The 115,343-nt window shown below is 63.9% G+C and carries 88 protein-coding genes (1 of these 88 running past the window's edge); 43 read left to right on the top strand and 45 right to left on the bottom strand.

The genetic code is table 11. The features are described from left to right. From AQZ49_RS05805 to AQZ49_RS05795, 3 genes are all read right to left on the bottom strand, one after another. Positions 1 to 737: the 5' end (the start) of a terminase gene (locus AQZ49_RS05805; RefSeq protein ID WP_067613886.1), read on the bottom strand. The gene continues 772 nt to the left of window position 1, outside the view; the window shows 737 of its 1,509 coding nt (coding positions 1–737); it begins with the start codon at positions 735 to 737; the stop codon falls past the left edge of the window. Positions 738 to 747: 10 nt separating this feature from the next. Continuing rightward, complete coding sequence (locus AQZ49_RS05800; RefSeq protein ID WP_067613884.1) at positions 748 to 1,008, bottom strand: hypothetical protein; 261 nt, start codon at positions 1,006 to 1,008, stop codon at positions 748 to 750. Between the two features lie 76 nt (positions 1,009 to 1,084). Next, the gene (locus AQZ49_RS05795; protein WP_067613882.1) at positions 1,085 to 1,510 is read right to left on the bottom strand and encodes a hypothetical protein; all 426 of its coding nucleotides are present in this window, start codon (positions 1,508 to 1,510) and stop codon (positions 1,085 to 1,087) included. Between the two features lie 345 nt (positions 1,511 to 1,855). On the opposite strand from AQZ49_RS05795, the gene AQZ49_RS05790 reads away from it, so the two are divergent. Further along, positions 1,856 to 2,509 carry a LexA family protein gene (locus tag AQZ49_RS05790; protein WP_067613880.1) on the top strand — a complete coding sequence of 218 codons (654 nt, stop codon included), beginning with the start codon at positions 1,856 to 1,858 and terminating at the stop codon, positions 2,507 to 2,509. 89 nt (positions 2,510 to 2,598) lie between these two features. Then, entirely contained in the window at positions 2,599 to 2,979 is a 381-nt protein-coding gene (locus AQZ49_RS05785) for a hypothetical protein (RefSeq protein WP_067613878.1), read from the top strand. Between the two features lie 58 nt (positions 2,980 to 3,037). On the opposite strand, the gene AQZ49_RS05780 is transcribed toward AQZ49_RS05785, so the two are convergent. Continuing rightward, complete coding sequence (locus AQZ49_RS05780) at positions 3,038 to 5,260, bottom strand: bifunctional diguanylate cyclase/phosphodiesterase (RefSeq protein ID WP_067613876.1); 2,223 nt, start codon at positions 5,258 to 5,260, stop codon at positions 3,038 to 3,040. Between the two features lie 264 nt (positions 5,261 to 5,524). Between AQZ49_RS05780 and AQZ49_RS05775 the strand changes: the two genes are divergently transcribed. Continuing rightward, positions 5,525 to 6,685: an AI-2E family transporter gene (locus tag AQZ49_RS05775; RefSeq protein WP_082701613.1), complete on the top strand. Its 1,161-nt coding sequence runs from the start codon at positions 5,525 to 5,527 to the stop codon at positions 6,683 to 6,685. Here the strand turns inward: AQZ49_RS05775 and AQZ49_RS05770 are convergent. Next, positions 6,640 to 7,860 (bottom strand): acetate/propionate family kinase, encoded by a 1,221-nt coding sequence (locus AQZ49_RS05770; RefSeq protein WP_067613874.1) that lies wholly within the window; start codon positions 7,858 to 7,860, stop codon positions 6,640 to 6,642. The genes AQZ49_RS05775 and AQZ49_RS05770 overlap by 46 nt on opposite strands. A gap of 378 nt (positions 7,861 to 8,238) precedes the next feature. On the opposite strand from AQZ49_RS05770, the gene AQZ49_RS05765 reads away from it, so the two are divergent. Beyond that, a complete protein-coding gene (locus AQZ49_RS05765; protein ID WP_067613872.1) occupies positions 8,239 to 8,943 on the top strand; it encodes a hypothetical protein in 705 nt (234 codons plus the stop codon). Positions 8,944 to 8,987: 44 nt separating this feature from the next. Here the strand turns inward: AQZ49_RS05765 and AQZ49_RS05760 are convergent, their stop codons facing one another. Beyond that, entirely contained in the window at positions 8,988 to 9,638 is a 651-nt protein-coding gene (locus AQZ49_RS05760; RefSeq protein ID WP_067613870.1) for a BON domain-containing protein, read from the bottom strand. Between the two features lie 189 nt (positions 9,639 to 9,827). On the opposite strand from AQZ49_RS05760, the gene AQZ49_RS05755 reads away from it, so the two are divergent. After that, the gene (locus AQZ49_RS05755) at positions 9,828 to 11,477 is read left to right on the top strand and encodes an oleate hydratase (RefSeq protein WP_067613868.1); all 1,650 of its coding nucleotides are present in this window, start codon (positions 9,828 to 9,830) and stop codon (positions 11,475 to 11,477) included. Between the two features lie 15 nt (positions 11,478 to 11,492). Beyond that, positions 11,493 to 12,086, top strand: coding sequence for a hypothetical protein (locus AQZ49_RS05750; protein ID WP_067613866.1), 594 nt, complete (start codon positions 11,493 to 11,495; stop codon positions 12,084 to 12,086). A 143-nt stretch (positions 12,087 to 12,229) separates the two neighbouring features. On the opposite strand, the gene AQZ49_RS05745 is transcribed toward AQZ49_RS05750, so the two are convergent. The 9 genes from AQZ49_RS05745 to AQZ49_RS05705 all read right to left on the bottom strand — a co-directional run bounded on the left by AQZ49_RS05745 (position 12,230) and on the right by AQZ49_RS05705 (position 24,132). Continuing rightward, positions 12,230 to 14,539, bottom strand: coding sequence for an HAD-IC family P-type ATPase (locus AQZ49_RS05745; RefSeq protein ID WP_197410940.1), 2,310 nt, complete (start codon positions 14,537 to 14,539; stop codon positions 12,230 to 12,232). Continuing rightward, positions 14,532 to 15,716: an ABC transporter permease gene (locus tag AQZ49_RS05740; RefSeq protein WP_067613862.1), complete on the bottom strand. Its 1,185-nt coding sequence runs from the start codon at positions 15,714 to 15,716 to the stop codon at positions 14,532 to 14,534. Before AQZ49_RS05740 ends, AQZ49_RS05745 begins: the two co-directional genes overlap by 8 nt. Next, positions 15,716 to 17,176 (bottom strand): efflux transporter outer membrane subunit, encoded by a 1,461-nt coding sequence (locus AQZ49_RS05735; RefSeq protein ID WP_067613860.1) that lies wholly within the window; start codon positions 17,174 to 17,176, stop codon positions 15,716 to 15,718. The genes AQZ49_RS05740 and AQZ49_RS05735 overlap by 1 nt, the downstream gene beginning before the upstream one ends. Beyond that, complete coding sequence (locus AQZ49_RS05730) at positions 17,157 to 18,311, bottom strand: HlyD family secretion protein (RefSeq protein WP_082701561.1); 1,155 nt, start codon at positions 18,309 to 18,311, stop codon at positions 17,157 to 17,159. The genes AQZ49_RS05735 and AQZ49_RS05730 overlap by 20 nt, the downstream gene beginning before the upstream one ends. Next, positions 18,304 to 18,993, bottom strand: coding sequence for an ABC transporter ATP-binding protein (locus tag AQZ49_RS05725; RefSeq protein WP_067613855.1), 690 nt, complete (start codon positions 18,991 to 18,993; stop codon positions 18,304 to 18,306). The genes AQZ49_RS05730 and AQZ49_RS05725 overlap by 8 nt, the downstream gene beginning before the upstream one ends. A 125-nt stretch (positions 18,994 to 19,118) precedes the next feature. Then, a complete protein-coding gene (locus AQZ49_RS05720; RefSeq protein ID WP_067613853.1) occupies positions 19,119 to 19,721 on the bottom strand; it encodes a histidine phosphatase family protein in 603 nt (200 codons plus the stop codon). Next, positions 19,718 to 22,162 carry a phosphoketolase family protein gene (locus AQZ49_RS05715; RefSeq protein WP_082701559.1) on the bottom strand — a complete coding sequence of 815 codons (2,445 nt, stop codon included), beginning with the start codon at positions 22,160 to 22,162 and terminating at the stop codon, positions 19,718 to 19,720. The genes AQZ49_RS05720 and AQZ49_RS05715 overlap by 4 nt, the downstream gene beginning before the upstream one ends. 84 nt (positions 22,163 to 22,246) lie before the next feature. Continuing rightward, positions 22,247 to 22,828, bottom strand: a complete 582-nt coding sequence (locus tag AQZ49_RS05710; RefSeq protein WP_082701612.1) for an NAD(P)H-dependent oxidoreductase — start codon at positions 22,826 to 22,828, stop codon at positions 22,247 to 22,249. Between the two features lie 14 nt (positions 22,829 to 22,842). After that, positions 22,843 to 24,132: a glycoside hydrolase family 130 protein gene (locus tag AQZ49_RS05705; RefSeq protein ID WP_082701557.1), complete on the bottom strand. Its 1,290-nt coding sequence runs from the start codon at positions 24,130 to 24,132 to the stop codon at positions 22,843 to 22,845. Between the two features lie 107 nt (positions 24,133 to 24,239). Between AQZ49_RS05705 and AQZ49_RS05700 the strand changes: the two genes are divergently transcribed. The 3 genes from AQZ49_RS05700 (at position 24,240) to AQZ49_RS05690 (ending at position 28,833) form a co-directional block, all read left to right on the top strand. Continuing rightward, on the top strand, positions 24,240 to 24,980 hold the full coding sequence (locus AQZ49_RS05700) for an HAD-IIB family hydrolase (RefSeq protein ID WP_067613849.1): 741 nt from the start codon (positions 24,240 to 24,242) through the stop codon (positions 24,978 to 24,980). A 302-nt stretch (positions 24,981 to 25,282) separates the two neighbouring features. Next, positions 25,283 to 27,523, top strand: coding sequence for a glycosyltransferase family 4 protein (locus tag AQZ49_RS05695; protein WP_067613847.1), 2,241 nt, complete (start codon positions 25,283 to 25,285; stop codon positions 27,521 to 27,523). 8 nt (positions 27,524 to 27,531) lie between these two features. Next, positions 27,532 to 28,833 (top strand): glycoside hydrolase family 130 protein, encoded by a 1,302-nt coding sequence (locus AQZ49_RS05690; protein ID WP_067613845.1) that lies wholly within the window; start codon positions 27,532 to 27,534, stop codon positions 28,831 to 28,833. Positions 28,834 to 28,879: 46 nt separating this feature from the next. Here AQZ49_RS05690 and AQZ49_RS05685 read toward each other — a convergent pair whose 3' ends face one another. Continuing rightward, entirely contained in the window at positions 28,880 to 30,289 is a 1,410-nt protein-coding gene (locus tag AQZ49_RS05685) for an alpha/beta hydrolase family protein (protein ID WP_067613843.1), read from the bottom strand. A gap of 212 nt (positions 30,290 to 30,501) precedes the next feature. On the opposite strand from AQZ49_RS05685, the gene AQZ49_RS05680 reads away from it, so the two are divergent. Then, positions 30,502 to 32,802, top strand: coding sequence for a TonB-dependent receptor (locus AQZ49_RS05680; RefSeq protein WP_067613841.1), 2,301 nt, complete (start codon positions 30,502 to 30,504; stop codon positions 32,800 to 32,802). A gap of 75 nt (positions 32,803 to 32,877) precedes the next feature. Further along, positions 32,878 to 34,461 (top strand): AMP-binding protein, encoded by a 1,584-nt coding sequence (locus AQZ49_RS05675; protein WP_067613839.1) that lies wholly within the window; start codon positions 32,878 to 32,880, stop codon positions 34,459 to 34,461. On the opposite strand, the gene AQZ49_RS05670 is transcribed toward AQZ49_RS05675, so the two are convergent. After that, positions 34,458 to 36,086, bottom strand: coding sequence for a carboxylesterase/lipase family protein (locus AQZ49_RS05670; protein WP_067613837.1), 1,629 nt, complete (start codon positions 36,084 to 36,086; stop codon positions 34,458 to 34,460). The genes AQZ49_RS05675 and AQZ49_RS05670 overlap by 4 nt on opposite strands. Continuing rightward, the gene (locus tag AQZ49_RS05665) at positions 36,083 to 37,327 is read right to left on the bottom strand and encodes a spinster family MFS transporter (protein ID WP_082701611.1); all 1,245 of its coding nucleotides are present in this window, start codon (positions 37,325 to 37,327) and stop codon (positions 36,083 to 36,085) included. Before AQZ49_RS05665 ends, AQZ49_RS05670 begins: the two co-directional genes overlap by 4 nt. 274 nt (positions 37,328 to 37,601) lie before the next feature. Here AQZ49_RS05665 and AQZ49_RS05660 point away from each other — a divergent pair, with 274 nt between their 5' ends. The 3 genes from AQZ49_RS05660 to AQZ49_RS05650 all read left to right on the top strand — a co-directional run bounded on the left by AQZ49_RS05660 (position 37,602) and on the right by AQZ49_RS05650 (position 40,713). Continuing rightward, positions 37,602 to 38,231, top strand: a complete 630-nt coding sequence (locus AQZ49_RS05660; protein ID WP_082701553.1) for a TetR/AcrR family transcriptional regulator — start codon at positions 37,602 to 37,604, stop codon at positions 38,229 to 38,231. 68 nt (positions 38,232 to 38,299) lie between these two features. Beyond that, positions 38,300 to 39,181: an SDR family NAD(P)-dependent oxidoreductase gene (locus AQZ49_RS05655; RefSeq protein ID WP_067613831.1), complete on the top strand. Its 882-nt coding sequence runs from the start codon at positions 38,300 to 38,302 to the stop codon at positions 39,179 to 39,181. Next, positions 39,178 to 40,713: a carboxylesterase/lipase family protein gene (locus AQZ49_RS05650; protein ID WP_067613829.1), complete on the top strand. Its 1,536-nt coding sequence runs from the start codon at positions 39,178 to 39,180 to the stop codon at positions 40,711 to 40,713. The genes AQZ49_RS05655 and AQZ49_RS05650 overlap by 4 nt, the downstream gene beginning before the upstream one ends. A 29-nt stretch (positions 40,714 to 40,742) precedes the next feature. On the opposite strand, the gene AQZ49_RS05645 is transcribed toward AQZ49_RS05650, so the two are convergent. From AQZ49_RS05645 to AQZ49_RS05635, 3 genes are read right to left on the bottom strand one after another with little or no spacing between them, the layout of a single operon-like run. Beyond that, the gene (locus AQZ49_RS05645) at positions 40,743 to 41,624 is read right to left on the bottom strand and encodes an aldose 1-epimerase (RefSeq protein ID WP_067613827.1); all 882 of its coding nucleotides are present in this window, start codon (positions 41,622 to 41,624) and stop codon (positions 40,743 to 40,745) included. Beyond that, positions 41,621 to 42,205 (bottom strand): cupin domain-containing protein, encoded by a 585-nt coding sequence (locus tag AQZ49_RS05640; RefSeq protein ID WP_067613825.1) that lies wholly within the window; start codon positions 42,203 to 42,205, stop codon positions 41,621 to 41,623. The genes AQZ49_RS05645 and AQZ49_RS05640 overlap by 4 nt, the downstream gene beginning before the upstream one ends. Before the next feature lie 7 nt (positions 42,206 to 42,212). Next, positions 42,213 to 43,403, bottom strand: a complete 1,191-nt coding sequence (locus AQZ49_RS05635; protein WP_067614263.1) for a Gfo/Idh/MocA family protein — start codon at positions 43,401 to 43,403, stop codon at positions 42,213 to 42,215. Positions 43,404 to 43,797: 394 nt separating this feature from the next. Between AQZ49_RS05635 and AQZ49_RS05630 the strand changes: the two genes are divergently transcribed. From AQZ49_RS05630 to AQZ49_RS05610, 5 genes are all read left to right on the top strand, one after another. Next, positions 43,798 to 44,733 (top strand): alpha/beta hydrolase, encoded by a 936-nt coding sequence (locus tag AQZ49_RS05630; protein ID WP_067613823.1) that lies wholly within the window; start codon positions 43,798 to 43,800, stop codon positions 44,731 to 44,733. A 99-nt stretch (positions 44,734 to 44,832) separates the two neighbouring features. Beyond that, a complete protein-coding gene (locus AQZ49_RS05625) occupies positions 44,833 to 45,957 on the top strand; it encodes a fumarylacetoacetate hydrolase family protein (protein WP_067613821.1) in 1,125 nt (374 codons plus the stop codon). Positions 45,958 to 46,010: 53 nt separating this feature from the next. After that, a complete protein-coding gene (locus AQZ49_RS05620; RefSeq protein ID WP_231738900.1) occupies positions 46,011 to 46,793 on the top strand; it encodes an SDR family NAD(P)-dependent oxidoreductase in 783 nt (260 codons plus the stop codon). Beyond that, positions 46,793 to 47,677, top strand: a complete 885-nt coding sequence (locus AQZ49_RS05615) for an SMP-30/gluconolactonase/LRE family protein (RefSeq protein WP_067614260.1) — start codon at positions 46,793 to 46,795, stop codon at positions 47,675 to 47,677. Before AQZ49_RS05620 ends, AQZ49_RS05615 begins: the two co-directional genes overlap by 1 nt. Then, positions 47,677 to 49,605, top strand: coding sequence for a sialate O-acetylesterase (locus tag AQZ49_RS05610; protein WP_067613819.1), 1,929 nt, complete (start codon positions 47,677 to 47,679; stop codon positions 49,603 to 49,605). Before AQZ49_RS05615 ends, AQZ49_RS05610 begins: the two co-directional genes overlap by 1 nt. 29 nt (positions 49,606 to 49,634) lie before the next feature. Here AQZ49_RS05610 and AQZ49_RS05605 read toward each other — a convergent pair whose 3' ends face one another. Continuing rightward, positions 49,635 to 50,708, bottom strand: coding sequence for a LacI family DNA-binding transcriptional regulator (locus AQZ49_RS05605; RefSeq protein ID WP_067613817.1), 1,074 nt, complete (start codon positions 50,706 to 50,708; stop codon positions 49,635 to 49,637). A gap of 185 nt (positions 50,709 to 50,893) precedes the next feature. Between AQZ49_RS05605 and AQZ49_RS05600 the strand changes: the two genes are divergently transcribed. Together AQZ49_RS05600 and AQZ49_RS05595 are read left to right on the top strand one after the other, a co-directional pair. Then, the gene (locus AQZ49_RS05600; protein ID WP_067613815.1) at positions 50,894 to 52,330 is read left to right on the top strand and encodes a sugar porter family MFS transporter; all 1,437 of its coding nucleotides are present in this window, start codon (positions 50,894 to 50,896) and stop codon (positions 52,328 to 52,330) included. 52 nt (positions 52,331 to 52,382) lie between these two features. After that, positions 52,383 to 53,969: an alpha-N-arabinofuranosidase gene (locus AQZ49_RS05595; RefSeq protein WP_067613813.1), complete on the top strand. Its 1,587-nt coding sequence runs from the start codon at positions 52,383 to 52,385 to the stop codon at positions 53,967 to 53,969. Between the two features lie 91 nt (positions 53,970 to 54,060). Here the strand turns inward: AQZ49_RS05595 and AQZ49_RS05590 are convergent, their stop codons facing one another. From AQZ49_RS05590 to AQZ49_RS05575, 4 genes are all read right to left on the bottom strand, one after another. Then, positions 54,061 to 55,965 (bottom strand): NPCBM/NEW2 domain-containing protein, encoded by a 1,905-nt coding sequence (locus AQZ49_RS05590; RefSeq protein WP_067613811.1) that lies wholly within the window; start codon positions 55,963 to 55,965, stop codon positions 54,061 to 54,063. Next, positions 55,962 to 57,008, bottom strand: a complete 1,047-nt coding sequence (locus AQZ49_RS05585; RefSeq protein ID WP_369819090.1) for an alpha/beta hydrolase — start codon at positions 57,006 to 57,008, stop codon at positions 55,962 to 55,964. Before AQZ49_RS05585 ends, AQZ49_RS05590 begins: the two co-directional genes overlap by 4 nt. A 258-nt stretch (positions 57,009 to 57,266) precedes the next feature. Continuing rightward, a complete protein-coding gene (locus tag AQZ49_RS05580) occupies positions 57,267 to 58,301 on the bottom strand; it encodes a cupin-like domain-containing protein (RefSeq protein ID WP_369819082.1) in 1,035 nt (344 codons plus the stop codon). Next, positions 58,298 to 58,987, bottom strand: coding sequence for a SapC family protein (locus AQZ49_RS05575; protein ID WP_067613807.1), 690 nt, complete (start codon positions 58,985 to 58,987; stop codon positions 58,298 to 58,300). The genes AQZ49_RS05580 and AQZ49_RS05575 overlap by 4 nt, the downstream gene beginning before the upstream one ends. A gap of 517 nt (positions 58,988 to 59,504) precedes the next feature. Between AQZ49_RS05575 and AQZ49_RS05570 the strand changes: the two genes are divergently transcribed. From AQZ49_RS05570 to AQZ49_RS05555, 4 genes are all read left to right on the top strand, one after another. Then, positions 59,505 to 62,303 carry a TonB-dependent receptor gene (locus AQZ49_RS05570; RefSeq protein WP_369819081.1) on the top strand — a complete coding sequence of 933 codons (2,799 nt, stop codon included), beginning with the start codon at positions 59,505 to 59,507 and terminating at the stop codon, positions 62,301 to 62,303. A gap of 76 nt (positions 62,304 to 62,379) precedes the next feature. Continuing rightward, positions 62,380 to 63,924, top strand: coding sequence for a tryptophan halogenase family protein (locus AQZ49_RS05565; protein ID WP_067613804.1), 1,545 nt, complete (start codon positions 62,380 to 62,382; stop codon positions 63,922 to 63,924). A gap of 30 nt (positions 63,925 to 63,954) precedes the next feature. Further along, positions 63,955 to 66,621 (top strand): glycoside hydrolase family 3 C-terminal domain-containing protein, encoded by a 2,667-nt coding sequence (locus AQZ49_RS05560; RefSeq protein WP_067613802.1) that lies wholly within the window; start codon positions 63,955 to 63,957, stop codon positions 66,619 to 66,621. Next, positions 66,621 to 68,135 carry a family 8 glycosyl hydrolase gene (locus tag AQZ49_RS05555; RefSeq protein WP_067613799.1) on the top strand — a complete coding sequence of 505 codons (1,515 nt, stop codon included), beginning with the start codon at positions 66,621 to 66,623 and terminating at the stop codon, positions 68,133 to 68,135. The genes AQZ49_RS05560 and AQZ49_RS05555 overlap by 1 nt, the downstream gene beginning before the upstream one ends. A gap of 2 nt (positions 68,136 to 68,137) precedes the next feature. On the opposite strand, the gene AQZ49_RS05550 is transcribed toward AQZ49_RS05555, so the two are convergent. Then, entirely contained in the window at positions 68,138 to 70,480 is a 2,343-nt protein-coding gene (locus tag AQZ49_RS05550; protein WP_067613797.1) for a glycoside hydrolase family 95 protein, read from the bottom strand. Positions 70,481 to 70,680: 200 nt separating this feature from the next. Between AQZ49_RS05550 and AQZ49_RS05545 the strand changes: the two genes are divergently transcribed. The 5 genes from AQZ49_RS05545 to AQZ49_RS05525 all read left to right on the top strand — a co-directional run bounded on the left by AQZ49_RS05545 (position 70,681) and on the right by AQZ49_RS05525 (position 77,145). Further along, positions 70,681 to 71,817 (top strand): aldose epimerase family protein, encoded by a 1,137-nt coding sequence (locus AQZ49_RS05545; RefSeq protein WP_067613794.1) that lies wholly within the window; start codon positions 70,681 to 70,683, stop codon positions 71,815 to 71,817. Next, positions 71,814 to 73,598 carry an IlvD/Edd family dehydratase gene (locus AQZ49_RS05540; RefSeq protein WP_067613792.1) on the top strand — a complete coding sequence of 595 codons (1,785 nt, stop codon included), beginning with the start codon at positions 71,814 to 71,816 and terminating at the stop codon, positions 73,596 to 73,598. Before AQZ49_RS05545 ends, AQZ49_RS05540 begins: the two co-directional genes overlap by 4 nt. A 62-nt stretch (positions 73,599 to 73,660) precedes the next feature. Next, positions 73,661 to 75,235, top strand: coding sequence for an aldehyde dehydrogenase (NADP(+)) (locus AQZ49_RS05535; protein WP_067613790.1), 1,575 nt, complete (start codon positions 73,661 to 73,663; stop codon positions 75,233 to 75,235). Beyond that, on the top strand, positions 75,232 to 76,212 hold the full coding sequence (gene araD1, locus AQZ49_RS05530) for an AraD1 family protein (protein ID WP_067613789.1): 981 nt from the start codon (positions 75,232 to 75,234) through the stop codon (positions 76,210 to 76,212). The genes AQZ49_RS05535 and araD1 overlap by 4 nt, the downstream gene beginning before the upstream one ends. Positions 76,213 to 76,215: 3 nt before the next feature. Next, positions 76,216 to 77,145, top strand: a complete 930-nt coding sequence (locus AQZ49_RS05525) for a Gfo/Idh/MocA family protein (RefSeq protein WP_067613787.1) — start codon at positions 76,216 to 76,218, stop codon at positions 77,143 to 77,145. A gap of 4 nt (positions 77,146 to 77,149) precedes the next feature. Here AQZ49_RS05525 and AQZ49_RS05520 read toward each other — a convergent pair whose 3' ends face one another. The 12 genes from AQZ49_RS05520 to AQZ49_RS05465 all read right to left on the bottom strand — a co-directional run bounded on the left by AQZ49_RS05520 (position 77,150) and on the right by AQZ49_RS05465 (position 93,542). After that, positions 77,150 to 78,430 carry a sugar MFS transporter gene (locus AQZ49_RS05520; RefSeq protein ID WP_067613785.1) on the bottom strand — a complete coding sequence of 427 codons (1,281 nt, stop codon included), beginning with the start codon at positions 78,428 to 78,430 and terminating at the stop codon, positions 77,150 to 77,152. 148 nt (positions 78,431 to 78,578) lie between these two features. Then, positions 78,579 to 79,322: a FadR/GntR family transcriptional regulator gene (locus AQZ49_RS05515; RefSeq protein WP_067614256.1), complete on the bottom strand. Its 744-nt coding sequence runs from the start codon at positions 79,320 to 79,322 to the stop codon at positions 78,579 to 78,581. An 87-nt stretch (positions 79,323 to 79,409) separates the two neighbouring features. After that, positions 79,410 to 82,052: a glycoside hydrolase family 31 protein gene (locus tag AQZ49_RS05510; protein ID WP_156428154.1), complete on the bottom strand. Its 2,643-nt coding sequence runs from the start codon at positions 82,050 to 82,052 to the stop codon at positions 79,410 to 79,412. Then, on the bottom strand, positions 82,049 to 83,494 hold the full coding sequence (locus tag AQZ49_RS05505; protein ID WP_067613783.1) for a family 43 glycosylhydrolase: 1,446 nt from the start codon (positions 83,492 to 83,494) through the stop codon (positions 82,049 to 82,051). The genes AQZ49_RS05510 and AQZ49_RS05505 overlap by 4 nt, the downstream gene beginning before the upstream one ends. A gap of 47 nt (positions 83,495 to 83,541) precedes the next feature. Further along, positions 83,542 to 84,240: an acetylxylan esterase gene (locus tag AQZ49_RS05500; protein WP_156428153.1), complete on the bottom strand. Its 699-nt coding sequence runs from the start codon at positions 84,238 to 84,240 to the stop codon at positions 83,542 to 83,544. Between the two features lie 86 nt (positions 84,241 to 84,326). Further along, entirely contained in the window at positions 84,327 to 85,634 is a 1,308-nt protein-coding gene (xylA, locus tag AQZ49_RS05495; protein ID WP_067613781.1) for a xylose isomerase, read from the bottom strand. Positions 85,635 to 85,636: 2 nt separating this feature from the next. After that, positions 85,637 to 87,091: a xylulokinase gene (gene xylB / locus AQZ49_RS05490; protein WP_067613779.1), complete on the bottom strand. Its 1,455-nt coding sequence runs from the start codon at positions 87,089 to 87,091 to the stop codon at positions 85,637 to 85,639. A 4-nt stretch (positions 87,092 to 87,095) separates the two neighbouring features. Then, positions 87,096 to 88,184, bottom strand: a complete 1,089-nt coding sequence (locus AQZ49_RS05485) for a glycoside hydrolase family 43 protein (protein WP_067613777.1) — start codon at positions 88,182 to 88,184, stop codon at positions 87,096 to 87,098. A gap of 233 nt (positions 88,185 to 88,417) precedes the next feature. Continuing rightward, positions 88,418 to 90,121: a GH39 family glycosyl hydrolase gene (locus AQZ49_RS05480; protein ID WP_067613775.1), complete on the bottom strand. Its 1,704-nt coding sequence runs from the start codon at positions 90,119 to 90,121 to the stop codon at positions 88,418 to 88,420. Positions 90,122 to 90,217: 96 nt separating this feature from the next. Continuing rightward, complete coding sequence (locus tag AQZ49_RS05475; protein ID WP_231738895.1) at positions 90,218 to 91,087, bottom strand: NAD(P)-dependent oxidoreductase; 870 nt, start codon at positions 91,085 to 91,087, stop codon at positions 90,218 to 90,220. After that, the gene (locus AQZ49_RS05470; RefSeq protein ID WP_304438451.1) at positions 91,087 to 92,214 is read right to left on the bottom strand and encodes an L-rhamnonate dehydratase; all 1,128 of its coding nucleotides are present in this window, start codon (positions 92,212 to 92,214) and stop codon (positions 91,087 to 91,089) included. The genes AQZ49_RS05475 and AQZ49_RS05470 overlap by 1 nt, the downstream gene beginning before the upstream one ends. Positions 92,215 to 92,261: 47 nt before the next feature. Next, complete coding sequence (locus AQZ49_RS05465; RefSeq protein WP_082701549.1) at positions 92,262 to 93,542, bottom strand: MFS transporter; 1,281 nt, start codon at positions 93,540 to 93,542, stop codon at positions 92,262 to 92,264. Between the two features lie 145 nt (positions 93,543 to 93,687). On the opposite strand from AQZ49_RS05465, the gene AQZ49_RS05460 reads away from it, so the two are divergent. The 3 genes from AQZ49_RS05460 to AQZ49_RS05450 all read left to right on the top strand — a co-directional run bounded on the left by AQZ49_RS05460 (position 93,688) and on the right by AQZ49_RS05450 (position 98,783). Next, entirely contained in the window at positions 93,688 to 94,404 is a 717-nt protein-coding gene (locus tag AQZ49_RS05460; protein ID WP_067613771.1) for a FadR/GntR family transcriptional regulator, read from the top strand. 221 nt (positions 94,405 to 94,625) lie between these two features. Next, positions 94,626 to 96,206, top strand: coding sequence for a PQQ-dependent sugar dehydrogenase (locus tag AQZ49_RS05455; protein WP_231738892.1), 1,581 nt, complete (start codon positions 94,626 to 94,628; stop codon positions 96,204 to 96,206). Positions 96,207 to 96,293: 87 nt separating this feature from the next. Further along, positions 96,294 to 98,783 carry a cellulase N-terminal Ig-like domain-containing protein gene (locus AQZ49_RS05450; RefSeq protein WP_231738889.1) on the top strand — a complete coding sequence of 830 codons (2,490 nt, stop codon included), beginning with the start codon at positions 96,294 to 96,296 and terminating at the stop codon, positions 98,781 to 98,783. Between the two features lie 36 nt (positions 98,784 to 98,819). Here AQZ49_RS05450 and AQZ49_RS05445 read toward each other — a convergent pair whose 3' ends face one another. Genes AQZ49_RS05445 through AQZ49_RS05430 form a run of 4 tightly spaced genes read right to left on the bottom strand, consistent with a single transcriptional unit; the run spans position 98,820 to position 101,977 of the window. Further along, entirely contained in the window at positions 98,820 to 99,464 is a 645-nt protein-coding gene (locus AQZ49_RS05445) for an NrsF family protein (RefSeq protein ID WP_067613767.1), read from the bottom strand. Then, entirely contained in the window at positions 99,457 to 100,137 is a 681-nt protein-coding gene (locus AQZ49_RS05440; protein ID WP_197410938.1) for an RNA polymerase sigma factor, read from the bottom strand. Before AQZ49_RS05440 ends, AQZ49_RS05445 begins: the two co-directional genes overlap by 8 nt. Positions 100,138 to 100,143: 6 nt before the next feature. Then, positions 100,144 to 101,385: a protein-disulfide reductase DsbD family protein gene (locus AQZ49_RS05435; protein ID WP_067613765.1), complete on the bottom strand. Its 1,242-nt coding sequence runs from the start codon at positions 101,383 to 101,385 to the stop codon at positions 100,144 to 100,146. Positions 101,386 to 101,425: 40 nt separating this feature from the next. Beyond that, positions 101,426 to 101,977: a peroxiredoxin gene (locus AQZ49_RS05430; RefSeq protein WP_067613763.1), complete on the bottom strand. Its 552-nt coding sequence runs from the start codon at positions 101,975 to 101,977 to the stop codon at positions 101,426 to 101,428. Positions 101,978 to 102,297: 320 nt separating this feature from the next. On the opposite strand from AQZ49_RS05430, the gene AQZ49_RS05425 reads away from it, so the two are divergent. From AQZ49_RS05425 to AQZ49_RS05400, 6 genes are all read left to right on the top strand, one after another. Continuing rightward, the gene (locus tag AQZ49_RS05425) at positions 102,298 to 103,494 is read left to right on the top strand and encodes an efflux RND transporter periplasmic adaptor subunit (protein WP_082701547.1); all 1,197 of its coding nucleotides are present in this window, start codon (positions 102,298 to 102,300) and stop codon (positions 103,492 to 103,494) included. Beyond that, the gene (locus tag AQZ49_RS05420) at positions 103,491 to 106,637 is read left to right on the top strand and encodes an efflux RND transporter permease subunit (protein WP_156428152.1); all 3,147 of its coding nucleotides are present in this window, start codon (positions 103,491 to 103,493) and stop codon (positions 106,635 to 106,637) included. Before AQZ49_RS05425 ends, AQZ49_RS05420 begins: the two co-directional genes overlap by 4 nt. A 14-nt stretch (positions 106,638 to 106,651) precedes the next feature. After that, positions 106,652 to 107,122 (top strand): GlcG/HbpS family heme-binding protein, encoded by a 471-nt coding sequence (locus AQZ49_RS05415; RefSeq protein ID WP_067613757.1) that lies wholly within the window; start codon positions 106,652 to 106,654, stop codon positions 107,120 to 107,122. After that, on the top strand, positions 107,119 to 108,513 hold the full coding sequence (locus AQZ49_RS05410) for an efflux transporter outer membrane subunit (RefSeq protein WP_067613755.1): 1,395 nt from the start codon (positions 107,119 to 107,121) through the stop codon (positions 108,511 to 108,513). Before AQZ49_RS05415 ends, AQZ49_RS05410 begins: the two co-directional genes overlap by 4 nt. Then, positions 108,495 to 109,457: a LysR substrate-binding domain-containing protein gene (locus AQZ49_RS05405; RefSeq protein ID WP_082701532.1), complete on the top strand. Its 963-nt coding sequence runs from the start codon at positions 108,495 to 108,497 to the stop codon at positions 109,455 to 109,457. The genes AQZ49_RS05410 and AQZ49_RS05405 overlap by 19 nt, the downstream gene beginning before the upstream one ends. Positions 109,458 to 109,583: 126 nt before the next feature. After that, positions 109,584 to 110,486: a LysR family transcriptional regulator gene (locus tag AQZ49_RS05400; RefSeq protein WP_067613750.1), complete on the top strand. Its 903-nt coding sequence runs from the start codon at positions 109,584 to 109,586 to the stop codon at positions 110,484 to 110,486. A gap of 39 nt (positions 110,487 to 110,525) precedes the next feature. Here AQZ49_RS05400 and AQZ49_RS05395 read toward each other — a convergent pair whose 3' ends face one another. Next, entirely contained in the window at positions 110,526 to 111,437 is a 912-nt protein-coding gene (locus AQZ49_RS05395) for a LysR family transcriptional regulator (RefSeq protein WP_067613748.1), read from the bottom strand. Here AQZ49_RS05395 and AQZ49_RS05390 point away from each other — a divergent pair. Both AQZ49_RS05390 and AQZ49_RS05385 read left to right on the top strand, forming a co-directional pair. After that, positions 111,395 to 112,963 carry an aldehyde dehydrogenase family protein gene (locus AQZ49_RS05390; protein WP_231738886.1) on the top strand — a complete coding sequence of 523 codons (1,569 nt, stop codon included), beginning with the start codon at positions 111,395 to 111,397 and terminating at the stop codon, positions 112,961 to 112,963. The genes AQZ49_RS05395 and AQZ49_RS05390 overlap by 43 nt on opposite strands. Before the next feature lie 20 nt (positions 112,964 to 112,983). Further along, positions 112,984 to 113,361, top strand: a complete 378-nt coding sequence (locus AQZ49_RS05385) for a carboxymuconolactone decarboxylase family protein (RefSeq protein WP_231738883.1) — start codon at positions 112,984 to 112,986, stop codon at positions 113,359 to 113,361. 25 nt (positions 113,362 to 113,386) lie between these two features. On the opposite strand, the gene AQZ49_RS05380 is transcribed toward AQZ49_RS05385, so the two are convergent. Then, the gene (locus AQZ49_RS05380; RefSeq protein WP_067613742.1) at positions 113,387 to 113,857 is read right to left on the bottom strand and encodes an RrF2 family transcriptional regulator; all 471 of its coding nucleotides are present in this window, start codon (positions 113,855 to 113,857) and stop codon (positions 113,387 to 113,389) included. Between the two features lie 94 nt (positions 113,858 to 113,951). Between AQZ49_RS05380 and AQZ49_RS05375 the strand changes: the two genes are divergently transcribed. Both AQZ49_RS05375 and AQZ49_RS05370 read left to right on the top strand, forming a co-directional pair. After that, complete coding sequence (locus AQZ49_RS05375) at positions 113,952 to 114,431, top strand: nuclear transport factor 2 family protein (protein ID WP_067613740.1); 480 nt, start codon at positions 113,952 to 113,954, stop codon at positions 114,429 to 114,431. Beyond that, the coding region (locus AQZ49_RS05370) for an NADP-dependent oxidoreductase (protein WP_082701530.1) at positions 114,431 to 115,343 on the top strand (913 nt) is incomplete at its 3' end. The genes AQZ49_RS05375 and AQZ49_RS05370, both read left to right, overlap by 1 nt.

Genomic DNA, 115,343 nt, shown 5'->3' with positions numbered 1-115,343 from the left:
AGATAGGCCTTGTTGGTGCCTTCGACATCGCGTGCATCAATTTGCGCGCCGTGCCACAGCGCGCGGTGGCGGCCAAAACATTCGCGAAACGCGCCACGCGCGTGGGTCGGATTGCCGAACGCCAGCCAGATGATCTCGGTATCCGCATCGGTCAGCGCCCCCAGCGCCACTTCCCAGACTTTGTCGGCAATCCCCGAGGCCTCGTCGAACACCAGCACGATGCGTTTGCCCTGGTTGTGCAATCCGGCAAAGGCTTCGGTGTTGCTTTCGCTCCAGGTCACCAGATCGCAGCGCCACGATTTTTCGCGGCCCGCCATAGTCGAGGTGATCGCGGTTGCCGAATGCCGGAACCACGCGCTCGTTAACGCCAGTCCAGCCCATTTGGCGAGTTCTGGCGCGGTCTTGGTACGCAATTGCGCCTCGGTGTTGGCGGTCACGATCACCCGCGTGTCGGGGCAGGTGTCGAGCGCCCATTTGACCAGCATGCCGATCAGTGCCGATTTGCCGATGCCGTGGCCCGATGCGCGCGCGACCCGCAGCGGCTGAAAACGCCGGGCCGGGTCCGACAGGTGATCGCGGATTTCGGCCATCACCGCGCGTTGCCAGGTGCGCGGTCCGGCCATATCGGCCAGATCGCCTTCGCCCCAGGTAAATGCATATGTCGCATAGCCGAGCGGATCGGCGGTGAAGGCGCCGATGTCGTTCGCCAGGGCCAGCACCGGATCGGCATCGGCCATTGCTGGCGCGTCATGCACGGGAAGGGGTGATTGATGCATCCGGTGTGGCCGTATCCTTGCTGTCGCGCTGCCGATGCACCCGCAAACGCGCGCGTTGGATCGCGGCGACGGGGTCACCGGCACTCGACAATTCGAAATCCTGGCGGGGTTTGCCCCACGCGCGATCGAGCACGGCATTGGCCGCACTGACCCGTGCCGTTGCCGGGGCATCGCCATTGGTCATGATCGCGACCAGCGTGGCCAGCGCTTCGCCTGTGTGGTTCCTGGCCATGGCTGCATCACCGCGGCCTGTGGCCACAGGGGCCGGGGCACCGCGGGGTTTGCGGGGACGGGCCGGTCTGGCGGGTTCAGCGCGCGGCATAGGGCTTGCGATCACCTGGCAAGCCCATCGCCGCGGCCGAGCGCGCGCCGCGGCGCACCAGCGGTCGGTCGCCATGCATCGACGGGTGGCGCGCGGTCTGTTTCCCGGTGGCGACGATTTCGACCAGGCGAAATCGCTGAAACCTGCTGACGCGGATCAGGCCGTGGCTTTCCAACTTGCGCACCAGTTTGGGCCCCATCGAGGTCGAATTGAACCCGGTGGCGACTTCCAGATCGATGTTGACCGGGCAGGGGTGGCCATGTTCGGCCGCATGGTTGATCAACCGATAGGCTATCCGTTCGGCCGGGGCGAGCTGGTCCGCCATCACATGCGGGGGCAGGGGCATCGGCAGACGATTGCTGTCGCAGTCGTCATCCCAGAACGCGTCGAGGCAGTGGCTGGCCGTGTGCATCGCGGTGATATCTCCCGATCGGGTCAATCCAGGGCAAAAGGCGGTGGGGCGCCTGCTTGACGCACCCACCGCCAGAGGTTGCGCGCGCCGTCAGGGGAAACGGTCGCGCGCCTTGCAGCCGGGGCCGGTGGCTGTGTCACCGGCAGGGACCGGGACCATTCCCGGTCGGCACCGTCGCCAGCGGGGGAGGGGGGGGCGACTCGGTGACTTGGGCTGCATAAAGACGCATTAACGGAAAATCTGATAATCGGATATAACAACCAATCCGAAAATGGATATAATTCGCTTTTCCAATTGCAGTTAATCTGATATTGCGTTGAGACACACTCCGGAAAGGGACGCGCCATGCGTGCTTTCGATGCCATGCTCGTGCGCCAGACGATGAAAGCGCGCTCTATCAGCCAGGCGCAACTCGCGCGCGATCTTGGTTTTGCAAGCCAGTCGGCGGTCTCGGCGCTGCTCGCCGGGCATCGCCGGGTTACTGTTGACGAAGCGGCGGCGATCTATGCGCTGCTCGGGCTCGACGGGGCGGGATCGGGCGCGACGACTGCGCCGGATCGGGCCGAACCAGCCTCTGCACGGCTGCGCGATGGCGGTGCTGGCGACAGCGTTCCCGATTATGGTGTGGTCCCGGTGATCGGGATTGCCGGGGCCGGGCGCTGGCGTGAAGCGGTCGAAGTGCCGCTCGGCCATATGCCGGTGCCCGCCCGGCTGGCCGGGCGCGGCGTGTTCGGTATCGAGGTCAGCGGTGATTCAATGGACCTGCTGATCGATGACGGCGGGCTTATTTTGGTCGATGCCGGGCAAAAGGAACTCGCTCCGGGCGGGGTCTATCTTATTGCCAACAGCAGCGGCGAAGCGACCGTCAAGCGATATCGCCGCGATCCCGCGCGGTTTGAACCATGTTCGAGCAATCCGGCGCATCGCCCGTTCCTGATCAGCGATGATGACTTTTCGGTGCTGGGCAAAGTCGTTTGGAAAAGTGCGCCGGTGATCTGATCGTGCCCAGGTCCAAGGGCTGCGATTGTAACCATCTTAAAATCGGATAATTGACGGATTGTACTGCTGCAGGAAGGATACGCCTTTCCATGTCGCATTTCCGTCCGCCCGGGCCACCCGGCCTGTGGCACCAAAGCGTCGCGGCGCACGATCTGTTGGCCGATCTTGGCCCGCGCGACGTCCGCCTGACGCTTGTGCGCGGCGCACCCGGCCCTGATCGGCTGGACTGGCATCCGGACAGCGATCACGGCGCGGCCACATTCGCGGCACTGGCGCATTTGCGTCAACAAGCGGTGGGGCCGGCCTTTGCCATGGCGTGCGACGATTGGGCGCGCGGCGCCGCGCTTGCCGCTGCGCAGCGCGCGCCGACTGTCGCTGGGTCGGTTGCCGCGCGCTTCGGTGATCCCGGGCGCTGGCTGGGCTTCGGTCCGATCGAAGCCACGCGCCGCTTCCGCGCGAACTGGAGCTGACCGGCATATGCCCGGCAATACAAGGGAAAACACACCAAATCCGATCGCATCGCCTCGTTCAGGCCCGCAGCATCGTGCCCGTCGTCTCGGCAAACAGCGCATTGACCGATGCCGGCGAGGTCGGGCGACCCATCAGAAAGCCCTGGAATTCGTGACATCCCGCGGCAATCAACAAGTCCTTCTGGTCCTCGGTCTCAACACCTTCGGCAATCACGCCGAGGTGGAAACTGCGAGCCAGCTTGACGATTGCGCCGACCAGCGTTTCGGCTTCGACACTCTGTCCGAGGTCAGCCACAAAGCTGCGGTCGATCTTGATCTTGTCTACCCGGAACCGGTGCAGCAGCCGCAGCGATGAATAGCCGGTACCAAAGTCGTCGAGCACGATCGCAAATCCCAGCCGTTTGAGCGCCGCGAAGTTCTCCATCGTCGCGGGGCTGTCGGTCAGCAGCGCGGTCTCGGTCAGTTCGATATCGAATTGCACCGGGTTGATATGCGCCGCAGCCGCGATCTGGATCATCCTGGCTGCAAAACCCGGCGCGCGCATCTGCACCGCGGATACGTTGATTGCCACCCGCACGCCCGTCCAGTTGCGGGTTTCGGCAAACACGCGGCGCAACACGAATTCGCCGATGCCCAGGATAAGGCCGCATTCTTCCGCCAACGGTATGAAGGTTGCCGGTGAAACGGCGCCCAATTCGGGATCGTTCCACCGCAGCAGCGCTTCATAGGCGAGGATCGTCCCGTTCGCATCGACTTGCGCCTGATAGACCATGTGAAACGCCCCATGGTCGAGCGCATGCCGCAGTCTGGTTTCGAGCACGCGGCGGGTCTGAAAGGCCGCTTCCATTTCCTGTTCGTAGAAGGTGATACAACCACGCCCGCGCGCTTTGGCACGATAGAGCGCCAGGTCGGCCTGTCGCAGCGCCAGCGACGGTTCGCGCACGGATGCATCGATCATCGCAACCCCGATCGAACAGCCGACGTCGAGACGCCCGAATTCGCTGTCGACAGGCGTCAGCAGTGCGCCAAGACAGCGCTGCGCCAGATTGGCAATCGCATCGCGGTCGGCCGCCAATGCGACCAGAACGAATTCATCCCCGCCGAGACGGGCGGTGAAGGCGCCGTGTTCGACCCGTGCCAGCGTACGCAACCGGTCGGACATGACTTTGAGCAACTCATCGCCAGCCTGATGGCCCAGCGTGTCGTTGACTTCCTTGAAACGGTCAAGATCGATGCACATCAGTGCCAGCAGTGGACGGCGGCTCGACACCGTGGACAGCATTGTGCGCAACCGTTCGAACAACAGCGCACGATTGGGCAGCATCGTCAGCGGATCGTGATAGGCCAGATGGCGGGCGCGCATTTCGCTCGCCAGCAGTTCGTCCACCACCACGGCGCTGCGCCGCACGATTGTCCAGCCAACCAACGCCAGCATGGCCATCGCGGCCAGCAACGGGGTGACCATACGGTGCAGCAGGACCGATCCCGGTTGACGCGGTGCCCAGCTCAGCGCGCCGACCACTGTGCCGTCGGGCGTGCGCAAAGGCACTGTGGCACGGTTGCGGGCAAGGTCGGGCGCCGGTGCCAGCTTCAGATCGTCGAGCAGATAGCGCGCGGCAAAGCTGCTCAGCATGGTGCTGTCGATCGGGATGGCGTTGATGGACACGCTGGCGCGTGGTCCTTTGGGTTGGACCATGCCCAGATCGGGCTGCACCAGACTGGCCATCACGACATAGACTTTGCCGTCGGCCCGCACGAAGCCGTTGGCCTGGATCGGCCGGGTAATCGGTCCCTGGCCTTGCGCATGCGGCCGGATCGGGCCGCGCCGCGCCTCGGCGGCGCGAATGGGCTTGAGCAATTGCAGGACAATCGGACGAAATGGTTCAAAGCTGGTGAACGGTGGATGGTTGCCCATCACATAGGCGTACGTAACTCGGCCATCGCCATCGATGAAAAATGAATGGGTGAACCCATCGAATGTATAAAGCTGATGGCCGAAATCGAGATCGGCGAACGTCAGATCCATCTTGCGGTCGATTTTGGCAACCGCCGTATCCCAATCGACCTGCGGCACGACGATGTCATTAAACTGATGTAACTGCTGTGAAAAACCACTTTCAACCATGCGCTGTTCGCGCTTGATCGCGGTGTCGTTGAACCGGTCGACCAGGAAAACCACCACCAGCACCAGAAGCACCAGGGCGCCCAGTGTCATCGCGACGATCGGCACCAGCAATTGCCGTTTTCGCGATTTGTCGATGATGACGGTCTTGACGCGCACCCTTGCGATTTGTCCCTTTCGCCAGGCCCAATATGGTCACATTGGCAGACGGTCCTAACGCAAGCCCGCTAAGTCTTTGCTAACATTGCGCAGACGGAATAGCCTAAGTTGGAAAAGTGCGCCGTTCAGGGGCTGATTGAAAATTCCGATTTTGCCGGCCATTGCATGAGCCATTGCGAGATTCGCGCATTGCGGATTTCAATCGGTCATTCGGTGCGGCGACAAACTGGCAATGTCGGCAGGTTTGGCGTAACCGTGCATTACATGGCCCAAGCACCTGATCCGATCCAGCCGCCCGGAACCTTTTCGCGAGACAGCGATGATCCCTGGACACCCGTGCAGCGACGCACCGGGCTGGTCGCGCTTGGCCTGTTTGCCTTGCTCGGCCTATGGACCCTGCGGGTGTTTTTGCCAGCGGTGGGCTGGGCGATCATCCTGGCGGTATCGCTGTGGCCCTGGCGTCAACGCGCTGTGTCGCTGTGGCCGGGCGGGGCGGATTTCACCTGGCCAGCCTTGTTCACGCTGACAGTCGCGCTGTTTTTTGTGTTGCCGCTGGTGATGGTGGCACATGCGGTTACCACCGATGGCAGATTCGCTCTGCAATGGGTGCTCGATGTCCGGGCTCATGGTCTGGCCATGCCCGATTTTGTCGCCCATCTGCCCGCCGGCCCAGCGATTGCCGCATGGTGGGATACGCATCTGGCAAAGCCTGGTGCGCTGGGCAATCTGGGATTGCCGGGTGCGGACGGGCACTCGCCGTTCGGCACCGGGCAGCATTTGCTCGGCCTCGTGCTGCACCGTCTGGTGCTGGCGGTGTTCCTGTTGCTGATCCTGTTCTTCCTGCTACGCGATGGCGAACGCGTTGCCAGCAGCTTGCGCGTGGGATGCGAACGCGCATTCGGGGCGGCTGGTGTCAATGTCGCGATGCAGGCGTTGCGCGCCGTGCGCGGAACGGTCAACGGCCTGGTCGTGGTGGGGTTTGGCGAAGGCGTCCTGCTGGGACTGGTCTACGAACTGTGCGGCGCTCCCCATGCCGCGTTGCTGGGATTGCTGACCGGCCTGCTCTCGGTGGTCCCGATGGGGTCGGTGGTTGCGGCCGCCGTTGCCGCCGGCCTGCTGGCCTCTGCCGACAAGATGCTGTTTGCGGTGGTGGTCGCGGTAATTTCCGCCGTGGTGATCTTTATCGCCGATCATTTCGTGCGCCCGGTGATGATTGGCGATGCCACGCGGTTGCCCTTTCTGGTTGTTCTGCTGGGGATCCTTGGGGGGATCGAAGCGCTTGGCCTGATTGGTCTGGTGGTCGGTCCATCGCTGATGGCCGTGCTCATGCTGCTGTGGCGCGAATGGGTCGGATCACAACAAGGCCCGCTCAATCCCGCTCATGCCTCGCCGCGCGTGCCGGATGAGGCGCCGGAGCTGCCCTGATCTGCGCTTGAACGGGCCACGACATCACGCGTGTGGCTGGCAATCATCGCTTCCTCGTTGGTGGCGATCACGCGGATATCGACTGTGCTGCCGGGGGCGGCGATACAGGATTTGCCCGCCGCATTGGCCCCGGCATCGATCTGCAATCCCAGCCATGTCAGCCGGGCGCAGATGGCAGACCGGATCGGCGCGGATCGTTCCCCGATCCCGGCTGTGAACACCACGCCGTCGATGCCGCCCAGCGCGCTGACCATGCCCGCCAACTCGACTGCGATGCGATAGGTAAACTGGTCGATCGCCGCAACGGCATCGGCATCCTGGCTGTCCAGCAGGACGCGCATGTCGCCACTGAGGCCTGACAGGCCGAGCAAGCCCGACCGATGGTACAGCATGTCCTCGATCTCGGCGACGCCGTGTCCTTGGCGCGCCAGATACAAGATCACCCCCGGATCGATCGAACCGCAGCGCGTTGCCATGATCAGCCCATCCAGCGTGCTGAAACCCATCGTGGTCGCCAGACTGATCCCGCCGTGCAGCGCGCACAGACTGGCGCCCGCGCCAAGGTGGGCCACAATCACCCGGCCGCGCGCCAGCATTGGTGCCTCCAGCTTCAGCCGTGCGGCAATATATTCATAGGACAGGCCGTGAAAACCGTAACGGCGCACACCAAGGTCGCGGATCGCGCGGGGCACCGGCACGGTCTGTGCGCGCGGTGGAATGGTGTGGTGGAATGCGGTGTCGAAACAGGCGACCTGCGGCAGGTCGGGCAGCAATCCGGCAAGCGCGCGGGCCGGAGCAAGGTTGTGCGGCAAATGCAGCGGATCGAGCGGGACCAGCGCCTCCAGGGCTGTCATCAGGGCTGGCGTGATCCGTGCGGGCCCGATGTGATCCATCCCGCCATGGACAATCCGGTGACCCGCGCTGGCCAGCCCACACGGCCCGGCCCGGGCACGGACCATCACCAGCAAATCCGTAAGGATCGAACCGAACGTCGCTGGCGTGCGCGACCAATGCAGATCGGGCAGTGTGCTTCCCATGGCATCGTGCGCGGTCAGGTGCGGGGTACAGTCGATGCCTTCGATTTCGCCACGCAGGATCGGTGCGAGCAAAGCATCGAACAGTGCGAACTTCAGGCTGGAAGATCCGGCGTTGAGTGTGAGGATGGCCCCGGACATGGTGTGGTCTCCCGACGGTCGTCGCGCGTTTGCCAAAGGCGGAGGCTGGGCCATGTCGGCCACCGTGTCATGCGGTTTCACCGACTTTGGGTATATTCCGAACCTGCCGCTCTGCTGCACGGGCGATAGCAGTTTGTCGGGCCCATCCGCGATTGTCGGCGCAAGGCAAAGGAACTGCTGAGTGAAAGCGATGGTCTTGAAACACCCGTGCGCGCAACTGGTGTGTGCAGGGCTGGCTGGTGAGCGAGGGTGCCTGGCGCCTCTATCGCTTTGGTGCGGCGGTTGCCAACCAGCCACATTCGGATTTGCGCACGGGGGCGCTTCGAAGGCGCCGCCGTGTTCGTTCACACGACCAACCATCCACCCCGGAGCAATGCCATGACCACAACCCATCTCAACGGGCATCACACCGTGACGCTCGCTGCCATCTTCAGCCATCCCGCGCCGCATAATATCGAATGGCACGATGTCGTGTCGTTGCTCGACCACATCGGTACGGCAACCCCGCGTCATGGCGGCGGCTATACCGTGACCATCGGCGCCGATCATATCACGCTGCCGCGCCCCCACGGGCACGATCTGGTTGACGATGAACTGCGCCATCTGCGCACGTTTCTGGCCAAGGCAGGGTTTTCGCCCGATGGCGCCATAGTGGAGGCCGCGCTCGAACGGCCCGACACGTGGGGCATCGTGTTGATCGACCATCACCAGGCACGACTGTTTTCGCCGGGCAGCAAAGGCAGCAATCATGCCGCGCTGCATATCATCCGGCCAGAGGATGATTACGGTTCGCGCCGCCGGCTTGCGCATCCCCAGCACAACGACGATCATGATGGCGGGCGGTCTTCGGAGGACGAAGGCTATTATCGTCGCATCGCAGCCGAACTGGCCGCAGCACAGCGCATCGTGGTGTTCAGCGACGGCAAGGGCCGCAGCAGTGCCGGCGAGTATTTGGTCGATTATGTCAAGCGGCATGACCACGCACTGGCCACCCGCATCATTGTCAGCGAAAGCATCGACATTTCGCAGACCTCGGACAACGAAGCGGTGGCCGCGGGGCTAGCCCTGCTGGCCACCGCCTGACAATTCCGGGCGCGGTGAGGCCAGTCCTCACCGCGCCCGGGCGTTCAACCGGCGACGACGAGGTCGTTTTCGATATCGGTAATGCCGGGCGATGCCCAGGCGATAGTCGATGCCTTCCACTTGTCGGCCGGGGTGTGCACGGTGCCTTTCAAGATGACCTTGCTGCCTTCGGCACTAACCGTGATGTTCGACGGGTCAAACCATGACCGATGCAGCGCCTTGCCGATGTCGTGGCTGATGTCGGCCACGTTGACATGGGGTTTGATCGTGATCCGGTTGGAGACACCGACCACCCCGCGCAGGCCACGCACCACCGCTTCGCTGGCATCCTTCTGGAAATGCCATTCGACTTGTCCGGTCAGCTTGATCCAGCCGTCTTCGACTTCGACCTTGATCGCATCGCCGGGAACCGTCACTTCCCAGCGCAACCGGTCGATCGCTGCGCGCGCGATCGTTTCGTCACCGTGGTCGGGCTGGCCGGGCAGGACCACTTTGATCTCCTGCGCTACGGCCTTGACCCCGCGGACCCGCGCCGCCGCATGTTCGGCGGCCAGCTTGGCCAGATAGTCGGGCACTTGCCCGGTCAGCGTGACGATGCCGTCGCTGGCGGACACGCCGATATGTGCGGCATTGACAGTGGGTTCCCACAGAAATTCGGCGAGTACGGCTTCCTGAAGCTGGCGATCTGCAGACATGAATATTCCCGATTGCCGCGAGTTGGGGCGTGGCTGTTGCGGCACGGCTGACCGCGAACGGGTCGAATCTAGGCGTGTTTGCCGCGCGCAGCAGGATCGGAAAGTACCCCTCTGCGTACATTCCGGCGCTGTGGCTCACCGGGCGCGAGGATATCTTTGGCCCATCACCACCAGGCCAGGAGCGCCCCGATGACTTTGCCCCATGCATCATCTGCCAGCCTGCATTCAGGCGCCGTACGACCCGAACGGGCATGGCTGGTCGGTGGAGGCATCGCCTCGCTGGCGGCAGCCGCCTTCTTGATCCGCGATGGTGACATGCGTGGGTGCGACATCACCATTCTGGAAGAAACCGACCGCTTGGGCGGCAGTCTGGATGGCGCGGGCAGCGCCGATCTTGGCTATGTCCTGCGGGGCGGGCGCATGCTGGAAAGCAAATACTTGTGCACGTTCGATCTGTACGGTTCGATCCCGACGCTCGACGGCAAGACCACTGTGACGCAGGAAATCCAGGAGTGGAACATGCTGTTGCAAACCAATTCAAAGGCGCGGCTGGTGCGCGATGCGTCGCGCGAAACCGATCCCGAATTCGGCCTGTCCGAACGACACATCCTGACGATCGAACGGCTGGCGATCGAACCGGAGGCGCTGTTGGCCGAAACCACGATTGCCGACCAGTTCGGTCCCTCGTTCTTCAACACCAATTTCTGGATCATGTGGCGCACCACCTTTGCGTTTCAGCCGTGGCACAGCGCAGTCGAATTCCGGCGCTATCTGTTGCGGTTCGCGCACATGATATCCGGCTTTGGCCGGCTCAAGGGGATCATGCGCACGGTGTACAACCAGTACGATTCGCTGGTCCGCCCGTTGCAGGCGTGGCTGGAATCGCATGGCGTCAAATTTGCGTTTCACACCTCGGTCACCGACTTGTCGATGGTCGAGCGTATCGGCCGGATCACGGTTGACCGGATCGTGTGCGGTGATCAGGGCAGAACATGGGACATCGCGGTGGGGCCAAACGACCTGGTGCTGGTCACGTTGGGGTCGATGACCGAAGGATCGCACCTCGGCACGATGGAAACCGCGCCCGAACTCGGCACCAAGCACGATGGCGGGGCATGGCGCTTGTGGGAAATGCTGGCGCAGGGACGGCCCGCGTTCGGGCGCCCGGCGGTGTTTGACAGCCACGTTGAACAGTCGAAGTGGACGTCCTTCACGATCACGTTGCATGATCCGACATTTCTGCGGCTGGTCCGCGATTTCAGCGGCAATGTGCCGGGTGAGGGTGGATTGATCACTTTTGCCCAGTCGAACTGGCTTGCCTCGATCGTCATCCCGCATCAACCGCATTTCATCGGTCAACCCAAGGGCGTCGAGGTGGTCTGGGGCTATGGCCTGACGGTCGATACCCCGGGCAATTTTGTAGACAAGCCGATGTCGGCCTGCAGCGGGCGCGAGATCATGACCGAAATCCTCGGCCACCTCGGCATTGTCGATGAGGCGTCGGGGATTCTCGCCAGTTCGATCTGCATCCCGTGCATGATGCCGTTCATCACCAGCCAGTTCATGCCGCGCCGCCACGGTGACCGGCCCGACGTCATCCCTGCAGGCTATGGCAATCTTGCGCTGCTCGGGCAGTTTTGCGAATTGCCCGATGATGTCGTGTTCACGGTCGAATATTCGATCCGTTCGGCGGCGACGGCGGTCTATGCACTGCTGGGCCTCGCGCGCAAGCCGCCCGCCGTCTACAAGGGCACGTTCGACACGCGTGTGCTGGTCCGGGCATTCATGGCGCTGCACGGCGGGGGCCGCGATGAACCCGCGCCCGCGATCGTGGCCTGATCGTCGGTTCTGACGATGCCTTATAGGGAATCTGCCTGGTCCCAGGCAGCCGCATGGGTCGAGGCAATTGGCGCGATAGCGGCGGTAATCGGGTCTGGATGGGTTGCCGCCAGGGACGGGCGCGCGGCGCGCCGCCGCGAAGACCGCGCCGAGGCTGCCATCGTAAAGAAGGATGCGCGCGCAGAACTGGCGACCAGAACCGCCGCGTTGAACCTGGCAATCCTGGCCGCGACGCAAATCCGCGACCTGCACGTGCTGCTGGTCGATGAAGCCTGGCGCGGGCGGGTCACGCGGGTTTCGGCTAGCCACGCGCTGCTGGCAACCGAACGGATGTTGACCGCCTTTCCGATCCAGTCGCTGGCCGAGGCGGCGGCGATGGTGCAATTCTCGCGCTTTCCGGCATCGCTTGCCACGGCTGCGGAAGTCTACGCCAATCTCGAAGCCGCCGTGCGTGCCGCGCCAGAGGCCGACCGCGCCGCGATCTTCGAAGCCAGCAACGAACAGATGGCCAGGCTGGACAAGGCGACCAACCGGCAACTGACGGGATTTGCGACGACGCTGGGGCTCAATCTGGCCAAGCTCAGCGGCCTGGTGCGCGCCGCCGACTGATCGGCTTTTACCAGGCCGCGCAAAGCGCTGTTCATACCTCCCGCTCCTCCTCCACGCCCGACCACCAACGATACCATCAGGTTATGGTGGTCGTGCGGGGAAGAGGGGCGGGAGGTATGACTGCGCGTCAGTGCACCTTGGTATTATTCGATCGGCAGAACGCGCAACAGCGCCAGTTTGATTGTGTCGAGCACCAACGCCAGGACGATCGCCCCACCGAACACCGCCGCCATGATCGCCAAGGGTAATCGCGCCATCAACCAACCCTGCGCGGCCAAAGTGGAAAAGACGGCAATTTCCAGCGCCGATCCCGCCAGCAGCAGATTGCCCGGTCGGCTCTTGCCCAGGCGGTGCCTCTCGCGCACGACGTAGAAGATTGCCTGACCGCTGTAGACCATGGTTATCATGGTCAGCGTTTGCAGCGCGCGAAGGCCAAGCTGCATATGATAGTGGCCAACGCCCAGAATTGCCGCGCAGAATACCAGATCGCACAGACCCAGCACTGCGCTCACAATCGAAAGGTTGCGCAGCCGCCAGACATTGGGCCTGGCCGAGGGTTGGACGTTGTCGGTGGCCGATGTCAGCGCGATGAAATCGCCCCCGACCATGACCATGACCATCAGCATCGGGGTCAGCACCGCCCCGCCGGTCATGATCAGGCCGACCAGCAGCATCAGCACTTGTGCCGCCTTGTGGACAAGCGATCGCAGCGTGAACGTCAGGATGCGTTGGAACGTTGCGCGTCCTTCTTCAACCACGGCGACAATCCCGCCAAGGCCCGCATCGGTCAGCACGATGCCCGCCGCCGATTTGGCGACATCGGTAGCGGTCGATACCGCAATGCCCATTTGCGCCTGGCGCAAGGCTGGCGCATCGTTGGCACCATCGCCACACATTCCGACGACGTGCCCGGCGCGTTGCAACGCCTTGACCAGCGCGAACTTGTCTTCGGGCAGAACGCCGGCGAACACCCCATAATGCTCGATGCCAGAGACTTGTGCGATCGGGCCGGCGGGGCAAGTCGGACCGGTAATTCCCACGGCATCGGCAACCACCCGCGCGGTGACCGCGCCATCGCCGGTAACCATGACTGCGCGCACGCCCAGGGCAAGCAGCCGGGCGATCAATGGTCCGGTATCGGGGCGCGGCGGGTCGCTCATCGCGATCGCTCCGGCGACAGTCAGCGGCGCCTTGGTGCCGCACGCCACCACCAGCACGCGATACCCTTTGGCTTGCAGATCCTCGACCATTGCCGTGACCTCGCTGGTGGCTTTCGCGCTGACAGCAGCCAGCGCACCCTTGGTGATCCGGATGATGGCGCCTGCGGCGTCCTTCGCGGTTGCGGCCGACATCTTGATCGCCGGATCGAAGGGAGAAAAACCGGTGCGCAGCCATCCGCGCGGGTTTGCCGTACCGGCGGCTGCCCGAATGGCCGCGTCCAGCGGATCGGCACCGCCATCGGAACTGGCCAGCGCAGCCATGGCAAGCACATCGGCCGCATCGAAGCCTGGCAACGGCTGGCACTTGGCCACCGTCAACGCATTGCGTGTCAGCGTGCCGGTCTTGTCTGCGCACAGAATATCCATCACCGCTGCCTCGTCGAGCGCCGACAATCGGGTGGGCAGGACCCCGCGCCGGGCCACCGTACGCGCGCCGACGGTGGCCGCCAGCGTAAACATCGACGGCAAGGCGGCAGGGATCGAGGCAAGCAGGGCAACCAGCACCAGCGGCACGATCTGCCGCGCCGAAAGACCAAGCCCGAACACGCCGATGCCCACCATCAACGCGGTGACACCGCCATTGAACAGCGCAAGGTTGCGCACCACGCGGAAAATCGCCTTTTGCTCGGTGCTTTCGACATAGGCGGTGCGGATCAGGTCTGCGCTGCGTCCGAATTTGGTTTTGCCGCCGATCGCCGTCACCAGCGCCACTGCCTCGCCGCGTTCGATCAATGCGCCGGCGAACGTTTCGAATCCCGGCCCGGCCTCCGCAGGCACGGATTCGCCGGTCAGCATCGACTGATCGATCAGCACCGCGCCGCCGATCAGGCGTACATCGGCGGGCACCACGGCGCCGAGCGACAGCTTTACCACATCGCCGCGCACCAGATCGGGCGCAGCGATTTTGCGCCACGCCCCGTCGCGCCGTACCGAGGCGTTGACCGCCAGCCGCGATGTCAACGCATCGAGCGTGGCCTGTGCCCGGCTTTCCTGAAAGAAACCCAGCGCGGCGTTGAACACCAGCAGCACCGCGATGCCCGCCGCTTCGGGATATTCGTGCAAGGTTATTTGCAGCACGATCGCCGCTTCGAGCATCCACGGCACCGGCGCCCAGAATTTGCCGAGCGCCCGGCGGATCGGATCGGGCCGTCCCTCATCGACGCGGTTGGGGCCTTCCTTGGCGCGGCGGCGATCTGCTTCGCCAGACGTCAGGCCGGTATCGCCGTCAGTCACGGAAGATCTCGAAGGGATCGATGCTGAGCACTTTGCGCGCGGCGATCACGCTCGACACCGCGGCGATCACCAACATCATCGCAAAAGCCAGCAACAAGTCGCCCAGCGTGATCAGTGCGGCGTAATTGGGCATCGTCGTGCGCGCCACTTCGATCACCAGCGAACACAGGCCGACGCCCAGGCCATAACCGACCAGCCCCGAAAACAGCGCCTGAAACATGATGATGAAAACCAGTTCGCGCCCTTGTGCGCCGATCGCCTTCAACGCGCCGAACTTGTCGATGTTTTCCAGCACGAACGTATAGAACGTCTGGCCAGAGATCGACAGTCCGACGATAAAGCTGATCACGCACATCAGCATGATGTTGGCACCGATACCGGTCTGCCAAGTGTAGAAGCGCGATATGCGGGTATCGAACTGGTCCTTGGTCAGCGCCAGATAGCCGAGTTTCGCAACCGCGGCCTGGATGCGCGGGATGTCGGCGGGGGTCTTGGGTTCGACCAGCACATAGGCATCGGCAAATCGTGTCTGGGGCAGATATTGCAGCGCGCGATTGTACGTTGTGTACAGCGTGGGCACGCCGAACAGGCCGTTGGAGGCGACTTTGGCAATGCCGACGATCACCGCCCGGTGGTCGTTGATTTCAAAGCTCGCGCCGATGCCGGGCGAATTCAGCTTGGCATATTCGGAATCGTTGACGACAAAGAACCCGTTCTCGCCATAGATGTCGGTGATTACGCCCTTTTCCATGTCGGGTCGGCCATAGAGACTGGTGTCGTCCAACCCGATTACGGTCACGCTCTGATAGGCGCCATTGTGCAACCGGGCGAGCCCGCCGCCCATGTACAACGGCACCGCATAGCGCACGCCGTCCATGCTGCGCACCGCATCCTGCACATAGTTGGGTAACGGGATGATGTTGGCGACCGTATTGACTGCCGGGTCCATCACCCAGATGCTGGCCCCGACATTGGCCACGGTCGAACTCGATCGCTGCAGGATGCCTGCAAACATCGATGTCATCTGCACCATCAGGAACACTGCAAACGTGATCCCGATCACCACCGAATAGAATTTGGTGCGGTCGTTGACGAGCAGCTTGAGCGCGATCACATACAAGCCGGGATTGAACACCCCGCCCGAAGTGCCGGGGGCCACAGGTTCGGTGCCTGGCATTATCGCGTGCCGCCGACAGGCAGGGTGCTGGTCCAGCCTCCGCCCGAGGCCAGATCGAGCGCGACCACGTCCTGCAAACGTTGCGCCTTGGCACCGATCACCACCAGCCGCGCGCGTTCGGCGGCCAGCGTCAGCGTCATCGCGTCGAATTCGGCGATTACCCCCGCCCCCAGATTGGCCTGTGCCAGATCATGGTTGCCGCGCGCGGCAGCGAACGCGGCATGGTCGGCGGCCGAAACACGCGCATCGGTGTCGAGCGCGGCCAGACAGTCGGTCACTTGTTCAAGCGCGACGAGCACGGTCTGGCGATAATCGGCCAGCGCCTTGGCATGCGCGGCCTGTGCCGCGCGCCGGTTGTTGCGCAGCGTGCCGCCGCGAAAGATCGGGATGTCGATGCCCGGACCCACGCTCCAGAACCGTCCGGCCGGACCAGCCAGTTGCGACAGTGCAGTGCTGGCCGTGCCATAGCTGCCGGTCAGGCTGATCGAGGGGTACATCGCCGCCGTGGCCACGCCGATCTGGGCATTGGCCTGGTGGACACTCGCTTCGGCCTGAAGAATGTCGGGCCGCTGGTGCACCAGTTGCGAGGGCAGGCTGACCGGCAAGTCGGCGGGCAGGCCCAGATCGGCCAGCGTGGGCAGGGGCGGCGCCCACGCCGCCGGTTCGCGCCCGATCAGCATGGCCAGCAGGGTGACCGTGGCGGCCAGTCGCTGCTGAACCAGGGCCAGGCTGGCGCGATCGGTCGCCAATTGCTGCTCGGCGACCAAAACATCGGCCCATGCGCCATATCCGGCGCCAAAGCGCGCGTGCAGCATGTCGCGCTGGGCGGCATCCATCCGCACGATCGCGGCCAGACTCGTGCTTTCCTCGGCATAACCGGCATGGGCGATCGCGGCGTCGGCGATGCCGCCGGTCAGCAACAACCATGCCGCACCAAGCGCCTGACGCTGGTATTCGGCTTGCGCGCGCAAAGCTTCGACGCCGCGCCGTTCGCCGCCGAACAGGTCGAGCGTATAGCTGACGGAACCTGCGGCGGTGTAGAGGCTGAACGTTGATCCGGGGCCATTTTCGTCGAGCAGCGTCGGGGTGGTGTGTTCGCGCGTCGCATCGGCCGAGCCATTGATCTGCGGCCAGAACACGCCTGCGCCTGCCTGTGCCAGATCGCGGCTCTGGGTCAGCGCTGCGCGGGCCGAACTCAGCGACGGGCTTGCCTGCAGGCCGGTTGCCACCAGCGCATCGAGCGCGGGAGAGGCAAAGGCATGCCACCACGCCTGGGCGGGGCCAGTGCCGACAACCGGGGTCTGGGTAATACCATCGCCGGTCATCACCGAGGGCGCGACGTTGCTGTAGCGATCGAGCAGGGGGGGCGCGGGCCGGGTGAAATTCGGACCCAGCACACAGCCGCCCAGCACGGCACATCCGGCGATCAGCGTGATGCCCCTATTGGCGGATATAGACATCAACTTCCTCACCCGGATAGAGTTTGAAAGCGGGGTCGGTGCGGAAGTGAAAGATCACCGGCAGCACCCGCAGATCGACTTGTTCCTGGCGTTCGTTCGACAGTTCGATCTTGGGCGTGACATAAGGCTGGATACGCACGAACTGCAGCGCGAATTGCCGGTTCGCGCCACGAATGGACATCTGCGCCTGGATCGTTGCACCATGCGGCAACCCGGCCAGCAGGATTTCATCGACATAGACCCTGACCGCCAGCGTTCCTGCATTCGGCCCCAGCACCACGGCGGGCAGATTCATTTCGGTATAGCTGTCAAACGCGCCCAGCGACGAGACATAGCCACCCTTGGGGATGTTGAGCGCCATGACCACCCCATCGCTGGGCGCCTTGACGAGGTATTTCCCCAACAACGCCTGCCCTGCGGCATAAGTGTGCGACAGCGCGTCATATTGCGCCGCCTGGTTCTGAACATCGTAGATCCACGCACCGGCCCGGGTCAGGCTCAATTGCCGCTGGGCCACGACGACCCCCGCCTGGGCCGCACTGGCGGCGTCGATCGCGGAATCGAGCGCTTCCTTGCTGACCGAGCGCGGGTCGAGCGCGGCCGATCGGATCACTTTGTCGCGGGTGCGCGCCAGGGTTTGCAAGGTGGCCTGCGCCTGACCCAATTGCGATGCGACCACTGCCAGCGTTTCGCGGCGCGGTTCGGCCTTCAGCTCGTTGAGCAGCGCCAGCGCGGCCTTTGCCTGCAGGCCCTCTTGTCGGGTGGTGGCCAATTGCACCGAATTGTCGATCGCAAACAGCGGTTGGCCGGCGTGAACCGTCTGTCCTTCGGTGACATATGTCGCGACAACCGGCCCAGATACTTCGGGAAACACGTTGAGGTTTTCACCGCTGGTCTGATCGCTTTCGATGATGCCATTGGCAAAGATCGCGTGCGGATAGGGGTTGGCGCTGGGTTGGAATGCGGGGGGTTGCGGCTTGACCGGGCGATTGAGGATGATCGCGATGATCACCGCAAAAATCACCCCGGCCAACGCCACCAACATCAGCATGCGGCCCGGCAACGCAGGTTTGGCGGGCAGGGGCGCTTCAGGCGGGTTGACCGGCACATCCGGTGTGGGAGACGGATCAGCCATTGGTGTTGTCTTCCTGGCTTGATAGCTTGCCGTCTTCCATGTGCAGGATCGAACTGGCGAACTCATAGATGCGGGCATCATGGGTAACGATGACGATCGCCCGCGTCGGGGTCAGCAAGTGGGTCTTGACGAACCCGACGATATTGCGCCCGGTGTCGCCATCGAGCGAGGCGGTCGGTTCGTCGAGGATCAGGATATCGGGCTGGGTGATGATGGCCCGGGCAATCGCCACGCGTTGCTGTTCGCCCCCGCTCAACTTGACCGGTTGCAGGTCGGCGCGCTTATCGAGCCCGACCAGCGCCAGCGTCTGCACCGCCGTGGCCATCGCCTTGCCCCATGCAACACCGCGCAACACCAGCGGAATCGCGACATTTTCGGCGGTGGTCAGGCGCGGAAACAAGTGAAAATCTTGAAACACAAAGCCTATGTTGTGCAACCGGAACCGGGCGTCGTCGCTGGCGCTCAGGTCCCAGACATCGACCCCTTTGACCAGCACGCGCCCGCTGCTGGGCCGCAGGATACCCGAAATCATGCTGAGCAGGGTGGTCTTGCCGCTGCCCGAGGGGCCGACGATGTACAGCATCTGGCCCATCGGAATGTCGATCGTTACATCGTTGACCGCGATGGTGCGCGCTTCTCCCGTGCCAAACACCCGGCACAAGTGCTGCGCCGATATCGCCATCGCTGGCGGCGATGTTTGAGGTGCCACGGGGGCGGGCATGACTGGCCTTTGCGATTGCGAATGCGAAGACCGGGGCTAAGCGTGGCGGCGGCAAGGGGGCAGGATCGGAATCTACCCAGCGCGGTTCAGATCAGCCGATCGGGCGCAACCACGTTCCAGCGGACGATCACCGGGACTGCGGGATATCCCGGCCTGGCGCCGAGCACGCTCAACGAAGCGGGATCGAGCACCAGATGTTCGCCCGCAGCACCGGGCAGTCCGACCCAGCGCGCCGCCAGCACACGACCAAAATGGGCGTGGCTGAACACCGCAATCGGCCCGGTCATCGTGCGCAACCGATCGATCACGCGGTCGGCGCGCGCAACCACATCGGCAACGCTTTCGCCGCCCGGGCTGCCATCGGTAAACACGTTCCAGCCCGGGTCCAGCGCGTGCACCTGGGGGGTGTCCAGCCCTTCGTACCGGCCATAATCCCATTCGGCGAGATCGGCATCGGTTACCGCCATGCGTCCGTTCACGGCCAGCAGACAGGTGCGCCGCGCGCGTTGCAGCGGACTGGTAAACACGTGCGAAAACCGGAACGGGGCAAGCATCGGCGCCAGCTCACGCGCCATCGCCTCGCCGTTCGCGGTCAACGCTATGTCGGTGCGTCCGGTGTGCTGTCCCGACAATGACCACGCAGTCTCGCCATGCCGGATCAGCATGACGGTCGGCAAAATCGACGTCATTGCGGCCAGACCCAATCGCGGATTTCGGGCATATCCCTGCCGTGCACATCGATGTAGCGCGTATGCGCGGCCAGCTTGTCGCGCATCGTCTGGGCCAGCCAGGCGCCCCGGCTGCCCAGATCGGGCAAATGGCCGATCGCATCGAGCACGAGGTGAAACCGATCGATCCCGTTTTGCACGCGAATGTCGAACGCAGTGGTGATGGTACCTTCCTCTTGATAGCCGTGCACCGACAGGGTGCGGTTTGTGCGCGCGTGGGTCAAGCGTTGTACCAGCCCGGGATAGCCGTGAAAGGCAAATATTACCGGCCGGGTGCGGGTAAACAGCGCATCATAATCCGCATCGGTCAGCCCGTGGGGATGTTCGTTGGCCAAATGCAGCGTGGTCAGATCGACCACATTGATGACCCGTACGCGCAGATCGGGCAGATGCGTGCGCAAGATGGTGACCGCGGCCAGCACTTCGAGTGTGGGCGTATCACCGCAAGCGGCCATGACCAGATCGGGGTCGGCGTCCGCATCACCGTCGTTGCTGGCCCATTTCCAGATGCCGATGCCTTGTGCGCAATGGGCGATGGCCGCATCGATAGTCAGCCATTGCGGCATCGCGTGCTTGCCGGCGACCACCACGTTGATATGGTGACGGCTGTGCAGGCAATGGTCGATCACCGCCAGCAGACAATTGGCATCGGGCGGCAGAAAAGCGCGCACGATGGCAGGTTTCTTGGTCAGGATATGGTCGAGAAATCCCGGGTCCTGATGGGTAAACCCGTTGTGATCCTGCTGCCACACGTGCGACGAGAGCAGCAGGTTCAGCGATGCGATCGGCTTGCGCCAGGGCAATTGCGCGGTGACTTTCAGCCATTTGGCATGCTGGCTGGCCATCGAATCGATGATCCGCACAAACGCTTCGTAGCTTGCGAAAATGCCGTGTCGGCCGGTCAGCAGATAGCCTTCGAGCCAACCTTCGCAATTGTGTTCGGACAGCATGGCATCGAGCACGCGCCCATCCGGGGCTAGGAATTCATCGTGGGTGATGATCGCTTCTTCCCACTGCCGATTGGTGACATCGAACACCGCATCGAGCATGTTCGACACCGTCTCGTCGGGGCCGAACAGGCGGAAATTGGCCGAGGCGCGGTTCAATTCCACCACATCGCGCAAGAATGTGCCCAGGATGCCCATGTCCGATGCCGTGATCGCGCCTGGCGCAGGGACGGTGCAGGCATGGTCGTGGACATCGGGCAGGTGCAAGTCGCGCAGCAGCAATCCGCCGTTGGCATGGGGGTTGGCCCCCATGCGTCGCCCGCCCTGCGGCGCCAGCGCCGCGATTTCGGGCAATAGCCGCCCCAGATCGTCAAACAGTGCTTCCGGGCGATAGCTGCGCATCCAGGCTTCGAGCAGCGCGACATGGCCGGGACGATCGGCATCGACTTGCAACGGCACCTGGTGCGCGTGAAATGTACCTTCGATCGCTACGCCGTCGACCGCTTTGGGCCCGGTCCAGCCTTTGGGCGATCGCAGCACGATCATGGGCCAGCGCGGCATCGGGCTCGGTTCATCCCACCGCGCCGGGTTCTTGCGCGCATCGTCCTGGATGCGCCGGATTGCCGCAATCGCAGTATCCATGGCGCGCGCCATCGTCTGGTGCATCACCGCCGGGTCGTCGCCTTCGACAAACAGGGGGGCCCAGCCATAGCCGGTCAGCAGGTTTTCCAGATCGGCCGGATCGATCCGCGCCAGCACGGTCGGATTGCTGATCTTGTAGCCGTTGAGGTGCAGGATCGGCAGCACGGCGCCATCGGTTCTGGCGCTGAGAAACTTGTTTGAATGCCATGCTGTCGCCAGCGGCCCGGTCTCTGCCTCGCCATCGCCGATTACACAGGCGACGATAAGGTCGGGATTGTCGAAGGCCGCGCCAAAGGCGTGGCTCAACGAATAGCCCAGTTCGCCGCCCTCGTGGATCGATCCCGGCGTGGTCGGTGCAACATGACTGGAAATCCCGCCGGGGAACGAAAACTGGGTGAACAGCTTTTTCAATCCGGCGGTGTCGCGGCTGATGCCTGGATAGACCTCGCTATAGCTGCCTTCGAGATACGTCGCGCCCACCAGCGCCGGGCCACCGTGCCCGGGTCCGGCGATATAGATCATGTCCAGATCATGCGACACGATCACCCGATTGAGGTGCGCATAGATGAAGGTTTGCCCCGGAGTGGTTCCCCAATGTCCGACGACCAGCGGTTTGACATGGTCGAGCGTCAGGGGGTCGCGCAGCAGCGGATTGTCATAAAGATAGATCTGCCCGACCGACAGGTAATTGGCCGCCCGCCACCACGCATCGATCAGCGCGGCCTCGACCGGATCGAGTGTCGCCAGACCGGTCGAGCGCAGCGCCAGCGTCTTGGCACCGGCAGGTTCGTGCAATTCGACGGGGGAATTCATGCCGTGGCCCTTTGTGCAGAACGATCGCGCAGGGGATAGCGGCGCGGCGCGGCCCGCAGTCAGCGTCGGAATGTACTCAGACTCTCAGGGCGCTGCGGATTCCCGGCAGGCCCTGGTCGCGGCCTGGCGGACATCTTCCATGTTCTGCGAAAAGAACCGCTCGTTCATGCCCTTGACCACCGAGCGGAAATGGACGTGCTCGGTCGAGCCCATGGCAAAGGCATGGCGGATATAACGATCGAACAGATGCAGCAGCGATTGCCATTCGCCCTGTTCTTCCAGCCAGACCTGCGAATTGCCCGACGAAGAAAAGCTGAGCAGGTCCTTGCCGGCCAGACCGGTGCAGAACACCCGCTCGACATAGCCTTTGAGCATGGCCGGGGGAGAGCCGAGCCAGATCGGATAGACCAGCACCACAACCTTCGCATCGGCGATCAGCGCGCGCTCGGCAAGCACGTCGGGATGCACCACGAAATCGGCCGAGCCAGGCTGCTCCTCGGCCCGGAGTACCGGATCGAAGTGCATGGCATATAAGTCGCGAAGCACGGCCTGCTGTCCGCATTGCCGTACCGTCTCGCAATAGCGCGTCGCGACCGCCGCGTTGAAACTGTCGGGCGCGGGGTGGCACAAGATCACCACGTGGCTGGACGGGGCAGGGCTGTTCATCGACGGGCCTTTCTTCATTCCATCGCCGCCAGCAACTGATCGACCGACAGCGTGGCGAACGTGGTGAAGCTGTCGGCAACCGCATAAGGCAGGATCAGCGTGCGTCCGTTGACCAGTCCGCCGCAACTGTAGAGCACGTTTGGCACATAGCCGTCGCGTTCGAGCACGCCCGGGCGCAACAGCGGGGCGGCCAGGCGCCGCAACACGATGGCCGGGTCATCCTTGTCGAGCAGGCAGGCGCCGATGCAGTAATTGCGCACCGGGCCTACGCCGTGGACCAGCACCAGCCAACCTTCGTCGATCTCGATCGGACTGCCGCAATTGCCCATCTGTACCCATTCCCAAACCCACTTGGGGGAAAGGATCTTCGTGCCGGTATCCCAGCAATCGATATCGTCGGATCGCAACAGCCACAGACTTTCGTGATCGAGCCGCGCCAGCATCGCCATGCGCCCGTCGATGCGCCGGGGAAACAGTGCCATGCCTTTGTCGGCGGCGGCGGCGCCGTGCAGCGGGGTCAGCTCGAACGTCGAAAAGTCGTCGGTGCGCAGCAATTCGACGCGGATATCGGTGCTGCTGCACGCGGTATACGTGCCAAGATAGTGGGTCGTACCGTCTTCGGCGACAAACCGCACGAGCCGCAAGTCTTCAATGCCGTGGCTCTGTCGCACGGTAATCGGAAAGATCACGATTTCCGACAGATCGCGCGCCTGGCGGCACGACAGTCGCACACCGACGTCTTCGGGCGCCCCGCCTGGCAGCGTTTCGATCGATGGCGATATGGCTTCTGTGTTGGCAGGGTCGATGCTGATCGTGCCATCGGCCAGGATCATGCCGGTGCGAAAGGTGATCGAGGAAATGTGCCCTTCGCCCACACCGCGCAGCGACAGCACAAAGCGCAAGGCGCCAGGGTCTACATCGCTTTGATCGGGGTGGGCGACCATGCTTGGATTGAACAGCGCGGCAGCTTCGAACGAATATTCCTCGCAGAAGAACGCACCGATCAGCACTCGCTGCCCATGCGACATCGGCTGGCTGGCAATCATTGTGCCGTCGACTTCGTGAAACCGGCGCAGCAACACCTCTTCAACATGTGAATGCCGGTCGGACAAACTGGCAATGACCCGCTCCAGCTCTGTGGCGAGGTCTGCCGCGTCAAGCGCCAGGACGCGATTGGCCAGGCATTGCGCCCGGCTGATCGAGGGGGTCCGGTCGTCCGCCGGTGTGAACGGCCGCAACACCACACGGGCAGGGTCAGCGCGCAACACGATCGGCAGATGGCTTATTGCAATGTCGGGCACCATGGCGGGGCTCTGCCATCGGGCCGGTGGTGGCGGCAGGATCGGAATCTACGTTGGTACATTCCGATCCTGTCGGCGCGGAGGCCAGTCTGGCAACCATCCTGAGACCGATGAAACGCCTGATCGCCTTTGACCTCGACGGAACGCTTGCCGCCAGCAAGCAACCGATCGATCCTGCCACGTCCGGGCTGCTGGCCCGATTGGTGCAGCATGTCCCTGTGGCCATCATCTCGGGCGGGGATTGGCCCCAATTCATGGTGCAAGTGGTCGATCGGCTGCCACCCGCGATCAACTTTTCGCGTCTTTCGCTGCTGCCGACATCGGGGGCAAAACGCTATCGGTTCGAAGGTCAATGGCGATGCGTTCATGCCGACCTGTTGCATGCGGATGAACGCGCCCGCATCATCGCGGCGCTGCAAACCGCTGTTGCGACCACTGACCTGGCGCAGGCACAATGCTGGGGTGACCGGATCGAGGATCGGGGCAGTCAGATCACGCTGTCGGCGCTGGGGCAACAGGCCCCGCCCGCCGCCAAGCTGGCGTGGGACCCGGACCGCACCCGACGTGAAGCCTTGCGCGCGCTGCTGGTCCCGATCTTGCCGGGCTTTGCCGTGCGGATTGGCGGTTCGACGTCGATCGATGTGACGCGCGCCGGTGTCGACAAGGCCTGGGGGCTGCTCGGCCTGGCGCGCCTGCAAGGTCTGGCGACCAGCGACATCGCCTATGTCGGCGATGCGCTCTATCCAGGCGGCAATGATCGGGCGGTTGCCGATGCCGGCATCGATTGCATCGCGGTGCGTGACGAGGTCGACACCCGGCTGGTCATCACCACGATACTGTTGTGTGCGTGATACCCCAGGCCCCGCAAACAATCCCGTCGGCGCCCGTGGCCGTGCGAAATGCCGCCGAATTGATGCCGGGAAACCGCCCGGCCATGCTAGACGCCAACGCATCGCGACTATTCGGACCCGAGCCGTTCGCGACTGAGGGATGCGATGCGCCCCCGCTTGACGCAGGAGAGCGCACAATGTGCCTCAATCCAATACTCTCGCCGATATTTTTCGACCGGGCAGGTTGCAACCGTCAGTCGAAAGGCACGCTTTGAGACGATGCTTCGTGGGGTCAGCTAAGAGTTGCCTTTGTCGGCAATGCCTTGCCCCGGCGTTGCGGTATCGCCACGTTTACCACCGACCTTGAACTTGCCGTGCGCCATCTCGACACCGTGGCACAGACCGCGATCGTCGCGATGTGCGACCCCGGCGAGCACTATGTATTCGGCTCGCACGTGCGCTGGACGATCGACCAGGACGAACGGCAAGGCTATCGCGCGGCGGCGGACTATATCAATGCGCAGGCCTTCGACGTCGTCTGCCTGCAACACGAATTCGGCATCTTCGGTGGTGAAGCGGGCGAATGGGTGCTCGACCTGATCGCCGCGCTGCGGGTGCCATTGGTCACCACGCTGCACACCGTGCTCGATCGTCCCACCCCGGCCCAGCGCCGGGTGGTTGACGCGATCCTGGCGGCCTCGGCGCAGATCGTGGTCATGGCGCGCAAGGGGCGGGCGATCCTGGTCGATACCTATGGCGCCGATCCCGACACGATCGTGGTGATCGCGCACGGCATCCCCGATATGCCCCTGGTCACCTCGCACCGCGCCAAGGCTGCACTGGGCTTTGCCGATCGCCAGGTGATCCTGACTTTTGGCCTGCTCAGTCCCAACAAGGGCATCGAGACGATGATCGCGGCGATGCCGGTCGTGCTCGCAAAAGTACCCGACGCAATCTATGTGGTGATGGGCGCGACCCATCCCGCGCTGTTGCGGTCTGCCGGTGAAGCCTATCGCAACAGTCTGATCACGCGGGTTCATGCCTTGGGCCTCGATGACCATGTTGTGTTCCTCAACCGGTTCGTCGAACGGCCCGAACTGCTCGACCATATCGCGATGTGCGATGTCTATGTGACCCCCTATCTCGGTGAGGCGCAAATGACCTCGGGCACGCTGGCCTATTCGCATGGAATGGGCCGTCCCGTGGTCTCGACGCCCTATTGGCATGCGGTCGAATTGTTGATGGACGGGTCGGGCGTGCTGGTCCCGTTCAACGAACCCGAAAGCTTGGGCAAGGCCGTGGCCGATCTGCTGGTCGATGATCGCGCGCGCCTTGCCATCGGGCGCAAGGCCTATGTGGCCAGTCGCGCGATGACCTGGGCCAATGTCGCGGTGCGCTATCGCGATTGCTTTCGCTTTGCCTGCGATCGTCCGGCACCCGCGCTGCCACGGATGGAATTGGCGCATTTTCAGGCAATGTGCGATGATACCGGCCTGTTTCAACATGCCGTTCACGGCATTCCCGACCGTCATCACGGCTATTGCATCGATGACAATGCCCGTGCGCTGATCGCTTGCTGCCGCATCGGCGCCGATGGGCACGGCGCGTTTGCGCAGGCCATGGCGCCGCGTTTTGCCGCATTTATTCAGCACGGCTGGAACCCGGACAACGGGATGTTCCGCAATTTCATGGGCTACGACCGGCGCTGGCTCGAACCTTCGGGGTCGCAGGACAGCCATGGCCGGACACTGTGGGCGCTGGGTGTATGTGCCCAGTCGCAGGATCATCCGGCGCTGGCCCGCTGGGCGGCGCCGCTGTTCAGGCTGGCGATGACGTCGGTTGCCGGGTTCGGATCGCCACGCGCCTGGGCGTTTGCCTTGCTGGGGTTCAACGCCTATTGCCCGACACACCCGCGCGATACGGCCGCGGAGTACTTGCGCCGGGACCTTGCCGAACGGCTGCAACGCTGCCTGCATACGTGCGCGTCGGCCGACTGGGTGTGGTTCGAAGACCGCCTGAGTTACGATAACGCCCGCCTGTGCGAAGCCCTGATCGTAACCGGTCGGGCACTTGGCGATCAGAACATGGTGGCCGAGGGCCTACGCGCACTGCGCTGGTTGCTGGCCGCACAGACCGCGCCAAGCGGGCATTTTCGTCCGGTCGGTTCGGATGGCTTTCTGTTGGGCACGCGCCAGGCGCCGCTGCCGTTTGACCAGCAACCGGTCGAAGCCTGTGCCACGATCGCCGCCTGCATGGCCGCACACGCGGTCGATCCCGCGCCGTCGTGGGTGGTCGAGGCGCAACGTGCCTTTGCCTGGTTCACGGGGACCAACGATCTGGGTGTACCGTTGGTCGATACCGCCACCGGCAGTTGCCGCGACGGGTTGCACCCCGACCGCGCCAACGAAAATCGCGGGGCGGAATCGCTGCTCGCCTATCTGCTTGCGCTGTCGGACATGCGTCGGATCACACGCCGGATCGCCAGTCCCAAGGTCCCCGGACCGATCATCCACGCCGCGTCACCGGCGACCCCGGCCTTCTTTCAGACCCTTCCAGCCGAATAGAGATCAAGATGGCCAGCGTTCCGCTTTTCAACCGCCAGGCATTGCACTTGCGGCCAGACCCTTCGCGCGTGGTGGTACGACCGTTCCGACCGGCGGTCGAACCGCGCGACCTGTCGCCGCTCGACAAGACGCGCGCCAACCACGTGGTCGATCGCGTGCTCGCGCTGAGCGAGACCGAAGCGGCCGCGGTGCTGGCCGCAACAGTCGACAACTTCGACGATCGCCATCGCAATCTGCCCCAGATTTTCGATGCTCGCGCCGATGAAATGGAACAGGCGCTGTTCAGGCATCCCCCGCTCACCCCGGTGCAGCGGCGATTGATCGGCGCCTATTTTCTGCATGAATACAGCTTTGAGGCAGCGGCGCTGTTCAACCCCAGCATTGTGCAGCATCCCGACCAGAGCGGGGTCGCGCCCGGTGCGCTGCGCTTCATCCTGTCATTGCGCGCCGTGGGCGAGGGGCACGTGTCGTCGCTGACGTTCCGGTCGGGCACGATCGCCGCCGAGGGCACGATAACGATCGATCCTCCGGCGCGTCTGTCGACCCTGCCCAGGATACTTGCGCACGAAGGCGACTGGGTCGATCTGACTTTCGAACCGGAAAGCGCCATGGCCGAACGGGTGATCTTTCCCGTCACCAGGGCGCAATCGAATGGGATCGAGGATGCGCGCTTTGTGGCGTTTACCGAAGCGGGCCTGACCACGTACTATGCCACCTATACGGCGTACAACGGCCGGGCGATCCGTTCCGAACTGATCGAAACGCGCGATTTCGTGTCGTTCCGCATGGTCCCGCTGACAGGCACGGCCTCGCACAACAAGGGTATGGCGCTGTTTCCCCGCAAGATCGACGGTCGCTATGCGATGATCACGCGCGAAGATAACGAGAACCTGCATTTGGCGTTTTCCGACAACATCTATGACTGGAACGCGGGCACGCCGTTGCTTGGCCCCAAATATCCCTGGGAATTCGTCCAGATCGGCAATTGCGGTTCTCCGGTCGAACTCGACGAGGGCTGGCTGATGTTCACCCATGGGGTAGGCCCGGTACGACACTATGCGATCGGCGCCGTGCTGCTCGACAAGCATGATCCATCGATCGTGATCGGCCGGTCGCGTGTGCCATTGGTGGAACCCGAAAAGACCGAACGCGAAGGCTATGTGCCCAACGTGGTCTATTCCTGTGGCGCGCTGCGGTTTGGCGAACGCGTGATCCTGCCTTATGCGATCTGCGACACCGTTTCGACGTTTGCCACGATCTCGACCGACCGGCTGGTTGCGATCCTGCGCGACGGAATGGTCGATCCATGACCCGCAGATCGACCGCATCGTCGGATGGGGCGTTGAAGCGTTGAAGCTACTTGGTCTGCACGATCCAGGTTGCCACGGTATCCAGCGCATCCGGGTCGAATGTCTGGGTGATCCTGCCATATTCTGCGGGCGATCCGGTTTGCGCGCGCTGGAACAAGTGATTCAATCCCGCTAGCTCGACGATCCGGGCCTGGTGGTTGTCTTTCAGCAGTGCGCGCATAACCGGCAGATCGTCGGCGGCGGGCACTTGCAGGTCGAGCGATCCGTTGAGCGCCAGTGTCGGCACCGTCAGGCGGGACAGCGCCGGGGCCGGATCATAGGCCAGAAAACTGCGAAACCATGGGCTCGACAACACTTTGGCCATCTGCCCTGCCGTGGTGGCGGGGATAATCTGCCGGGCGACGGCGTCGTCGATATAGGCCTGCACCGCGCCTTGTGCTGCGGCATCGTCCCGGGCTTCGATCAGCGCCGGGTAATGCGCGCGGTTGAACGCCATCTGTTTGTCGATCTGCGCGTCGGTCTTGCCCATGGCCTTGCCGATCAGCGTACCCTGGCGTTCGAGCAGGCGATCGCCGCGCAAGGCGGGTGCGGCCAGCAACACGACAAAGGCGATGTCGCTGTGCCGGTTGGCCACCATCGGGGCGATCAGGCCGCCCTCCGAATGGCCCAACAGACCCAGCCGCTTCGCATCGATCCGGGGTTGCCGGGCAAGATACGAGGCCGCCGCATCGGCATCGTCGGCAAAATCGCTGACCGTTGCCCGCGTGTAATCGCCAGTCGACTGTCCGATGCCGCGTTTGTCATAGCGCAGCACGGCAATCCCGCGCCGCGCCAGAGCATCGCCCAGCACCAGAAAGACCTTGTGCCCCAGAACATCCTCGTCGCGATTGTTGGGCCCCGAACCGGCGATCAGCACGACCGCCGGAAACGGCCCTGGGCCGGGCGGCCGGCTGAGCGTTCCTGCCAAAGTGACGCCGGGCGCGGTCGAGGGGAATGTCACCGGCTGGTCGGTATAGGGGCGCGGGCCTCGCGCGATGGCCTCTTCCTGTGGCCGCGCGGGCTTAAGTGCGGCGACAGCGGCCTTGTCCGCCACGCGCGTCAGCACCAGCGGCAGGCCCTGTCCTTGCGACCAGGTGCCGATCCAGGCCTGTTTGTCGGCATCCCATTTCCCGGTGTAGTGGCCATTGATGGTGGGTGCGGCAAAGCTGAAACCATTGTCGCCGGTGGTGATCGCCTCGATCGGCACTGTGGTGTCGCCCTGGTCAACGCTTTCCAGTTTTCCCACCAGCTTGCCATCGGAACCGGTGGTCACGTGGATGACAATGCGCAACGATGCGGCCAGCAATCCACCCCAGTCGCCCACCACGTCTTGCGCGCTGGCGGACGATCCGGCCCCGGCGCCGATCACGGCTGAACAGATCAGTGCAAACTTTGCCAGACCTGCGGTGTTACGCATGATCGAACCCCCTGATTGTGCACCATTCGAGTCGCCCGGACCGTTGTGCGCAGTTTGCCGCACAGCGCAAGGGCGCAGCATATTGCAGCCGGCAGACTGCGACAACAAACATTCACGCTCGTGTGAATTAATGTTGCAAAGGCACACCGCCTGCGGCATCAGGAGCCATCGCGTCGCAGAGCGCGGACTTGGAGTGAGAGGAGGGTGGGTTCATGAAAGCGTTCATATTCATGGCAGGCGTATCCGCGCTGGGGTTTGGCTTTGGCACCGGGGCATTGGCACAGCAGGCCGCGCAGCCCGCCGCAAGCAGTGATGCCACGACCGGGACGAGCGACAAGTCAGCGGGCGAAATCGTCGTGACCGCGCAGCGGCGCCATGAAAACCTGCTGCAGACGCCAATCGCGGCGGCGGTGCTGTCGGGTGCCGATCTGGCGCAGAAGGGCGTGGTCACTGTCGACCAGTTGCAGTTTGCGATGCCCAGCGTGGTGATCAACAATTTCGGGCAGGGTCTGGAATTCAACATTCGCGGCATCGGCAAGGCCGAACACAACAGTCAGACCACCACCGGGGTGATCACCTATCGCGATGGCGTGCCCAGCTTTCCGGGCTATTTCCAGGAAGAGCCCTATTTCGACATTGCCGACATCCAGGTGCTGCGCGGTCCGCAAGGGACGATCGTGGGGCAGAATTCGACTGGCGGTGCGGTGTTTGCCAATACCAATGATCCGATCGTCGGTGGCGGCTATCACGGCTATCTCAACGCGAACTTCGGCAATTACACCGATGCCGGGGTGCAGGGCGCGCTCAACGTGCCGATCAGCGACACGTTCGCGGCGCGTGTGGCATTTTTCGGCGACCGGCGCGACAGTTTCTACACCATCACCGGGCCGGGCGGCACGGCGTACACCGGCAATCCGGGCAATGTGCGCGAAGCGGCGGGACGGATCAGCTTTTTGTGGAAACCGACCAGCAACCTGAGCATCCTGTCGAAAACCGATTTCGACTACCTCGACATGGGGGCCTATCCCGCCGATCCGTTCGAAGACCGGTTTGCCACGATCCCCGGCACGAACACGCCCAATCCCAATCACACCGATCTGTTCAACATCACCGCCAACGGGCCGCAGCAGGCGCGCGACAAGTTCGTGCGTTCGATCCTCAAGATCGACTATGCCTTTGACAGCGGGATAAAACTGCGATCGATCAGCGGGTTTTCGACCGGCAACACGGCTTATGCCGCCGATCTGGACGGCACCGCCAGCGGCATTCCGGCGCAGGGGCCATTTGTGGCCGTACCTGCCAACGAAACGTTCTATGACACGGTGACAGAGACGCAGTTCAGCCAGGAATTCAACGTGATCTCGCCCGACAACAAGCCGGTGACATGGCTGTTGGGTGCGTTCGGCCTGTGGGACACCTATTTCTTCCCGGCGCCGTTCAGCAACTTTGACATCAACGCCAATTCCACCGTGACCGGTGTCTATGCGCCCTATTACAATTACCAGCTCTATGGCCGCAATCCGGAACGTTCACTGGCGGCGTTCGGCCAGATCGGGTTTTCGCTTACTTCTACGCTGAAACTCGATCTGGGTGGGCGCTATACCGACAGTCGCACCACCAACTATGTGTCGGTCCAGCAATATGGCACGCTGATCAGCGACAGCCAGATTGCATCGTCGCATGCGTTTTCCTACAAAGTGTCGCTCGGCTGGAAAATCGATCCCGACAATTTTCTCTATGCCTTTGCGGCTTCGGGCTTCAAGCCGGGCGGGCTCAATGTGCCGGTGGGGCTGGGCAATCCCGCGCCCTTTGCGCCAGAGACGGTCCAATCCTTCGAAGGCGGCTGGAAATCCAATTTCGGCGGTGGCCACGGGCACCTGACGATCGATGGTTTCTACAACAATTACAAAAATTTCCAGGTCATCATCGGCTACCCCACGTATCCGACATTCGGCGACGAGTTGAACGTTGCCAATACGACCCGGATCTATGGCTTTGAGGCAGAGGCCGATTACAAGATCGGCGGACTGACGCTCGATGGCGGGATCAGCGTGGTGCACAGCGCGCTCGGGCAGTTCTACGCCAACGATCCGCGCAATTACATCTCCGGGGTCAGCGCCGTGCCGCCGCCGTGCGATCCCAATGTCGGACCGGCCAGTGCGACCTGCTATAACCTCAAGGGCGTGCAACAGGCCTATTCGCCGCCGTTCACTTTCAACGCATCGGCCAAATATGACCTGGATCTTGGCCAGGACAACCGGCTGACGCCGAGCGTCAATTTCGGCCATGTCGCACCGCAATGGGCGACGCTGTTCGAGAATGTGAACCTGGGCGACCGGTTGCAGGCGCGCAATATCCTGGGCGCGCAACTGGGATTGAAACACGGCAGTTGGACAGTCACCGTCTATGGGACCAACCTGACCAACGAACACTATGTTGCCGCGCTCAATTCAGGTCTCGATTTCGCCGGGCCGCCGCGCCAGTACGGTCTGAAACTGCTTGAAGTGTTCTAGGCTCTTGTTCACCCGGATGCCGATCACGGCATCTGGGTGTTTGTTTTATTCGGTTCGGATCGTTCAGAAGGTGACATGCAACACTACGCGCTGACGGTAGACAAATTCCTCGATCACGCCGCCAAATGGTTCGACCAGAACCTGGTGATCGAGGCCGATGCCGGGCAGTCGCATCGCCGCATGACGTATGCGCAGTTGCGCGCACGCAGCAACCGCCTGTCGGGTGCGCTGCTGGCGCTGGGTCTTGGCTTTGGCGACCGGATCGGCACATTGGCGTGGAACACGCTGGACCATGTCGCGGTCTATTATGCGACGATGGGGGTGGGCATGGTGTGCCACACGCTCAATCCGCGTCTGACGCACGCGCATCTGGCGGCGATCATCAACGCGGCTGGCGACCGCGTGCTGGCGGTGGCCGCCGATCTGCTGCCGATCGTGCGCGCTGTGCTGCCGTCGTGTCCATGCATCGCACAGATCATCGTGCTCGACCGGTGCCCGGGGGCCGAAGAATGCACGGGGTTGCAACCGGTGCCGGTGTGGGCGCTCGACGCTCTGATCGAGGCGCATGGCGCTGACACGGTGTGGGGCCAATTCGACGAACAGGCGCCTGCCGGGCTGTGCTTCACGTCGGGCACGACCGGGCGGCCCAAGGGTGTGGTCTATACCCATCGGTCGAATTACCTGCACACCTTGCAGACCATGCAGGCGGATGTCTTTGCGCTGACCGCGCGCGATGTCGTGCTGCTGGGCGTGCCGATGTTTCATGCCAATGGCTGGGGATTGCCGTTTTCGGCCCCGGCCGCGGGGGCCCGGCTGGTGCTGCCGGGGCGTGCGATGGATGGGGCCAGCCTGGCCCGGCTGATGCGCGATGAAGGCGTCACGGTCGCGGTCGGGGTGCAGACCATCTGGCTGGGGTTGGTCGATCATCTGGAATCCACCGGCGACAGCCTGCCCGCGCTGCAACGCGTGCTGATCGGCGGTTCGACGTGTCCCGACGCGCTGATCGCGCGGATGGAGGCGCGGCTGGGCGCCTATGTCCAGACCAGTTGGGGCATGACCGAACTGTCGCCGCTGGGCACCGTCGCGCCACCGTCGAAAGGGGCCTTGCACGGTGCGGGATCGGGGCGGCCACCGGTCGGCGTGGATCTGCAACTGACCGATGCGGCCGGCATCACGCTGCCCGTCCAGCGCGGAGTGATGGGCCATCTCAAGGTGCGCGGGGCCAGCGTGATCGACCGCTATTTCGACGACGATACCCGCGTGCTCGATGATCAGGGCTGGTTCGACACTGGCGATCTGGCGATGATCGACGCCGACGGCAATCTGACCATCTGTGGCCGCGCCAAGGATCTGATCAAATCAGGCGGCGAATGGATCAACCCGACCGAGATGGAAACGATCATCGGCCGCCATCCGGCCATCCGCCATGTCGCGGTGATCGGCCGCGCCGACGACAAATGGGGCGAACGCCCGGTGCTGATCGTCGAACGGCACGACCGCACCGATGCCGTCCACGGACTGGTCGATCTGCTGCGCGGGCAGGTAGCCGACTGGTGGCTGCCCGATCGGGTGGTCGATATCGACACGATGCCGCTGGCCGCGTCGGGCAAGATCGACAAGACGCGGCTGCGCGCCGATTACGCCGCAGGATTGCTCTAGGGGCACGCGGCGGGTTTGGGGCCCAGCTTGGGTGAGGCCAGCCCGACATTCCAGTTCCAGCCAAGTTTGGCCTGCACCTTGCGGCACAACACGGCTTCGTTCAGCGCAAACATGCCGGGCATCAGGCCGGTTTCGGGATGCGGCACAGCGGTGAAATGCAGGAACGCGCCCTTATCGCCAAACGCGGGCCATGCGGGGGCATTGGCGGCCACCGGGTGCCCGTCGCGGGCAAAACTGGTCCAGTAATCGAGCATGGCGGCAGACAGCGCCCGTTCGCCGTCGGTGTCGGGAATGCGTGGCCAGTTTTTGGTGGTGCGCGCCATCGTGCCGAACACAAACGGCAGCTCGCTGGCATGAAACGCATGGAGCCCGGCCTCGTCTTGCGCCGGATAGCCATGGTCAAACAGATAGAGATAGGCCGGTTGCCCGTGCGCCGTCAGGCGCCGGGCCATGCGCTCGGCGGTCCAGCCATAGAGCCCGTCGCGCGTTGTGGCGATGATGCTCTCCTTGTAATCGGCGGCGGGATAGAGCCGCAGAAAGGCATCGGCCAGATCGCCATAGCGTTCGCGGATCGTCGCTTCATAGGCTGCGGCGCTGGCCGGGGGCTTGGGCGCCAGTGCCATCAAGGAACGGATTTCGCCCTGGTTGAAGCCGACCAGCATAGGCACCGGCGCAACCTCGCCCTGGTCAAAGGCGGTGGTCATCTGCTGCGGCAACAGCTTGCCATCGATCACGCCAAAGGGCGCAAACATGCGCGCGGCGGCATCGGTCAGGTCCTGCGCCTTCATCGCGCGCAAACTGGCGATATCGGGGGCCTGCAGCGCGGCGCCGAGCATCTGGCCCGCCGCTTCGCCCGATGGCGCACCATAGACCGCACGCCTGAGTTCAGGCATCGAAATCATATAGCCGCTTTCGGAAATCGCCCTGGTAAATAGTCCGCGCGTGGCGGGCGATTCCATCAGGTACATCACGCTCAGCGCCCCAGCGGATTCCCCCGCGATGGTGACATTGGCCGGATCGCCGCCAAACGCAGCGATATTGGCGCGCACCCATTGCAAAGCGGCGATCTGGTCCATCAGGCCATAATTGCCCGAAATATGCGCGGGCGATTGCGCACTCAGTTCGGGATGCGCCAGCCAGCCGAGCACGCCCAGGCGATAGTTGATCGACACCACGATCACCCCGCGTGTCGCCATGTTCCGCCCATCGTACAATGCTTCGCGGCTCGATCCGGTGACCAGCGCACCGCCGTGGATCCACACCAGCACCGGCGCGTGGTCAGCCTTGGCAGGGGTCCAGATATTGAGCGTCAGGCAGTCTTCGCTGGTGGGCAGGGGGTCCGCCGAATAGACGCTCGCCACGGTGCTGTGCGGCTGGACACAGGCGGGGCCGAACTGGCTGGCATCGCGCGGGCCGGTCCAGCGCGGCATCGCCATCGGCGGCACCCAACGCAGCGCCCCGACCGGGGGCAAGGCATAAGGAATGCCCTTGAAACTGCGCACCCCGTCGGTGTCTTCGCCGCGTAGGGCCCCGGCGGGGGCATCGATGGTGACGGCGGTCTGGGCCAGTGCGCCGCCGGCGGTGGTCAGGCACAGCGCGGCGATCAGGGCACGCATCAGGTTCATCGGGCAATTCCCTTGTTGGGTTGGCGGGATTTGAGCACGTGGGCCAGCCACGCGAACAGCGCGATCGCCAGCCCATAGGCGGGGGTCAGGCAATAGAGCGCGATCTGCAGCGGATGGGGCATATGGCGGTGTGCGAAAAAGTCGCTCGCCGCGCCGACAAAGGTCGGGCCAAGGCCAAGCCCGGTCAGGTTCATCACCAGCAGCAGCAGCGCGCCCGCCAGCACCCGCTGATCGGGCCGCACTTCTTCCTGCACCAGCGCGACCGACGCGGCGAGGTAGAAATAGTTGAACACCATCGCCACGGTCAGCGCGATCAGCGCCAGCGGCCAGCCGGGCACCCACACGAAATAAAGGTAAAACGGCATGGCCAGCGCCAGCGACCACGCCGGGGCAGTGGCATAGATCTGGCGCGACCGGCGGCTTAGGCGGTCGATCACCCGGCCCGACAGGATCATCCCGCCGCTCATGCCGATGGCCACCACCAGCGCATACCACACCGCGATCTGGTGCAAGGTCATGCCCTTTTCGCGGATCAGGAACAGCACGGCAAAATTCCCCAGCCCATACGTGACAAGCTGGGTCACGCCGCTGGCGATCGATGCCAGCAACAGCACCGGGTTGGCAAAGAACAGGCGCACGGTGCCCCGGAACGCCGGTTTGGCACCGGGCTCGTCGACGCGATCGGGGTCCATCGCCCCGCGGACAGGTTCGCGTACCACCGCCTTGAGCAGCGCGGCGGTGACGATCCCGACCAGCCCGATCCCGACAAAGGCATAGCGCCAGTTGAACGCGGCGGCGATCGATGCGCCAAACGCAATGCCCAGCGCGGCGCCCACCGGCGGGCCAAGGTTGTAGAGGCCATAGGCCGTGCCGCGCCGTCCGGGGGGGAAGCTGTCGGCGATGATCGCATAGGACGGTGGCACGCCGCCCGCTTCGCCAAAGCCGACCGCCATGCGCGCCGCTGCCAGTTGCGGAAACGACAGTGCCAGCCCGCACGCGATGGTCGCCGCGCTCCAGATCGCGCAGGCGATCGCAACGATCGTCACGCGGCTGCCTTTGTCGGCCAGCCACCCGACCGGGATCGCGATCAGACAATAGAACAGCGCGAAATAGAGCCCGCCGATCAGCCCGAGCTGACCATCGGAGATGTGCAGCGTGTCCTCGATCGGCTTGGCCAGAATGCCCAGCAATTGCCGATCGAGAAAGTTCAGCACATAGACGAAGGTGAGCGCGCCAAGCACCACCCAGGAACGCCATGATGGCGCGACGCCTGCACTATCGGCGCTGCCGGACTTATGTCCCAAAACCTTGCTCTCCCGCGCCGTGACGGCTTTTGTTTGGAGGACAATGCTGGCATGACGGGGGCATGTCAACACACACTCACGTGCGTGTGAATATTTTTCACCGAGTGGCCCGATGCTTGACGGTGCGACTTTGGTAATGGCAGGAAGAGATGTGACCAGTCAGCCAGTACCCCAACGTCGCCCCCGCAAGGCCGAGCAACGCGCCGAGACGATGGAGCAGATCCTCGATGTTGCCGAAGAGCTGTTTGCGCGCCACGGCCTCTATGGCGTGACGTTGAAGGAAGTGGCCAAGCGCGTGGGTGTTCACCACACCCTGCTCAATTACTATTTTGACGACAAGAAGACGCTGTTCGACGCGGTATTTGCCCGGCGCGCGGCGGTCACCACCGCCCGCCGGATGGATGCGCTCGACGCTTACGAGGCGCAATGCGGGGGCAAGCCGACGGTCGAAGGCGCGCTGCACGTCTTTCTCGATACCGATCTCGATCTCTATATCGAAGGCGGCGAAGGCTGGAAAAACTATGCGCAGTTGACCGCGCAAGTTGCCAACACCCCCGAATGGGGGGCCGAATTGATGGACAGCCATTTCGATCCGGTGGTGCTGCGGCTGATCGATCTGCTCGGCCAGGCGATGCCCGATTGTCCGCGCGAACGGATTTTCTGGGGCTATCAGTTCGTCTCGGGCGGGCTGATGATGACACTGGCCACGACCGGCCGCATCGACAAGCTGTCGGGCGGTCTGTGCCATTCCGAGGATTTCGGGGCGGCCAAGGCCCATATGGCCAAATTCATGGCAGGCGGTTTCCTCGCCATCTGTCAGGGCACCGTGCCGCCGAAATAATGTTCACTCTATTGCGAGTGAATAAATGAGCGCTTATCGTCGGGGCCACGACGATAAGGGAGATTCGGATGAATTTGGCTGGGCGGATTGCCATCGTAACCGGCGCTGGCGGCGGATTGGGCCGCAACCACGCGCTTTACCTCGCACGCCAGGGCGCGGTCGTGATCGTCAACGATCTGGCCGCCGATGGCGCGGCACGGGTGGCCGACGAGATCATTGCCCAGGGTGGCCGGGCCATGGCGGTGGCGGGCTCGGTCAATGATGAGGCAGCGGTTGTCGCGCTGGTTGATCAGGTGATCGGGCGCTGGGGGCGTATCGACATTCTGGTCAACAATGCCGGAATCCTGCGTGACAAGAGCTTTGCCAAGATGACCATCGACGATTTCCGTCTGGTGGTGGATGTGCATCTGATGGGTGCGGCGATCTGTGCAAAGGCGGTGTGGGACACCATGCGCAACCAGCAGTACGGACGGATCGTGATGACGACCTCGTCCTCCGGGCTCTATGGGAATTTTGGCCAGGCCAATTACGGCGCGGCGAAAATGGCGCTGGTCGGGCTGATGCAGACTTTGGCGATCGAGGGCGAAAAATACGGCATCCGGGTCAATTGCCTGGCGCCGACGGCGGCCACCGGGATGACCCGGGGAGTCTTGTCCGAGGCCAGCCTGGCGCTGCTCGATCCCGCGCTGGTCAGCCCCGGTCTGCTTGCCCTGGTGGGTGACGATGCGCCGACCCGCGCGATCCTGTGCGCCGGGGCAGGGCACTTTGCCGCGGCCCATGTCACCCTGACCCAAGGGTGTTATCTGGGCCCCGATGCGGGGACGGCGCTGATCGACGCCTGGGACCGGGTGACCGACCAAGCCGGCGCAATCGTGCCTGCCTATGGCTTCACCCAGGCCGAGCGCGAAGAGGCCAGCGCCATCGCGGCCCACCTGGTGCCCGCGCCATGACCGTGCGGGTCGATGCGCCTGCAGGCGCGCTGCGCGGCTTTGCGCAGGGCAATCTGCGGGTGTTTCGCGGCGTTCCCTATGCGCAGCCTCCGGTTGGGGCTCTGCGCTGGCAGGCACCGGTCGCGCTGCCGCGCTGGGCGGGCCTGCGCGATGCGACACAGTTCGGGCCCGCCGCGTTTCAGCCGGGGGCAACGCTGTCTTCGGTCTATGCCACGCCGCCGATGCCGATGAGCGAGGATTGCCTGTCGCTCAATATATGGGCCCCGCGCGACGCCGTGGATGCGCCGGTGTTCGTGTGGATCCATGGCGGCGCGCTGTGGAACGGATCGAGCCGCGAGGCGATGTATGATGGCAGCCATCTTGCCGAACAGGGTCTGGTGGTGGTGTCGATCAATTACCGGCTGGGTGTGCTGGGCTGGCTCGCGCATCCCGAACTGGGCGCGGAAACCGGGGAAGGCCTGTCGGGCAACTACGGATTGCTAGACCAGATTGCCGCGTTGCGCTGGGTGCGCGACAACATTGGCGCATTTGGCGGTGATCCCGCCAAGGTCACCATCGCCGGGGAATCCGCAGGGGCGCTGAGTGTCGTGTATCTGATGGCATCACCGCTGGCGCGCGGGCTGTTTGCGCGTGCCATTGTCCAAAGCGCTTACATGATCACCACACCTGCGCTGCATGAAGACCGGCACGGGCTGCGCTCTGGCGAGGCGAGCGGGGTCGATCTGGCACGCGCGCTGGGCGCGGCGGATATTGCGGCGCTGCGGTCGATGCCGGCCGATGTGCTGACCCGGGCGGCATCGGCGGCACACTATGCCCCATTCGGCGTGATCGACGGGCATATCCTGCCCGATCAACTGGTGGCGCTGTTCGATCGCGGCGAACAGGCGCCGGTGCCGATCCTGGCCGGGTACAACAGCGGCGAGATCCGGTCGCTGCGCATGCTCGCACCGGCGGTGCCGGGCGATGCCACAGCCTATGACCATGCCATTCGTGCCGCCTATGGCGATCTGGCAGATGCATTTCTGCGACTGTACCCCGCAACCGACATGGCCGAAGCCGTCCTGGCCGCCACGCGCGACGGGCTTTACGGGTGGACCGCCGAACGGCTGGTGCGCCACCAGCACGCCATGGGCTGCGCGGCGTATCTCTACCACTTCGACCATGGCTATGAACCGGCCATCGCGCAGGGGCTGCACGCTTTTCATGCCAGTGAAATCCCCTATGTGATGGGCACTTTCGACGGCACCCCGCCCAATTGGCCGCGCGTTCCGGTAACGCCGCGCGAAACGGCCTTGTCGCAGGCCATGATGGCCTATTGGACGGCGTTTGCGCGCGACGGGCATCCGCGCGCCGCAAACCGGCCCGCCTGGCCCGCGTTTGGTGAAACGCGCGCCGCGATGCGGTTTGCCGGTGCCCCGATGGTCGTTTCAGACGGTCAGCCCGGCATGTTCGACTTGCATGAGGCGATGGTGTCGCGCCGCCGCGCCGCAGGCAATGTCGCGTGGAACTGGAATGTCGGCATCGCGGCATGACACGAGCCTGCTCCGGCCCCTGTCGGTGGCTAACCCGTCGGCCACGCTGACGCGGCATATCGCGCGCTGACCGTCATGGTTTCGCCCGGAGCCAGCCAGGTCATGCCGTCGCCGCGTTCGGGGTGATTGATGGCATCGGTGGCATGGCTGACCGGTTCGACGCAGAAATAGTCTTCACCCTGCGGGGTATAGACCACGGTGCAGGGCAGATTGGCCGACGGCTCGATGGTCAGCGCAAGGCCGGTTTCGGGCCAGACGATGCGAAGCGCGCCAATACGGCCGGTATAGACCGTGTCGACCGCGCGCGCACCCACCGGTTCGCCGTGCCACCAGTCAATCGCGCCCTCGGCCTGGTGCAGCGACGAGGGCAGCCCGTCTTCGCCCAGTTGCCATTCCCCGCGGTGCAGGCCCGTATAACGGGTGTCTTGCGACCTTGGGAAATAGGGGTGAAAGCCAAGCCCGGCGGGCATCGGCTCATCAGCCAGGTTGCGCAGACGGATTTCATGACAAAGTCCCCCGGCGCCAAGCTGAAAGTGCTGCTCTGCGACATAGGCCCATGGCCATGCGCCCGGGGCCTGCTGGTGGCGCACAACTGCCGCACTGGTGGTGTGTTCGACCAGTGTCCAGGCACACAGCCAGCCGAATCCGTGCAAGGGGTGGGGGTGATCGCTGCCCGGGAAATTGGGTTTCAGATGCACCGTGCGCTGGCCAACACGGAACACGCCATCGGCAATACGGTTGGAAAACGGAACCAGCGGAAAACACCCGGTATCGAAAATGGCGGGCCCGCAGGTCGGGCGAAGCAGCGGGATATCGTGCCAGTCGAACCGGGCGATCGAGCCGCCGCGCGTTGGTTCCAGCACCAGGCGGTAATCGCCTGCGTGCAATTCAATCAGGTCTGTAGTGGTCATGTGTTGTCCGGTGATGTCTCGGTTTGGCCATGCCGGGGCACGGGCGTCGTGGTGCTGCCGACAGGTTTGGCAGGGGACGGCGTTGGCACCTTGATCCCCAGCAGGACCAGGGTTTCGCCGGTTGGAATGCCGAACCAGTGCGGCACACCGGCGGGGATCAGCACCGTGTCACCCTTGTGCAGATGGCGCAGCGTGCCCCCGACGATGCGATCACCATCGACAAAGCCGGGACGAACCATTTGCGCCCCGACCAGCGTTCCGCCGGTCAGCAATGTGCCATTGCCTTCGATCACGGTGGTGTATTCGGCCTCGGCGGTATGGATCGCGGGCCTTGCCGCCGCGGTCCAATATTCGAGCGCGACCGTGTTGGTGCCGTCCCCCAGCAGCGGCTGCCAGACAAACGTCTTGCCGTTGTGCGCGATGGCCGCCTTGGTGGATGCAATCAGCGCGGCCATATCGGCGGCGCTCGCCACACCAGTGCGATCGGCGACAGGCGGCGGGTCATAAGGCACCGCTTGCGGCGCCACCGTGGCGGCCTGGGCAAGCAGCGCCGCAATCGCGGACAGGATCGGATGGGCCATGGCGTGGTCAGACTTTCACTGGTGCGCCACCGGCGTCGGCGCTGCGATAGATCGCCTCGATCAGGGTGATATCGCGCAGGCCCATCTCGCCGGGCGTGCGGTGGGGCACATTGTCGCGTGCGGCCAGCGAAAATCCGTCGATCTGTCCGGCGAATTGCGGCTGGGATGCCACTGTGTCGATCACCAGGTCGGGCTCTTTCGGGCGTCGGCGCAGCGCGCGGTTGCGATCATAGACATTGGCCGGGTCCATCGCCAGGCTGCCCCCGGTGCCTGCCACCAGCAACCGGTTGACATGGGCGCCGGCATAAGATGACGTGCCTTGTGCGGTCATCCCGCCGGCAAAACGCATGCGCCACTGCACCCCGCCCTCAACTTGCGCAAAGCGCGTGTCGCCCCGGGGGGTGGTGTAAATCGCGCTGACATCGATCGGCGTGGTGTCAGGGGCCATCATCAGGCAACCGTTGAGACCATAGATGCCGTAATCGAACATCGATCCGCCCCCGCCAAGCGCCCGCGTCAACCGCCAGACATGCGGAGGATAAGCGGGATCGATTTCAAGGCAGTTCTCGGCGATCAGATGTCGCACCGTGCCGAAGTCGCCAGCCTTGATCATGTCCGCCGCAGCGATGTTGAACGGGTCGAAATGCACGCGGTAGGCGACCCCCAGTTGCCTGCCCGCGCTTTGCGCGGCGGCGATCATCGCGCGGCATTCGGCGCTGGTCGATGCCATCGGCTTTTCGCAGAGCACGTGCTTGCCGGCCTTGAGCGCGCGAATGGTGAATTCTGCGTGCAGACCGACCGGCAGCGCAATGTAGACACAATCGACTTCGGGGTCGTGGGCGATCTGGTCAAACGTGTCATAGCTGTACAGCCGTGTTACGCCATACCGCGCGGCAAGGTCGGCCGCCTTGCCCGGATTGCCAGACACGAAAGCGGTGATCCGGGCATGTTGCGCCTGTAGAAAGGCGGGAATCATCTGGCCGACCGCGAAATTGCCGAGCCCGACAACCGCCCAGCGCACGCGACGCGCCAGGGGATCGGGCAGCGCCTCGATCCCGAACAGGCCCGCGCCATGGGGCTGCGGGCCGGTCGCGGCCGCCGCAACTTGTGCGCCAAGCGATCCGATCGTGGCGGCGCCCAGCGCGCCGACCCGCGCGGCATTGAGCAGATCGCGGCGCGACAATTCAGTATCTTTCATGGCAGGTCCCTCAAACCATCCAGACATGCGGCCGCGCCGGATGCCCATCGGGCAGACCGGTTGGCTGCGCAAGGGGCGCCGTTGGCTTGATGCGCGACATGTCGATTCTCCCGAAGCATGGCGGATGTTCTGCCAGCGATTCCCGGCCACCCATCATTCCTCGTACTAAATATCCACGACAGCCAACTTGTAAACGGGATTTTGTCGACCGCGATACCATGCGGAATCAACGATGTATGGGTTATGCGCCGACCAAGCCATTCGAGGTTGGTGGCAAAAACGAGCGGCCCACGCCAAGTCGGCGGTTGCCTGCGATATTTTGTCTGATTAAAGTGAGGGTGTTCTAAGGGGCGTGCACGGTTGAAATGCGCCCTGTTCAGCATGGGAGTGACCGATGCGGCATGCAATTCTCGTGGCACTGGCGTGCCTGTCTCTGGCTGGTCGGCCTGAACCGGTCTGTGCGCAGTCCGGCACGCCGGCTTTGCCGTCGCGCGCGCCGTGGCCACAAGTCGTGCCAACGCCAGAACGGATCGTGCTGTGGCCCAACGGCGCCCCCGGCACGCCCGCCGCGCGGCGGGGTGAACCCGAACAGGCGCACGACTATTGGCTGAAAAATGTCAACGAGCCGTCGCTGACGTACTATCCCGCTGATCCGCGCCACAATTCCGGTGCGGCGATCATTGTCATTCCCGGTGGTGGGCATCGTCTGCTGGTGTGGACGACCGAGGGCATCGATGTGGCGCCGCGGCTGAACCAGATGGGCGTGAACGTGTTTGTGCTCAAATACCGGCTGGCCCGCGAAGAGGGGTCTGGCTATTCGATCGAAGGCGATGCCGCCGCCGATGCGCGGCGCGCCATTCGCCATGTGCGCGCCAACGCCGCGCGCTATGGTATCGATCCGCACCGGCTGGGTGTAATGGGCTTTTCCGCCGGGGGTGAACTCGTCTCGCTGGTCGCCGACAATCCCGAACCGCCCCGCGCGTGGCCACTCGACAGCGTCGATGCGCAGAGTGCGCGGCCCGATTTTCAGGTCCAGATCTTTCCCGGCCCCCTGGGCATTCCTGGCCGCGCCGCCGACACCGCGCCACCGGCGTTCATCGCGGCGGGTTCGGTCGACCCCTGTTGCGCGTTGCCCGCCTTGCACCTTTACGAACAGTTGCAGGGCTTGCGCGTTCCGGCCGAACTCCATCTCTATGCCGAGGCAGATCACGCGTTCAATCTGGGTGAGCGGTCCAGCCTTCTTTCGATTGTCCACTGGCCCGATCGCCTCGCCGACTGGCTGGCCGACGGCGGGTGGCTGGATGGCAAGGGCGGCCCGCCGCAGCATTGACTATCCCCGCGCGCTTTTCGTTTGTTTCCGGCTGCAATCTTGCGTAAGCATCGCCTTAAGATAGCGCTACCACAAAACGCGCGCAACCAGGTGACGGGGATGACTGACAGTCTTTTGGCGTGTCTGCCGGGCGATTTTCGCGCCGGGCTGTTTGTAGGGCGGGCCGAAGCGCCCGATGGACCGCATGTAATCGTCGTGCGCCAGGGTGTGATCCACGATATCACCACGGTGGCATCCACCGTTTCGGGCGCGATCGCGCGTCGGACCTTCAGGGGCGGAGTGCCGATCGGCCCGGTCGAGGTCGGGTTGCCGCAGGGCTGGCGGCTGGTCTCGCCGATCGACCTGCAATGCGTGAAGGCATCCGGGGTGACATTTGCGGTCAGCGCGATCGAACGCGTGATCGAAGAGCGCGCGCGCGGTGATGCCGGTGCTGCGGCGCAACTGCGCGACGAACTGGAGATGCACATCGGCGCGGGCATCCGCTCGGTCGTGCCCGGCAGCGACCAGGCCGCCGTGCTGAAACAGGCGCTGATTGCGCAGGGCATGTGGTCGCAATATCTCGAAGTCGCGATCGGTCCCGATGCCGAGATCTTTTCCAAATCGCCGGTGCTGTCGACGGTCGGCACGGACGCGCCGGTGGGCGTGCGATCGGATTCGCTGTGGAACAACCCCGAACCCGAAGTGGTGCTGGTGGTCGATGGGCACGGCCGCGTGGTCGGCGCGACGCTGGGAAATGACGTCAATTTGCGCGATTTCGAAGGCCGTTCGGCGCTGTTGCTGTCAAAGGCCAAGGACAACACCGCGTCTTGCGCGATTGGTCCGCTGATCCGGCTGTTTGACGAAGCGTTCGGCATCGATGATGTGCGCCAGGCGGAAGTCGAACTGACCATCGAAGGGCGCGACAATTTCCGTCTGCAAGGCCTCAACCTGATGGACCAGATCAGCCGCGATCCGCTCGATCTGGTCGATCAAGCGCTAAGCGAGCACCATTATCCCGATGGTTTCGTGCTGTTTTGCGGCACCTTGTTCGCCCCGACGCAGGATCGCGACACTGCGGGCGCCGGGTTTTCCCACAAAGTCGGCGATGTGGTGACCATCCGGTCCAGTCGCCTGGGTGTGCTGACCAACACCGTCACCACGTCTCGCGATGCGCCGCCGTGGACCACGGGAATTGCCGCCTTCATGCGCAATCTGGCCGGGCGCGGCCTGATCGATCGTATCTGACCGTCGAGGTACCATCCGTGCGCTCGCTCCAGACCATCGACCGAGGTAGCCCCGTGCCCACCACCACCGCGATCCGGCCGTTTTCGGCCATCTATCCCAGTCTGCGCGACAAACGCGTCATCGTCACCGGTGGGGCCACGGGGATTGGCGCATGTCTGGTCGAACGGTTTGCCGATCAGGGCGCGCACGTGGGCTTTGTCGACATCCAGGCAGATGCGGCTCAGCGGCTGGTCGAGATGCTTGGCCATGCGCCGCATACGCCCCTGTTCCGCCTGCAGGACATTGCCGACAGCGCAGGCTTGATCGCCTGCCTGCATGCACTGATCGCCGAACTGGGCGGATGCGACGTGTTGATCAGCAATGCGGCCAGTGACCAGCGCCATCGTATCGAGGCCGTGACCCCGGACTATTGGGACGAGCGTATCGCGATCAATCTGAAGCACATGTTCTTTGCGGCGCAGGCGGTTGCACCGGCCATGACGGCGGCCGGCGGCGGGGTCGTGCTCAACCTTGGGTCGATTTCATGGCATCTGGGGCTGGAAGACCTGTCGGTCTATCAGACCGCGAAAGCCGGCGCCGAAGGGTTGACGCGCAGTCTGGCCCGTGAACTTGGTCCGACGGGTATACGTGTCAACACGATCATCCCCGGCAACGTGCAGACGCCCCGCCAGATGCAGCTCTATACGCCTGGTGCCGAAAGCGAAATTGTCGCGGCACAGTGCATCAAGCACCGTCTGCAGCCATTCGATATTGCGGCAATGGCGCTGTTCCTCGCCTCGGACGATGCGCGTTGCTGCACGGCGCATTCCTATTGGGTTGACGGGGGATGGGGCTGATGGTGCGCGTTGACCGGGTCTTGTCATCGGGCTGCATGCTGGGCGAAGGCCCGGTTTGGGATGAACGCCGTGCCTGCCTGTGGTTCGTCGATATCAAGCTGCAACACGTACACCGTTTCGATCCCGCCAGCGCCAGACATACCATATTGCCCGCGCCGGATCAGGTGGGCTGGGTTTTGCCCGCCGCCGATGGTCGGCTGCTGGCAGGGTTGAAGACCGGCCTGCACGTGGTCGACCCCGACGCCGATCAGGCGTCGTGGCACCACCTCGGCCCGATCGCGGACGAGCGGCCCGGCAATCGGCTCAACGATGCCTGTATCGGGCCAGATGGCACGGTCTGCTTCGGGTCGATGGATGATGACGAGGCGGCACCGACCGGCCGATTCTATCGCTTTTCGCGGGGTCGGATCGAAGCGGCTGGCCCCGCCGATATCTGCATCACCAACGGCCCCGCGATCGCGCCCGATGGCACCGCGATCTATTATACCGATACCCTGGGCAAACGCATCCTGAAGGCGCCACTCGATGCCGACGGTCGCCCCGGGCCGGCCCGACTGTGGGTCGATACTGCCCGCGATTTTCCCGATGCCTGGCCCGATGGTCCGGTCTGCGATGCGCAAGGGGGTATCTGGACCGGCCTGTGGAACGGCTGGGGGGTGGCCCGCTATGCACCCGACGGAACGTTGCTGGACAAAGTGGACTTGCCTGTCGCCAATGTGACGAAAGTCGCGTTTGGCGGTGCCGATTTGCGCCGGGTCTACATCACGACAGCCAGAAAGGGTCTCGATCCGCGGGATCTGGCTACGCAACCGATGGCGGGCGATGTGTTTGCCTTTGACAGCGCGGTACCGGGAATTGGACAGACATGGGTGGAGTTGGGCTGATGAGGCATGCAAACTGGGTTTCCGCTTCCGCGCTGGTTGTCGCCTGGCTGGGCACGTCGGCAGTGCAGGCGCAAACGCCTGCATCGCTGACGCTGCTGCCAGTATGGGGCGATCACGCCGTGATCCAGCGCGACGCGCCGGTCAAAGTGGACGGCGACGCGGCCCCGCGCGCCGCCGTTTCGGGTCGGCTTGGCGAGGCCACCGCGCAAACGCAGGCCGACGCGCGGGGCCGGTTTGAACTGGTCTTTCCGGCCCGTGCCGCGTCGACCACCGCGGTCGATCTGGTGGTTTCGGCCAATGGCCAGTCGGTTGCGCGCCATGATCTACTGGTGGGCGATGTCTGGCTCTGTTCCGGCCAGTCGAACATGGAATTTCCCCTGGCGCGGGCGCTGAATGGCGAAATGGAGGCGGCGCATTCGGCCGATCCCATGCTGCGCCTGCTCGAAGTGCCGAAAACCATCGCCTATGAACCCCAGCGCGATTTTGGCCGACCGGCTGCCTGGCAGGCCAGTGCGCGCGAATCCACGATCGGCTTTTCGGCGGCCTGTTATCTGATGGCCCGCAATCTTCGCACCGCGCTCAAGGTTCCGGTCGGCGCCATCCATGCCAGTTGGGGCGGATCGCAACTGCGCCCCTGGCTCAGCCCCGAAGCCGGGCTTGCGCTCTATGGTCAGGCCGACATGCGCCAGCTTGCGCAATATGCCGGCGATCCCCTGGCCGCGGTTACCGGCTTTGCTCCGCGCTGGGTTGAATGGTATCACGGTGCAGCCGGTGGCACAGACCCCTGGCTGCACCCCGATATCCTGCCGTGGCAGCCGGTTCCGCAGATTTCGGGTTGGCTGGCGTGGACCGGCACGCCGCTGGCCACCAAAGCCACCGGCACGGTGTGGCTGCGTCGGCAGGTCCGCCTGACGCAGGCCCAGGCGGCGGCCGGGGCCGTGCTGGGCCTGGGTGTGCTCGATGATCTGGATATGACCTGGGTCAACGGCAAGCCGGTGGGCAACACCTTTGGCTGGGATACCGAACGGGAATACCGCCTGCCGCCCGCCTATCTGCACGAAGGCGTCAACGAAATCATGGTTGCGGTGACCAACAGCTATGCCAATGGCGGGTTTGTCAGCACGCCCGACAAGCTTGCCCTGCGGATCGGAACCGGCGAGACGCTGCCACTGGCAGACGGCTGGCGTTTCAGCATTTCACCGGCGCAGACTTATCCGCCGCGCCCGGCGTGGGATGCCAATGGCGGCATCGGGGTGATGCACAACCACATGATCGCGCCACTGGGCTCGCTGTCGCTCAAGGGTGTCGCCTGGTATCAGGGCGAAAGCGATGTCGATACGCCGGGCTATGCCGGGCGGCTCAAGGCGCTGATCGGCGGATGGCGCGGCCTGTTCGGCCAGGATCTGTCGGTGGAGATCGTGCAATTGGCCAATTACGGGCCGGTCGGGCTGGCGCCGGGGCCGTCGAGTTGGGCCGCCTTGCGCAACGAACAACGGCTGGTTGCGGCGCAAGAGCCCCATGTCTCGCTGGTGTCGGCGATCGATATCGGTGAACGCTCCGACATCCACCCCGCCAACAAACAGGCGCTGGGTCTGCGGCTGGCGATGGCCGCGCGCGGCATCGCCATGCCGATGCCGGTGTCGGCCGTGCGCGAAGGGGCCTCGATCCGGGTGCGTTTCACCGGGATCGACGGCGGTCTGCATGCCTGGAGCGGCCCCGATCCGCTGGGTATCGAACTGTGCGGGCCAGGTGATACCGATTGCCGTTATGCCCGTGCCGCGATCGACGGTGACACGCTGATAGTGCCGGGGGACGGCCGCCCGGTCACCCGCGTGCGCTATGCCTGGGCCGACAGCCCGGTGGTCAACCTGTTCGACGGTCGATCGCTGCCCGTTCCTGGCTTTGCGCTCGATGTCGTTGGCAATTGACGCTGTTCCCCTTGCGGCGATGATGCGCTTCAGGTGGTCTTGCTGCCCCGTGTGCGGGGCGGCGGACCGTCCGATGACCGCTCGATCAGCGCATAGTCGAGCGTGACATGCTGTGGCCGCACAGGCTGCCCGGACCGCGCCTCGACAATGCCGGCATTCAGCATCGACAGACCGCGTCGCGCCATGTCGCTGATCGGTTGCCGGATTGTGGTCAGTTCGGGCCAGATCGTCGATGCATTGGCGGTATCGTCGAACCCGCACACGGTCAGATCGCCCGGCACGTCGAGCCGGCTGCGCTGCGCGGCGGCAATGCACCCGGCCGCCATGTCGTCGTTCGAGGCAAAGATCGCGGTGGGCCGTTCGGGCAGCGTCAGCATTTCGAGCGCTGCGTCCATGCCCGATCGATACGTGAACAGGCCCTGACGCACCAGCGCATCGACCACCGGCAACCCCGCTTCGCTCATCGCATCGCGAAATCCGGCAAGGCGCAACCCGCTGGCTGACTGCACCGGATTGCCGATCACGAATCCGATCCGTTTGTGGCCCAGCGCGATGATGTGGCGGGTCATGTCATGCGCGGCCTGATAATCGTCGATCATCACGGCATGGTGATGGGCTTCGGCCCGACCGGGGCCGATCAGCACCGAGGGAATGCGCTGGCGGCGGAGCAGATCGAGCAAGTGGTCCTCGTCGCACAGCGGCGGGGGCAGCAGAAAGCCCTCGATCCCGATCGAGACCAGCCGCTGGATCACCCGCGCCTGCTCTTCCGGGGTGGCGCAGCGTTCGACCATGATATGCGCATCGATCTGGCTGGCTTCGTCCATGCACCCGATCAGCAATTCGCTCAAATAGGCGGCGGACGGGTTGGTATAGAGCAGCGCGACGCGTGTTTCGCCCGCGCTGGCCAGGCTGCGTGCGGCCCGGTTGGGGGCATAGTTGAGCGCCTTGATGGCCGCTTCGACCGCCTCGCGCGTTTCGGCCCGCACCCCGGTCCCGCCATTGACAACCCGGCTGACGGTCATCAGCGAACAATTGGCCAGCCGGGCCACGTCGCTGACTGTCGGCCGACCCAGTTGCCGCCCATTGGTTTTTTTATCCGCCATGCCGATTGTTTCCGTTCTTCCTTGCCGGTCTATTGCCTGCATCCGGTTCTTTGCAAGGGGGCATGACATTTCCGGCAAAATGCACAATGGGTTGAATAGCACTTGCGCTCGATCGCGCAGACGATAAAGATAGCGCTACCATAATTCGGCCGGCGAGTTTTCGATCGGTCTGGGGAGAGTGATATATGGCTGCTGCACCACCGGCTCACATGGAACCGGCGCGTACCAATCTGGCATTGATCAGCGCGATCGTCGGGGTGGCGACAATTGGCGGACTGTTGTTCGGGTATGACAGCGGCGCCGTCAACGGCACGCAGGCAGGCCTTAAGGATGCCTTTGCGCTGGATGATGCCTGGCTGGGGTTCACGGTCGGCTCGTTGCTGATGGGCTGTGCGCTGGGTGCGTTTCTGGCGGGGCGACTGGCCGACCGGTTTGGCCGCAAGCGCATTCTGATCGCCGCCGCGCTGCTGTTTCTGGTTGGCGCGCTGGTGCAGGGCACGACCGACATTCACGCTGTCTTTGTCGTCGCGCGGTTCTGCGGCGGCATGGCGGTGGGCGCGGCCAGCGTGTTGTCGCCAGCGTATATTTCAGAGGTGGCACCGGCCAACATTCGCGGCCGTCTGACCAGTGTGCAGCAAGTGATGATCATCTCCGGCCTCACGCTGGCATTTGTGGTCAATTATTTTCTGGCGCAGGCGGCGGGAAGTTCGCTGGGCATCGTGGCGGGGCATCCCGCGTGGCGCTGGATGTATCTGGCGCAATCGGTGCCTGCGGTGGTCTTTCTGGTGGCGCTGCAATTCATTCCCGAAAGCCCGCGCTATCTGATCAGCAGCAACCGCGTGGTTGAAGCGCGCGCGGTGCTGACCCGCCTGTTCGGCACAGTCGAGGCCGATCGCAAGGTGGACGACATCCGCGCCTCGTTTGCAAAGGATCATCACCCGCGTCTGGCCGATGTGCTGGCGCCGGGCACGGTGCTGCGCCCGGTCGTCTGGGCGGGACTGGTGCTGGCCCTGTTTCAGCAATTTGTCGGCATCAATGTAATTTTCTATTACGGAGAGACGCTGTGGCAACTGGCCGGCGTGTCCGAAAAGGCCGCGCTGGAGCGCAATGTCATCTCGGGCCTGGTGTCGGTGGCGGCCTGTTTCCTGGCCATGGGGGTGATCGACAAAGTGGGGCGCAAGCCGCTGCTGCTGGTCGGTTCGGTGGGCATGACGCTGGCGCTGGGCACGATGACCTGGGCTTTTTCAAAAGGCACGCTCGATGCCCATGGCGCGCTGTCGCTCGCCCAAGGCTATGGGCTGGTCGCAGTGATTGCGGCCAATATCTATGTGGTGTTCTTCAACATCAGTTGGGGCCCGGTGATGTGGGTCATGCTGGGCGAAATGTTTCCCAACCAGTTGCGCGGTTCGGCGCTGGCCGTCTGCGGTCTGGCGCAATGGATCGCCAACTATGCCGTGGTGCAAAGCTTTCCCGGCATGGCCAGCACTCTGGGCCTGACCCCGACTTATGCGCTCTACACACTCAGCGCTTTTGTCAGCTTTTTCCTCGTGCGGGCGTTCATGCCCGAAACGGTGGGCAAGGAACTGGAAGACATGGATGGGTGGAGCGGCGGCGGTCATTGACCGGCGCTGTCGTTCCCACCCTGCCTCTGCACCCGAAGTCCGGGAGACTAGCATGACCGTCAAGCTGAAATCACGGGTCGCCAGCGCGCTGTCAGGCGCCTGTGCCCTGCTCTTGTGCCCGGCGCCGCCGGCGCATGCCCAAACGCCCACGGTCGACGTGACGATCGCCACCGATGTGTCGGGCCCCGCCATCGATCGCAACATATTCGGCCAGTTTGCCGAACATCTGGGCGCGGGCATCTATGGCGGTATCTGGGTCGGCAAGGATTCGCCGATCGCCAATGTGCGCGGGATACGTTCGGACGTGGTCACTGCACTGCGCGCGCTCAAGGTGCCCAACGTACGCTGGCCCGGCGGTTGCTATGCCGACGAATACCATTGGCGCGACGGTATCGGACCGGCCGACAAACGCCGCGTGCGGGTCAATTCCAACTGGGGCGGGGTGCCGGAAAGCAATGCTTTCGGCACCGAGGAATTCATGGATTTCATCAATCAGATCGGCGCCGACGCCTATGTTTCGGTCAATGTCGGTTCGGGCAGCCCGGAAGAGGCTGCGGCGTGGATGGAATACATGACTGCCAGTGCCGACACCACGCTGGCGCGCGAACGCGCCGCCAACGGCCATCCCGCGCCCTATCGTGTGGCCCTGCTGGGGCTGGGTAACGAAAACTGGGGCTGCGGCGGCGCCATGTCGGCCGACCACTATGTCGAGGAAATGAAGCGCTTTGCGCACTATGCGCACAATTTCAACCCGGCCCAGCATGACCAGGGCGCGATGAAGCGGATCGCCGTCGGTTGGGATTCGGGCAAGAGCGACTATACCGAGGCGGTCATGAAGGCCTGGTCGGACAAGGTCTATAGCTGGGACATCGACGGTGTCTCGCTGCACAACTATACCGTTGGCGGATGGCCGCCGCATCTTGCCGCCACCGGTTTCGGCATCGACCAATACGACGATGTGATCGGCGAAACGCTGAATATGGACAATCTAATCACGCGTCAGAGCGCGGTGATGGACAAATACGATCCCGCCAGGAAGGTGTTTCTGGCGGTCGATGAATGGGGCGCCTGGCTCGCGCCTACGCCAGGGTCCAACCCCGGCTTTCTCGCCCAGCAGAATTCGCTGCGCGATGCCATTCTGGCTGCGGTCAACCTGAATATCTTTGTGCGCCATGCCGACCGGGTGAAAGTCGCCAACATTGCGCAGATGATCAATGTCCTGCAGGCGATGATCCTGACCGATGGCCCGCGCATGGTGCTGACCCCCACATACCACGTCTATCGCATGTATGTGCCGTTTCAGGGCGCGACGGTCGTGCCGGTGGCGTTCGATCGCGGCCAGATTGTCCATGGCAAACTGACGCTGCCCCGGATCGACGCGATTGCGGCACGCGACCAGGCCGGGCACTTGTGGCTGTCACTTGTGAATATCGATCCCGAACAGGGCACGAGCGTGCATCTGGGGCAGGCCAGGGCGGCCAGCGGTGAAGTGCTGACCGCGGCCCGGGTCGATACCGTCAACACGTTCACCGAACAGTCGGCAGTTGCCCCGCACGCGATCAGCGCAAAGGCAGGCCCGCATGGCCTGGTGCTGGACCTGCCGCCACATTCGGTCGCAGTGGTTCAGGTCGAAATGTAGCTATTGCGTCTTTTTGGCATAGAGCGCGCCGGTGGCGTGCTCGGCGGCGGCCATCGCCCTCCCTCGATGATGGCCGCCGCTTCGTTCTGGTTTAGCGATCGAGCACCGCCGCGCCCCAGGTCACCGGATCGGGAAACCGCGTACCAGCCTCTCCGCGCGCCACCAGTTCGATGATCCTGACACCGGCAATATCGGCAGCAATCGTCGTGGGCGCCCCACCAAATGGCAGCGGGCTGGTCTGCGCCAGCAGGCGGCCATCGCCATAGACCAGGAACTGCACCGGCGCGTGCCGGTCGCGCGCGGAATCATCGATGCCGACGCGCGCGGAAAATTGGCGAAACCCCGCGTTGCGCACTTCCAGCCGTGAATTGGCGAGCACGCCGATGCCGCTGTGAAACACCACCCCGCCCACTTTCAGCGTTTGGCCATAGGGCGTGGCGTCGGCACGCGCGCCGCCCCAGCCGCCATAGTGCGGGTGCTCGCCATCGCCCCGCGTGCTGCGCCAGGTCAAAGTGCCGCGATGGATCAGGGGGTCGGCCTCAGGTTCCACCACGCCGTCAATCGCGGGATTCACGCGTCCCGGCTGTTCGGACAAGTACAGGCCCGCGGCGTGTTCGCGCGCGCCCTTGATGCGTAAGATCATGGTCTGGTGCGGGGCCAGATGCAGCGCGTCTTCGCCTGTGAAATGGCTGACTTCGCCGGTCCACAGATCGGTCAGGGTGATGTCGGCATCGGCACGCAGCTTGATCTGTTCGGCGGTCAGTACCGCATCGGCAGGCGCCGCCGTGCGGTTGAACACCGCCACCGCCTTGTCCCCGTCGGCCAGTGTCTTGACCAGGATCTGCACGGTGTCGTCGTCATAGGCCAGCACCGCCTGATTGCCCGCCGGGTCCTGATCCAGCGCGATGATCGCCGGGTTGCCCAGGATATCGACAAGCGCAGGGGTGGCCTTGCGCATGTCGAACCCGATCATCAACGGCGCATCCAGCATGGCCCACAGGGCCATGTGCGACCGCGCCTCGACCGGGTGGTCCGCTGCGAACGGGCCGGTGCCGACATAGAGCATGTCGGGGTCGTTCCACGATCCGGGGTGGGCATAGAGTTCGCGGCGCACCGCCGAATCGAAATTGTGCAGCATGCGCTCCCAGGTGGGGGACAGATCCTCGCTGGTGCGCGACATCTGGCCGACAAAGCGCGACCAGCTTCGCACATCGGCCGCGCCCCACAGGCAGATCGACAGGACATAGTCGTGCCTCGGCCGGGTTTCGCCAAGCGCTGTGGCAACCGATTCGTAAAGCCCCCGCACGGCGGCGATATCGGTGCGCGGCAGGGTATCGTAATCGACCAGCGGGCCGAGCACACGGTATGCGCCCGATTTCACCAGCGGATTGTCAGGGCTCATCGCGCGGATCCCGCATCCGTCGACCTTGATCAGGTCAAAGCCCCACTCCCCCATGAACAGGCCGATGTCCTGACGGACATGGCCATAGAGCCCGACTTCACGTTCATCGCGGGTGCCGACCGGCTGATGGGCAAAGTTCGAGGTATAGGCCTGGCCGCACGAGTTGCGACCGATGTCGGAATAGATCCCGGCCTTGAACCCCATCGCATGCAGGCGATCGGTCAGCGGGCGAAAGCTGGTTGCACCATCGGCGGTGATCGCCGACGGGAAACTGTCGGTGCGGATGATCAGTCGTCCATCGGGCATCCGCCGTTTCAGCCACCAGCCGTCGTCGATATCGACATAACGATAGCCCTTGGCGGCCAGCCCGGTGCGCACCAGCGCATTGGCCGATGCCATCAGCTTTTCCTCGTCGATATCGCTGTTGAAGGCGTTCCAACTGTTCCAGCCCATCGGTGGCACAGGCGCGCTGCCGCGCGCATCGACGCTCCATCGTCCGGTCGGGGTCAGCGCATCGGTCTGCGCGTGCACCGCGCCCGTCACGCCGGCCAAGGCGACGGCGATGATCCCGGCAATCGCGGAGCGCCGTGTCATTTGGTCACCGCAAATGCCAGGTTACGGCTGAAAAAGGGCACGACCTCATCCTGGAACCGGAAGGCCACGCGGCTGGTGTGGGTGCCCGAATAGATTTCGAAGTGATTGGCCACCTGATAGCGATCGAGCATGTCGTGCAGCTTGCCCGCATCGATCTTGAGCATGTCCTGGTCGCCGACGTCGATCGATATGGCGGCATAGCGGCGCAGATTGCCGATATACTGATCGACGAACGACAGCGGAGCGTTGGCCGCCCACTTGTTGAGCACGTCGTGCTGCACTTCGCCATTGCGGATCGGCAGATCGAGATAGAGCGGCGGGTTTGCCGGATCGGGCGACCATGCCGCGGCTGCGGCCAGGGTTCCACGTTGCGCCCAGTCGAGTTTGGCCGAATCGGCGGGCGAGGTCATCTTGGCATAAGCGGCCATCGCGTCGGGATTGAGCCCCATGGTGCCGCGCGCCGAAAGGCAGCACGGGCTCATCAGGTACAAGGCACCGAACACGTCGGCATGTTTCATGCCGATGCGGCTGGCCCCGTATCCGCCCATCGAATGGCCCACCAGCCCGCGACTGCGCCGATCGGGCAGCGTGCGGTAATGGGCGTCGATATAGGCCACCAGATCGCGCGATATGAAGGTTTCGTAATCGCCCGTGGTGACAGAGCTTGAATACATCGATCCGTTGTGAACGGTCTTGCTGTCGGGAAACACAAAGATCATCGGACGCGCGCCTTTGGCAAACGCGCTCTCGATCACCTGGGGTACGTGAATTTCGCCTGTCCATTGCGTCGCGCCGATCGAATAGCCGTGCAGCGCATAGACCACCGGATAGCGGGTGGCCTTTGACCGGTCATAGCTGGGGGGCAGCACGACGATCACCTCGCGGTCGGGCGAATCACCTTCCAGCGCCCCTTCCAATGCCGGGGAATGAACATGGATATGTTCGATTCTGGTCGGCGCGGCATTGGCAACCGGTTCCGGAACCGCCGTCGTGACTTGCGCATGGACGGTGGCGGGGGTCAGCAGAAACTGGGACAGCAACAGCACAAGGCTTGGCGCTAGGCAATGGGCGCGCATCACATGATCTCCCGATGATTTTAAAAATCAGTCTTATTGAATTTCGTTTTGCCGCAAAGCAATCTCAGGATTCAAAAATTTATCATGTTAAACATAGATATGAATGGTGACGGCAGCGGGGAATGGCCAGAATCTGCCAAAATTGCAGACTCGATCAATAATAACTCAGTGTAGATGCATAAGCGAAGCGGTCTGCCGGGGCAATCGGCTACCCGGCAAAAATCGTCAGCTTCCACGCAGCTCGCGCATGATGGTGGCACGAATCCGCCCATAGGCGGCGCTGTCGATCTGTCTCAGGATGCCGCGCCGTTCTTCGGGCAAGTGCGCCAGCGGGTGGCCTTCGGGCCGAAACACATAGTGGTCGAAAAAGGCACGAAACGCCTCGCGTTCAAACGCCGGCCGTTCCGCGATGGCGATCATCGCCATCAGCATCGACAGCATCGGGGCATCCGGGCCGGCTGCAAAGGCATCCCACCAGAAGTTGATCATCGCATTGAACGGGTCGCCCGCCTCGACCTGATGCCACCACAGCTTTGGCAGATAAAGCGCGTCGCCAGGCCCGAGTTCGGCCACCAGCGCGCGCTCGCGCGCGCGGGCAAACCGGGGATAGTGCCTGTCGGGATCGGGGTCTGCGCTGGCCAGGCTGACCGGTTGTCCGGCCATGGTGTGGTCGATCGGCCCGACATAGAGATCGCCGATCGCGTCGGGCGGATAGAGGGTGAACCGGCGATGCCCGGCGATGACGCAGGCCAGATTGTCGACCGCATCGTAATGGCACTGCGCGACCGAGGCGGTGCCGATCCACAGGCGTGGTGTGACCGACGGATCGATCAGCGCCAGGGGATTGTCCTTTGCAAAGCCCGGCAGGTAGATCGACGCGATCAGCGAACCGAGATAGGCCGAACCGAGCGTTGCATCGGACGCGCAGGCGGCAATGCGGTCCAGCGCCGGGCCGAACGGCATTGCGGTGCGGGTGAAGTTGAAGCCATCGGGGCCGTCGCCATAGGAATAACGCCCACCGACCGATGGCTCACTCTGGAACAGATGGGCGGGCTGGTCGGTGGCAAAACGCGCAAGATAGTCGCGCAAGGCCGCATTCGATTCGCGCGCTGCCGCACAGACCGGCCATTGCGACACCAGCCCGCGCAGGATTGCGGGCTGTCCTCGCGCGGCCACCGCCGCACGAAAGGCGGCCGGGTCGGCAATGGCGTCGTGCCTGATCTCTTCCGGCGTGGTCCGCAAGGGCGCCTTGCGGTTCACGCGTCGACCAGCCGTTCGTTGCGCCGATGAGCCAGCAGCGCGATTTGTTGCCGCGAGCTCTGGATGGTCATTGCGGCATCCAGATAGCCGTTGCGAAAAAGTCTGATGATATCCGCGTCGGGTAGCGCGTGGAGCGAATCGAGGCTGATCGTATAGAGGCCATCGAGTGTCAGCGTTTTGCCGTCATCGAAGCTCAGCGAGATGTTGAACTGCTCGACAAGGCGCAGGCGCACCATTGCCTCGATGAACGAATCGGTTGCCGGTCGGCCCTGGACCAGCAGGCCGATCGAGCGCTGAATCAGTTGAGTTTCGTCGGTCGGGTTGCCCAGATCATCAAACAGCCTGATCCTGCCATCGGCGGCAAAGCGCGGATGATCACGATCGATCGCGATGTGTTCGCCATGGGTGTAGAACCCTTGTCTGACAAGTTCGAGCGGCACGAACGGCGCGTTGCCGCGATCCGCACCTTCGACCAATAGTTCCCCGGATTCAAAGCCGAACAGCGCGACCACGTTGAAGCGGCCGGTTTCGGGATCTTTCACGAAAAACAACGGACAACACGCTGCGGCGCGCGCGAATTCGCCGATCACCAGTTGCACGCAATGCGGGTGCCCCGCCGCCACGCCATGCATCCGCAGATCGCGGTGGTGAGTGTCGTTGAGCAATTCCAGTGTTTTTTCCGACATGCCTCGTCCTGTCATTCCTGTTGTGATTGACCAATGCGCGGTCGGCCCGTGGGGGCGGTTGGCTGCGCGGCCCTGCGTAATCATAGCGACCGTGTGATCTGTGCAACAGATTTTGACGGTCAGCCATATACTCCTACAATATTCTCTTGATAGCGCTACCGAAGTGGGTTAGCGAACCACTCACAAGACGCCGATACAGGTGTTGTCGTGGAGAGATGTTGCGCAAATGCTGCGCATTGAGGCGATTCAGATCGACACGACACGCGGGCATCCGATGGGCTGGCGAACATGCTTGGGCATGGTTCGTCAGTATGGACGGAATGTGGCGTCATTGCCCGGGCGAAGGGGGTTCGTCAGTAAAAAGTCAATGTTGGGATGGGGTATGACAGGCAGATATACTAAGCGGCTCCTGGTTTCCTGCGCGACGGGTGCGTTTTCACTTGTCCTGCATGCACCGGCGTTCGCCGCGGATGCGGGGGCGGGTCAGGCGGCTGCTTCGACGGCGGCTCCGGCAACTGTGGCAAGCGATCCGCAAGCCGACAAGGAAGCCGCGATCGTCGTCACCGGGTTGCGCGGTTCGTTGCAGCGCAATCTTGATCTCAAGAAGAACGCGCTTGGCGTTCTCGATGCCATTTCCGCCGAAGACATCGGCAAGTTCCCGGACCCCAACGTGGCGGCATCGCTGCAGCGTCTGCCGGGTGTCACGGTGCAGCTTTCGGGTGTGCGCGGTGAAGCGACCGGCGTGACCGTGCGCGGTTTCAGCGGCGATTTCAACGAAACGCTGTATGATGGGCGCCATATCTCGACCGCCACCGGCAACCGCGCGGTAGATTTTTCGACTGTGGGGTCCGATTTCGTCGGGCAGATCAGCGTCTACAAGACTCCCGACGTGTCGGTGTCGTCGAGCGCGATCGGCGCCACGATTGACATCGCGTTCCCCAAGCCGTTCGATCACCCGGGTTTCCACATGGCGACCAGCCTGTCGGGTACGCTGCAGGATCGTTCGGGCAAGGCAGAGCCCAGCGCGGCCCTGCTGGTCAGCGATACGTTTGCCAACGGCACGATGGGCATCCTCGCCGACGTGGCCTATTCCCGGCATGAAACCACCACCAACCATGTCTACGTCAACGGTTGGGAAGGCGGCTATTACGCGCCGTGCCAGTTGGCCGGCAGCACCGCAACAAACTGCAGCCCGGCCACCGCCGGTGCAGGCGTGGCGGCGTCAAACGCCGAAACCGTGCTCGGCTGGTTTCCGCAGCAGGCCGGTGCCGAACAGGCGCGCACCCGCGATGAACGCATCGATGCCCGGCTGGCCTATCAATGGCGGCCGAGCGACAAGATCCTGTTGACTGTCGATGACAATTTCAGCAGCCAGATCGTCGAAACCGATACATATGGCTATGCGGCATGGTTCAACATGAGCCAGCTTACCAATGTGAAGCAGGACGCCAACGGTACAACGATCGATTTCAACCAGCCCGGTACGCCGATGGATATGAATGCCGGGATCGCGCATTCACTGATCGACGTGAACCAGTTGGGTGTGAACCTGAAATATGAAGCCACCGATCATCTGAAGTTCGATTTCGATGCGGCCACCTCGAAGAGCTGGCTGAACCCCAATGGCGAAATCGGCAACAACAGCTCGGACATCGGCTATGGTGGCACTCTGGGTGCGAACACCGGTCTGGCCGTCAATGGCCCAAGCAGCAGCTCGCTGCCCACGCTCCACGATATCGGGCCGAACGGCAATGAATCGCAGTTCCTCGATACGTCGCTGATCGGTTCGCACGTGATGGTGCGTCAGGCGCAGCAGAACACCGACCGCGTGCGCCAGTTCCGCTTCAAGGGTAGCTGGGAACAGGACGGCATGAAGCTGCAGTTCGGCGCCAGCTACAAGGAAGATACTTTCCACCTGCAGGAACGCGACACGTTCACCAACAACTTCTGGCAGGCCTATGCGGGATATGGCTCGCCGTCGGGTCGATCCACGGGCGTGCTGTTGCCGTCGAGCATTTACGGCAACACTATCAGCACGGCAAACTTCATTCCCGGATACAGCGGCACGCTTGCGCCGGGCATCCTGTCCTATAACCCGATTGCAGTGTACAACTATCTGCAAGGTTTGGGCAATCCGCAGACCACCAACATCCCGGGCTATAACTACGGGTGTTGCGGTACGGCCTATACCGGCACGCTCGACCTGGCGCTTAGCCCGTCAAGCGTTGCGCTGATCACTGAAAAGACCTGGGCGGCCTATGTTCGCGGCAGCTTCGAAAACGAAATCGCCTCGATGCCGTTCCACTTCTCGTCGGGCCTGCGGTTTGAAAACACCGATCTGAATACGGTCGCGCTGGGGCAGAGCCCGGTCGCGCTGGAAACCAGCTCGGCCGACCCGACGTTGTTGACCACGCAATATGCCAACAACGGTGCCACCCAGACGATCATCGCCAGCCACAGCTACAACTACCTGTTGCCCAGCCTCGACATGAAGCTGGATGTGACCGGGCAATTGCATCTGCGGTTCGATGCTTCGCGCACGCTGACGCGCCCGGCCCTTACGGCTTTGAACCCGGTGCTGAGCGTCGGTTCGGGCCAGCGTGTCGGGGCGTTGACCGCGACCGGTGGCAACCCCAACCTGCAACCTTATCTGTCCGACAACTACGACCTTGCGGCAGAATGGTACTTCGCACCGAACTCGTACTTGTCGATCGACGGGTTCCTCAAGCATGTCAGCAACTTCATCGTCAACGGCGTGCAGCGCCAGACGATCAACGGGGTGATCGATCCCACCACCGGACAGCCGGCGCAGTTCGCCGTTTCGCAGGAAGTGAACGGGCCCGATGCCACGGTTCACGGGGTCGAAATCGCGCTGCAGGAAGTGATTGGCCACAGCGGTTTCGGCTTCACGCTGAACGGCACGTTCGTGGGTACGAACAAGCCGTATAACCCGCAGGATATCAGCACCAGCGGCTTTGCCGTCACGGGGCTGGCCAATTCGGCAAACCTGGTGGCGTTCTATGACAAGCACGGCTTCCAGGCCCGTGTCGCCGTCAACTGGCGCGACAGCTATCTGCTGCAATTCGGCCAGAACCAGAACACCGGTCAGTTCGGTGCCGAACCGACGTTCGTGAACAGTCAGATCCAGGTCGACCTTTCGTCGAGCTATGACGTCACGCGCCAGGCCACCGTGTTTGGCGGGATCACCAATCTCAACAATTCGGTCTACAGCACGCATGGTCGCTTCAGCAACCAGTTGCTCGATGCCTATGCATATGGTCGGCGCTTCACCTTCGGGGTACGCTACCACTTCTAGGTTTCAATCCAGTACCGCCGGGGATATCCTTTCACTAGGGTATCCCCGCATTTCCGCCCGCTAACTGAGGTGTCCGATGTCGCACAGGATAAGGCATGTCGTCATTTTGGGTGGCGGAACGGCAGGCTGGCTGGCGGCGGGGATCATTGCGGCGCGCCACCGCAACCGGATGGCCGAAGGCTTTCGGATAACCCTGGTGGAATCGCCCGATACGCCGATCATCGGCGTCGGCGAGGGCACCTGGCCAACCTTGCGATCGACCTTGCAGCGTATGCAGGTGTCGGAAACCGATTTCTTTCGCGAATGCGATGTCGCCTTCAAACAGGGCGCCAAATTTGCCCGCTGGGCCACCGGCCGGGACGACGATTTCTATTACCATCCGCTGATGCTGCCGCAGGCGTTCAGCCAGGTGAACCTGGCGCCGCACTGGCTGGCGGATGATGCCGGCGCAAGCTTTTGCGACGCCGTCTGCGCGCAGGGCGTGATCTGCGAAGAAGGCTTGGCGCCAAAGGCGATCACCACGCCCGAATACGAGGGCGCGGCCAACTACGCCTATCACCTGGATGCAGGCAAGTTCGCCGATTTCATGCAGCGCCACTGCACGCAGAAATTGGGCGTGGCGCACATCCTGGCCAATGTCACGCGGGTCAACCAGGCAGACAATGGCGATGTAACCAGCCTCGACACCGATCGGGCGGGCCGGATCGAGGGCGATCTGTTCGTCGATTGCAGCGGTTTCCGCTCGCTCTTGCTGGGGCAGACGCTTGGCGTCGCCTTTCGCGATTGTTCCGATGTGCTGTTTTGCGACACCGCACTGGCCGTGCAGGTGCCTTATGCAGACGACACCAGCCAGATCGCCAGCCACACCATTTCCACCGCGCAGACCGCAGGCTGGATCTGGGACATCGGCCTGCCGACACGGCGCGGCGTCGGCCACGTCTATTCCAGCCGATACACCAGCGAAGAGCACGCGGAACGCGAATTGCGCGCCTATATCGGTCCGGCCGCGCGCGATCTGTCGGTCCGCAAGATCCCGATCCGTTCCGGACATCGGGAAACCTTCTGGTCGCACAATGTCGTGGGGGTCGGTCTGGCGGCGGGCTTTCTCGAACCGCTGGAAGCCTCCGCGATCGTGCTGATCGAAATGTCGGCAAAGCTGATCGCCGAACAGATGCCGCAGACGCGTGAGGTGATGCAGATCGTCGCGCGGCGGTTCAACGACACCACCCGCTATCGCTGGGGCCGGATCATCGATTTCCTGAAGCTGCACTATGCCGTGTCACAGCGCGAAGACACGGCATTCTGGCGCGACAACCGCCGGGCCGAAACGATCCCGGACCGGCTGCAGGAATTGCTCTATCTGTGGCGTTACCAGTCGCCCTGGCTCTACGAGGAATTCGACCGGCTGGAAGAAGTGTTCCCTGCGGCCAGCTATCAATACGTGCTCTATGGCATGGGCTACAAGACCGAGGTCGAACCCGCCCTGCTGGCCGGCGACGCGCAAGTGGCAGAGCGCGCCTTCCGCGAAAACCGGGCGCAGACCGAAAAGCTGCGCCAACGCCTGCCGCGCCATCGCGACCTGATCCGCAAGATTGTCGAATACGGGATGCAGCCGGTTTAGCGCGCATCAAACCTGGAATGGAGAAACTGTATGTCCCTGTCTCGGCCGGTGCTTTCCGGCTTGCGTTCGCGCGCCCTGGTTTCCGGTCTTGCCCTGGCACTGGCCATGCCTGCCAATGCCGCGCTGGCGCAAAGTGCGGTGCGCGAACGCGCCGACAGTATGGCCACGGCACTTGTCGCAAAGCTGACCACCGAGGAGAAGATCGCCCAACTGGTCAACGTGGCCCCGGCGATCCCCCGGCTGGGCATTCCCGCCTACAACTGGTGGACGGAATCGCTCCATGGCGCGATCGGTGCTGTGCCGACCACCAATTTCCCCGAACCGATCGGGCTGGCTGCCAGCTTTGATACCGATCTTGTTCACGCCGTTGCCGGCACCGTCAGTGTCGAAAACCGCGCGCTGCACACCCTCGGACGCCAGACCGGCCATCTCGGCACGATCGGCACGGGGCTCGACACCTGGTCGCCCAACATCAACATCTTTCGCGATCCGCGCTGGGGGCGCGGGCAGGAAACCTATGGCGAAGATCCCTTTCTGACCGCGCGGCTAGGGGTGGCCTTCGTCACCGGCATGCAGGGGCCCGATCCCGACCTGCCGCTGGTCATTTCCACGCCCAAGCATTTTGCGGTGCATTCCGGTCCTGAATCGACCCGCCATGTCGCCAACGTGTTCGCCACGCCGCATGATATCGAAGACACCTATCTGCCTGCGTTCCGTGCCGCGATTGTCGAGGGCAAGGCGGGCTCGGTGATGTGTGCCTACAACCGGCTGGACGGGCAACCTGCCTGCGGCAGCGACTTGCTGCTGAAGGACCATTTGCGCGGTGCCTGGGGCTTTACCGGCTATGTCGTGTCGGATTGCGATGCGGTGGTCGATATTGCCGATCACCACAAATATGCGCCCGATGCCGCTTCGGCCGTGGCCGTGGCGATGAAGGCCGGGGTGGACAACGAATGCAACACCCAGACGATCAGCGGCGCAACCGGACTGGGCGCGCGGTATGCCGAGGCGTTGCAACGCGGACTGCTGACCACGACCGATCTTGACCAGGCGCTGGTCCGGCTGTTTTCCGCGCGCTATCGCAATGGCGATCTGCCCGGTCTTGCCGAACGCCATGACGCGCCGGTTCCGGTCGGCGCGATCGGCACGCCGCAAAACCAGGCCCAGGCACTGCGCGCGGCGGTGGAAAGTCTGGTCCTGTTGAAAAACGACGGAACGCTGCCGCTGCGGGCCAATGCGCGGATCGCCGTGATCGGGCCGTTGGGCGATGCCACGCGGGTGCTGCGCGGGAACTATTCGTCGGCGTTGTCGGCCAAACCGATCTCGGTGGTGGATGGCCTGCGTCAGGCCATGCCGCAGGCGCGCATCACGCTCGTGCCGTTCGGCGCATCGATCACCGACGGCGACCCGGCGCCCGACAGCGTGTTTCGCACGCCCGACGGCAAACCCGGTCTGCGCGCCACCTATTTCAACGCGGTGGACCCCGCTGCACCGCTGGCGCAACGCACGTTTGCCACGCAAGCCGCAGCCACCCGCATCGAACCCGGCCTCGATATCCGTGCCGCCGGGTTGAGCCAGGTCGGTGAAGTACACAAAGTGGTGTGGGCGGGCTATTTCGTCGCGCCCGAAACCGGGACTTATCGGATCGGTCTCACCGGCCTGACCGGGGCGATCGAAGAGAACGGCAAACCGATCGTCCAGTCCGATCACTTTTCGCAATGGGCAGAACCGGCCAAACTGGTCGAGGTCGACCTGCGCAAGGGTGAGCGCTATCCCCTGCATTTCGAAGCGCAAAGCAAGCTGGCGACCGGACCGGGGCTGATCTGGAAACGCATTGCGCGCGACGCCAATGCCGCGTTGGCGACAGGCATTGCCGATGCCGACGTGATCGTCGCGGCGGTCGGGCTGACTTCGGACCTCGAGGGCGAGGAAATGCCGGTCAAAGTCGATGGCTTTGCGGGCGGGGACAAGACCTCGCTCGAATTGCCGGCCGATCAGCGCGCGCTGCTGGAACGGGCCAAAGCCTCGGGCAAGCCGCTGGTGGTGGTGACGATGAATGGCAGCGCGGTCAATCTGTCGTGGGAACGCGACAATGCCGCCGCCATCGTCGAAGCCTGGTATCCTGGGCAAAGCGGGGGGCTTGCGGTGGGGCAGGTGCTGTCGGGGCAGGCCAATCCGGCCGGGCGCCTGCCGCTCACGTTCTATCGCGATGTGGCCGATCTTCCCGCGTTCGACGATTACCGCATGGACGGGCGGACTTATCGCTATTTCACCGGCAAGCCGGTCTATGGGTTCGGCTATGGCTTGAGCTATACCCGGTTTGCCTATGCCAATCCGGTGGTCAGCGCGATCGCGGGCGATCCCGCCAACGGTCTGCGGGTCAGCGTCGATGTGCGCAACACCGGGCCGCGCGATGGCGATGAAGTGGTTCAGCTCTATTTGCGGGTGCCGCAAGACCCTGGCGCGCCACGCATCGCCCTGCGCGGGTTTCAGCGCGTGCCGCTCAAGGCGGGCGAACAGCGCACGGTCACGCTGAACCTCGGCCCGCGCGATCTGTCGGCGGTTACCCCCGATGGCCAGCGCCGGGTGTTTGCCGGGCACTACATCGCCACGATCGGCGGTGGCCAGCCCGACAGCGGCTTGCCGACCGTGTCGACCCAGTTTGACGTGGCGCACAGCGTGGACCTGCCCAAGTGATGCCCCGGCTTTGGGCGATCCATGCGGCAAATCTGGCGGCGGCGATGCTTGGCGTGGCTGCTGTCCCGGCGCTGGCGCAACAGGCCAAACAGGTGAGCGAGGCATCGACCCCGCCACCGGCGATCCGCATCGAGCCCCATGCCGAGGCTCCGCTGTGGCCGCTTGACCGGCGGCCCGGCGATGGCGCGGGGGCCTATGCCAGCGGGCACTATCGCAACATGTTTGCGCAATTGCTGGGGGTCTCGCCGCAACAGACGCATGCCCGCATCGAACAGTTATGGCAGACCTATTTCCATGGCGACGGCCAGGAACAGCGGCTCTATTTCGAAGTCGGCGCCAATGCCAATGGCCCGCTGGCCTATATTACCGATTGGGCCAACAACGATGCCCGCACCGAGGGCATGAGCTACGGCATGATGATTGCCGTGCAACTGGACCACAAGCGCGAATTCGACGCGCTGTGGAACTGGTCAAAGACTTATATGCAGATCACCGACCCGGCCAACCCCTCGCACGGGTATTTTGCCTGGTCGATGAGCACCGATGGCAGCCCGCGCAGCACCGGCGCTGCGCCGGATGGCGAAGAATACTATGCCATGGCGCTCTATTTCGCGGCGAACCGCTGGGGCAATGGCACCGGCATCTATGATTACCGCGCCGAAGCCGATGCGATCCTGCACCGGATGCGCCACCATGCGGTCGAAACCGCAACCCCGCCGTTTCGCGTCCATCCCGCCGACGCACCATTTGTCGAACCGGCGACCCCGTGGCCCAGCATCAACAATCGCGCCGAAGCGGCGGCGGCCAGGGCGGCGGGCCAGCCGTGGCCACGGGTCTGGCCAAAGCGCGCGCCCCGGCCACAGGCGGTCGGCCCGATGGTCGATGAAGCGCACCCGATGGTGCGCTTCGTGGCGGAAATCGACACGCCGGGATCGGATGCGTCGTACCATCTGCCCGCGTTCTACGAATTGTGGTCACGCTGGGGCCCGGTCGAGGATCGCGCGTTCTGGGCCGAAGCTGCCGATGTCAGCCGCGACTATTTCGTGCGGGTCACCAATCCGCGCACCGGGCTTGCCCCCGATCGCAGCTATTTCGATGGCAGCGCGATGAAATCCTACGACGCTCAGCCCTATCCGTTCGGCTATGACAGTTGGCGCACGGTCAGCAACTGGTCGGTCGATGCGGCATGGTGGAACAAGGACCCGCGCCAGAAAGTGCTGGCCACCGCAATCCAGACGTTTCTGACCGGGCAGGGGATCGATCACTTTGCCGATCGCTATACCCTCGATGGCAGGCCGCTGTCGCAACGCCATTCGCCGGGCATGGTCGCGGCCACGGCGGTGGGCGCGCTGGCCGGAACCCCCGCCGATCTGGCGCGCACATTCGTGCAGACTTTGTGGGATATGCCGCCACCGGCGGGCGAGCAGCGCTATTTCGATGGCATGCTCTATTTCATGAGCACGATGCACCTGGCTGGAGAGTTCCGCATCATTCCCCCGACCGGCGCGCGCTGATTTCACGACGTGGCAAGTTCCGGACCGGTCAGCACCACCGGGCGGTCGGCGCGCAGCGCGATTGCGCGATCGGTTGTGCCCAGACTGATCCGGCATGGCTGATCGCGCGCGGCGACCAGCCGGACGCTGACCATCCGGTTTTGCGCCCAGCGCAGATCGACCTGGATGCCGCCGCGCGCCACCAGCCCGCGCACCGATCCCGCAGGCCAGGCCGTGGGCAACGCCGGCAGCAGCACGATCTGTCCTTCGCGGCTTTGCATCAGCATTTCCACCATCGCGGCACAGCCGCCAAAATTGCCATCGATCTGGAACGGCGGATGCGCGTCGAACAAGTTGGGATAAGTCCGTTCGTGCCCCAGCAGAAAGCGCAGGATACGGTGGGCGCGCTCGCCATCGCGCAGCCTGGCCCACAAGGCGATGCGCCAGGCGGTTGCCCAACCGGTCGATTCATCGCCCCGCCGATCGAGCGAGACACGGCACGCCTGCGCCAGTTCGGGCGTGGTATCGGGGGCGATCTGGTGGCTGGGGTATAGCGCATAGAGGTGCGACACATGGCGGTGGTGGGGTTCGGGTGCGGCATCGTCCCAGTCTTCCAGCCATTCCTGCAATTGCCCGCTTTGGCCGATGCGATCGGGTGCCAGTTGGCCGCGCAGCGTGTGGAATTGCTGCACCAGATCCGGGTCGCGGTTCAGCAGCGTTGCCGCTGCGGCGGTGCGGGCAAACAGATCGCGCAGGATCTGGCGATCCATCGCCGGGCCCGCACAGATCGAGGCGCCATGGGGATGGGTGTTTTCAGGCGACAGCGAGGGCGACGTCACCAGCCCCCGCGGCGATGTCTGCAGCGTGTCGACAAAGAACAGGCAGGCATCGCGCAACAAGGGATAGATCGCCGCCAGATAGGCGGGATCGCGACCATAGTCCCAGCGATCCCACAACATCACGCATAGCCACGCCCCACCCATTGGCCACAGGCCCCAGGTGGCGCCGTCGATCGGCGCGCTGGCCCGCCACAGGTCGGTGTTGTGATGGGCAACCCAGCCGCGTGCGCCATACATCGTGCGCGCGGTGCGCGCGCCGGACACCGCGAGTTCGCGCACCAGCCGCAGCATGGGTTCAAAGCATTCGCCCAGACCGGTCGGGTCGGCCGGCCAATAGTTCATCTCGGTGTTGATGTTGATGGTGTATTTCGACCCCCACGGCGGGGTCGTGCTGTCGTTCCAGATGCCCTGGAGATTGGCCGGCTGGGTGCCGATCCGCGACGCGCTGATCAGCAGATAGCGGGCGTAATGGAAATAGAGCGCGGCCAGCGACGGATCGTCGCGCCCTTCGTTGGCCACAATGCGCTGGTCGGTCGGCAAGGCGGCGTCGGGCCCGGCGGGCAGGTCGAGCGATGCCGCGCGATACAACCGGCGATGGTCGGCCACGTGGCGGCGCCGCAACGCGGCAAAGGGCAGCGACAGCGCGGCGTCGATCTGCCGCGCCGTGATGGCCTCGGGATCGCCGGTGACATCATCGGGTCCGCGATAGCTGGTGGCCATCGCCACGATTACGGTGGCCGCGCGCGCACCGGCAACGGTAATCGTGGCGCCGTGCGGGCGGATCGCGCCGCCCTCGGTGCGCACGCGCACCCGCGCGGCAAGGCGCAGCGCGCCTGCAATCCCCTGTTCGCCTCCGGCGCGACCGGTCAGCAGCAATCCGCTGTCCCCGGCAGTGCACTTGCTCTGATGCGGGCTGGTCAGGGCCAGTTGGAAATCGGGCAGCATGCCGCCTTTGGCGGTGATCCGCATCACGATGACCTGCTGTGCGTGCGAGGCGATCACTTCGCGGGTACAGACAATGCCGCCGCAGCGAAAATCGGTTCTGGCGACGGCCTGGTCCAGATCGAGCGAGCGCCGGTATCCCGTTACTGCCGCGATGCCGGGCATGGTCAGGATCAGATCGCCGAGCGTCTGGTACGACATCTGGTGCAGCGGTTGCGCCATGACATCCGCATTGGCGAGCGCTTCGGCCTCGGCATAGGCGCCGTGGGCAAGCAGGTCACGGACGCGTGGCAAGGCTGCCCTGGCGCGCGGATTGACCGGATCGTACGGGCCGCCGCTCCACAGCGTGTCTTCGTTGAGTTGCAGCCGTTCGCTGGTGGTGCCGCCAAACACCATGGCGCCGATCCTGCCGTTGCCCACCGCCAGCGCTTCGGTCCAGAGCCCGGCAGGGCGGTCGTACCACAGCCGGTGCAGCGCTGCCGAGGTCGCCGGATCGGCGGGCGTTTCAGGCCTGGTTCGCGCCAATGTCGGGGCGCTTAGCGTTGCGGCCCCAGCCGCCAGACAGTGCCGCCGGGTCAAACGCATAATCGGCCTCTCTCTTTTATTAGGTACGAGTATATGATGTTGGAAAATCGGCGAGCAAATGCAACAATTTTCTCGAAAAATATGGGATAAATTATCAATTTCAATAAGGTGAGGCGGAACTGCGGTGCCTGCGATTGGGGTGTTGTGATCGATAAGGTATGAGTATAAATGCACCCGGACCGCAAAAGTGGGAGCCTGTGATGAATCGGAGTGGATGGTTGGTGGCGGCATGCGCGCTGGCGTTGCTGGCGGACGGGGCGCAGGCGGCAGAGGCTCACCGCGAAGATGGCGGCCGTCTGGCCGATGGTCGCACTGTCGATGCCATCGTGCTCAGCAATGCGCATGGGGTGTCGGCGCGGATCCTGGCCTATGGCGCCACCCTGCAGCAATTCATCGCGCCCGACCGTGACGGTCATCCGGCCGATATCGTGCTCGGCCTGCCCGATGCCGGGGCCTATGAGGCGCATGAAACCTATTTCGGTGTGACGGTCGGCCGCTTTGCCAACCGCATTGCCGGGGGCACGTTCACGCTCGACGGCAAAGTCTATCGGCTGCCGCTCAATGACCGCGCGAACAGCCTGCATGGCGGCACGCATGGCTTTGACCGTCAGTTGTGGACGGTGGAAAGCGTGACTTCGGGCAAAGTGGCCTCGGTGGTGTTCACCCATGTCAGCCCCGACGGGGACAGCGGCTATCCCGGCGAACTGCATGTCAAAGTCGCCTATTCGCTTGACGAGGACGGGGATCTGCAGATCGCCTACAGCGCCACCACCGACCGCCCCACCATCGTCAACATGACCAACCACGCGCTGTTCAACCTGGCGGGCGAAGGCGGCGCACGCGATGCCATGGGGCAAGTGCTGACGATACCCGCCAGCCGCTACACCCCGGTCAACAAGGCGCTGATCCCGACCGGCGAATTGCGCCCGGTGGCCGGAACGCCGTTCGATTTTCGCGCGCCCCGCATCATTGGCGCTTCGTTGCGCGATGGCGGCGATGCGCAATTGGTCATTGCTCATGGCTATGACCACAATTTCGTTGTCGATCAGGGGCTGACCGCCACGCCAAAGCCGTTGGCGCGGCTGGAGGACCCGGTTTCCGGGCGCACGCTCGACGTGTTGTCGACCGAGCCCGGGGTGCAGTTCTACACTGGCAATTTCCTCGACGCGACCGTGCAGGGCAAGCATCGGCACTTGTACCGCATGGGCGATGGCGTCGCGCTGGAGCCGCAGAAGTTTCCCGATACGCCCAACCAGCCATCGTTCGGTTCGGCGCGGGTGGATAGCGAACACCCCTATCGGCACATCATGATCTATCGCGTATCGGTGACCAAATGACCCGCAAGCTGCGTTCTTCTGCCTGGTTCGACAACCCCGACAACATCGACATGACGGCGCTCTATCTCGAGCGTTATCTGAACTTCGGGCTGAGCCTTGAAGAGCTGCGGTCGGGCCGTCCGATCATCGGCATTGCCCAGACCGGCAGCGATCTCAGCCCCTGCAACCGGCATCATCTGGTGCTGGCCGAGCGCGTGCGCGAGGGTATTCGCGAGGCGGGCGGGATCGTGCTGGAATTTCCGGTGCACCCGATCCAGGAAACCGGCAAGCGCCCGACCGCCGGGCTCGATCGCAATCTGTCCTATCTCGGGCTGGTCGAGGTGCTCTATGGCTATCCGCTCGACGGTGTGGTGCTGACCATCGGATGCGACAAGACCACGCCGGCCGCGCTGATGGCGGCGGCGACGGTCAACATTCCGGCGATCGCCCTGTCGGTCGGCCCGATGCTCAACGGCTGGCACAAGGGCGAACGCACCGGCAGCGGCACGATCGTGTGGAAAGCCCGCGAGATGCTGAGCCGGGGCGAAATCGACGATGCCCAGTTCATCCAGTTGGTGGCCTCGTCGGCGCCTTCGACCGGCTATTGCAACACGATGGGCACGGCCACCACGATGAACAGCCTGACCGAGGCGCTGGGCATGAGCCTGCCCGGCAGCGCGGCGATCCCGGCGCCCTATCGCGACCGGCAGGAAGTGGCCTATCACACCGGCAAACGCATCGTCGACATGGTGCGCGAAGATCTCAAACCGTCGGACATCATGACCCGCGATGCATTCCTGAATGCGATCAAGGTCAATTCCGCGATCGGCGGCAGCACCAATGCGCCGATCCATCTGGTGGCGATCGCGCGCCACATGGGCGTCGATCTGGATGTGACAGACTGGCAGACGCATGGCTATCACGTGCCGTTGCTGGTCAACCTGCAACCGGCCGGGAAATACCTGGGCGAAGACTACTATCGGGCTGGCGGGGTGCCCGCGGTGATCAACCAGTTGATGGAACAGGGCCTGATCGCCGAACACGCGATGACCGCCAACGGCCGGACGCTGGGCGACAACTGTCGCGGCGCCCAGATCGCCGATGGAGAGGTGATCCGCCCGTTTGCCGACCCGCTGGTCAAGGATGCCGGTTTCATCGTGCTGACGGGCAATCTGTTCGACAGCGCGGTGATGAAAACCAGCGTGATCAGCGATGAATTTCGCCAGCGCTATCTGTCGGACCCGGCCGATCCGGATGCTTTCGAAGGCCCGGTGGTGGTGTTTGACGGGCCCGAGGACTATCATGCCCGGATCGACGATCCCGCCACGGGGATCACCGATCGCACTTTGATGGTGATGCGCGGCGCCGGTCCGATCGGCTATCCGGGCGCGGCCGAAGTGGTCAACATGCGCGCGCCCGTCTATCTTCTGCGCGAAGGGGTGCATGCCTTGCCCTGCCTTGGCGATGGCCGCCAGTCTGGCACCAGCGGTTCGCCCTCGATCCTCAACGCCAGCCCCGAAGCCGCCGCGAACGGTGGCCTTGCGCTGCTGCGTACGGGGGACCGGGTGCGCATCGATCTGCGCAAGGGCACCGCCGATGTGCTGATCGATGCCGACGAACTGGCCCGGCGCAAGGCCGCGTTGATCGCCGATGGCGGCTATGCCTATCCGGCCAGCCAGACCCCCTGGCAGGAAATCCAGCGCGCGGTGGTCGGCGACATGAGCACCGGCATGATTCTGGAAGGCGCCGAGAAATATCAACGCATTGCACAGACCCGCGGGCTGCCGCGCGACAACCACTGAGATACTGGCATGATCCGGCGATCTGCGATCGACGCGTGCCAACCCACCATCAGGAAGCCCTTATGACGATCACCGGTTCCATTCTCATCGGCAGGACAGAGCAGGCGCAGGCGCCGACTTTCACGGCGGTCAATCCGGCGACCGGGGCCAGTTTCGGCCCACCGATCAGCGAAGCCGGGCCCGACCATGTCGATCATGCCGCGCGCCTTGCTGCCGCTGCAGCGGGACCGTTCGCCGATCTGGCTCCGGCTGTGCGCGCCGCGTTTCTGGAAAGCGTGGCCGACCATATTCTGGCTATCGGCGATCTGCTGATCGAAACGGCGATGGCCGAAACCGGCCTGCCGCGCGCCAGGCTGGAGGGTGAACGTGGCCGCACGGTCGGACAATTGCGACTGTTTGCCGCCGAACTGCGCGCGGGCCACTGGCTGGATGTGACCATCGATCCGGCTCTGCCCGATCGCCAGCCTTTGCCGCGTGCGGATATCCGGCGGATGAATGTCGCACTGGGCCCGGTTGCGGTGTTCGGCGCCTCGAATTTTCCGCTGGCGTTCAGCGTGGCCGGTGGTGACACTGCCTCTGCCCTGGCAGCGGGATGCCCGGTGATCGTCAAGGGGCACCCGGCACACCCCGGCACCGGTGAACTGGTGGCGCGGGCGATCGTGGCAGCGGGGCTGGCAACCAACATGCCCGAAGGCGTGTTCTCGTTTCTGCCCGGACTGTCGAATGCGCTGGGCGCCGCACTGGTGGCGCATCCGCTGATCAAGGCTGTGGGCTTTACCGGCAGCCGCGCCGGCGGGCTTGCGCTGGTGGCCATTGCCCAGGCGCGTGCCGAGCCGATCCCGGTCTATGCCGAGCTGTCGGCGGTCAATCCGGTGGTGCTGCTGCCCGCCGCGCTGGCCGAACGGGCGCAGGATCTGGGCAAAGCCTTTGTCGGGTCGCTGACGATGGGGGCAGGGCAGTTGTGCACCAATCCCGGGCTGGTGATCGGCTTTGATGGCCCCGATCTCGACCGCTTTGTCGAGGCGGCGAGCGTGGCGCTGGCCGGTGTCGCGCCGCAAGTCATGCTGACGCCCGGCATCGCGGCGGCTTATGCGCGCGGCGTCGCGGCCCTCGACGGCCACGCCGCTGTGGCGCGTGCGGGCAGCGGGCCGACCGGCGGCCAGACCAGTTGCACCGCCGCGCTGTTCCGCGTGTCCGGTGCCGACTTCATCGCCAACCCCGCGCTGTCGCATGAAGTGTTCGGCGCCAGTGCGGTGGTGGTTGCCGTGCGCGACAGGGAGGAACTGGCGGCCTTGTTGGCAAACCTTGAAGGCCAGTTGACCGCAACCTTGCATATGGCCGACCCAGACGCGCCGATCGCGGCCACTTTGTTGCCGATCCTGCGCGACCGCGTTGGCCGCGTGCTGGCCAATGGCTGGCCAACCGGCGTGGAAGTGTGCCACGCGATGGTGCACGGCGGCCCGTTCCCGGCCACCAGCGACGCGCGCAGCACGTCGGTCGGCACGCTGGCCATGGCCCGGTTCCTGCGCCCGGTCTGTTATCAGGCGATGCCCGATGGTCTGTTGCCCGCGGCGTTGCAGCGGGCCAATCCGTGGAATCTGCCGCGCCGGGTCGATGGCGCATGGAGCGTGGCATGACCGTGCGTTCGCTGATCCAGTTCATCGATGCCGACGGGCGCGGGGTTGCCGCGCTTGACCGATCGGGTCGGGCCCGGCGGCTGACCGGGGTTTCCACCACGCTCGATCTGGCCCACCAGGCCATCGCGCGCGGCTGCACGCTGGCCGATCTGGCAGGCGAACTGGCCGGGGCGCAGATCGATCCCGCTGCGGTGCGGCTGCTCGTGCCGATCGACCATCCCGATCCCGCGCATGTGCTGGTGGCTGGAACCGGCTTGACCCATCTCGGCAGTGCCGAAGGGCGCGACAAGATGCACAAGGCTGCCGCCGCCGGGCAGGCCACCGATTCGATGCGGATGTTCCTGTCGGGGTTGCAAGGCGGCAAGCCGGTGCCGGGCGCGATCGGGGCTCAGCCGGAATGGTTCTACAAGGGCGATGGTTCGATCCTGCGCGCCAGCGGCGAACCGTTCGACATGCCCGCCTTTGCGCAAGACGGTGGAGAGGAACCCGAAGTCGCCGGAATATATCTGGTCGGCCCCGATGCACGGGTCCACCGCCTGGGCTGGTCGCTGGGGAACGAGTTTTCCGACCACGTGACCGAGCGGGAAAACTATCTTTGGCTGGCGCATTCCAAATTGCGCCAGGCTTCGCTGGCGCCCGAGCTTTTGCTGGGCGATTTGCCGCGCAGCGTTGCCGGAACCAGCCGCATCCGGCGCGAGGGATCGGTGATCTGGGAAAAGCCGTTCCTGTCGGGCGAGGACAACATGAGCCATTCGTTGGCCAACCTCGAACACCACCACTTCAAGAACGCGCTGTTTCGACGGCCCGGCGCGGTCCATGTGCACTTTCTGGGCACCAGCACGCTGTCATGCGCCGACGGGATCGCCACCCGCCCGGGCGATGTTTTCGAGATCTCGGCAGACGCCTTTGTCCTGCCGCTGGCCAACGCGCTGGTGCGCGCCGCCGACGCGGGGCTGGTGCAAGTCGAGGCGCTTTGAACGATGGATCAACGGCGTTTGCGGCTGGGCCTTGTCGGCATCGGCAAGATCGTGCGCGATCAGCATTTGGCGGCCATCGCGCAATCGGGCCAGTTCGATCTGGTCGCCACGGCCGCACCTGAAGGCCATGTCGAGGGCGCGGCGGCCTATAGTTCGATCGAGGCCATGCTGGCGCACGAGACGCTCGATGCCGTCAGCATCTGCACCCCGCCGGGCGTGCGCGCGCCGATCGCCATAGTCGCGCTGCGGGCGGGGCTGGCAGTGATGGTCGAAAAGCCGCCAACGGCCACCCTGTCACAGGCCGAACATCTGGCCAGGCTGGCGGCAAGCGGTGGGCAGACGCTATTTTCAGCGTGGCATTCGCGCGAAACCGCACCCGTCGATGCCGTGCGCGCGATGCTGACCGACCGGCGCATCGAGGCGATCGAGGTGATCTGGCACGAAGACGTGCGCGAATGGCATCCGGGCCAGGACTGGTTGCTGGCAGCGGGCGGTTTCGGGGTGTTCGATCCTGCAATCAACGCGCTGTCGATCCTGACCAAGGTTCTGCCGGGCCATCTGGCTGTACAATCGGCGGCGCTGGGCGTGCCGGAAAACCGCGGCGCGCCGATCCGCGCAGATGTCATGATGCATTTCGACGGCTCGGTGCCGGTGCGGCTTGACCTCAACATGCGTCATGCCGGCACGGCGCGCTGGGATATCATCATCGCCACCGATCGCGGCACGATCGAGCTTGGCCGGGGCGGGCATCGCTGGTCGGTCGATGGCGAGGTGATGCCGGTCGAACAGGGGCAGGAATACCCGCGCCTCTACCGGCGCTTTGCCGAACTGGTCGATACCGGGCGAAGCGATTTCGATATCGGCCCGCTGATGCTGGTGGCCGACGCGATGATGGTGGGGCACACAACGCGCGAGGCGGCGTTCCACTTCTGACGCTTCAGCGCGGCTGAACCCGGCATCCCCACACGGCATAGAACAGCACATAAAGCTCGCACGCCGCGGTCAGCCAGAAGCTTGTCTGCAAACCATAAACATCGGCCAGCCGCCCCTGAACCACCACCAGCGCGCCACCCGAAATGGCCATGATCAACAGCCCCGCGCCTTCTTCGGTCAGCGGGCCGAGGCCCTTGATACCCAAAGTGAAGATCGTCGGGAACATGATCGAATGGCACAATCCGACCAGGATCAGCGCCCACATCGCCGCCGGACCATGCAGCACCGCCGCGCCGACCATCACCGCGAACGCCGCCAGCGCAAATCCGGCCAGCACGTGATCGCCCCTGGCATGGCGCATCAGGTAACTGCCCGCAAAGCGCCCGACCGCCATGCCGCCCCACAGCAGCATCAGATAATGCGACGCGGTCGACTGGTTGACATTGCCGATGTCCGGCTGGGACACGAAATTGATGAACAAGTTGGCCACGCCGATTTCGGCAATCAGATAAATGAAGATCGCCGGTACGCCGAACACCAGATTGCGGTGGCGCAACAGATCCCGACGCCGGGCGCGCTGGCCATTGGCCGCACGCATCGGCGCAGGTTCGGCCAGACGGGCGCGCGCAAACACCACCGCCAGCGCGATCAGCACGCCCGCCACCAGCGCATAGGGCAACTGGGTCGCCAGCGCGTCGCGATAGCGATCGGCCTGCGACAGCGCCTGCGCCCCGGCTGCGGCGGTGCCGCCCCGGGTCCGCGACAGGATCAGCACGCCGCCGAACAAGGGCGCCAGCCAGGTGCCGGTGGAGTTGAACGCCTGTACCAGGGTCAGGCGGCTTTCGGCGGTTTCCGGCGGTCCAAGCGCGGTGACGAAAGGATTGGCCGCGACTTGCAACAGCGCGATGCCGCACGCCACGACAAACAGCGATGCCAGCGTTACCGGATAACTGGGCAGGCGCGCCGCGACAATCATGCCCAGCGATCCCGCCGCCATGATCAGCAATCCGACCACGATCGAGCGCCGATAGCCGATCCGTTCGATCAGCAGGGCGGCCGGGATCGAGGCTACGAAATAGGCAACGAACCACACTGATTCGATCAGCGTGGTGCGCGTATAGTCAAGCTGGAACACGTTGCGCAGATGCGGCAGCAACGTGTTGTTGATGACGGTAATGAACCCCCACATGAAGAACAGGCTGGCCAGCAGCGCCAGCGAACCGGTGTGGGTTCGCACGGGTGCCGGTGACCCGCCGGTGGCGGAAGTGAAAGTCGGCGCGGCCACAACAAGTCCTCTCGTAGATTATAAGTACGAGTTAATCGGACGATGGTCGTCGGTCAAGCCCGGCTTTTCAGGCGTATCTGCCGAAAATCCACGCTGATGCCTTGAGAATTTGATTCAAAAAGCAGTCAAATTCGCGCCGGCGTGGGGCTCATTCGTTTTCCAGCGGGGACCCGATATCGGCCAGTGCCAGTTCGATCAGATTGCTCATCGCCGCCCGCGCAGCCGGGCCGTCACCATTGGCGACGGCATCGAACAGCACGCGGTGATCGGGCACCGGATCGCGCGGCAGCTTGCGCTTGCGCTGTTTGTAGATGGTGGTCCAGCGCACCGCCGCCGAAATGGTGCTCGCCAGCGAATTCAGCGACGCGTTGTGGGTGGCCTTGAGCAGGGTTGCATGAAAGGCCTGGTCGGCCGACTGGCCTTCGTGCGTGGCCAGGCCATGACGGGCCATTTCCTCAAGCGCATGGCCCATCTGCGCCAGATGTTCACCCGTGCGGCGTTTGGCGGCGAGTTCCGCGGCGGCAGGTTCGAGCACGAGACGCAGTTCGAACAAGTCGTTGATGAAGGCGTGGCTCGGCTCGCCCTCGAACGTCCAGGCCAGCACATCGGGATCGAGAATATGCCAGCGTGATGGGTCGTTGATGCGGGTGCCCGCCTTGGGGCGGCTTTCCACCAGGCCTTTGGCGGCCAGAATGCGCACCGCCTCGCGATAGGCGGTACGCGACACGTGATGGCGTTCGGCGAAGTCAACCTCGCTCGACAGCACCGATCCGGGCGGGTGTCGTCCGGTGACGATGGCAATGCCCAGGTCGCGCGCGATCGACCCGTGCAGGCGCAGCGCCTTGTCGAATAGCTCTGACGAATGATAGTCTTGGACCGGCTTTTGACTCACCCGATAAATCCCCTGCATCGCCTGATGCAGCCTAAGGCGGTTTTTCGGACCTTGTCCAGACGGGTCCGCACGCGGGAATTGATCAGACTATTCCCTTGTTGGCGGACCCACCGGTTCCAGGCGGATGGTCATGGCATGACCCGAGGACTGTCGCGTAACGGGGTGTTGCGTCCCTGTATGGCCCCAGTTCACCGTCAGACGGCGCGCGGCAGGCATCGTCGTCCAGGCGCCCTGGCGCGCCGCAATGGTCAGTTCGCCGCGCGCATCGTCCCACGCCAGATCGATACGCGAACGCTCTCCGTGCTCGTAACCATATGACAGGCCATCATCTTCCCAGACATGGGCGGTGCCATCACGGCCCGGCCAGACAAGGATGTCGAGATCGCCGCCCAGGGCCCCGACGGTCGATTGCCGGGCTGGTCCCATCGGCACGATCGCGCCCGCCCGCACATGCAGGGCGATCCGGTCGAGCGGCGTGTCGACCATATGCGATTGCCCGCCGTCGCGCCGCTGGCCTGTCCAGAAATCGTACCATCCGCCCGGATTGTGCGGCAGATAGACCGGCCATTGGCGCACGTCGGGCGCCACAACCGGGGCAACATGCAGCGCCGGGCCGAACATATAGGCGTGGCTTTGCCGCAGCGCCTGCGCATCGTCGCCAAAGTCGAAGGCGAGGGGCCGGATCAGGGGCATGCCGTCAAGGCTGGCATCGGTCGCAAGGGTGTAGATATAGGGCAGCAGGCGATAGCGCAGGTCGAGATACTGGCGGGCGATCTGTTCGACTTCTTCGCCAAAGCGCCAGAATTCGGTGTCGGTCTGATACCCATGCACGCGCAGCAACGGCAGGAACGTGGCAAACTGGAACCAGCGCAGGAACCGTTCGCGATAGGCTGGATCGGTATACTGGCTGGCGCCGGGGCGAAAAAAACCGCCCGCATCGACCGTCCACCACGGATAGCCCGCCGCCGCCATGTTGAGCCCGGCCGGGATCTGGCGGCGCAGCGTTTCCCAGTCATGGCCGATGTCGCCCGACCATGTCGCGGCGGGATAGCGCTGTTGGCCCGGCGCCGCGCTGCGGGTCAGGATCATGGTGCGAACGTCGGCACGCGCCTGGCGTTGCGCGGTGTAGACGGCCTGCGTCACGGCCAGCGGAAAGATGTTGCGCCGGATCTCCCCCGGTTCCCGCCCGCCCTGCGCGGCATGGACCTGGCGCCCTTCAAGATCGTCGTTTTCCGGCTCGGTCGCATCCTGCCACCAGGCGTCCACCCCCAGCGATCCCAGGCGCGCGGCCTGGGCCTGGCCATAGAACCGGGCAGCGGCGGGGTTGAAAAAATCGACCCAGTCGGTGTCGGGAATGAAAAAATCGTGCGTGGCGATGGCCTGTCCCAATTCGCTGTCGCGCGACACTTTGGCCCAGACCGACAGCATGAAGCGCATGTCCATCGCGTGCAGCGCACCGATCATCGCGGCGGGGTCGGGATAAGCCGCTTCATCGAAGCGCATGGCGTTCCAGCCGTGGTGCCCCCAGTATTGCCAGTCCTGCACGATCATGTCGCAGGGCAATCGCCGGCGGCGGAATTCGCGGGCGGTTTCCAGGATTTCCTGGGCGGAATGGAACCGCTCCCGGCAATGGATATAGCCCAGCGACCAGACCGGCATCATCGCATATCCGCCCAGCAACTGGCGCAGTCCCGCCATGATCGCGGCGGGCCGATCGCCCAGGATGACAATATAGTCGATGCCGTCGGCGACCGGTGAGGCCCAGGTGGTAGAGCTGCCTTTGGGGCCGAACCGCAAGCGCGGTTGATCGAGATCTTCGCAGCGGATTTCAACCCGATGCGATCCGGGCGAAAGTCTGGCGATAAACCCGGTGCTTGCCGGCAGCCATTGATTGGCATGATCAACCAGCACGTTGCCGTCAATTGTGACGTGATAGCGCGAGGTCATCTTGCGCCCCAGATCAAGCTGGAACGCATGATCGGTGTCTTCGACGGTGGTAAAGGCGCCGGCCCAGACCGCCTCGCGCCGTTCGATCCGCGCGTTGCCATGCGCGGTGGTCACATCGTCGGTATGGGCCGCGCCGGTTTCGCGCCGCACCAGGTCGATCGTGCCTGCGGGGCGATTGATGTCGGTCAGCCCGGTGTTGTGCCACAACAGGCCATAGCCCTTGGTCGACACGACGAACGGCAGGCTGATCTGGGTGTTGACCTGGCATAGGCGGCGCGGCAACCCGGCAATATCCAGATAGCCATCCTGAAAGCAGCCGGTGCCCAGCAGGTGTTCCCCGGGGCCAAGATCAAAGCCCTGTTCCGCCCGCAACGTGCGCCAACCATGCAGATCGCCTGGCTGCAACGCACGGCTGCCGGGCGTTTCGTGCAGCACCTGCCGCCCTGTCGCGTCGACAAATGTCACGGCGCCGTGCCGATCGTCGATCACGCAGGCGCCATGGGGTAACACCACGCGGGTGGTCGCCGCCTCGCGGATTACGCGCGCTTCGACGTGCGGGGGGGCAGGCCCCAGCAGCGGGCTGACCGGCTCGGGCGGTCCAGGCGGTGCAATGCGGATGCGAAAGGCGCGATCCCCCAGGGTGGTGACCGACAGGACGCCTTCGCGGACGGGAAGGGAAACCACCGGCACAGGCGTCGGCCGCGCCAGCGCGAAGCGACCGGCGGCCAGTGCCAGCAGCGAGCAACCGCCCTGCAACACCTGCCGCCGGTGCGCGCCGATCATGGCAGATGGACGGTCCAGCGTGCGGCGGCGCTGTCGGGATTGAAGCGCGCCAGCCGTACCGTGCTGCGGCCAACCGCGGTCAGGGCGAGGGGCGTAACCTCGGCAGGCATCGCGCGCGGCACGATGCGATAAGTGCCATCGGTCAACTGGTCGAGCCGCCACAATTGGTCGGGCGCGCCGGTAAATGCCGGTACCGTGGTGATTTCGCCCTGCGCGGTGGTGGCCAGCGCGCGGTCGGTCCCGGCCACGGTGATCTTGACATAGGGCGTGCCGAAATAGCCGCCCGCGCCATCGACCGGGGTGATCGTCCAATGCTGGTGCGGCCGCACCATATAGGCGCCCATGTCGACTGCGATCGGCCCGGCGGGCCAGCTTGCCTGGTTTTCCGCCAGCGTCTGGTCGGGCAGGTGGGCAACCGGGCCATCGGGCGCCATGAAGCCGCTCCGACGCCAATCGAACGGCAAACGGGGCGCATCGACCGCCAGTTCCAGCGCACCGCCGCGTTCGGACTGGATCTCGTAGGTGCCGGGGCGCAGGTTTTCGCTGCCCACCGGCCATCCATCGTTCCACAGCAGCGGCTGGATCGCCAGCACGCTGCGACCCGAACGGTCCATGTCGGATTCATAGTGGAACGAGAATTTCTGCACCCCGTCGCCCAGATCGACCAGGCCGAAATGCCCGGCGCCATAGCCCCGGCCATGGGCGCCCCACACCAGTTTGCCCCCGCCCTTGAGCATGGGAACCCCGAAATTGTCGACATAGGGGCCGAGCGGATCGCGCGAACGGCCGACGCGGATGTTGTAGGTCGAATTCGGCCCGTCGCAGCAGGTGCCTTGCGTGCCCAGCAGATAATACCATCCGTCGCGGTACATCAGCGCGGTGGCTTCCAGATCGATGGCGATGTTGACCGGTGTGTTGCCGGCCAGTCGCTGCCCCGTCGCCGGATCAAGCTCGACCATGCGGATATAGCCGAAATAGGTGCCATAGCTCAGCCACCAGTGGCCTTTGACATAGAGAAAGGCCGGGTCGATCGCGTCGCAATCCTCGGTCCCGTCGCTCGATGCTACGGTGCCCACATCGTGATAGCCGAAATCGGGTGAGGCCGGGTCCAGCGAATGGGTCCACATGATCCGCACATTGCTGGCATGGCCGCCGTTCATGCCGCCGCCGCCCACCGCATAGGCAACATAATAACGATCGCCGATCTTGATCACGTCTGGCGCCACACCGCCGCCCGGACGCTCGCCGCCGCGATGCCAGGTCCAGCCGTCCTTCGATACCAGCCCGCCCTTGCCGGTGCCGAACGTGTAATAGGCGCCATCCGAGAACGTGATTGTCGACGGGTCGTGGATATAGGGTTCGCCCGCCAGTTGATCACCCGCACGGGCGGGACCGGACATCAGGGCTGCGGCAAGGCCGAGTGCGGGCAGGAATGCCTTCATGATCACGCCTCTCAATGAAATCGATGCTGGCAGAAAAAGGGGGCAGGTCAGCGCGCCGTAATTGTCAGTGCCTTGATCGGAACACCGGCATCATCGACAAACCTGACGCAGAAATCGCTGAGCCCGGGACCATTGATCACTGCCCCGCGCAGCACATTGCGGCCTTTGCGCAAGGTCACGCGCGGCGAGACGACATCGTCCATCACCATGCGCCGGTCGCCATACAGACCGGAGGTCTCGACCCCGTTGAACCACCAGATCGACGCCGAATTCGACCCGACCGCCAGATGGGCATCGGCAATGTCGTGGTCGGCATTGATCACCGTGGTCACCCAGAAGATGACGCCATATGTCGGCTTGCCCAGGCTCTGGGCAACGTTGAACAGTTTGACATCGAACAGGCTGGCATCGAGCGCATGCCACTGTAACGCGGCGCCGTTTTGATGGATGGTCTGGCCATCGCGCGGCAATGTCCTGTCCAGCCCGTCGGGCAGGGCGGTGGCCAAGGCATTGCGCACATAGTCCCGGGTGAAACCCTGGTTTGTGCGGTTGGGCTTGGCGATCGGCTCCAGCACCAGCCAGCGGCGAATGAAGCCATCCTCGTCGGGCGTGGCGACAGCGTTGGTCGCAGGCGTGAAATAGGGCGACAGGTCTGCGATCGGCTGGGCATGTGCGCCTTGCGCGATCCCGATCGCAAATGTGGTGGCGGCAAGTGCGCCGGCCAGCCGTGATGGCAGGATTGTCACGATAGATCCCCTCCAGGAAACACAACTCCGCCTTCCCGCTTCGGCGGCAGGCGACGCGATCCGTGGCCTGCCGCCGATCGGCATGATCAGAACCGGTTGATCAGATTTTCCAGCCATTCCTGGCGCCCGGACGCCGCTTTTGGAGCCAGGTCTTCGGCCACCGCCAGATCGGCGATCGCGGCAAGATCGCTGGTGCGGATTTTCTGGCCGAGGTCGGCCTGCCAACCGGCATAGCGCTGGCTGCGAAACGCATCGAGTTGACCATCCTTGATGATCGCTTCGGCGCGCAGCAGCGCATGGGCGACCACATCGACCCCGCCGATATGGCCGTGGAACAAGTCGGCCGCATCGGTCGACTGACGGCGCACTTTTGCATCGAAATTGAAGCCGCCGGTGGTGAACCCGCCCGCGCGTTCGATTTCGATCAACGCCAGGGTCAGTTCTTCCACTGAATTGGGGAACTGGTCGGTGTCCCAGCCGTTCTGCGGATCGCCCCGGTTGGCGTCGATCGACCCGAAAATGCCCAGCGCACGCGCCATGGCAATCTCGTGTTCGAACGTGTGGCCCGACAGAGTGGCGTGGTTGGCCTCGATATTGACGCGCACTTCGCCTTCAAGCCCGAACCGCTTGAGAAAGGCATAGACCGACTGGGTGTCGAAATCATACTGGTGCTTGGTCGGTTCGTGCGGCTTGGGTTCGATCAGGATCGTGCCGGTAAAGCCGATCTTGTGCTTGTGTTCGACCACCAGCGACAGGAACCGTCCGAAATTTTCCTGTTCGACCGCCAGATCGGTGTTGAGAATGGTGTCATAGCCTTCGCGGCCGCCCCACAACACATAGTTTTCACCACCCAGACGGTGCGTTGCCTCCAGCGCATCGCGTACCTGGCTGGCGGCCCAGGCATAGACTTCGGGGAACGGGCTGGTGGCGGCGCCTGCCATATAGCGCGGGTGGCCAAACAGGTTGGCGGTGCCCCACAGCAGCTTGCGCTTGTGGCGGGCCTGCAATTCCTCCAGATGATCGACGGCGCGGGCAAAGCTCTTGCGGAAATCGCCGATGCTGTCGGCCGGCGCCATCACGTCGACATCGTGAAAACAATAGAACGGCAGATCGAGCTTTTCGACAAACGACAGCGCGGCCTCGCGCTTGGCACGCGCGGCGGTTTCGTCCTGCGGAATCAACAGCCACGGGCGCTCAAACGTACCGGCGCCGAACACATCGCTGCCGGGCCAGCAGAACGTGTGCCAGAAACACACCGCAAAGCGCAGGTAATCTTCCATGCGCTTGCCGAACACCACGCGGTCCTTGTCGTACCAGCGATAGGCCAGGTCGCTGGTCGCCTCCGGACCCTGATAGCGGACGGTTTCGAATTCGGCGAAATAATCAGCAGACATGATCAATGGATCTCCTGGGTGTGTTGCAATGCCTGATAGGCACGCCGGAACCGTTCCTGTTTGGGGGCAAGTCTGGCGGCCAGTACGGGGTCGGGTTCGAGCGTGGCGCGCACCGCCGGTCTGATGCACACGTCGCGCGCATTGCCGCCGGTCACGCCCATGCGGGCCAGATGCGCCGCGCCAAGCGCGGGCCCGATTTCCCCGCCTTCGAGATAGAGCAGGCGTACGCCAAGCGCGCTCGACAGGATGTGCCCCCAGTGCAGCGAGCGCGATCCGCCACCGATTACTGCCAGTTCGTCGATCTGCGTGCCGGCTTCGCGCAGCGCCGCGATGCCGTCGGCATGGGCGAATGCCACGCCTTCCAGAACCGCCGCGGCAAGCTGGCGCGTGGTTGTCTCGTTGCTCATGCCCAGGAACGCGGCGCGCACATGGGGATCGTTGTGCGGCGTGCGCTCGCCCGACAGATAGGGCAGGAACAGTTCCGGCCCGGCCACCGGCCCGGCGCTTTCGGCCAGCGCGAAGAATTCGGCCGGGCCCGGCACCTGGCACACCGCGGCGGCCCAATCGATGCACGATGCGGCCGACAAGTGGACGCTCATCTGGTGCCACATCCCCGGCAGGGCGTGGCAGAACGCATGCACCGCACGTGCCGGATTGGGGCGGAACGCATTGCCCGCCACAAAGATCACGCCAGAGGTGCCCAGCGACAACATGCCCTGGCCTTCGCCGGTCACGCCAACCCCCAACGCACCGGCGGCGTTGTCGCCCGCGCCCGCCACCACCGGCACGCGTTCCATGCCCCAGCGGCTGGCGATCGCGGGCAGCAGAGTGCCCGTCACTTCGGGGCCTTCGTAAAGCCGGGGCATCTGCGCGACGTCCAGCCCGGTGGCCGCCAGCATCGCCGGTGACCAGGCGCGCGCCGCAACATCGAGCCACAGCGTGCCCGCGCTGTCCGACATGTCGGAGGCCTTGTCGCCGGTCAGCGCCAGGCGCACATAATCCTTTGGCAACAGCACCGTGCGGATCGCGGCAAACACCTCTGGCTCGTTGTCGCGCACCCACAGCAATTTGGGCGCGGTAAAGCCGGGCATCGCGATATTGCCGGTGATCGCACGGGTGGCTGGCTCGGCCGTTTCGAGCGCGGCGCATTGCGCATGGCTGCGTCCGTCGTTCCACAGGATCGCCGGGCGCAGTGGACGATCATCGTCGCCCAACAAAGTTGCGCCATGCATCTGCCCGGCCAGGCCCACGCCGGAAACCGCACGGCGAAGGTGGGCATCCAGCCCCAGAACCGCGTGGTGGGTGGCCTCTACCCAATCATCCGCCGCCTGTTCGGACCACAGATCATGCGGTCGCGACACCGACAGCGCGGCGCTGCATTGCGCCACGACATGGCCATCGTTCGAGGTGATGACCGCCTTGACACCGCTTGTGCCTACATCGATTCCCAGGAACATCGCCTCAATGCGCCTTCATCGGATCGATGGTCTGGATCGTGCCATCGGCGTTGAAGGTCAGCTCGGTCATCTTGACGTTGCGCAAGTGATTGCGGTTGGAAAGCTGGGTGTCGGCATAGAACAGCCACCACTTGCCCTGGGCGCGCACGATCGACTGGTGCGTGGTCCAGCCCTGCACGGGCTTCAGGATGTGGCCACGATAGGTGAACGGGCCATAGGGGCTGGTACCGGTGGCATAATTCAGGAAATGCGTGTCACCGGTCGAATAGGTATAATAATACGTTCCCTTGCGCTTGAACATCCACGATGCTTCAAAGAAACGTCGTTCATGATCCCCGCCAAGCACCGGCTTGCCGTTTTCATCCAGAATGATTGCGTCGCGCGGCTTTTCGGCAAAGCTCTTCATGTCGGCGCCCATGCGGACAACTTTGCCCGACAGTGCGGGCTGGTTGTCCTGCAACAAATCGGTATCCGATCCGTTGGGGTCGAAATGGCCTGTGGCCCAGCGTTGCAACTGACCGCCCCAGATGCCGCCGAAATACATATAAGTCTGACCATCGGTGTCGGTGAACACCGCCGGGTCCATCGAGAAACTGCCGGCAATCGGTTTGGGCTCGGCCTTGAACGGCCCCATCGGATTTTTCGAGGTGGCAACACCAATGCGGAACGTGCCCAAGCCGTTCTTGTCGAGGTGTTTGTCGCGCGCCGGGAAATAGAGGTAATAGGTGCCGTTGCGATAGGCCGCATCGGGTGCCCACACCTGCTTTGACGCCCAGGGCACATCCTTTACATCGAGCGCAACACCGCCAACCGTAACTTTGCCGCCGATCCGGTCAATGCGCAGTACGCGGTAATCATGCATGGCATATTCGTTGCCCAGATCATCGTCGGGCGTGGCGGTGGGCACGTCGTGCGAGGGATAGACATAGATCTTGCCACCGAACACATGCGCCGAAGGATCGGCGGTATAGATGCTGGTGACCAGCGGCTGATCGCGAAATGCGCTGGGCGGTGCGCCGGCCGTGTTCTGGGCCACGGCCACATCGCCGCAAAGCGCGCCCGCCGCGCACACAAAGAGCAATCCCGCCTTCATCCTCGACACCCTCGTCTTATCACGTGTTCGTCTTATCACTTGCCTGTCGTGTCGCTTCGCCGTCCAGGCCATGCCGGTGATAGCGCTAACTTCACCTGACAGCAATCGACGATTGCGCCTGCCGACGCAAGGGGGAATTTTGTCTCTCGACCGGGTCCGATACAAAAAAGTCTGATGAATGATGGGGTATCTCAAACGACCGTGACCGGCTGTCCGCACATGCCGTCGCCCGCTCAGGGCTGCAGGATGAACAGCGCAACGCCCTGACGCGGCAACACAAAGGAAATCCGGCGGGCGCCGTCATGTTCGGCGATCTCGGCGTCCCGATCCGGCAGGGGTACCAGGCGCGCATGCTCCATGATGCTTGCCCGTTGTGCGTCGCTGGGGGCCAGGGGCGATCCCATCGCCAGCCACGCGGCATAGCTGTTCGCATGATCGCCATCGATCTGATAATGCGTCATCCGTCCCGCGTGGGCGAATGCGGCGGGCAGGCCCGCGATGTCGATTTGCACCGTGGCACCGGGGCCGGGCAGATCATCATCGTGATAATGCCACACCAGGATCGCCAGTTTGCCCTTGTCGAGTGTTGCGACACTTCCGATGTCGGCCGGGCCGCGCACCCCGTGCGCCACTATGTCACCCAGCGCGATCTGGTGATCGGATCGGGCGGCAATCTGCCGGCCGCTCATTCTGGAAAACAGGCGAAAGACATTGAGCACCGGCAAGTCGATCCCGGCCGAGGTCAACTGGCGGAACCCTGCAAAATAGGGCTGGTCCTCGTATTCGAAGGCCCAGGTCAGCACGCCATCCAGATTGACCCCGCGCTGACGGGCGAGCGCCTGCAACCGGGGGAACACCGCCGCCGTATAGCTGGAATAGACAGTGCCGTTGCGATAGGCATTGGCCGGGCCCTGGCATGCGGCACAGCCTTCGGGATCGGATTCGCCGATGACGACCGGCAGCCCGTGCAACGCAGGGTCGGCCGCGATCTGGGCGAATGCATGGTCGGCGACTGCAAGGTGGGTGGCAATGCCCATACGGACATGGCCGCGCGCCGGATCACCGTCGTCGGGAATGAACGCAGGGGCGCCCTTGGCGTGAAACGAAATGAAATCGTCGGGCGTATGGGTCAACCGGACGTGTTCCAGAAATCGGCCAAGACTGTCGTCACCGGTGCCGGCAAAATCGGGACCACCCACACGCGCGTCGGGCAATGCCCGGCGCACCGCGGCAACGGTCGCATCATGCAGGGCATAAAATTCGCGCTCGGTCCCGCCCCAATAGTATTGCGGCAGATTGGCCTCGTTCCAGGTCTCGAAATACCAGCTTCGCACGTCGTCCGCGCCATAGCGCTGGACCAGATGCGATACCCACCGGAACACCAGTTCGCTCCATTTGGCATAGTCTTTGGGCGGGAAGGCCCATCCGGTCCGCAACGCTCCACTGCCGGGGCGAAAATCGTGCTGATAGGGTTGCGGTTGGCGCGACAGCGCCTCCGGCATGAACCCGACTTCGACGTAGGGCTTCACACCACGGGCGCGATAGGTGTCGAAAATGCGATCGACGATGGTCCAGTCATAGACCGGATGGCCCTGCGCATCTTCGGTATAGGCGTTGGTCGATCCCCATTTCAGCGCAGGCGTGCCATCGCCGGATGTCAGCAGGTTGTGCGCCCGGAAATAGACCTGATCGGGTGCCAGCGCGCCCAGCGCGGCAAGCGTCTGGCGCCCGTCTTTCATCGTCGCGTAATTGGGCTCGTCAGCCCCGAAAAATCGCCATATCGGCACAACCGGTCCCTGATCCTGCGCGGCATCGACCGCGATATGCACCGCGATCGAGGCCGGGGCCTGGCCGTGGGTATCGGTGCGCGGGTTTTGGTCGCCGGTGGCGATGGGCGCGGGCACCGTAAGCGCGGCGGCGAGCAGGGGCAGCAGCATCACGGTCTGCCCAGCCAGCCATGGAACGTCAGCATGGTGATCCACTCCCGAACAGCATTTCACGGTAAAGCGCGCCGCAGCGCGGAACGATCGGCTTTAGCCCGCGCGCAGCGGCACGATCACCGCCGAAATGTCGCGATCACCCAGACCTGCCGCCACCGCATCATCAAAACGTGCGCGCGCCGCCCGCACGAGCGCCGAATTGATGCCCGCAGACGCCAGCAAGTGTTCGGCATAGCCCAGATCCTTGATCATCAGCGGAACCAGAAAATTGGGTTCAAAGTCGTCTGCCAGCATCCGGTCGGCCATCAGGCCGACCATCGGGCTGCCCGGTGCCCCGGCGCGCAGAACCCCGGTGGCGCGTTCCCGGTCCAGCCCCTTCGCCTCGATCAGGGCAAGCGCTTCGGCGAAGGCTGCGGCCTGTAGCCCGGCCAGGAAATTGTTGGCCAGCTTGAGCACGGCGCCGCTGCCCACCGGGCCGAGGTGGATAATGGCGTTGCCCATGCCATCGAGCACCGGTCGCGCAAGATCGAGGCTGGTTTGATCGCTGCCGACCAGAAACCGCAGCGTGCCACTTTCAGCCTGGACCTTGCTGCCGGTAACGGGGGCCTCGACGAAATTGATCGCGGCATCGGCCATCGCGTGCGCCAGCGTGCCGACCCAGTCACAATCAAGCGTGCTGCATTCGATCGCGACAGTGCCGGGCGCCATGGCCCCCAGCGCGCCCTGCGGCCCCAACCAGGCATCCTTCGATGCGGTGTTGTCGGCCAGCATGGCAATCACGCAATCGGCGCCGGTGGCCGCGTCGGCCGGGCTGGAGGCCAGCGTTGCGCCGATTTCGCCAAGCGGCGCGGCGCGTGCGGGTGAGCGGTTCCACACGGTCAGCGCGAACCCGGCGCCCAGCAGCCTGCGCGCCATGCCGGCGCCCATGGTCCCCGTGCCGAGCAATGCGATCTTCATGGTCATCAGCCGATCACCTCGAATTGTTGAAGGGCGGTTTCGTCAATTTCCAGCCCCAGGCCGGGGATGGCATCGTCCAGCTCGATATAGCCGTCGACGGGTTTGGGCTCGCCCTTGAAAATGTACCAGAACAGTTCGTTGCCGACTTCTACTTCGACCGGCGGAAAGAACTCCGCGATCGGGGAATTGAGGCTGGCCATCACCACGTGATAATTGTGCATCTGCCCGGCGTGCGGCACGACCGGAATGGAAAATGCCTCGGCCACCGCCTGGATCTTGCGTGCCGCGGTCAGGCCGCCGACGCGGTTGGTATCGAACTGAAAGTAGTCGAGCGCGCGTGCCTCGATCAACTGGCGAAATCCGTAGCTGGTGAATTCGTGCTCACCCGCCGCAATCGGCGTGCTGCCAAACCGGCGCAGCTCGTTATAGCCGTGGATGTCGTCGGGGATAATCGCCTCTTCCAGCCAGCGCAGGTTGAACGGCTCGATCAGGCGCATCATCCGTTTCGCATAGTCGAGATTCCAGCCCATATAGGCATCGGCCATGATGTCGATCGCATCGCCCACCGTTTCGCGTACCGTCCGCACCAGCGCGATATTGCGTTCCATGCCCGCTGCGCCGTCGTTCGGGCCCCAGCCGAACCGCAGTTTCATCGCCTGATAGCCTTGCGCCTTGTACCGCGCCGCCTCTGCGGCCAGTTCGTCGAGCGGGGTGGCGTAAAGGCGGCTGGCATAGACCGGGATGCGGACTTTGGTGCGCCCGCCCATCAACCGATAGCACGGTTGCCGTGCAGCCTTGCCCATCAGATCCCACAGGGCGATGTCGATGGCCGAAATCGCGACCATGGCCACGCCCTTGCGGCCAAACGCCATGGTCTGCCGGTACATGGTTTGCCACAGGAATTCGGTATCCCACGGGTTCTGCCCGATCAGCAGCGGGGCGAGATACTGGTCGATCAAGTGCTTGGTGACCAGCGGTGCAAGCGCCGCGTTGCCGATCCCGACCAGACCCTGATCGGTGAAGATCTCGATGATCAGCCAGCCGTGAAAGGTGAATGTGCCCATCGTGTCGGGCTTTAGCAGCGGGGCGATCAGGTCCATCGGATTGGTGCAGAAATGCGGTGGCAGTGGCACCGTTTTGCCACGCCATTGCACCACACGCGTGCGTATCCCGGTTATTTTCATGACAAGGCTCTTGTGTTGAAATCAAGTTTGCGAAGGTCGGGAATTTCCCGACAGACAAGGACGAAGGCGAGGGGGTGAAGCAGCGCGGCAACCGCCAGCACGGGCGTGTAACCAAGCCCGGTATCCAGCGCGCGCCCGGCGATCTGCCCGACGACAATGCCGCCAAAGGCGCCCCCCAGCCCAACCAGCCCGGCAAGCCGCCCAAGTCCGGAAACCGGCACCAGGTCGGCGGGCAGGGTCATGAGCAGCGTCGACCAGCTTTGCTGGCCAAAAAAAGCAAGGCTGAACAACGCAATCACCGGCCAGACCGCATGACAGGCCGGCGCGAACATGACCCAGGGCATGCAGGCGGCGCTCAATCCCAGTGCGAATTTGCGGGCAAATCCCAGTGACCGGCCACGGCGTAGCAGCCGTGCCGACAGCCAGCCGCCGCCGACGCTGCCCAGCCCGGCGGCCGCATAAGGAATCCATCCCAGGGCAACTGCATGGCCAAGATCGAGTCCATGCATTTCAAACAGATATTTGGGCAACCAGAACAGATAGAAATACCAGGCCCCGTCGCTCAGAAACTTGGCCAGGAATATCCCGCGCACGGCACGATGGCGGACCAGATCGCCAAGCGTGACGACTGGCCCGACAGCATTGTCATCGCATGCCGTGGCCAGCGCCGGGGCATGATATCCAACCAGCCAGCACAGCGCCCAGGCCAGACCCATGGCCCCTGTCGCAAAAAACACCCACCGCCATGCGGCCAAGCCCCAGGCGTTGCCGTTGCTGACAATCGCGCCGATCAGCGCGGGGGCCAATACCGCGCCGATCGCAGTTCCGGCATTGACCAGTCCCATCGCGGTGGAGCGGTCATGCTGGTCGAACCATTCTGCCACGACCCGCGTCGCCGCCGGAAAACCGCCGCCTTCACCCGCGCCCAGCAGCAGCCTGCTGATACCCAGGGTGACCAGGCCCAGTGCCAGTCCCTGGCTGGCGCAGGCGAGCGACCAGAACGTCATGATCACCAGAAAGCCGCGTTGCGTGCCCAGTCTGTCGAGCAGCCATCCGCCGCCGAGATACATCAGGCCGTAAGTGGCAAGGAAGGCCGTATCGAGCGTGGCCTTGGTCTCGTTGCCGAAAGGAATGTCGGCCGCGATCAGCCTGACCGCCCAGGGAAAGGCCTGCCGGTCGCAATAGCTGATCGCCATGGCCCCCGAAACGGCCAGCGCCACCACCCATCGCGCCCGGATGTTCGGACAGTGTCGCACCTGCTGAAACGCGGTCGCCATGGGTGCGCTGCTGTGCCTTTTCGAATAATTACTCGTACCAATTTAGCGCGCCGCACGCTTTTGTAAACCGCCATTCGGAGGCGCCGGCCAGTGGTACGAGGGCCGCGGGTCTTGACGCCACTGGCCAGCCGCGCCACACGAATTCATGGCATCGCCCCCGATCTTTCCCGGCCTTCGACGATCGAATGCCGTGCACGAAACGCTTGCCCGCGAAATTGGCAAGACGATTGTTTCAGGCCAGTTGCTGCCCGGCGAACCGCTCGTCGCGGAAGAACGCTACAGCGCTGAAACCGGGGTTTCCCGCACTGCCTATCGTGAAGCGATCCGATTGTTGGCGGGCAAAGGTCTGGTGTACAGTCGCACCAAGAGCGGGACGCGGGTCAATGCCCAGGCCTATTGGAGCATGCTTGATCTCGACGTGATTGCATGGATCTTCGAGACCGGCGTTTCGCGGAAATTCATTCAGGATTTTTTTGAATTGCGTATGGCTGTCGAACCTTACGCCGCATCCCTTGCCGCGATGCGGCGTTCGGCATCCGATGTTGCCGCGATGGGCCACGCGTTGCAGGAAATGCGCAAGCTGGGGTTGCGCAATGCCGATGGCCGCGCCGAAGACCGGGCATTTCACAACCTGATTCTGGTGTCGACGCGCAATGCCACGCTGATATCGATCAGCGCGTCGATTGCGGCGGTGATCGATTGGACGACGCAACTGTCGCGTGAAGAGCGTGGGGTCGATCGCGACCCCATGCCCGATCATGACTGCGTGTTCGAGGCCATTGTGCAGCAAGACGGTGACCGCGCGCGCGACGCGATGCATGCGTTGATCCTGAACGCGTCACGCGATGCGGGCATTGTCTAGCCCGGCAATAGTCGGCTTGACCTTATTTGTCATACTAGATTACACAGACCCGTCAAAGGTCCCAGGGGCCGCGCGGAGTCTCTTTCATGGTACGCCCTGTCCTTGTCGTGTTGGCTGGCGCGGTTGCATTGGTTGCCGGTCACGCCGCTGCTGGTCCGCACCAACAGCTCCGCGCGAAGTCTGGTGCCCGATGTCCCTCGGGCAATGCAGCAGGACTGGCCTTGCCGCCGGGATTTTGCGCGACGGTGTTTGCCGATCATCTGGGGCATGCGCGGCATCTTGTGGTGGATGCCGACGGCACGGTCTATGCCAACAGCCAAAAGGGCAATGAAGCGCAGGACCGATCACCGGCCGGGCTGATCGTCATGCGCGATGTCGATGGCGACGGCGTCGCTGACCGGATTACGCGGCCGTTGGCGGGCGGCTTGGGCGGAACCGGCATCGCGCTGTACAAACAGCACGTCTTTCTCGAAGATGGCAGCCGGATCCTGCGCTATCGTCTTGCCGACGTGCTGGCGTCGCGGCGCGTGCGCGGCGATGTGGTGTTGTCCGGCCTGCCGACCCATGGCGACCATCACTCGCATTCGATCGTGATCACGCGCGACGGCACCTTGTTTGTAAATTCGGGCAGCGCAACAAATGCCTGCCAGCGCGACAACCGGCAGGCCGGATCGCCGGGGCAAGTGCCCTGCGCGGAAAAGGCGCTGCGTGCCGGCATCTGGCGGTATCGCGCCGATCGGATGGGGCAGGTGTTTGCACCCGGCGCCCGTTATGCCAGTGGTATCCGCAACGCCGTTGGGCTGGCGCTTGATCCGCAGGACCATGTGTTTGCAACCCAGCACGGTCGCGATCAGTTGTTTGAAAACTGGGGTACGCTTTATACGCCGGACCAGGGGCAGAATCTGCCCGCCGAAGAATTGCTGGATGTGCAAGGCGGCGACGATTTCGGCTGGCCCGAGTGCTATTTTGATCCGGGCCGGCATCGGCTCGTGCTGGCACCCGAATACAACGGTGACGGCGGACGCGCGATCGGCGTCTGTGCTCGGCGCAAGGCCCCGGTGGCGGCGTTTCCGGCGCATTGGGCGCCCAACGCCTTGGCACTCTATGACGGGCGGCAATTCCCTTCGGCCTATCGTGGCGGCGCGTTCATCGCGTTTCATGGTTCGTGGAACCGCGCACCCGGCCCACAGGATGGATTCAATGTTGTCTTCCAGCCGCTGACGCAAGGACTCGCATCGGGTCCGTTCGTCGTCTTTGCCGATGGTTTTGCCGGGCCGAACAAGGCGTCGGGCGATGCGCGCTATCGTCCGACCGGTCTGGCGACAGGGCCGGATGGTGCGCTTTATATCAGCGATGACAAGCAGGGGCGTATTTGGAAAATCACCTATCGCGGCAATGCCGACGCTGCCATTGCCGCAGCGCAAGGACCTGCTCCTGAATCCTTGCGTGTGCCCGCGCCCGAGCCGACCGGGCATCCGGTTGCGCTGCCCGCCGGCGTCACCTCCGCAATGGTCGCCCAGGGTCGGCGCCTCTACAACGGTGAGGTCGCAGGCGCGCCCTGCGCGGGGTGCCATGGCGCACGTGCGCAAGGAACGCCGGTCGGGCCCCGACTGGCCAATCGCGATTGGCTGTGGAGCAAGGGGGATCTCGCCGGGATCAGGGCGGTGATTGTCAGCGGCGTGCCGCGGCCCAAAAACTTTGCCGCGCCGATGCCTGCCTTTGGCGGCGTTCGGCTGGATGCGGCCCAACTGGATGCGCTGACGGCCTATGTCTGGTCGGTCGGCCACGGCGGCGCGCCATAAAGGTGGCGACGCGCCCTTGTTGTGTTGTGATAGCGCTATCTATACCAATTTGATCGATCCGAACCAGAAAAACAGACGGAGAGGCCTGTGCTGAAAAGAGTCGTAAACGCCCTGCTGGTGTCGGCCAGCCTGGCCGGAGTGCCGATGGATGCGCGGGCCCAGGCCCTCCATGCCACCCCGGACCAAACCCTGGAAACGCAAGGGTTGACCGTCATCATCGATCAAAACCAGTTCAGCCCGATCTTCTTTGATGAAAAGAATGCCGGCATCCAGATTGTGTTGCACGGCGAGCGCATTGCGACAGACGGCGCGGTGCGGCTGGACAACACCCCCGAACAATGGGCACGCGTCCCGGCCTTTGTTGGCCGCTCGGTCGGCCCCGGGCCCGATCAGATTCAGGTGCGTTCGGCCTACAAGGATGTGAACCTGTCCTATACCGTCAAGGTCACGCCCGAGGGCGATGGATTTCGAATTGCCGTCGATCTCGATCAGCCGTTGCCCGCGGCGCTGGCGGGCAAGGCCGGTTTCAACCTCGATTTCCTGCCGACCAGCTATTTTGGCAAGACGTATCTGATGGACAGTGCTCCTGGTCTGTTCCCAAGGCATCCCACCGGACCGATGGCCAGGGATGGCTCTGGCGACCCGCTTCCGCTGGCTTCTGGCGGCAAGTCGATCACGCTGGCGCCGGAAGATCCGTTTACGCGCGTCACCATCACCTCTGATCAGGCGCCGTTGATGCTGTTTGATGCGCGCGCCCGCGCGCAGAACGGCTGGTTTGTCGTGCGGTCCCTGATCGCGGCGGGTGCCGCCAAGGATGCCATCGTCTGGCATGTGCGGCCCAATGTGGTGAAGGGCTGGGTTCGTGCGCCCGTCGTCTCGTTCAACCAGGCCGGGTACACGCCGGGGCGTTCCAAAGTCGCGCTGATCGAGCTTGATCCCAATTTCAAGGCTCCGACCGAGGCGGAACTGGTCAAACTGACAGCCGACGGCACCCGGGCACCGGTGTTCAAGGCCAGGATCGAGCCGCGTGGTCGCTGGACGCGCTACACTTACGCGGCCTTCGATTTTTCCGCCGTACGCGAACCCGGCATTTACGCGATCACGTATGCCGGAACGGCCACCAATCCCTTTCGCATTGCCGCCGATGCCTATGATCATATCTGGCAGCCCTCCCTCGACACGTTCCTGCCCGAACAGATGGACCACATCGGCGTGCGCGAGCAGTATCGGGTCTGGTCGGCGCCCGCGCACCTCGACGATGCGCGCCAGGCGCCACCCGACATCACGCATTTTGATGGCTACCGGATGGGGGATCGGCTCGATTCGCCGTTCAAGGCTGGCGAACACATTTCAGGCCTGGCGATTGGCGGATGGCAGGATGCCGGGGACTATGACATTCAGACACCTGAAAACGCCTCGGTGGTGCGTGATCTGGTCTGGGCGCGTGAACTGTTCGGCCTCGACTGGGATGAAACCAGTGTCGACGAGGCAGCCCGCAAAGTGGAAATCCGCAAGCCCGACGGGGTCGAGGATGCGCTCCAGCAGATCCGCCACGGTACTTTGCAGTTGCTTGCCCAGTACAAGGTGTTCGGTCATGCGATTATCGGAATCGTCGATCCGCAATTGCGGCAATATGCGCATCTGGGGGATTCAGGCTCGCAAACCGACGGGCGGATTTATGACCCCGCATTGCAACCGGACGAGCGCGTTGGCGACCGGTCCGGCACGCCCGATGATCGCTGGGCGTTCACCACCGATTTTCCTGCCAACGATCTGGCGGTCGCTGGCGGGTTGGCCGCCGCTGCGCGCGCGCTTTCGACGATCGATCCGGCCCTGTCGCGAGAGGCACTTGCTGCGGCGCAGGCGATGTGGGCACGCCAGCAGAGCGGGGTCCTGCAGGCGGGCGACGGGCGTGATGCTCCTCCATATCTGCGCTCTGCAGACCTTGCCAATGTTCGCGCCACGATCGAACTCCTGATCACCAGCCACGGCGGCAAAGTCTACGCCGATCGTCTGGCCCAGTTGTTTCCGCTGATCGCCAGGAACTTTCCTGCCACCGCCGATGCGGCCGTTCGCGCCATTCCCTACATGCCGGCGGATTATCGCCAGCAGCTTTTGCCGCTGGTCAGGGATTTCAGGCTGGGCGTCGATCGCGATCTGGCGCACAATCCTTTTGGCGTGCCAATCAGCCTGGGGTCGTGGGCCGGTTCGAACCAGATCGTCAGCTTTGGCACGACCATGTATTTGCTGCATCAGGCTTTTCCTGATCTTGTCGGAAGCGGATATACGCTCGACGCACTGGATTTTGTGCTCGGACGGCACCCTGCCAACAATCTGTCGCTGGTTTCGACGGTGGGGACCGCGTCCAAACTCATCGGCTATGGCCATAATCGTGCAGATTACAGCTTCATTCCCGGTGGCCTGGTGCCGGGCGTACTGGTCATAAAACCCGACTTGCCAGAGGCCAAGGCCGACTGGCCATTCCTGTGGTTCGAAAATGAATACACGGTCAGTACGACCGCCGCCTATATTCTTGCCGCGCGCGCCGCCATGTCCGCTGCGGCGCAATCACGATGACCGGCGTGCGGCTCCCGCGTGCGATACCCCGCCGCACTATGCAGCAACAAAGCGCCTGCCGATCAGCGTCGTCAGGCCGACTATGGTGGCACCGGCAGTCAGATGCATGCAGAAATCGGCCACATGCAGCGTGCCCGGGTGGCAAAAGCCGAGCAAGCCTGCCGCAGCGAACGCAACGCCCACGCCTGCGACAAGCAAAGTCCGACGCGGATGAAGTGCGCGCGTCTGGCGCAGGGCCAGGATCACCATGACGATCATGGGGGCACCAGCCAGCATCATGAAAGTATAGCAATAGACCCCGGCCCCCAGCCTGTTGAAGTCCAACTGGGGTGATGCCAGCATATTGCCCGCGCATACCGCCAGCCAGACCAGCGCCAGTCCCGCCACGAATAGCACGGCTCCGCTGCGGGCGCGCAGCGGTCGACCGGGAATGCTGGTGTCGAAGGCAAGCATCACGGCGGCCATGCCCAGCACCAGCGCCAACCCGACCTGGGCGATTGCCCATCCCATGCCGGGGGCCGTCCAGTCCGGGTAAAAGGTGGGGATCAGCTTTGTCGCCAGAAAGCCGCTGGGCAGTGCCAAGGCAACCCAGCACAGCGCGCGCATCACGGGTGGACGCGTCCGCCGGATTGGCGCCAGGGATTGGCTCAAGCTGTCGATCAGCATGCGATGATCAGCCATGGTCACCGATCCCGTGCTGACGCATCCGGGCCAACGCACGATGCAGCAAAGCCTTGATCGCCGGGACCGACAAATGACTGGCCTGCGCGGCGTGGTCCACGCTCATCTGTTGCAGCTTGACCATTTCGACGGCCTGACGCTGGCGGGTGGGCAACACGTCCAGCAAGCGCTCTACCTCATGTCTGTTGGCAAGCTGTTCCATCGGACGGGCACCGTCCGGGTCCAGTTCCATCGCCAGCGTCGCCTCATTCCACACTTCGCGACGCTGGATGCGACCTTGGCGGCGCAGGGCGTCGATGGCGCGCGCAGCGGCAATGGCGGCAATCCAGGGCAGCAGCGGGCGGGCCGGATCATAAGTGTGTCGCACGCGATGCATGGTCAGCAATGTCTCCTGCACGACATCATCGGCCAGCGCATCGTCAAACACCCGCCGACGGACCAGATTGCGGATGGCCGGGACCAGGGCGCCCAGCAACTGGCGATAGGCATGCTGATCGCCGGCCTGCGACCGTTCCATCAGCGCGGGCCAGTCGGACGGGTCCGGCGTCGTCTGGCGGTCCGGCCTCAGGGCGCTGTCACTCTGCGTCGACACCGGCACGTTCCTGTCAGGCCAGATGAATGTGCCCAGGGGCGCGCCATGTTCGGCGATGTCGGCGCGCCAGGCAAGCTCCATCTGTGTTCACGCTTTGCCGGCAGCGTGGTTCAAGGCCTGAATGACCAGCCCTTTGGTCAGGATCTGGGGCAATATGACCGGCGCCCCTCCATCGGCCGGATAGACCACATAGAGCGGCAGGCCATCGCGACCGAAGGCGGCCATGGCATCCTCGATCTGCGCGTTGAAATTGGTTGAATCGCCAATCATGAAGATTGTGCCGGTCCGGGTGAGGGCGTCTTTTACATCCTTGGTGGAAAGGGTCGTTTTTTCGTTCACCTGGCATGTGATGCACCAGGATGCGGTAAAATCGACGAACACCGGCTTGCCCTGCGCGCGCAGCGCCGCCAGCCGTTGCACAGACCAGTCGACCGGTGCCGCGGCCTCGGCACTCACCGCCGGTGTGCCGACCCGTGGATGCGCAGGTATGCCCCCTTCGGGACGCAGGATCGCCACCGCCATCAGCGCGGCGACCGTGCCCGCCATCCCATAGTGGACGAGGAAGGCCTGCCCCGCCATGCGGCGGCGTTGCCCCATGCCATAGATCCATCCGGCAAGGCCCAGCGCGACAATGCATCCCAGCAACAGGGCCAGGCCCGCCGCGCCGGCCTGCTGCGCCAAAACCCAGGTCAACCATGCCGCCGCGCCAAACATCGGAAAGGCCATCGCCGACTTGACCGTCTGCATCCACGCGCCAGGGCGGGGCAGGCGGCGGGCCAGTGCGGGTAGGAACGCCAGCAGTGTGAACGGCGCGGCAAATCCGGCGCCCAGCGCTGCAAAGACGCCGAGGCCTGTCAGCGGCGGCTGAACGAGGGCATAGCCGAGCGCCCCGGCCATGAACGGTCCGGAACAGGGCGTGGCCACGACAATCGCAAGCACCCCCGTCAACGCCGCGCCCAACGCACCGCCGCGCCCAGCGGTTCCCGCTCCCAGGCGCTGGACCGACAGGCCCACCTCGAACAATCCGGCAAGGTTCAGCCCCGCGCCCAGCACGACCAGGGCCAGAACCGCAATCACCAGTGGCGATTGCAACTGGAACCCCCAGCCCACTGCCGCGCCACTTGCCCGCGCGGCGATCAGCGCCCCCGACAGGGCAAGCATCGCGCCCATGACCCCTGCAAAGAACGCCAACCCTTCCGCGCGCAGGCGGTGGGGCTGGTCGCTGTGACGAACCAGCCCCATGATCTTGAGCGAGATGACCGGAAACACACAGGGCATCAGATTCAGAATCAATCCGCCCAGAAACGCGGACAACAGAGCAATCAGCATTGAGGGCTACCTTGCAGGGGCATCAACCGGAAGCGGGCGTTCAGGAATGCTTTGCGCGCCAGGCCTTGACCGCCTCCATCGCCTTTTCGATGTGGGCCTCGGGATTGCGATCGGAATAGCTGAGCAGGATCTTGCCGTCCGGCGCGATCACATACGAGGTGCGGTCCGAGATGGTGTTGCCGTTGTACGTCATCTGGTTCTTGTATTCGCCCGCGATCTTTGCACCCGGATCGGCGGCGACTGCGAATTTGTCGCGGCATTCGACCTTGGAGAATTCGGCGACTCTGTCGATGTTGCCCGCCGTCACGCCGATGACCGTCGCATGCAGTTTGTTGAAGGCGTCAGTGGCTTCGGCAAACTTGTGCGCTTCGATGGTGCAGCCGCTGGTGAAGGCTGCAGGGAAAAAATACAGGACCACCGGCCCCTTGCGCAATTGCTGCTTGAGCGAAAAGACCATGGGCTTGCCGGCCTTGGCTGCATCAAGTGTGAAATCGGGTGCGGTGTCACCCACGGGCAACGCCGCAAATGCTGGCGCACCGCCCGCCAGAATGGCCAGTGTGCCTGCCAAAGTTGCACGCTTGAAAACGTTCATAAGATGCTCCCATCAACCGGATGGGGCCGGACGCACGGGATGCGTCAAACCGGCTCCCATCATGTCTTTCGCTGCGGCGCGGGCGAAAGATGCGGTTGGGGACGATTATTTTTCCGGGCAGACCGTATTTTGCGATGATTGCCTGCGCTTGCCATCGGGCGTGCTGCCGGTTTGGCAGTGGCATGTATTTGACATCTGCATCCCGCCGTCAGGATAGCACGGTTGCAATATGCATCGTGTGCATGTTTGAATTCTGTCATTCGATTGGTTGATACGTCATCGTGGCCTTATCGGCATCCGGCAGCAACCGGAGACCCGCCATGCCAGAATCAAGGCACTTACGACCGATCGAGGGCATTCGTCCCACCCCGGGCATGCTTGCCCTGGGCATGTTTGCCATGCTGGCCGGATGTGGCACATCGTCCACGCCCGACGCGGCCAAAGCCCCCGTTCCGGTTACGATCGCGTCAGCCGAACAGGGCCCCCAGGCGCTCGCGATGAATGGTCTTGGCCATGTCGAGGGGCGCGATACCGCCGCTGCCCGCGCGCAGACGAGCGGCGTCGTCCTGTCGATCAGTTTTACCGAAGGCCAGACCGTTCGGGCCGGGCAACCCCTGGCTCAGATCGATCCTCGCCCGCTGCAAGCGACAATTGCGCAGGATGAAGCGGCCCTGGCGCGTGACCGCGCGGCGCTGGCCAATGCCAACGACCTGGTCACGCGCAACGCTCCTCTGGTCGACAAGGGTCTTGTGTCCGCGCAGCAGGTCATGGCTTATCGATCGCAATCGGCCCAGCTCTCCGCCGTGGTGGCAGGTGATCGCGCCACCATCGTGCGCGATCGTCTGACGCTGGCCTATGCGACCATCCGCGCCCCGATCACCGGGGTGACCGGGGTGCGTCTGGTCGATCCCGGCAACCTGGTCAGCCCAACCGATCCGACCGGCATCGTGACCATCGCGCAGATTCAGCCGATCGCTGCAACTTTCACACTGCCGCAAGGCGCGATCGCGCAGATCCGCGCGGCAATGGCGGCGGCGGGGCCGGCGGGACTTGGCGTTACCGCGCTGGCGCAAGGTTCCGGGCAAGTGCTTGCCCAGGGGCACCTCACCGTAATCGACAATCGCATCGATGCCACGAACGGCATGATAAGCCTCAAGGCGGTTTTCCCCAACGAGCACAAGCAGCTTTGGCCGGGCGAGCAGATCAACTTCCGGATCGCGCTCGGTGATGATGTCAACGCCGTCACCGTGCCGGCAAGCGCCCTGCAGTCCAATCCGCAGGGCACGTACGTCTGGGTGGTCGGCGCAAACGATACCGTTGCGATGCGGCCGGTCACGTCCGGTCGACGCTTCGGCGATCGGATCGAAATCGTGCATGGCCTGTCGGGTCGTGACCGCGTGGTGACTGACGGCCAGTTCGCGCTGTCGCCCGGCGCCTCGGTGACGATTGCCGACAAGGGTGCGGCGAAGACTTCGCTCAGATCGGACAATCCAGACCAGTTGGGACTGCAACCATGAACCCGTCCACAATCGACCAGGGTGCTGCTGAACCCGCTGGCGGCATGTCCGGCCTGTTCATCCGCAGGCCGCTGGCGACGCTGATGCTGGCCATCGGCCTGACGATCATCGGTATCGTCGCCTATTTCCAGCTTCCGGTCGCATCGTTGCCGAACGTAAGCGTGGCGACCATCCAGGTGACGGCACAATTGCCCGGAGCCGATGCCCAGACCAACGCTTCGGCCGTGGCAACACCGCTCGAACGACAGTTCGGCCAGATTCCCGGCCTTACCCAGATGACCTCGTCGAGCGCGCCAAGCTTTGTGCAGATCGCGCTCCAGTTCGGGCCATCGGTGTCGGTGCAGCAGGCTTCGCTGCAAGTGCAGGCCGCGATTGCCGCTGCCCAGGGCAATCTTCCCGCGACTTTGCCGTCGCCCCCGACATTCCGGGTGATCAATCCTGCCCAGACGCCGGTGTTGATCCTGGGTCTCACGTCAAAGACCTTGCCCCTGACGACTGTCGATGACTATGCGGAAAGCATCCTGTTCGAGCGCCTCTCGCACCTGCCGGGCGTTGGTCTTATCACGATCGGCGGACAGCAGCAGCCGGCGATGCGGATCGAAGTCGATCCTGCGCAGCTCAGCGCCCATGGCCTGACGCTGGAGGATATGCGCACCGCTCTGAGCACCTCGACCATCGATGCCGCCACCGGCGAACTGCGCGGATCGCGGCAGACTTACGGGATCACGACCAACGGCCAGCTTCAGAGCAAAAGCGATTTTGCCAACATTGTCGTCGCCTATCGCAACGGCGCGCCGATCCGTTTGTCGGACGTCGGGGCGGTGGCGATCGGCCCTGCGAGCACCCAGCTTGCCGGCTGGTTCAACCGTGACCCCGCGATCATCCTCAACGTCATCCCCTCCGCCGGGGCAAATGTGGTCGACACGGTGGACCGCATCAAAGCCGAACTGCCGCAACTGGAGGCTGCGCTGCCGCACTCGGTGCACGTGGCGGTCGTGTCTGACCGCACCACGACCATTCGCGCATCGATCAATGACGTGTTGTTCACGCTGATCCTGACCATCTTGCTGGTGGTCGGCACCATATTCCTGTTCCTGCGTGAGCCGCGCGCCACGCTGATCCCGGGCGTTGCCGTCGCGCTATCGATTATCGGTACGTTCGCGGTGATGCTGGTGTGCAACTATAGCCTGGACAACCTGTCGTTGATGGCCTTGTCGATCGCAGTCGGTTTCGTCGTCGACGACGCGGTGGTCATGATCGAAAATATCATGCGCCATCTGGAAGAAGGCATGACGCCGCTGCGCGCCGCGCTCAAGGGTGCAGGCGAGATCGGATTCACCATCCTGGCCATTTCGATTTCGCTGGTCGCGGTGTTCATCCCGTTGCTGGCAATGGGCGGACTGGTTGGCCGGATGTTCCAGGAATTTGCCATCACGGTGGTGGTCGCGATCCTGCTGTCGGTCGTCGTATCGCTGACGTTGACGCCGATGATGTGCGCCAAATTGCTCAAACAGCATGACACGCATACCGCACACGGACGCCTCGACCTGGCGCTGGAAAAGGCTCTCGACCGGCTCACCGCGTTGTATGACCGCGGCCTCGCAATCGTGCTGCGCCACCAGCGCACCACGCTTGCCGTCCTGGTCGGTACGATCGCTTTGACGATGACGCTCTATGTCATGATTCCCAAGGGCTTTTTCCCGACGCAGGACACTGGGCTCGTCGCCGGTATTACCGAAGCGAGCCCGGACATCTCGACCGACGGGCTGGCGCAGCGACAACAACGGCTGGTCGATGTGATCCTCCATGATCCGGCTGTTGCCAGTGTCGCCAGCTATATCGGGCCAGGACCGAGCAGTCCCTCTCCCAGCGAAGGGCGCATGTTCATCGCCCTGAAACCCGTCGATCGCCGGGGGCCGCATGGTTCCGGTCCCGAAGTGATCGAACGGCTCGACAAGGCGGTCGCGGGAATTTCGGGCATCCGGCTGTACCTCCAGGCCTCTCAGGACATCACGATCGGTGCACGCGTCTCCAAGAGCCAGTATCAGTTCACGCTGGTCGATGTGGATCCGGCCGAACTTGGGCAGTGGGCCACCCGCGCCACCGATGCGTTCAGGCAGATTCCCGAACTCGACAGCGTGACCAGCGATGCCGGTGCCGGTGGTCCGCAACTGATGGTCCATATCGATCGCGATGCCGCAGCCCGGCTCGGCATTTCCGCTGCCGACATCGACACCAGTCTTTACGACGCCTTCGGCGAACGCCCCGCCGCCAAAGTGTTTACGGCCCTCAACCAGTATGACGTGATCCTTGAAGTGGCGCCGCAGTTTCGCGCCGATCCCGGCGCGCTCGACAGCGTCTATCTCCGCTCGTCCGGCGGCACGGCGGTGTCTCTGTCGCAAGTCGCCACGGTGTCGAACGCCAAGGCACCGCTCGTCATCAACCACCAGGGCGGGTTTCCCTCGACCACCATCAGCTTCAACCTCAAGCCCGGCGCGTCGATCGGCACCGCCGTGGACGCGGTGAACAAGGTGCGGGCGCAATTGCACATGCCGACCACCGTCCAGACCTCGTTTCAGGGCAACGCGGCTGCGTTTCAGACGGCGCTCGCGGGGCAGGGCCTGTTGATCCTGGCCGCCCTGGTAACGATCTATCTGATCCTGGGCATGCTCTACGAAAGCGCGATCCACCCGCTCACCATCCTCTCGACACTGCCGTCGGCGGGATTGGGTGCGCTGCTGACGCTGGAAATGGTTGGCATGCCCCTCGACGTGATCGGGATCATCGGCATCCTGTTGCTCATCGGCATCGTGAAGAAGAACGGGATCATGCTGGTCGATTTCGCCATCGAGCAGGAACGGGCTGGCGCCAGCCCGCTCGACGCCATCCGCGCGGCGTGCCTCACCCGTTTCCGGCCGATCCTCATGACGACGCTGTGTGCAATGCTGGGCGGGGTGCCGCTGATGCTCGGCACCGGCGCCGGGGCCGAGATCCGCCAGCCGCTGGGCTATGCCATCGTCGGCGGGCTTGCCGTCTCGCAAGTGCTCACGCTGTACACCACGCCCGTCGTCTATCTCTATCTGGACCGGTTGCGCAGGCGTTTCACCCGGTCCGGCCCAATCTCGTCCCCGATCCCCGCCTGAACAAAGGATATTCCATGCGTATTCCGTTTCTGATCGCCTCCGGCCTCATCGCCAGTACGGCGCAGGCCGCGCCACTCGTCGCCAATTCCCCGATCCTGACCAGGGCCGGCGCCATCCGCGCCCTGAACGAAGCGGAGACCCGTGCGATCGCCGCCGATGCCCCTTCCGCCATCGCCATCGTCGACGGATCGGGGATGCTGCTCGCGTTTGTTCGCATGGACGCGGTGCGACCGGGCAGCGTTGATCTCGCGATCGGCAAAGCGCGGTCGGCGGCCCTGATGCGACGCCCCACCAGCGAACTGGAAGAGAATGTCGCCAAAGGCCGCACCGCGCTGGCCACTGCCGGCCTGACCGCATTGCGCGGTGGTGTGCCAATCGTGATCAACGGCGCATGCGTGGGTGCGGTTGGCATTGCCGGGCTGAACAAGGATCAGGATGCCACCATCGCCGCGCAAGTGGCGGCCGCGATGGAACATGCATCATGAAATGGTATCGCGCCGTCCCACTTGTCGCCCCGCTGCTTGCCGCCTCGGCGCTTGCCGGCTGCGCGCTTGGCCCTCATCCCGCCGTGCCGCAGGCGCCAATACCGGCAGCCGCGTGGAACGGGCAGGCCGATAGCGCCGCCTGGCCTGCAGCCACCTGGTGGAAGGCTTTCGGCTCAACCGAACTCGACGGTCTGATCGCCGATGCAGAGGCGCACAACGACGATCTCGCCGCGGCACAGGCGCGTTTGCGCGAAGCCGACGCGCAGGCGCGGATTGCCGGCGCGGCGCTGCTGCCGACGCTGTCTGCCGCGCCCCTGGTCGAAGACACGCGCAAGTACAGCCCGACCGGGCAGGTGCGCCAATACGGCACGCTCAGCGGTGTGTTCAGTGCGTCCTATGAGCTCGATATCTGGGGAAAGAACCACGACACCGCCCATGCGGCCAGTCTGGGGGCCGAGGCGGTCGGCTACGACCTTGCTGTCACGCGTGTCGGCGTCGTCACCGGCACGGTTTCCGCCTATCTCAACCTGCTCGCCACGCGTGATCAGATTGTCGCGGCCAAAACCCAGGCTGCCGACGCCCGCAAGATTCTCGACGGGCTGTCGATTCAGCAACACCAGGGCCTGGTGACCGGCGTGCAGGTTGCCCAACAACGCACGCTCGCCAACCAGCTAGCGGCGGCGGTGTCGCCGCTCGAAGCGCAGCGTACGCACTGGATCGATGCGCTCGCACTGCTGACCGGGCGCAATCCCGAGCGCTTCAGCGTCGACGGCGGATCGTTGTCGGACCTGACATTGCCACCGGTCTGCGCCGGCATCCCGTCCGGTCTGCTTGTCCACCGCCCGGACGTGCAGGAGGCCGAACGCAACCTTGCAGCCGCCGATGCCAATATCGCGGTCGCCCGCAAAAGCTTTCTGCCCTCCTTCGGACTGACCGGCAGTGGTGGTGTGGGGAGCGTCGCGCTGAGTTCGGCGCTGGCCGGTCCGGCATCGATCTTCGACATCCAGCTCAATCTCCTCCAGCCGATTTTCGACGGCGGGCGGCTGAAGGGACAACTCCAGCAAGCGAATGGCCGCTACCAGGAACTTGCCGCCGATTATCTCAAGACGATCCATCTCGCCTTCCGCGACGTCGAGGATGCCCTGGCAACCGAACAAGGCGCGCGTGAGCAGGTTGTCCGGCAAGCCGAGGCTGTCGCCAGCGCGCAACAGACGCTGGAATCGACCCGCGCCGGATATGCCGCCGGCACGGTCGACACCCTGGCACCCCTGGCCGCGCAACAGGCGCTGGCGAAGGCGCAGGCCAGCCTGATTGCGGCCAACCTGGCACGCGCCCAGGGGTTGGTAGACCTCTATAAAGCGATGGGTGGTGGATGGTCCTTGCCAAACTGACCGGAATGGCCCGAATAGAGACTATGCGTCTGAGCCGCTTCGACCTCAATCTGCTTGTCGTTTTCGAAGCGCTGATGGAAGAGCGCAGCGTTAGTCGCGCCGCCAGCAGACTGGCGCTCAGCCAACCGGCGGCCAGCCACGCGCTCAGTCGCCTGCGGGCATTGGTGGACGATCCCCTGTTCATCCGCACCGCATCTGGCATGGAACCCACCGCCCGCGCGCACCAGCTTGCGCTGCCAATCCGCCGCGCGCTCGAAGGCTTTGCCACCGCGCTCGAGCCGGAGACGTTTTCGGCCGCGACCGACGAACGTGATTTCCGCCTTGCGCTCAACAATCACGCCGCGCTGGTGCTCGCGACTCCCATCCTGCTCGCTTGCGCAACGCAGGCGCCAGGCATCCGGCTGGATATTCGGCCCAGCGGCAATCTGGCGGTGGATGACCTGCTCGATCGCGGTGAGCTTGACTTCGTCATCATGGCTCGATCGCTTGACCGCCAGCGGTTTGCCTCCTGCATCCTGAACGAGGACGATTACCGGATCGTCATGCGCCGCGACCACCAGCTCGCGGCTGTGCAGACACCGTTGACCCTGCGGGATTTTGCCGGTCTGAGCCGGGTCGATATCTCATCGAGCGGAGAGGACATGGCGTTTGTCGGGCAGGCCCTGGCCAATGCAGGGCTGCCCAACCGGACGGTCGGTGCGGTGCCATATCTCGCATTGCCTGCCTTGCTTCGCGATACCGACCATATCGCAATCGTCCGTCAGCAGATCGCACAAGTTCTTGCTTATTCAGGCGAAATCGTGATCCGCCCGCTGCCCTTGCCCAATCGTTCGGTTGCGAGCGTGCTCAGTTGGCATCAACGGCATTCTGGCCAGGCTGCGCATGTGTGGCTTGCCGAGCTTATCCTGCAGGTGAGCCGACGATCCTCGGGCACCCCGGCCTGACGGATCGGGGCTGGCGAAAAGGGCGCGATGCCGGGACTGGCGCTGCTGAAATCCTTGTGGATTTGCAAGGAGGCAAGGTCCAGGATCATGGCCATTGGGTACCCAGCACCGGGGATTTGGCGGGACATGGAAATCAGACAACTGCGCTATTTCCTGGCGCTGTGCCGCACGTTGAATTTTACGCGTGCGGCCGAAGAAGTGCATATCGCCCAGCCGCCATTCAGTCGCCAGATCAGCAATCTGGAGGATGAACTGGGCGTGCGCCTGATCGATCGGGACGCGCGCCCGATGCGATTGACCGCTTCGGGCGTGTTTTTTCAGGAACGCGCGCAGGAAATTGTTGGCCGGATCGATCGGTTGAAGAGCGACACCGTGCGATTTGGTCGCGGCGGGCGCCAGACCCTGCGGATCGGGTTCGAGGTCTACGCGCTCTACGGCCATCTGCCGCCGGTCATCAAGCATCTGCGCGATCTCAATCCGCAACTCGACATCGATCTGAAAGTGATGTCGTCGGAAGAGCAGATCCTCGGCATCCGCAATGGCGCCGTTGATGTCGGTCTGGGCCGTGAACCGGTGCAGGACGAACAGATCGACCAGATTGTCATTCGCCGTGAACCCTATGTCGTGGCGCTGGCGCGGGACCACCCGCTGGCAAGCGCCGATCGCCTGGGCTTGCGCTTCGCTGACCTCGCCCAGGAAACCATTGTTCGCTATCATGATCCCGCCGTGGGCCGCCGATCCGATCCGATCGTACGGATGATGGAACGGGCAGGTTTTGTGCCGATACGCGAGACCGCGCTGGGGGATGTGTTCGGTGCGCTGGGTCTGGTTGCCGCAGAAGCGGGCGTTTGCATTGTGCCGGCGACGGTGCGGCGCATGCGCAGCGACGATGTCCGGTATGTTCCGCTCAACGAAGAAGGGGCATTTACCGACATTTACCTTGCAACGGCAAAGGACTGGAACTCCCCGATCCTGCAACAGACCAGGGACGAACTCGATCGGCTGGTCGCGGCGCACGAGAAAGCGTGACCGGGCAACACATCCCGGATGGACACGGGGCCGCGTACATCAGGCGATCGGTTGGCTTTTGCGACGTATCTCGCCAATGAACGAGATCAAGGCGCGCAAGCCGGCGGGTTGATAGCGACGGCTTGGATAATAGAGGCAAAGCCCAGCCGACGAGGGTGTGAAGCTGTCCAGCACACGCACAAGCCCGCCATCGCGGATGCTGTCGCGGACCCACCATTCGGCCAGATAGGCCAGGCCTGATCCTGCCAGCACGGCTTCCAGCATCAGGCCGGCATCATCGAGAGTGAGCTGCCCCGGCACATCGAGCGCAAAAGCCCGGCCGTCCTGTTCGAATTCCCAGCGGTACATTTTGCCACTTGGCATCCTGGCTCGGATACAGGTGTGCTGCGCCAGATCCCGCGGCGTTTCGGGCACCGGCTTGCTCGCGAAATAGGCGGGCGATCCGACCACCGCAAATCGTTGCATCGGCTCAAGATGGACGGCGATCATGTCTCCGGGCACAAGATCGCCGGGCCGTATGCCCGCATCAAACCCTTCTGCGACGATATCGATCGGGCGATCCTCCGTCACGAAGTCCACCTGCATTCGCGGATAATTGCGAACAAATTCCAGGATGATCGGTGACAGAATGCGCCGGGCCGCGCCAACCGAACTGTTGATCCGCAACGTGCCGGCGGGTTCGTCCCGATGGCTTTTGACTGTGTCCAATGCATGATTGATTGCGTCCACGGCCGGTTCGACAGCAGCAAGGAACTGGTCTCCTGCGCTTGTGGGAGAGACGCTGCGGGTGGTTCGGTTGAACAGCCGAACGCCCAGTCCGGCCTCGAAACCTGCGATCATCTGGCTAAGCGCTGTCGGGGAAATGCCGAGGTCGGCAGACGCGGCGCGGAAGCTGCGGCGCCTGGCGATTGCGATGGCAGCTTCCAGCTCCACGATGCCTATTTTTCGCATTATCCAAATTCCTGCATCATCTCATGGCGCACTATATAGATTATCATGATCATTTGTCAGTCCTACATGTGGCGCCAACGCAACCACCTGGACAGCGACAGATGCAACAGATCGCCCACATCTATATCGACGGCCGTTTCGTCGCACCGCACGGAACCGAACTGTTCGATTTGCATGATCCGACAACCGGAGACGTTTTCGGGCAGGTCAGGTTGGGGGATGTCCACGATGCGAGGGCGGCCATCGCCGCAGCGAAACGGGCCTTTCCGGCCTGGTCGCGCAGCAGCAAGGCGGATCGCATTGACCTGCTGCGCCGATTGCACCAGGCAATGGACGCCAGGAAAGACGCCCTGCGTGATGCGATCATCCTGGAATATGGCGCCCCGATCGCGCGCGCGACGTGGATGGCAGGTCATGCGGCAAGCAGCTTCCTCGATGCGGCCCACGCCCTGCAAGGTTTCGATCTGACGCAACCGATCGGCACCGCAGAGGTGATCATGGAACCGGTCGGTGTGGTCGGGTTGATCACGCCGTGGAACAGCAATGCGGGCTTCATTTGCAACAAACTCGCCTATGCGCTGGCCGCCGGGTGCACCGCCGTCATAAAGCCCAGCGAGATGAGCGCAGCACAGACACACGTCGTGCTTGAAGCGCTGCATGCAGCGGGCGCGCCCGCGGGCCTCTTCAATATCGTCAACGGCCGAGGGGATGTCGTCGGCGCAGAAATCACCGAAAATCCGGACATTGCGAAAATCTCGTTCACCGGCTCCACGGCGGTTGGCAAAGCGATTGTTCGCGCTGCCGCCGATACGCTGAAGCGTGTGACCCTGGAACTTGGCGGCAAGTCGCCGACGATAATCCTGGATGATGCCGACTTTGCCAAGGCCATGCCCATCGCGCTGGAGGCCGGATTTGCCAACAGCGGGCAGGCCTGCGTGGCCGGTACCCGAATTCTCATCCCGGCGTCGCGCTTTGACGAGGCGATCGCCGCCGTGAGGAATGCGCTGAAAACAATCGTGGCCGGCAACCCGCGCGATCCCGCGACGACCATCGGGCCGATGGTCAGCCAGGCCCAGTATGATCGCGTTCAGCGCTATATCCGGCTGGGCATCGAGGCCGGTGCCACGCTTGTCGCCGGGGGGGAGGGGCACCCCGACGGTCTTGGCGGGTATTTCGTCAAGCCGACCATCTTTGCGAATGTCACCAATGACATGAGGATTTCAAGGGAAGAGATCTTCGGCCCGGTGTTGTGCCTGCTGACCTATGAAGATGAGGCCGAGGCGATTTCGATAGCCAACGATACGCCCTATGGCCTGCAAGCCTATGTCATATCCGCCAGCGTGGATCGGGCTGCTGCGGTGGCGAAACGGATCGAGGCCGGACGTGTTGTCATAAACGGCGCACCGCACGACCCTGCCGCGCCATTCGGCGGGTTCAAGCAATCGGGGATCGGCCGCGACTATGGCGTCTTCGGACTCCAGGCCTACCTTGAGCCAAAGGCCCTGCTGGGCGCGCAGTCGGCGTGAACCCGCACCATGCGCAAGGCATGCGGGTCTACGCCGAACTGAGAGGGGCGGACAGAGCCGCGCAAATGCTGGATCGGGCTCAGGGCGTTGGCGCCGAAGCCGCCATCGCGGATCTTTCACTCGAATTCGTGTTCGGCAAAGTCTGGAGCAGAGACGGCCTGGATCGCAAGCAGCGCAGTCTGGTTACGATCGCCGCGCTGATCGCCCTGCGTCAGACCACCGAGTTGCAAAACCATTTTCGTATTGCGCTGACCAACGGCCTGTCTTTGGCCGAGATCGGGGAAGCCATCGTGCAGACCGCTCCGTACGCGGGCTTTCCGGCCGCCTGGACCGCCGCGCGTGTCCTTGCCGACATGGCACCCGATGGCCTTGTCGCGCCCGACATTGGTGCAGACTGATTGTTCGCGGTCGGCGCCTGCGCGATTACCCCGATCGGGCCGCAGTCCGCAATGCCGCCTCCGCGCTCGCTTCGATAACCCGAAGCTCTTCGAGACTGTCGGCGAGATTTCGTCGCGCGAGCGAAGCCACCAGTGCGGCTTGGGCATCACGTGTCAGCCCTTCGAAAAAGTCAGCCATGTTGTTGCTGACCAGGCAACGGTGGGGAACATTGTGCCTGGCTGCCCATAGCGGATCTTCGCCCATGACGGCGAGGTAGACCGCGTCGAGCGATATCTCGCATGCAGGCCGTGCCAGCCTGACTCCGCCTTCACGCCCCTTGGTGCCCGTGACAAGTCCTGCCTTTGCCAGTTGCGGCAGCAGACGGCGCACGAGGCTCGCGTTGGTACCGGCCCCTTCGGCAAGCTGCGCCGAACTGAGCACAAGATCGCCCTCACGCTGGGCCAGGGCCAGGCTCAGCATCATCTGCAGGGTGGTCGGGAACCGCAAATCAATCATCTGTCATCTCCATCGCCATAATGTATCGATGATGGTTGCATTTTTCCAGCCATCGTTTAATGTGCGAATCATTGATACATTAAAGGAGCCGTCGATGTCAGATGAAGCAGCCGTAAGCCAGGTGCTGGCACGTTATGTCCGCGCGACCGACCGGCGGGACGCAGAGGCGATGAGTGCCTTGTTTGTCGAGCAGGGCACGGTCGAAATGGCCTGGTTCAACAGCGGTGATCCGCAGCCACTGGGGCGGTTGGTCGGTCGCGAGCAAATTGCCTGGGCAGTCGCCAACATGATGGCGCCACATCCGGCGCGAGGGTTCAGCCATCACACAACGATGGATCATATCGTCACGATCGATGGTGACGAAGCCGTGATCGACGCCCAGTTCATTGTCTACAACACACTCGGCGCGGATCGCCCCGCGGCAGGTTGGCCAGCGCAGGCGCGCGGCGCCCAGGGAACCGTGACCCCGATCGAGGCAGGGTACTACCGGTCAAGGCTGATCCGGGTCGATGGCGTCTGGCGCATTGTCGAACACCGCATCGATCTCGATTTGCCGGTTGCAGGGGCCGACTGATGCGGGCGATGGTCTACAGCCGCTATGGCGGCCCGCAAGTGCTTGAACCGCGCACATTGCCGATGCCCAGGGTCGGCCAGAACAGCGTGCTGGTGCGGATCCGGGCGGCCGCGCTGAACCCGGCCGATCTCGCGCTGCAGGCGGGTCACGGCGATACGATCATGGATGCCTGGTTTCCGGTCACCCCCGGCTGGGACATGGCGGGGGTGGTCGAAACGGTTGGCGACGGGGTGCAGGAGTTTGCCCCGGGCGATGCAGTGCTCGGTTATGTCCGGCAGGAAATCCTTCATCACGGGACTTATGCCGAATTCATGGCGGTGCCTGTCGAGGCCTTGGTGCGCAAGCCCGCCACGCTGCCCTGGACCGCCGCCGCGGCCTTGCCGCTGGCCGGCCTGACGGCGCATCGCGCAGTGGTTTTTGCGCTCGGCATCGGCGCCGGTGATACCGTGCTGGTGCATGGCGCATCCGGTGGTGTCGGTGCGCTTGCCGCGCAGTTGGCAAAGCTGCGCGGTGCGACAGTGTTCGGCACGGCTTCGCACGCCAAACATGGCTTCCTCCGCTCGCTTGGCATCACGCCGCTCGCCTATGGTTCCGGCCTTGCCGAAGCCTTGGCCGGATTGGCGCCTGGCGGTGTCGATGTCGGATTGGATTGCGCGGGCAAGGACGCTCTTGCCACGGCCGCCAGCGCCATGAAGCCAACGGCAAGGCTGGCCTCGATCGCGGCTTATGGCGGGACAGTCCGCATGGTCTATGCCCGTCAGGATACGCGCATTCTCCAGGAACTTGCAGACCTTGCCGCGCAGGGCGCCTTGCAGGTTCCGGTCGCGGCAACCTTCCCGCTCGAAGAGGCGGTTGCGGCGCAACACCTTCTTGCGAGCGGTGCGCATGCGCCGGGTAAGATCGTCCTGCTGC

Source organism: Novosphingobium sp. FSW06-99 (assembly GCF_001519065.1).
GTDB lineage: Bacteria > Pseudomonadota > Alphaproteobacteria > Sphingomonadales > Sphingomonadaceae > Novosphingobium.
The sequence above is the reverse complement of the archived record's forward strand: the minus strand, read 5'-3'. Positions and strand labels throughout refer to the sequence as shown.

Bases quoted from the DNA above. Each gene is read 5' to 3' on its own strand.
- AQZ49_RS05765 (WP_067613872.1), top strand. From the start codon at position 8,239: ATGACCACAACCCATCTCAACGGGCATCACACCGTGACGCTCGCTGCC.
- AQZ49_RS05760 (WP_067613870.1), bottom strand. From the start codon at position 9,638: ATGTCTGCAGATCGCCAGCTTCAGGAAGCCGTACTCGCCGAATTTCTG.
- AQZ49_RS05600 (WP_067613815.1), top strand. From the start codon at position 50,894: ATGGCTGCTGCACCACCGGCTCACATGGAACCGGCGCGTACCAATCTG.
- AQZ49_RS05475 (WP_231738895.1), bottom strand. From the start codon at position 91,087: ATGACCATGAAGATCGCATTGCTCGGCACGGGGACCATGGGCGCCGGC.
- AQZ49_RS05650 (WP_067613829.1), top strand. From the start codon at position 39,178: ATGACCGTGCGGGTCGATGCGCCTGCAGGCGCGCTGCGCGGCTTTGCG.
- AQZ49_RS05685 (WP_067613843.1), bottom strand. From the start codon at position 30,289: ATGCGTAACACCGCAGGTCTGGCAAAGTTTGCACTGATCTGTTCAGCC.
- AQZ49_RS05625 (WP_067613821.1), top strand. From the start codon at position 44,833: ATGACTGACAGTCTTTTGGCGTGTCTGCCGGGCGATTTTCGCGCCGGG.
- AQZ49_RS05735 (WP_067613860.1), bottom strand. From the start codon at position 17,176: ATGTCTATATCCGCCAATAGGGGCATCACGCTGATCGCCGGATGTGCC.
- AQZ49_RS05670 (WP_067613837.1), bottom strand. From the start codon at position 36,086: ATGAACCTGATGCGTGCCCTGATCGCCGCGCTGTGCCTGACCACCGCC.
- AQZ49_RS05400 (WP_067613750.1), top strand. From the start codon at position 109,584: ATGGAAATCAGACAACTGCGCTATTTCCTGGCGCTGTGCCGCACGTTG.
- AQZ49_RS05415 (WP_067613757.1), top strand. From the start codon at position 106,652: ATGCGTATTCCGTTTCTGATCGCCTCCGGCCTCATCGCCAGTACGGCG.
- AQZ49_RS05715 (WP_082701559.1), bottom strand. From the start codon at position 22,162: ATGAATTCCCCCGTCGAATTGCACGAACCTGCCGGTGCCAAGACGCTG.
- AQZ49_RS05640 (WP_067613825.1), bottom strand. From the start codon at position 42,205: ATGGCCCATCCGATCCTGTCCGCGATTGCGGCGCTGCTTGCCCAGGCC.
- AQZ49_RS05710 (WP_082701612.1), bottom strand. From the start codon at position 22,828: ATGAACAGCCCTGCCCCGTCCAGCCACGTGGTGATCTTGTGCCACCCC.
- AQZ49_RS05560 (WP_067613802.1), top strand. From the start codon at position 63,955: ATGTCCCTGTCTCGGCCGGTGCTTTCCGGCTTGCGTTCGCGCGCCCTG.
- AQZ49_RS05690 (WP_067613845.1), top strand. From the start codon at position 27,532: ATGGCCAGCGTTCCGCTTTTCAACCGCCAGGCATTGCACTTGCGGCCA.
- AQZ49_RS05615 (WP_067614260.1), top strand. From the start codon at position 46,793: ATGGTGCGCGTTGACCGGGTCTTGTCATCGGGCTGCATGCTGGGCGAA.
- AQZ49_RS05700 (WP_067613849.1), top strand. From the start codon at position 24,240: ATGAAACGCCTGATCGCCTTTGACCTCGACGGAACGCTTGCCGCCAGC.
- AQZ49_RS05770 (WP_067613874.1), bottom strand. From the start codon at position 7,860: ATGTCCGGGGCCATCCTCACACTCAACGCCGGATCTTCCAGCCTGAAG.
- AQZ49_RS05420 (WP_156428152.1), top strand. From the start codon at position 103,491: ATGAACCCGTCCACAATCGACCAGGGTGCTGCTGAACCCGCTGGCGGC.
- AQZ49_RS05545 (WP_067613794.1), top strand. From the start codon at position 70,681: ATGAATCGGAGTGGATGGTTGGTGGCGGCATGCGCGCTGGCGTTGCTG.
- AQZ49_RS05800 (WP_067613884.1), bottom strand. From the start codon at position 1,008: ATGGCCAGGAACCACACAGGCGAAGCGCTGGCCACGCTGGTCGCGATC.
- xylB (WP_067613779.1), bottom strand. From the start codon at position 87,091: ATGTTCCTGGGAATCGATGTAGGCACAAGCGGTGTCAAGGCGGTCATC.
- AQZ49_RS05425 (WP_082701547.1), top strand. From the start codon at position 102,298: ATGCCAGAATCAAGGCACTTACGACCGATCGAGGGCATTCGTCCCACC.
- AQZ49_RS05785 (WP_067613878.1), top strand. From the start codon at position 2,599: ATGTCGCATTTCCGTCCGCCCGGGCCACCCGGCCTGTGGCACCAAAGC.
- AQZ49_RS05635 (WP_067614263.1), bottom strand. From the start codon at position 43,403: ATGAAAGATACTGAATTGTCGCGCCGCGATCTGCTCAATGCCGCGCGG.
- AQZ49_RS05480 (WP_067613775.1), bottom strand. From the start codon at position 90,121: ATGCTGCTGCCCCTGCTCGCCGCCGCGCTTACGGTGCCCGCGCCCATC.
- AQZ49_RS05440 (WP_197410938.1), bottom strand. From the start codon at position 100,137: ATGGAGCTTGCCTGGCGCGCCGACATCGCCGAACATGGCGCGCCCCTG.
- AQZ49_RS05630 (WP_067613823.1), top strand. From the start codon at position 43,798: ATGCGGCATGCAATTCTCGTGGCACTGGCGTGCCTGTCTCTGGCTGGT.
- AQZ49_RS05725 (WP_067613855.1), bottom strand. From the start codon at position 18,993: ATGGCGATATCGGCGCAGCACTTGTGCCGGGTGTTTGGCACGGGAGAA.
- AQZ49_RS05385 (WP_231738883.1), top strand. From the start codon at position 112,984: ATGCGGGTCTACGCCGAACTGAGAGGGGCGGACAGAGCCGCGCAAATG.
- AQZ49_RS05565 (WP_067613804.1), top strand. From the start codon at position 62,380: ATGTCGCACAGGATAAGGCATGTCGTCATTTTGGGTGGCGGAACGGCA.
- AQZ49_RS05720 (WP_067613853.1), bottom strand. From the start codon at position 19,721: ATGACGTCGATTTTGCCGACCGTCATGCTGATCCGGCATGGCGAGACT.
- AQZ49_RS05595 (WP_067613813.1), top strand. From the start codon at position 52,383: ATGACCGTCAAGCTGAAATCACGGGTCGCCAGCGCGCTGTCAGGCGCC.
- AQZ49_RS05430 (WP_067613763.1), bottom strand. From the start codon at position 101,977: ATGAACGTTTTCAAGCGTGCAACTTTGGCAGGCACACTGGCCATTCTG.
- AQZ49_RS05535 (WP_067613790.1), top strand. From the start codon at position 73,661: ATGACGATCACCGGTTCCATTCTCATCGGCAGGACAGAGCAGGCGCAG.
- AQZ49_RS05435 (WP_067613765.1), bottom strand. From the start codon at position 101,385: ATGCTGATTGCTCTGTTGTCCGCGTTTCTGGGCGGATTGATTCTGAAT.
- AQZ49_RS05655 (WP_067613831.1), top strand. From the start codon at position 38,300: ATGAATTTGGCTGGGCGGATTGCCATCGTAACCGGCGCTGGCGGCGGA.
- AQZ49_RS05605 (WP_067613817.1), bottom strand. From the start codon at position 50,708: ATGGCGGATAAAAAAACCAATGGGCGGCAACTGGGTCGGCCGACAGTC.
- AQZ49_RS05460 (WP_067613771.1), top strand. From the start codon at position 93,688: ATGGCATCGCCCCCGATCTTTCCCGGCCTTCGACGATCGAATGCCGTG.
- AQZ49_RS05610 (WP_067613819.1), top strand. From the start codon at position 47,677: ATGAGGCATGCAAACTGGGTTTCCGCTTCCGCGCTGGTTGTCGCCTGG.
- AQZ49_RS05410 (WP_067613755.1), top strand. From the start codon at position 107,119: ATGAAATGGTATCGCGCCGTCCCACTTGTCGCCCCGCTGCTTGCCGCC.
- AQZ49_RS05775 (WP_082701613.1), top strand. From the start codon at position 5,525: ATGGCCCAAGCACCTGATCCGATCCAGCCGCCCGGAACCTTTTCGCGA.
- AQZ49_RS05740 (WP_067613862.1), bottom strand. From the start codon at position 15,716: ATGCCAGGCACCGAACCTGTGGCCCCCGGCACTTCGGGCGGGGTGTTC.
- AQZ49_RS05750 (WP_067613866.1), top strand. From the start codon at position 11,493: ATGCCTTATAGGGAATCTGCCTGGTCCCAGGCAGCCGCATGGGTCGAG.
- AQZ49_RS05590 (WP_067613811.1), bottom strand. From the start codon at position 55,965: ATGACACGGCGCTCCGCGATTGCCGGGATCATCGCCGTCGCCTTGGCC.
- AQZ49_RS05510 (WP_156428154.1), bottom strand. From the start codon at position 82,052: ATGATCGGCGCGCACCGGCGGCAGGTGTTGCAGGGCGGTTGCTCGCTG.
- AQZ49_RS05525 (WP_067613787.1), top strand. From the start codon at position 76,216: ATGGATCAACGGCGTTTGCGGCTGGGCCTTGTCGGCATCGGCAAGATC.
- AQZ49_RS05380 (WP_067613742.1), bottom strand. From the start codon at position 113,857: ATGATTGATTTGCGGTTCCCGACCACCCTGCAGATGATGCTGAGCCTG.
- AQZ49_RS05675 (WP_067613839.1), top strand. From the start codon at position 32,878: ATGCAACACTACGCGCTGACGGTAGACAAATTCCTCGATCACGCCGCC.
- AQZ49_RS05540 (WP_067613792.1), top strand. From the start codon at position 71,814: ATGACCCGCAAGCTGCGTTCTTCTGCCTGGTTCGACAACCCCGACAAC.
- AQZ49_RS05790 (WP_067613880.1), top strand. From the start codon at position 1,856: ATGCGTGCTTTCGATGCCATGCTCGTGCGCCAGACGATGAAAGCGCGC.
- AQZ49_RS05795 (WP_067613882.1), bottom strand. From the start codon at position 1,510: ATGCACACGGCCAGCCACTGCCTCGACGCGTTCTGGGATGACGACTGC.
- AQZ49_RS05755 (WP_067613868.1), top strand. From the start codon at position 9,828: ATGACTTTGCCCCATGCATCATCTGCCAGCCTGCATTCAGGCGCCGTA.
- AQZ49_RS05405 (WP_082701532.1), top strand. From the start codon at position 108,495: ATGGTCCTTGCCAAACTGACCGGAATGGCCCGAATAGAGACTATGCGT.
- AQZ49_RS05395 (WP_067613748.1), bottom strand. From the start codon at position 111,437: ATGCGAAAAATAGGCATCGTGGAGCTGGAAGCTGCCATCGCAATCGCC.
- AQZ49_RS05575 (WP_067613807.1), bottom strand. From the start codon at position 58,987: ATGTCGGAAAAAACACTGGAATTGCTCAACGACACTCACCACCGCGAT.
- xylA (WP_067613781.1), bottom strand. From the start codon at position 85,634: ATGTCTGCTGATTATTTCGCCGAATTCGAAACCGTCCGCTATCAGGGT.
- AQZ49_RS05555 (WP_067613799.1), top strand. From the start codon at position 66,621: ATGCCCCGGCTTTGGGCGATCCATGCGGCAAATCTGGCGGCGGCGATG.
- AQZ49_RS05445 (WP_067613767.1), bottom strand. From the start codon at position 99,464: ATGGCTGATCATCGCATGCTGATCGACAGCTTGAGCCAATCCCTGGCG.
- AQZ49_RS05465 (WP_082701549.1), bottom strand. From the start codon at position 93,542: ATGGCGACCGCGTTTCAGCAGGTGCGACACTGTCCGAACATCCGGGCG.
- AQZ49_RS05730 (WP_082701561.1), bottom strand. From the start codon at position 18,311: ATGGCTGATCCGTCTCCCACACCGGATGTGCCGGTCAACCCGCCTGAA.
- AQZ49_RS05375 (WP_067613740.1), top strand. From the start codon at position 113,952: ATGTCAGATGAAGCAGCCGTAAGCCAGGTGCTGGCACGTTATGTCCGC.
- AQZ49_RS05485 (WP_067613777.1), bottom strand. From the start codon at position 88,184: ATGAAGGCGGGATTGCTCTTTGTGTGCGCGGCGGGCGCGCTTTGCGGC.
- AQZ49_RS05680 (WP_067613841.1), top strand. From the start codon at position 30,502: ATGAAAGCGTTCATATTCATGGCAGGCGTATCCGCGCTGGGGTTTGGC.
- AQZ49_RS05660 (WP_082701553.1), top strand. From the start codon at position 37,602: ATGGAGCAGATCCTCGATGTTGCCGAAGAGCTGTTTGCGCGCCACGGC.
- AQZ49_RS05645 (WP_067613827.1), bottom strand. From the start codon at position 41,624: ATGACCACTACAGACCTGATTGAATTGCACGCAGGCGATTACCGCCTG.
- AQZ49_RS05550 (WP_067613797.1), bottom strand. From the start codon at position 70,480: ATGCGTTTGACCCGGCGGCACTGTCTGGCGGCTGGGGCCGCAACGCTA.
- AQZ49_RS05705 (WP_082701557.1), bottom strand. From the start codon at position 24,132: ATGGTGCCCGACATTGCAATAAGCCATCTGCCGATCGTGTTGCGCGCT.
- araD1 (WP_067613789.1), top strand. From the start codon at position 75,232: ATGACCGTGCGTTCGCTGATCCAGTTCATCGATGCCGACGGGCGCGGG.
- AQZ49_RS05505 (WP_067613783.1), bottom strand. From the start codon at position 83,494: ATGAAGGCATTCCTGCCCGCACTCGGCCTTGCCGCAGCCCTGATGTCC.